Consider the following 111803-nt stretch of genomic DNA (forward strand, 5'->3'; position numbering starts at 1 on the left):
GATGAGCGGGGCGATCACCACGCCCCCGACGATGAGTTGCCACGCGGTCGAGGTCAGGGGGTGTGTGCCCTCCGGGGTGCCCCACCGACGAGTGAGCAGGAGCCCCAGCGCCATGGACACCGTGCCGAGTGCCGCCGCCCCGAGCCCGAGCACGTCGAACACCGCGCCTCCGCTGAGGGAGACGAGCGCGACGCCCACCAGGGCCACGACTCCCCACACCACGTGGGTGATCGCGGGCCGTCCCCACCGCAGGGCCAGGGTCAGGGCCACGACGACGAGCGGCTGGAGCGCACCGACGATGGCCGCCAGGCCACCCGGCAACCGGTCGGCCGCGACGAACAGCAGCGGGAAGAAGCACCCGATGTTGAGCATGCCGAGCACGAACGTCCGGAGGCGCCAGCCCCGCGGTGGGACTCCCGGCCGGAGCGCGAGCAGCAGCAGGCCGGCGGGGAGCGCACGGAGGACACTCGCCGTCATCGGGTGATCGGCGGGCAGGAGCTCGGTGGTGACCACGTAGGTCGACCCCCACACGATCGGCGCCACTGCCGCGCTGAGCGTGAGGCCGGCCGTCGCCGATGTGGATCTGGAGCGGTTGGTCATCTGCACACCGGTTTCCTTCAGGCTGAACTTCTCAACGTTGAGACATTATGGCCCCGATAGGCTCGCGTCAAACAGTTCAGCGTGAAGGAGTGCTCATATGGAGGATGCCGTCGATCGAGTCCTGGCCCAGTGGGGCCGGGAACGACCGGACCTCGACGTCCATGCGATGGCGGTGATCGGGCGCATCGGGCGCGCCGAAGCGATCCTCGACCGGAGGGTCGGTGCAGTCCTCGCTGAGCACGACCTGCTGCCGGGCGAGTTCGACCTCCTCGCGACCCTCCGACGTTCGGGACCACCACATCGGCTGGCCGTCGGACAGATGCTCGCCGCCACGATGGTGACCTCCGGCGCCGTCACGAACCGCTTGAACCGGCTCGTCGCGAAGGGCTACGTCACGCGGGAGACCGACCCCGCGAACCGACGGAGCGTGCTGGTCACGTTGACCGATCACGGCTTGACGGTGGTGGACGCGGCGCTGGCCCGGCACGTCGAGAACGAACGGGAGCTCCTCAGCACCCTGAGCAGCGACGAGGAGCAGCAGCTGGCCGGGCTTCTCCGGAAGCTGCTGCTCGGACTCGGTGACGGGGCGGCCTGAGCACAGCCCGTCGTGCTGGCCGCACTCGGAGCCGACCTGACGCGCTCCGCTTCAGGCGGCGCCGTGGCCCCGGCCGTGGCCGTGCTTCGTCGCGTTGGCGTTGATGAGGTGCAGTTCGTTGCCGTGGCGCTCCACCACGGGCTTGTACCCGGCGGGCAGGCCGGAGACGCGGACCCTGCTGAAGCTCGAACCCTTCGCGATCCGGTCCGCCGTGATCAGGACCACGTCGTTCGCCACGGCCGTGCCCTTGGCGACGTGCACCCGCAGCGTCCCGCCGAACGACGCCGTGCCCTCGATGCGCAGGGCAGGACGGGGTCCGGAGACACTCAGCGACAATGCGGCGTGCGAGCGCTGCGTCAGGTTGCCGCCGATGCGGATCACCCTCGTGCTGGCCTCGGCGAGCGTGCCCGAGACCGTGGTCACCGACCCCTTGCCCAGGGCAGCAGCGGAGTCCGCGATCAGCGTCCCACCGCGGACGACGGTGCCGCCGGTGTAGCGGTTCGAGCCGGCGAGGGCGAGGGTGCCGGTCCCCCGCTTGGTCAGTGACCCGTTCCCGCCGATGTTGTTGCGCCAGGTGTCGGCGGCGTCGAGTCCCTTCTCGGCGGCGGCCATCGAGACCGTCACCGCGCTGTCGAAGGCTCCGTAGCCGGACGCTGCCGAGAAGAGGTCGAGTCGCCCCCACCCTTCCGCGTCGTCCAGCAGGGGGTAGCCCGACGGCAGCGCGGTCGTCCGGAGCACCTCTCGGATCTGGGCGTCGCTGAGGTACGGCAGGCGGGTCCGCAGGAGCGCTTCAGCACCCTTCGGCACCGTGGCGGGGATCGTCTTCGTGCCGGTCCGCGTGAACCCGTAGGTCAGACGCCCGCGGTAGTCCTTCTTGTCCGACGCGTAGTCCGCGTACCGATCGACGGCACTGGGGCTGGCAGCGGCGAGCACCTTCTCCGCCTGCTGGTGCGCTTCCTCGTCCTCAGCGGTGAGCTGACCATTCAGCTACGGGACCGCGACATCGTTCTTGGCCCCAACGATGTCTTCGTCATCCCCCGCGGGGTCGAGTACTGCCCCAAAGCAGACGAGGAAGTAGAGGCCCTGCTCTTCGAACCCCAAGGCACGGTCAACACCGGCGACGCCGGCGGAGCCATGACCAGCCAGCTCCGCGAGATCAACAACACCTAATCGCCGTCTCGATAGCCGATCCGCAAACGGACAAGTCCGCGCGGACGCGTGCTCAGTACCGGAGCGTGGGCCACGCCTGCAGTCGTGAGAAGCGTGGACGCGGAGGGATCGGCTCGTCGTCTTCCATGACGCGGAGCTCGGTGAGCACTGTGATCTCCCCCACGTCATACGAGCGGTGTGCGATTCCGTCGCGCTCGTCGATGACCAGCGTCGTGCGTTGCGCAGGGTCGAGCTCGTGCTCAAACGTGAACAGCAGCCAGTGCTCCTTGATCCGCTGGACGAGCATCGGTGAATAGCTCGCGGGTGCCCCCCACAGGAGAAGCAGCTCCGGAGAGAGCAGTCGAACAGGAGGGGCAACCGCGCCGCTACGCGCGAAACTCACTTCGGACGGGCCATCAACAGAATGAAGCACGCCCTCCGCATAGCGGTCCCGATGCGAGTCTCCCTGCCGGTCGAACATCCAACTCTGGTCCCGCTCGTCAACGACCGCTTGGAACTGCCACGGGCGTTCGCGACCATCCCGAACACTCACACCGCGCGCGAACCGACGTCTCGGGAGCCGAAGGGCGGCGACCTCAGTTCGGAGCGCAGAGACGTCGGCCTCGGTCAGGACAGTATCGAAACGCACCTTTTCAGTGTGGCCGATCCGCACGGCCCAATGTGGAGAGAGTTTCCCGTCACCCGATCGGCTACCGAGACGGGGTGATGCGAGCGTCGGTTAACGAGGTCCGGCATACGGTCGCCATGAGGCAGGACGACAACGACGACGACCTCTTCCCGCTCGGGCACCCTGACAACCACACGCACTCGATTCAGGCACCTGCCGGCTGGAAGGACCTAACAGCCACCCTGACGTTGTTCTGTCTGAGCCTGCCGTTGCTCGTTGTCGGCTGGTTCGGCGTCGTGCTCTCGATGTTCGCCTTCGACGCGTGCAGTGCCGGGGGGTGCAACTACGCCGCCGGATCGGTCGCCTACATTGGCTTCCCGATCGCGGCCGTCGTCAGCACCATGCTCTGGGCGTCGGTTGCTGAACGCCGCCGACGTGCCCGTCGTCGCGCGTGGATCACTGGAGTAGCAGCGATCCTCACCATCGTCGCCCTGTTCGCCCTCGCTGCGACCGTCGTCCACTTTGCAGCACAGCCAAACTGAGGTGCCCAGTCATGCTGCCGGACGCAGGCATCGAGTTGCTTGCTCACGTCTCGCTGGCCGATCGGCTATCGGGACGGCGTACGCGCTTCTGGAAGGGCTATCCACTTGGCACCGCTGAGGCGTCCGTCAGTTTGGAGCAAGTCAAGGATATTCCGGTCGGTCTGGTCAAGCGGTTCCATGGTGTATAGCCGCTTGTTGCTGAGCCGGCGGTACAACGAAGCGCCTCTGAACTATGTTGGTATGTATGGACAAGGTGCGAATTGGGCTCGTTGGAGACGGCATCGGAGGACGGGCGTTCCACCGTCCGTTTCTGCTGGATGCGGCGGGCGTCGACCTTGTCGGGGTCGTCGCCCGCTCGGCGTCGAAACGTGAGCAGGTCGCGACCGATCTGCCCGAGGTGGCCGTGTATGACTCACTCAGGGACCTGATCGCTGCCGGCGTTGACGCAGTCGTAATCACCACTCCCCCGTCCACCCGCCGCGAGCTCGTTCTGCAGGCGATCGCCGGCGGAGTGGCCGTCGTCGCGGACAAGCCATTCGCTCCAGACCCAGAGACAGCGCGAGAGCTCCGTCAGGCCGCGGCCGACGCTGGCATAGCGATCACCCCCTTCCACAATCGCCGATGGGACACCGACCTCGCCACCCTCCGCAACGTGATGGACGCTGGACGCCTCGGCGCTCCACTGCGCTTCTGGTCCCGCTTCGACCTGGTGGAGCGTCACGGCATCGCTACTGGGATCGGTGGCGGCGTGCTCTCCGATATCGGGTCACACCTGGTCGACCAAGCCGTGTCGCTCTTTGGACCGATTGCCCGCGTATTTTGCACCCGGTTCGCGGCCGCCTGGCCGGCGTACCAGTCTCGGAGCTCGTGGTCGTCGAGCCGGTCGAGGAGGACGGTGATGTGGCCCCAGGGCAGTTGTCCAACAGCCTGTTGGACAATTGCATCTGCCGGCCACTCCCCCGCGAACCGGCGCATGTCGAACAGGTTCGCCCGCGAGAACCCCTTCATCTCCGGGAACTCCGCGCGCAAATCCGTCGCGAGCCGGCCGATGACGTTGCTCCCCCACCCCTCATCGCCCTGGCGCTGCAGAATGGTCGCACCGATCCCCCAGTACAGACGGACGAGTTCCATGTTCACGCGGCGCTGCGCTGTGAATCGGGCAGCGCGCACTTGTTGCTTCAGCTCGGCAAGAGCAGCGGCATATCCGGATACGGCTGGCGACGAATCAGACATCACCGCTCAGTCTGCCCGACCCGCCGATCGGGAGAAGAACGATCGAAGCGTTCTACGGGATCAGCCATGCCAGGGTGGATGTGATCCCCGAGCGAAAGGCGACCTCCCCTTGGCGCAGAAAGTCACCACGCACCTCGTCGACGACCTCACCGGCGACACCATCGAAGATGGCAAGGGCCGCACCATCACGTTCGGCTTCGACGGCGCTTACTACGAAATCGACCTCACCGACGACAACGCCGACGCGCTCCGCGAAGCGTTCTCCGACTACATCGCCGCCGCACGCAAGGTCACTAGCCGCGCTGGCCGCACCAGTGCCGGCAGCACGCAGAAGCGTGGGAACTCGGAAGAGCTCGCGAAGATCCGCGAGTGGGCGAACGCGAACGGCCACGAGGTCTCCTCCCGCGGCCGTATCAGCCAGGCCGTCCGCGACGCCTACAACGCCGCGCACTGACGCCACTCTGCCAGCGGTACAGCCGGCCACCTCGAGGGGTGGCCGGTTGTCCTGGTCCGCGCCAACATGACGTTCACAAGTCGGCACGCCGCATGAATATGTCACTTTCGTAAAGTGTTCTGTTCATACGCGTCCTTCCCGTCGCGCCTAACCCCCGCGCCCAGTCTGAGAGATGGTCTCTCGAAGGAAGGTGATCCGGTGACCCGGCAGGCTCAACGGCTACTCCTGAACGTGATCTAAGGTTCAGGTTCGCCAACTGCCAAATCCCTCCCACTGCCGAGGCGTTGCGGTTCCGCGCCTTGGCTTGTCGAAACCTCCCACCCATGCTTGTGCGAGGAGCGCTGCGGACGTCAGGCTCCCGGGGAGAAGACTATGAACATCACCAAGAGGTCGCGCCGGTTGACTTCGCTCGGGGTAGCACTCGGACTCGCCGTCGCAATCGCGGTTCCCACAATGGCTTCTGCGTCGACTGGACTCGAAGCCACACCAACGGTGAGCAACGCACCAAACACCGCCCAGTATGACGCCCAGCTCCAGGCGTTGGCCGGCACGCAGACGGAAGCGGAAATCCACCAGGTCGAGTGGTCCGGCGGCCAGGTATACCTGCTTGTCGACGGCGCAACGGGCAAGATCACAGCGGCGTACAAGCCCAACTCGCGAGTACACACCGATGCTTTGTCGTTCTCGTCACCCGGCTGCACTTCAACCAGCCTCTGCATGACAACAACCTCATCGGTGCCTTATGGCTACACCGGCACCGGATCGTTGTCCGGCCACTGGGGCCCGTTGAAGCGCTTCGCGGCGGGCGACCGCGAGGCATACATCAACTACGGAGGACATCAGTACAGCTTTCCGCCGGACGGCTTCATCGTCTTCGGAAGCCACCCGGTGACCATCACACGAATTCAACGCCTCTAAATTCTCTTAGGATGGGCGCGAGACCGGCTGCCCGGTCACGCGCCCATCTGTTCTGCTTGGTGACACCATGACACGCAATGCACCGCCTCAACCGGGCGAATCACGTTGGAGTAGCGGCCGATGATTCGACGCCTACGCAACCTGTCGCTGCGCGCGCGCCTGACGCTTGGGAGCGTAGGGGTCGCCGCGTTGGTCATCGCCGCACTGGTCATGGTAATGCGCGTTCAGGTGGACAACGTTGTCGCGAATGCAACCCGCACATTACTTCGCGCGGACGCGAGCCCGTACGTGACGGAAGTGGAACGCTCAGCGGACCCGAGTTTCCGTGCGCCAGGAAACGGACAGCTTGTGGCCGTCCTCGACCCGAGCGGCAAGCGTGTTCTTTCATCAATCGAACAGCGTTCGCTGCTGCGTAAGCTGCCCGAAATCGCGCGGTTTGACGACGGCTCCTCAACGGCGATCCAGGCCGGCTCGTCGTACCGGGTCGTCGTCGACCATCCGCAAGGCGCCTCGGGGCGTTGGACCGTAATCGCCGCAAGTGACGCTCAGGGAGAGGCGCTCATCATCGACTCGCTAACCGGCGGCGTCGTCGTCGCCGGCGTGCTGGTTCTGGCCTGTTTCGGCGGCGCGACATGGCTGTTGTCCTGCGCCGCGCTCAGGCCCGTCTCGAGGATGCGGCGCGAAGCAGAACGACTCAGCGCCGGAGAAGCCGACGCCGACCTTCCCGTCGGAGACGCCCGGGACGAACTCCAAGCTCTTGCACGCACCTTGAACGAGTTCTTGAACAGGACGCGCGACGCTGCCGCACGCGAGCGCCAGATGGTATCCGACGCGAGCCACGAACTCCGCACCCCCCTCGCCATCCTCACAACGCAACTGGAACTCGCCTCACTCGACAGGGGCGACGCCGCCGCACTCCAAGTTCACGTCAAGCAAGCGCAGCACAACGTCGCGCGACTCGCGCGACTCGCGAACGACCTCCTCACCCTCTCCCGAGCGGACGAAGCCGAACGCGTGGACTCGATGTCGCGAACGCTCACCAGTTGGGAAGAGCTCAGCGATGAAGTACTGGCAACAGTCGACCGCCTACGAATGATCGCAGCCGCAAAAAATATCACGATCGAATTCGACATCGACCCGCAAGACGGATCCGACTCGGCCGAAAATGCAACGCAGGAACCCCACGTGTTCCGACTGGATCGCCGCGGCATGAGTCAACTCATCACCAACACGGCAAGCAACGCGATCGACGCACTGCCGGAATCTGGGACGATCACAGTCGCCTGGTCGCTGGAAGACAGCTCCGCCCGGCTGACGGTCACTGATGACGGCCCCGGCGTGCCTCCGGACTTCATCGCCGTGGCGTTCGACCGATTTACCAGGCCGGACAAGGCGCGTACAGCGCGACCGACTGACGGCCAGCCGAAACTCGGAGGATCCGGACTCGGCCTCGCGATCGTCCAAGCCACAGCCCAGTTAGCCGGAGGCACTGCTTCAATGCGTAATCTCGACCCGCGCGGGCTGGAAGTCACCGTCGTGATTCCATGGATAAGCCCCGAAAAGCCCAAGATAACTAAACGAGAGCGGCGTTTTGGGCACGCAAACACCGGGAAAGCCGGCTGAAACCGTCGGCCGCACGCCACGCACCGACGTCCTCCCCCCCCCCCCCCCCCCCGGGGGGGGGGCATGCCGGCTGTCCTCGCCCGCGCTGTGGTTGGAGCGCGAGGGCAGATGGCGCCTATTACGAGATCGACCTCACCGACGACAAGGTCGACGCGCTCGGCGAAACGTTCTCCGACTTCATCGCCGCCGCACGCAAGGCCAACGGCCGCTCCGTCCGCACTACTGCTGGCAGTGCGCCGAAGCGTGGGAACTCGGAAGAGCTCGCCAAGATCCGCGACTGGGCCAACGCGAACGGCCACGAGGTCTCGTCTCGCGGTCGCATCAGCCAGGCCGTCCGCGACGCGCACGACGCCGCACACTGAGGCCTGTCCCCCAGGCGACAGCCGGCTACCCCTCGGGGCGGCCGGCTGTTCTCGTTAACTCCGAGCACACACGCTCGACCGCTCTCAACCCTTCCAACAATCCGCCAGGCTGGACCTTCCCTCAGCGGTTAGTCACCCGTGGTTCACGCAACCGACTCAGCACGGCGCGACGATCGACGTACCGGATCAACGAGTAAGGGGTTGGAAATGAGTCGTCGTTCTACTCGAGGCTTCTTCGTCTGCATCACCGTCGCGGCCGTAGCAGCGAGTATCGTCACCGCGCCGCTCACTGCGCAGGCCGACGACGCGCCAAATAGCGCGTACACCGTATACGTACCAGGGGTCACCACCGCCCAACAGAGCAACCTCAACTCGATGCTGCTGGTCTCTCCAGGATGCGGAACCGGCGCCAAGGAAGACGACATCATCCACAACTGGGAACGTCGACCAGGCAGCAGCACCACAGCGCACCTCCGCTGCGGCACGCAGGCCGAATTCGGGCTCCGCCACATCAACCACGGCCACGGTCAAGACTGGGAGAACGTGCGCAGCAAGTATGCACAGCCCGGGACTTGGGACTCGTTCATGGAAGACATCACCGTTGAGAACCTGATCTCCGCGTCAACCCGGATCGATGACGTGAACAACAAGGACGTCTACCGCGGGTACCTCTGTGTTCGGGAGAATAGCGACGGCGAAGTCATCCGCGCGTACGACACCATCATCCCCGTCGGCCGCGGCAGCAACAACATCATCACCTCCTACTTCGAGAACGGTCGAGCGAGCGACCCACACTGCTGAACCAAGGAGCGATCACGACCATGAGGGAAACCAACTTCGCTGCAATCCACCGCGAACTGTTCATCTGGTTCGCGGCCAGACGCGACATCCGAGAGGTGCGCTACAGCGATAGCATCCTGGTCTTCGCACCAACCCCTCGGATGAACGAGAACGGGTCCCCATGGCCGCGCACGGTTGATGTCTGCATACCGTCGACAGAGCTGGAGACGGCCTGGCCGAGCTTGCTGCGCGCGGCCACCAACCTCGAGCTGGGATCAATGCGTGACCTACCAGAACTCGCGGTCTTCAGCTTGCTCGACGTCCACCTAGACGAAGCCATCAACTCGATGCGAGAACCGGGCCCGAGCGGCTACCGCTACACCGCGAGCACGTTCACCCCGGCCTGAACGCGACGTCCGCCGGCCCTTCAAGATTCGCCAGGACCCTGCGACGGGCAACGCTTGAATCGATCAGCATCCGCTCTTGGCCGGTACCTCTCGGGCGCCAGCGAGTCCCTCGGTGCCGATAGCTTCCTCTTACGTCAGCTCAGGTTCACCGGCCAAATCGGAAGCTTTGAGAGCGGCGCGGGCCCCATCGATGTGGTCGTCGAACGTAATGACCTGTACGCGCGACAGATGACTATTGTAGGTCCGGAGTGTAGTAGACACATCTTTGCGCGAGGCCTCGCCAGCAACAAAGTCGCCGTGCCCGATCACGACCGTCGCTGACGATCGCCTCACATCAACTCCGAAATCCTGCGAAATCATCGGGGCGCTCTCATCAAAGGAGCGAAGATAGTTCATTGCCTGCCCAACGGCGTCATGAACTTCGGACCCGACGATATAATGATTTCTGTATTTTTTGATGAGGGCGGGTATCTGCGCCCTCTTGAGCTCTACGACGTGAAGCTATCCGTCGGCGCGGAGCAGAGGAATATCGAGTTGGTCTAGCACGTGAAAGGAGCGCCGGCCAGCCTCACCAATGTACTGCCCGCCGAACAACCACCATTGACCCTCTAAAGCCTTTTGCAAGTCGTTCTCGATACTTGTTGGATCGAGGGCGACTGCCTCCAAGCGGTCCAGCGCCGCTGACCTACTCTGATGGGTCAAAAGCGCCGTGGCGGAAGACACCGCATCGCTCCCGACCAGTGCAGCGCGAACTGCGGGCTTTTGCAGCAACTCACTCACCACCGCAACCGCGGTATCACCTTCACCGGCCAAGGCTCGCGCAAGCAACGCGGAAGCTCGATTGGGAGTGAAGTAGAACGTTCCGTCGTGGGGCAACTCAGCCGTGATTAGAGCTAGAGCTGCCTCAATCTCAGCGCCTTCGCAATTCCAAGTCTATTTGGGCTGCTCCTCGAAGTGATAACTGTCGTTGTCCGCCTTGCGGGTCCAGGTTTTAACAGTGAGCTTTTCATTAGTGATCTCGCCCGTGTCACCATCGCCATAGTGGAACAACGATGCCGTCTTCCAGGCTCTAGGGCCGCGTTTGACCTGAACATGTGTAACGCTCAGCACGCCTTGCTGGTCGATATCACTATTGAGTTGGAGCGCCAGCACTGGGTCTTCGTAAGGCGAATCGGTCATGACTCATACCGGGCCGCGGTAGCTCGAATATATTCCGCGTTTAGGTAAATATCATCCACATTCTCAATGGGGTGCTTCGTCTCGACCTTGTTCTCGTCGAACAGCCCGAGGTACTTCTGCTTCTTGCCGTTGAACCACAGGCGCGCGATGGGCTTGCGGTTGTTGTCGTCGAGCAGGACGGCGAAGTACGACTTCTGGTCGCGGTGGGCAATGCGGTCCGGCTTGACCTCGCTGCAGGCGATCGCCTTGACGATCTGGTAGCCCTCGAGTTCCTCGAGCGTGGTCTCGATTTCGGTGTCGCGATCGAGGTCGTCCTCAGCCACCGCCGCGCTCGTCATGGCCTCAGCCGGGGCTTCGGCGCCGACCGGAGCACTGTACGAAGCGCCGAGGGCGGTCTTCAACCGATCGTTGACCTGCTCGTTCAAGAACTGCTTCGATGCCTTCGCGACCAGCGTTGTGAACTGGGTACGGGCCTCCTGGGTGAAGCGACCGTCGTAGACGCGAGTTGTGAAGAGGCGCACGAAGTCCTCTTCCGGCTCACGGAACTGCGCAGCGATGGCGCGCTTGATGGACCCGACGTACTTCAGCTCCTCGGCGGCGCTGATGACCGAGTCCAGGTCGAAGACGTCCTTCGTCAGCTTGCTGAGTTCCGGCAGCAACGTCTCGTCGATGTCGGCGAGATCGAGGACGAGGAAAGGACGGTCGTCCATCTTGTTCGGAGCATCGAGGTCCGTGTAGAAGTTGTAGACCTCGCCGTTCGTGAGTACCGCGATGCGGGCGTTCGTGACGGAGAAGTACCGGAACAGCTGCGACGCGTGCTCGATCTTCAGCGGCTCCGTCGACTTCTTGCACTCGATGAGGATCTGCACCTCACCGTCGCGCATGATCGCGTAGTCGACCTTCTCACCGCGCTTCACGCCCACGTCCGCCGTGAACTCGGGTACGACCTCCAGCGGGTTGAACACGTCGTATCCGAGGATCGTCGAGATGAACGGCATGACGAACGCGTTCTTCGTCGCTTCTTCGGTCTGGATGGCCTCACGCTGGTTCTGCACCTTCGTCGCCAGCGCAGCGAGACGCTCTTCGAACTCCACTGTTCCTCCTCTGTCTAGACAGACGCTCTTGCAGATGAAGGCTCTCAGGTTCATTTGACGTCTCCACTTTGCAGGACGAGGAGTTACTCGCGACTGTCGCACCGCCCATGTAGCTCTGGGGTATACCCCAGCGCCACAGTCGCGGCTGGCTGTGCGCCTGTGGCTCTAGGGTCCCCCTCAAGCCTTCGCCACACATCTGTGCGCTGATCTAGAGCTTCAGCGGCGCAACACGGTGGCGAAGCCCGTCAGTGGAGAGCGACGTGAAGGCTTGTGCTTCGCTGCTCGCGCTCGAGGAACGGGCGAGTGCGCCTGGAATACCGGGTCGGACGCACGCTGGCCGACCACGCTGCCAAGGAGGAGGCGACCACGGTGAGGAGTCGCGCGCGCAGGAGAGTGCACCAGGGATGCACCGATGACGCTTCTCAAATGAAGAAAACCCCCGTGTGAACGGGGGTTTTCTGTGGCGGGTCGATTGCGTATCTCGTCGGAGCCTGAGTTTCCGCCGTTCGGAAGCGCCTACGAACCTGGTGTTCCCCTGCGGGGTTCCAGATTTTCCCCTGGCGTAGGTTTGCCCTGGTCAGACGTGGGTTGAGCTCCGCTCGGAGCAGCTTTGGAACACCCGAGCTCGACACGATCCGTCCTCGGCCGCGAAGCGCGAGCGCTTCCGGGCTCAATATGAAGGCGTTTCGAGCTGCTGGGAGGGGATCGGAAGCCTCAGCGAGGCCCCCGGTCGTGGCGGCAACGAGGCGCTGTCGACTCCACTACGGTGTCCACCGCTCGCTGTCTTCCCATTTCCGGCGGCGCTTGCGAGCTGGCCGAGAGGTGGAGGGCACCCATGCTCCGTCACGCCGTCGTTCGTAGCCGAGCGCGAGAAGAAGCTGTCGAGCACTCTCGTTCCGAATCCGAAGGAGTTTAGCTAGGTCAGCGACTTGCCACGCTTCTTCGCTGTCGATGAACTGCCGAATGCTCCAAGGTTGACTGAGACCGCCGTATTCGAGCACGCGGACCGCGGCGCGAACCTTCCGCAGCGTCGCTTGCTTTCGCCAGTGCCTGCGCCCGATCGCCCATGCACCGATCGCGACTGTGCCTATGTCGACGCCGTGGTCGAGCAGGAAAGTACCGACGTCCAGGAAGTATGAGCCGTCCCCTAGCCCCATCGGGGCAATCACGATGAGGCGTGTGTTCGCGCCGTTCCCGAATCGACCAGCGGATCGGTGCAAGTCACCGATCGTGAGGTCGGACATAAGCCCGCCGTCGGCGACCAATCCGCCATCGGCGCGAACGCCGTACATCAATCCGTACGCGTCCCAGTTGCGTGTCCACGGCCGCGGTTGGTCATCGGCTTCGTCCGCTTCCGGGAGGACCACGTGAAGAACCTCAGTCCCCAATCGCCCGTAGTACTGCACCGTTTCGATCGAGGTGTCAGCCTCACTAAGCGCCTTCACGACCGCGTCATGCACTCGTACGTCGCCACCCTGAACACGCCACTTCGGCATGGTGGCGATGGACTGTTCCATAGCCCAATCCATCTCGGAGGCTCGGGGCTCAGAGAAGATATAGACGTCAAGAAATGGTTCTTCACCAACGGTCATTTTAACGCTTCCCTCTCCTCGTCGGCGGCTCGAGGAGCGCCAGCATGTCCAGCTCATCTTCCAAGCATTGAGCGAGCCAAATCATGCGTTGAAATAGTCGGCAAAAAACGTCTTCCAGACGAATCCCCAAGCAACCGCAGTCAAAGTGAGGGTGATGATTGCAAGCATTCCACCTCGTGCCATCAGGTCCGCCATTCGGCAGATACGGTAGAACAGGGGATGTGCGGCAATGAGTCGAGCCACACGCTCTTGAGACGTCCGGTCGAGGTAACGAAGGTTGGCGTGGTACGCGAAATAGTCGGTGAACAGTGTCGCCTTCATCAGGCTCTGCAGCACCTTGAGCCCCGGAACATCCGACGCCTGCACCGGAGGCTGATCGGGGCGGCCAGAGTCTTTTTCTGACTCTTCCATCTCCGTCGCATCCGCACTGATGCTGCGGAGCTCTCGGAGATCCTCCTCGGTGGGTTCGCGAGCAACACCGTCCCCGCTCATGGCGCCCGCTCCGTCGCCGCGCCTTACGCTCATGCAGCCAGGTGGAGGTTCTTCAACCGGAAGTTCATCGCGTCAAGAGACACATTGAAGCGGCGAGCAAGTTCGATCGATCCGAGACCAAGTCCGTGGAGCCGCTGCACGTCAGCCTCCGGCATGAGCAGTTCAGCCGCAAACTGGTTCGCGAAGATCTCCTCACTGTTCGTTCCGCACGCGGACAACGAGTCGCGGCGGTGAACGAACACCTTGGCGTCGCCGCCTGGCTGATCCTCGACTGCGAAGTAGTGGCCGAGTTCGTGCGCAGTGGTGAAGCGCTGTCGGACTGGCGCGTGCTCGCTGTTCAGGTAGATGTCAGTGCCACCCTGGGGATCGAGGCGCGACACCATGCCGGACAGCGTGGGGACGAGGCGGGCCGAGTAGACGTTGATACCGAGGGACCGAGCAATACGCACCGGATCGACGGGCAGGTCGGGCGCGTTAGGGTCTGAAACTCTGAACGACTCAAGGACTCGCCGTGCTGCTTGGGCTGCCGACTGTCGCCTGGTCATCGAGTACTCCTCCCTCAAGTCCTTGTCCGTCGCTGAGCGAAGTGTAGCGAGGGGCGCCGACGGTGCCCTCATGGGTCAAGAATGCCGCACCCAGTAGGAACATTCCGTCAGTGACGCGCCTCCGGTCGATCCGGGCCGCTTGATGTCGGTGCTTATGCGGCGAGTGGCCGGGCTCCTGCACGCGCACTGGGCCGCGATACACATCGTTCTACTTCAGCGGGAACGCCGAACGCGAGTCCGGTCGGACAACCCGTCGGTCTGCTAACCAGAATCGCCGGTGCGGTCTGCAACCGCCCGGGCTGTCCGTGACGGGCGTCCGCTCGGTTGAACCGCCCGAGAGGCCGTCTGCCCTGCGCTGACCGGCGACGCCGCGCTCAGCGCGCCTGTTGCCCTGCAACACACGCGTTGACGCTGCCGGCGGTGACCGTCAAGCCTCCGCGCAAGCATCCTCTGTGTTCGACGCGACTCAGCTCGATACCCCTTCTCTGGGGTGACGGGCAGCGCCAACGACCGGCTCCTTGCTCGTAGCGTTGCGTGAGCGCCGTCTCTCACCGGCGGCGCATCTCGTCTTACAAGGAGTGATGTCGTGGGTCTCTGGAACTGGCTACGCGGACGACGGAGCCGCACCCTCGTTCAGGGTCCGGCCGCTCCGCATGGCCCGGCTTCAAGCCCGAGTCAGAAGATGCCCGCCTTCGCCGTCATCGACGTGGAAACGACGGGCCTGTCACCGCAGCGCGATCGGATCCTCGAGCTCGCCATCGTTCGGCTTGATGAGTCGGGCGCCGTGGTCGACGAGTGGGTTTCCCGGTTTGACCCTGAGGGTCTTGTCGGTGCGACCCATATTCATGGCATCACGCAGGCGGATGTTGTCGGGCAACCGCGGTTCGCTGACGTTGCGCCGACGGTCATGACAGCACTGTCGGGGCTCGCGGTAGTGGCGCACAACGCGAAGTTCGACTTGGCGTTCCTTCGCAACGAGTTGAAGGCAGCGGGGTGGAGTGTTCCGTGGATCGCGGCGTACTGCACGTTGGACGCCAGCTACGCATACCTGCCGGACATGGACCGACGCCGACTCGTCGACTGCTGCTGGGCGGTTGGGGTGCGGCTCGAGGATGCGCATTCGGCACTAGGGGATGCCCGAGCGGCAGCCGGTCTGCTCGGTGCGTATGTGACGGTGAACGGCGGTCCGGACCCGATTCTGCTGGAAGCGCTAGCCGCAGCTCGAAGCACTGACTGGCCGGGATCGCCGGTACGCCAGCCGCTGACGGCGGAGCAACGCGCTGCCGGCGGCAGTGTCCGTGCTCGTCCGATGCGAATCACCCCGCCGAGGCCGTCCACGCCGCCGCTGCTGCAGCAATTGACGGCACTATCGCTTCTCGAAGTCATCGAAGAGGGCGCACCCGTCGGCACCACCGCGTATGTGGAGATGCTGTTCGACGCGCTCGAGGACGGCGACATCAGCGAGACGGAAGCAGAGGCGCTGCAGGAACTGGTCGCCGAGTTCGAACTGTCCGCGTCGGACGTGCACGCAGCTCACGAAGCGTTCCTTCTTGCACTGGCGCATCGGGCCGTCGACGACGGGCGTGTTTCGCACGAGGAGCGTCGTGAGTTGAAGAGCGTCGCGTCACTGCTCGGTGTTGCGGACACGAAGGTGAAGCAGGTCCTCGACCGGGCAGACGCCGCCCGTCACGCCCGACTTGGTGCCGGGCTCGGGCCGCTTCCAGACCCGTGGCCGCACGGTGAGCCGTTGCGGGTCGGTGACCGGGTCGCATTCACCGGCTGCGACGAAACGCAGCGCCTCCGCCTCGAACGACGAGCCGAGGAACTCGGTGTCCGGGTGATCAGCTCCGTATCCCGACTCACGGTGATGCTCGTCACCGACGGGTCGTTCTCCGGCGGGAAGCTCGCGAAATCTCAGGAGCTCGGCACCCGGCACGTGCATCCGGATATCTTCGACGTGTTGCTGCAGCATCTGCAGCCGGCAGCAGGACACCCCGTGCTCGCGGCGCCTGTGCCCGTGCGGGCGGTGACGGCCGCTACGCCGACGTCTCCAGGGGCAGCCTCACCGTCGTCCATCCGTGCCTGGGCGGCTGTTTCTGGGTATGAAGTGGGCGTTCGGGGGCGCCTTCCGAAGCATGTCACCGACGCGTACGCGGCCGCGCACGGGTAGGCGTGTGGCCTGCCAGCAGAGGAGTCCGTTACAGCCGCTCCGCGACCGACAACGACGATATCGGTCGACTCCACAACATCGATCCGGTGGCCACGCGGTACTGCTGGACGGCAGGAGCGGAAGGTAACCACGATGGTCCTACCGGCAGCCAGGGAAGCTTCCGGAGCCACTGACGGGTGGGTCGCGTTCGGCGTTCACCGTGCGGCCTTCCGGCGATTTAGTCGTCGCATTGGCGGCAAACCGCGATTGGGGCAGGTCGTGACGTTGTGGGGTTACGGCGCCGGCCGCCACATCGGCGGCTTCCCGGCCCCAACCCACCAGTCCTTTGATCCGATGCCAGCGTCTGGTCGATACCGAGCCAGGGAAGCCGGCTTCGGGAGGGCACGACGCCCCGCCGTGATCACGCCGCGACGCAGCGTGCGCAGCGCCGCCTCCTCCCAGCGGAGCTCCCTGTCTCGTTTCGCGTGGCGGCGCTTCTTCAGGGCGTAGTAGTCGCGAATCAGCACCAAGCGGTGCCTGCGGTATCGGCGCAGCTCGACCGCGAGAAGCAGCGTCTGCATCGAGTTTCTTTGACGCTTCTTCCCGAGGAGCAGCAGGAACGGGATCAGCACGGTGAGGACTACGGCCACCTTGAACGGCACCGCTTGCGGATCCGCTGGGGCGGCCGTGAGGGCGACCGCAGGTGCCACCGTTGTGAGGGAGACGGTGATCCAGGCGACAGCGATGAGGAATCGGGGCGTTGCCGGCCCGTTGACTGTGGCGATGAGCAAGCTGACCCAGAACGTGCCCCACGCGGCTACGGCGAGTGCCCACCCGAATATTGGGGCGAGGGAGACGCCGATACCGCCGGGGAAGGCCACGGCGAGCATGCCGGTGCCGACCGATGCGGACACGATGATGGCCGCTGACGTGAGAGCCGTCAGGCGGCCATACGGGGCCCGGCGGAAGTGGGGGTGCGATTGGAGGACCGCTGCTCGTCGATGCAGCGCCCAGGACGTGATGATGAGGTCGTTCTTGGTTCGGCGGCGCTGCCGTTTCCTTCCAAAGGTGATGTCAGCGTTGATCGCTTGCGCGAGTCCGAATGCCATAGCGGCGAGGACGATGACGAACCACACTCGTCCGGCGCTCTTGCCGTCGTGGATTGTGCCGATGAAGGTGAAGACGGCGGTGCTGATGACCACCCCGGCAAGGAAGTGCCCTGCGGCGGCAGAACCCACGGTGACACTGGTTTGGTTGCGGACGTCCGGCACCGGCGCGATCACTCTGGCGATGAACAGTGCGCTGAGGAGCCCGAGGGCGGTCCCCTGGAACGCGACCGCCCCCGGCTCCAACTGAGCCCCGAATTCGACCACGGCTGAGCCGATGGAGTCGTTTTCCGGTCCGAATGCGATCACAATCGGGACCCACGTGATGTACAGCAGGGTCACCGTCATGATGACGGTCATCATCGGACCGGTCATGCCCGTGCTTACTCGCCGTCGAAGTGGTCGTGGTCGCGTATCTCGGTGGTCTTGCACGAGCAGCACCGTAGCGGTCTGATCAGACGTAGAGAGCAAAATGGTGTCCGGTACGACGTTCTGCCATGCTGGTTGACCACCCTTCGACCGCAAGGAGCATCTCATGGCGCAGAAAGTCACCACTCACCTAGTCGACGACCTTTCGGGAGACACCATCGGAGACGGCGAGGGGCGAACGGTCACGTTCGCGTTCGACGGGAGCTCCTACGAGATTGACCTCTCCGACGACAACTTTGACAAGTTCCGTGAGACCATCTCTGACTACATTGCAGCTGGCCGCAAGGTTTCGGGTCGCTCCAGCCGCAGCGCTTCCGCCGGGTCGAAGAACCGCAGCGACCCGAACGAGCTTGCGAAGATCCGCGTATGGGCGATGGCGAACGGCCACGAAGTTGCAGCCCGTGGCCGAATCAGCCAGCAGGTCCGCGACGCATACGCCGCAGCGAGCTGAGGGACGATCCCGTCGGAACCTTCCGAAGTGACCCACGTGCGGGATTTGCGGAATGCGTTGCCGTAAACTTCGCAACCCCTTTGGTTGACGGTGCATGCCGTTCGTCGCCGCCGCTCAGCGCGGACCTGTGGGCTGAGCGGCTGACGACTCTCGCGGTGGCTGACGACTCCGGGGCCCTTCTGATTCCGACCCCGCTGCTCGCACTGCCCGCAGCGTCTGTCGCGGATGATACGGAAGCGATGGGACGGCTGCAGCGGTGGGTTCGGAGCGGGTCCCCGCAACCGCCGTCGCGGGAGACGCCGCTGACTGCAGTCGACGCGAGTCTGCAAGGGGTTGTCCGGCTGGACGCGCTCCTGCACTACCTCGCGAACCCGACTCTGCTCTTCGGAGCGGCAGAGTCATCGTGGGGGGCGAAGGGGCCACTCGGAGTGCAACTCGATGATGGACGCGTCGTTCTCGTCGACGGGAACCACCGATGGGTGGCTGCACTGCTCGCTGGCCGGCCGACTTTGCTCATGCAGGTGCTGCGCTGACGTGTCGACCGAGGGCTGTGAAGCAGCTGAAGCCCACGATCACGGCCATTGAGCAGCAAGCTGACGCTGTCGTGCAGACCGACCCCGAGTCGGAGCGGCACACGTATTCGATGTCACTGCGCTGCGTCTAGGCAACGTTCGACCAGGTGGTCGGCGCAGCCGGAGGATGCGGCGTGGACCGGCGTCGGGGCCGGGCGACGAAGCTTGATGCCGAACCCGGCGTCCGTCGCGCCTTCTCCGCATGAACCTGAGCGGGTGCTTGCCCCAGCGCCTCTCAGGCCGCCTTCTTGAACTTCCCGGTGCGCTTCTTCCGCGGCTGCGGTTCACGGTCCTTCCACATGCGCAGGGTCGCCGCATTCCGAACGTCTTGCGCGCACCGAAGGCAGTTGCTTGGGGTGTTGTTCGAGAGGTGGTTTGTGGGCCGCTGCGAGAACGGACCGTGGTCACGGCAGATGATGACGACCGGCGTGTGCTGGTCGACGTAGATGACGTCGCGGTAGTCGTAGCGGTCACCGTGAATGCTGCGCGCGCGTTCGATGAACTGCTCGCGGCGTGCCATGGGACGAGACCCTCGGCGTCCGGAGCAATCGGGGCATCGTTGGCCACGTCGATGCTCGTTGGGTGTCTGCGTAAAGTCCCCGTGGTCGGGGCAGCCGATGGTGACCTTCGTGTGTGCGTTGACGAACTCGGCTGTCACCTGGTCGTAGTCGTACTTGCCGTCGTGTCGGAGCGTAGCCGTCGCGATGAAGGCGGCGGCGCGGTCGGCGAGAGCAGCGTGGGGCATGGGAAGACCTTTCCGGTAGTGGTCTTCCCTCTATGCGCGGACTGAGCTCGCTGCTGTGCGCTCGGGCTCCAACTCTCGCGCCGGCCAGGCTGGCAACAGTTGCTGGCCCGACCGACCCGCCCGCTATGCCGCCCGGTCCGTCCCACGTTGCATGGTCCGCCGCATCTACCTATGCAGCCCGGAACGGCGCTCCTGGCGAGTCTCGGCGGCACGGTGCGCCAGAGACCCTCGAGCGCGGGCTCGCTTCCCTTCTCACCCTTGTTCACACGAGGTACGGCTACAGAGCTGACCAGGTATTTATATGTGCCCTGGATCTATCTACTACTACTACCTACACATGTAGTAGTAGTAAAAGTAAGTAAGTAAGTAAGACAGACCCCTAGAACGGGCCCGGATCGCACTGTGGCTGCGGATCGTGCTGACTCCTTGGACGACTTAACTGCTGTGATCGACGCAAGCGTTTGGGAGGCAAACAGCTGCCGGGGCGGGCAGCTGGGGCGGTGAACGTCTTGTCACCATTTGTCACTGTTGCTGTGCAGGGCGGATTACCTCGCTGTGCCCACGTGCGCGGAGGATCATCACTGCCTCGGTGAGGGCCGCGGCGACGTCGACCGTGTCGTCGAAGTCCAGTGGCAGCGCTGCGCCATTCCAGGCACGCACCGTGACGATGCCGAGTGCGCTGATCTCCACGTGGAGGTCATCTGTGATGACTGCGACGGTGACGCCGTCGGCGTCGTCGTGATCGAACCAGGAGCGATCGGTCTGGTCTGCCATGAGCGGTTCCTTCCGAGCCGCGCGGTGCGGCATCAGCTGCTGTATGCGCGGACCGTCAGCGTTTCTGGTGAAGCGAAGTCGGCTCTCGACAACCACGGAGGTGCGCATTACTATGAGCAGACTTGGGATGGAGGTCGCAGTGAGCAGTGATTCCGCATCGCCGCCAGAGCGGTCCGCACCTGAACAGGAGGCGTTCCGCGAGCGTCACCACGCTGGAGCAATCAGGTGGGCGAAGATCCCGTTCGAGCGCCTCCGTGAAGGCCTCCCTCCCGGGTTGCAGGACCTGTATGCCGACGTCCCCGATGGTCATACGGTCGTCCCTGCCCTGAGGATGGGTATTGGCACACTCGTCGTTCAACGGTGGGATGCGTCCTACGAAGCCGCAGGGTGGACGCTCTACGGTGCGGACCTGACGCTGGACATGGGGCATCCGTTCGGTGCGCTCTTCTACCGCAATGACAACGACGGCCGGGTCCTCCGCATCGGCGTGAAGTGGCACCCACCGGTACAGCAGCTCGAATTCCCGGCGCTGCATCCGTCGAAACCAGAGCTCAGCAGGGACTGCTCCGACGAGGAGATAGAGGCCGTCGTGTTGGATGCGCGGAGTCGGATCGGGACGCTTGTCGCGGTCAACGCGCAGATTGGCTCGTTTGTCGCTACCGAAGAGAGCGAGACCGCGATCCTCGACGCGTCTGGTCTTGGCCTGGAGCGGCTTGCGGAAGATGACCCACGGTTGGCTGGCCGTGCCTAACGTCGTCTCGACCCGCACACCGGCCGTGCCACGGGACTGCTCGTGAGCGACCGGCAGTGGGTGCAGGACATCCGCCACGAGCAGTCGATCCTGTCGTTGCCGTTCGGGTTGGGGTGGACGATCGACATCACTCACACACTGACCGCATTGGCCGCGGCCGGCATGCCGGCGAAGGTGGAGGCGTTTGATCGGCTTCGGTTCGAGGACGGGCGGACTGGGTTCCTGTCGACACCGGACCCGACGACCACCATCGCTGATGGTGCACCGGACAGTCGCGACGCGGATCTGATCGTCTTGCCGGGCGGGTCGGAAGGCGGTGTGCTGTCCCTGGCGCGGCGGTATCCGGACCTGGTGGTGGTGAATGGGAAACGCCAACGTGTGTGGGCGGACGGCCGGCAGGTGTCCGGGTCGTCGATGCAGCGGGACGCGACGCCGGGCTGGCGGAACGTGTTCGCCATCGCCCGCACCATCACCGTCGACGGCGGTGGTACCAACGAGATCGCAGCGCGTACCGGGCTGCCGGTGGAGCAGGTTCGCGCAGCGCTGCTGACGCTCGGCGAGCACGTGGTCCACACGCCCCTCGGGTGGGAAGCCCGCGACCGGTCCGCTCTCGCGGACTGGGTCCTGGCGGCGTATCCGGGTGCGGGCGGGATCCGCACCTGCTGGAAGCGCGCCGCGCCCCTCGACGAGCAGGCGGATGAGCTCATCGGACTGGGCGGGGTGATGTCGGACCGGTGGGCGGCACACCAGTCGTGGGCTGAGGTTCCGCCGAACAGGCTGACGGCGTTCTTCGAAACCCATCCAGACATGGTCGCGCTCGGCTACGAACCCGCCGGCGTGGACGAAGCAACGGTGAAGGTCCTCGTCCCGCAGGACACGACGATCCTCGCGCCGTCGAGCGCTGGGTGCTGCACTGATGAGTTCATCACCGCGTCGCTGATCTGGCAGGACGGGTACACGGACGCGCACACGGATGCGGTGAACGGGTTGCGGCAGCTGCTGCACTTCCGCGCCGACACCGCTCATGACCTCCGCTGGATGCACGTCCAATGACGAACCCTCCGAACGAGAGCCGTCCCGTGGTGTTGCGGCTGGTGTCCCTGACGTTGGCCTTCGACGACGCCCGGTTCTTCGGCGCCACCATCTTCGCGCAGGCGAACGATCCCGACCGGCCGTGGGCGACGGTCCTGGTCGACCACGCGGACGAGGAGCCCTGGTTCCGCCTCACCACCACCGACCCGACTGGGAGCGACGTATCGGATGCGGCGATGGCGGAAACGGACCGGCTGATGCGGTTCGTCCTCACTGAGCAGCCGGAACGCATCGGCCGAACCCGACCCACCCCACCGGCGAACTGACCCGCACCCAGGTCTCGCTCGCTTACGACTTCTTGGAGGTACCGCTGATGATGCGTTTGGTTTCCCTGCACCTCTCGAACGACCGGATCCTTTGGGGGCATGTGCTTCTCGAGGACACCGAGAACCCGGAGGCGTCGATGGCGCGGATCATGGTCGAACACAGCGAGAAGGAACCCGGTTACGAGCTCGTTGACCGGAACCGGCGGCGTCTCACCGACCTGACCGTCCCCGCAACATGGGAGGCGAACCGCATCGTCCAGACCCTGCTCATCCCAGCGTCCGAGATCGCGAAGCGGGAGAAAGCGGTCCGCGCCGTCATCCACTCCGGCTACTTGGAAGGATTCCCGGACGACATGCCCTGGCAGTCGCAGCTGTGGATGTACGCCCGGGGTGAGATCAGCATTGACCAGCTCCAGGCCTACACCGACCAAGGCCGACAAATCCCCTACGCCCCCGGTGCCGCTCCTGCCGATGGTGCGGACGTTCCAGAGGAGTGGTGGCAGGCCACGCAGGCGCGCATCCGCCGGCACCTGCTGGAGTCGACCCTCACCGAGGCGGAAGCCGCGGCAGCGTTGCAGATCAGCGTCGATGAGGTCGGGGAACTGTTCGGGTCGAACCGGCTGACAAGCTTCGACCTCGACGGCGAAGAACGCATCCCCACCTGGCAGATCGTGAAGCCCGCCCTGCCCGAGTTCGGCGACCCATCCAGCCTGCTGGCTGGCCTTGACGTGCTCTTCGCAGCGGCCCCGCAGCGGCTCCTCGACGCGGCGGCGATGACGGAGTTCATGACCACACCCCGGCAGTTCCTCGCCGTCGACGACGTGCCCCTGACACCGTTGGCCTGGATGCAGCAAGGCCGGCCAATCGCGACGGTCATCGCCTTGTTCCGGGGACGGCGGTGGCGGTGGTGACCACCCGACCAGAGCTGTTCTTGCTCACCGTCGCGTTCGACATGGCCGGCACTCACGGACACATGTACTTCCGTGACCCACCGGACTCCGAGCTCCGGCAGGTCCTCGTCAGTAGCACCGACAGCGACGGCGGCTACCGCTGCGAACCCGCACACGGTGACACCCGGGACGGGTGGGAGCCCTTCCTCACCGAAGCCCGCTGGCTCATCGCCCTCGTCCGACCCGACACCCCGGAAGAGCGCCGCTGATGGGACCCGCACTGCAATGGGTCGCCGACGCCTACGCCGGACGCCCGCAAATCACGCTCCCGTATGGGCTCGGCGAGACCGCAGACCTCACCGACGCCCTCGCCGTCCTCAAACTCGCCGGCCTGCACGCAGCCGTCCAGTCCCACGACACGATCCGCCTCGCCGACGGACGCCGAGCCCGCCTCCCAACACCGACCCGGAACCCGCGTGGAGAACCAGACACACCAGCAGAGCTGCTCCTACTCGCCCCTCGCACGGTGATGCAGATGCAGATTGCGCTCGCGGAACAGACTGAGACGGTCCTGCTGGTCGACGTCGACCGCCGCCGGGTGTGGGTCGACGGGAAACAGGTCCTCGGCGTCCGCGATCGGTGGAAGGACGCCGCCCCGATCTACATCACCTTCGCCGTCGCACGAATGCTCGCCGTCAACGGCGCCACCTTCGACGGGCTCGTCCACCGCGGCAAACTCACGCCCGGGCAGGTGGACGACGCCCTCGCTCGGCTCGGGAAACGCGTGCACCGCACCAGCATCGGATGGGAGTCCCGCAAAGTTGGTGGGCTCGTGGACTGGAGCATCGCCTGCTACCCGGGCCCCGGCGGCATCCGCACGCGGTGGCGGTCCGACCTACAGCTTCCGGAGCAGGCGGAGCGGCTCATCGGCGCGGGCTGCCGCATCTCCGGCCGCGCCATCTCCAATCGGCCCGGCTATCCCGCCATCAGCAAGCGCGAGATGCCCTATCGTGTCGTCGCGTTCACGGAGCAAGAGGTCGACATGGTCGCGCTCGGCTTCGAACCCGACACGGTCGGATTCGCTGGCACCGAGCTCGTCCGGCCCGCCGACCCCACGATCTTCCTCACCGCAGCCGCCGCCGGATACACGGAACGCACCGACGACATCATCACCGCGAACACTCTCCTCCGCGCCGACTATCGAAACGCCGACGACACAGCATCCCTTGAGGAGGTGCGGAACCGGCTTCTGTTCGCCGCCGACACCGGCTACGACCTCCGCCACAACCTACTCAGCTGATTAGCGCCTCCTCGTGGAGCCGAACGCCCACGTCAGTCAGCCGGGAGCGACGACGCCAAGTTGCAGTCGCTCCTCGTTTCCTGCGACATACCCGCCAGCGCTTGGCAAGCGACGCGGCCATCTTGATGATGCCCACCAAGCGTCTCATCGGACGAGCAGACTCCACCGCGGGCTAAGAAAGACCAGGGATAGGATCTGAAGGAGCCGACGCCTCGCCTCGCTACCGGCCCCAGGCCGAAGCCCAATTGGATCATCACTTGCCTTCACAAGACAGGGCCATCCGCACCCGAGCCCAGCTCCTCCATGCCGCGGCAGCCGCGTTCGACGAGAACGGATTCCTCGGCACCAGACTGGTGGACGTTGTCGAGCGAGCCTCGCTCACACGGGGTTCGCTGTACTTCCATTTCGCATCAAAAGCCGACATCGCTGCTGCTCTCGCTGAACAGCAATACAAGCACTGGGCTGAATACGTCCCGCATCGCCGCGCAGAAGGATTCGAGGGCGTCAGGCTGCTAATGCTCTTCGCGCACGACCTCGCAACTGGGTTCCGGGACGATGTTGCAAGCCGGGCGGCCATGCGACTCATCAAAGAAGCGTCGCACATCGATGCGCCTCTGCCGACTCCGTTTCGAGGTTGGATTGACGAAGTTCGGAGCATTCTTGCTGAGGCACAAGGCGCCGGCGAAATCACCCAAGATTGCGCTGTTGACGAGGTCGCGTGGGTTGTCGTCGCGAGCGTCTTCGGAGTACAGGAGATCGGGGACCAACTGGAACAACGCCAGGGCATCTGCGAGCGGCTCGACTCGCTCTGGCTCTACTTGCTTCCTGGCATCGGTATCCGGGAGGCCGCTCAGTACGTCCAGGAGGTAGCGGACGCAGCATAGGGCCGAATCATCTGACCAGCGCAGCTCCCCTCGCGCTCGACACGAGGGCGGAGAGTAGCGCCCCGTTCGCGCTCACCGTCTCGAGGCCGAGTACAGCAGCGATGACCTTCTGAGCTGCGTAGCTGCGCATGCCGCTACCTGGAACTACGACGAGTTCCGACCCGCGAAGTCCGAGCGCCGAGATCTGCTCCAGGAGCCCCTGGCCGGTTATCGCATGTCTGGCGCCTGCGTCGAATAGCTCCGGACGGGCAATTCCCTCCCATTCGGGGCCAAGAACGTACCGATGAGTCCGCACCCGGATCGACGGGATCTCGACGTAGTCAATGAGCGCAGCAACTGTCTCATCCGAGAACCAGGGCGGAGCGACCAGAACGACATCTCGATGTCCCACTCGACGTCGGACCTCGTCGCGCAGTGCTCTCCCGCCAGTGATGACTGGTGTCCCTCCCGCCTCGTCCGTGGCCAGTTGCTCGAACTGATCGTCGAAGTCCCCGCCCCCGAAGACGCTGCTGCTGACAAAGCAGTACCCGATTGCATGCACTCCAAGGTCTGCCAATTGCCGGAGCCCCCGGGCGACTCCTGGTGAGAGCATCCGTTCGGCCGGACGACCAGTGAAGTGCTCACCCGACGCGCGCGGTGTGGGGAATCGGGCGGTGTGGATGCTGACGTCTGCGCTCCGCCCGAGCCACAACTCCTCCTCCGGGACCGGATCGTTGTGGATGACGAGCGCTCCGAGCCTTGTGGACGCTTCGATGATCACGACACCACACCGACGTTCGCCCTCGACGCTGCCCACGCAACACCGAGCCCGGCAACGGCGCATGCCGCGGTAACGAGGAACGCGACTGTGAAGGCCGCATCGCCTTCGACCACGGTGAGCACGATTGTCAGTACCGCCACGGTCACAGACGAGGAGAGGTACTGCGATGTTGTCAGCAGAGCGCCCGCTCCGCCTTCGAGCCCCGCCGGCACCTCTGCGGTCCCGAGCGCGAACATCGAGGTGTAGATGATTCCGTGACCAAAACCGCTGATGAGCAGCCCCGGTAGCACTCCGTAGGCGTAGTCGGCTCGCCCAGTGATCGCCAGCAGGAGCAACCCTCCCGCGCCGATGATGAATCCAACGAGTAGCACGCGCTCTACAGGGAGCCGAGAGATGAGTCGGCCGGCGACGATGTTGCCGATGGTGACCATCACTGCCAATGGCAGGAAGCCGAAGCCGGCCTGGAGTGGGTTGTACCCGTGCGCCTGCTGGAGGAGCAGGGTGACGAGGTAGAACTCCGAACCAACGGAAGCCATGTAGAGGGCGGTCGCCGCCGCGCCGAGCCTGATGCTGCGCACCTGACGCAGGGCCCGCTCGATGAGGGGCGTCGGACCCCTCTCGTGTCGGAGGAACAGCACGCCCGCGACGACGAATGCCACGAAAGCTGCACCCCCGAGAACCAGGTTGGGGGTCGGCTCAGCGACGATCGTCAACGCGAAGACTGCGGTGAGGAGCGAAGCGGTACCGAGGACCGCCCCAGTAACCGGGATCCGCTCCTGGCTCCTGTGCGCATCAACCGACCGGAAGGCCACGAGTGCCCCTGCGATCCCGGCGGCAACAAACGGCAGGTTGATGAGGAACGTCCAGCGCCAGTCCAGCGCGGTCAAGACACCGCCGAGGATGACACCAAGCGCGAGCCCGGATGCTCCGACCGCACCCCACACCGAGACGGCCCGCTTGCGGTTCTCGCCGTCGAAGGTCGCGCTCAGTAGTCCAAGGACGCTCGGTTGCAGGAGAGCTGCTGCTGCTCCCTGAGCAGCCCGCGCACCGAGGAGCACTTCGCCGTTCGGGGCGAAACCCCCGACGAGGCTCGCGAGGCCGAAGAGCAGGAACGATGCGACGAACACGTTCCGCGCCCCGAGGCGGTCCGTCAGGCGCCCTCCGACGAGCAGGAGGCCGGCGAAGAAGACCGCGTACGCGCTAACGACCCACTGTGCTGCGGCGTCCGAGAGGTTGAGGTCGCTGCCGATTGTGGGCAACGCGACGTACATCACCGAGAAGTCGAGCGCGACGAGGAACTGTGCGGCACAGAGTGTTGCGAGGGCGAGTCCGTGTGGCTTCTGTCGAGTCTCTGTGGTCGTCATGCCGCACCTCGCGTCGTGGATCGCCTGAGCACGCCGCTCAGCTCGTTTGGGTTCGTTACGGTGACCATGGCGCCCGCCTGTTCGAGGTCCCGACGCGCAGCCACGCCCCAGAGGACGCCGACGGTTGTCATACCGGCGTCTGCGCCCATGGCCATGTCATCCACGGAGTCTCCGATGACGACGCAGTGCTCTGGAAGTTCGCGGAGCTGTGCCGCAGCAATGAGTGCGAGCTCGGGTGACGGCTTCCCTCGTGAGGCTCGATCATGACCGATCACAGCATCGAACGACTGTCGGATACCGCCCGCCCTCAGGAGCTCTTCCGCGGATGCCGTGATCTTGCTGGTCACAATGGCAGTCCTCGACCCATTCGCTCGCACCTCAGCCACCGCTTCCATGACCTCGGCGATCACGAGTCGTTGCGCGTCGTGGCGGGTCGCTTCCGCGAAGTGCTGACGGAAACGTTGACGTGCTCGCTCGGCTCCTTCGTGGTCGACGTCTGGGAGCAGGGTCCCGACGATTGCGTCCAACGGCCGTCCGATCTGGCTCCGCAGCAGCGTTTCCGAGATGTCGTCTCGTCCTTCGAGCATCGACTTGAGACTTCCGACGATCACGGACGGGGTGTCCATAACCGTGCCGTCGAGGTCGAAGAGGAATGCTGTCATCGCGAGGACCAGCCCTGCCGGAGGTCTGTTGTGACCAAAGACGGCTCTGCTTGTCGGACGGCAGCTTCTTCGACAGCCAGGTTGGCAGCCAATGAGACGGTCGACAACAGCGCAGCGCGATTCGCGGTGCTTGAACGCCCGTTTGTGGCAGCCGCGACGGCGCGTTGCACGAACGGTGTCAGTGCAGCACCGCTGGCGCCTGAGGTCGCCGCCTCCGCGAGCGCGTCGTTGATGAGCTGGAGCAGCACGTCCGGGTCGACGCCATCTTCGGCTGGGAGCGGGGAGGTCACGAGCACTGCGGTTCGAGCTACGTCGGCCCAGTGGTGGTGAGCGATTCGCGCGATCTCCTGGAGGTCGTCGCTTCGGAGGGGGTTTCGCTCGCCGCTGGACACCGCGAGGTACCCGGGGAAGTCGTCGCTGGCGTACCCGATGACAGGCACACCAGCTGTCTCGAGGTACTCGAGGGTGAGTCTCGGATCGAGGAGTGACTTCGCTCCGGCGCAGACGACGAGGCTGGGAGACGTTTGAAATTGCGTCAGGTCCGTCGAGATATCGAACGACGTCTCGGCACCCCGATGGACTCCACCGATTCCTGCGACGGCGAACACTCGGATACCCGCAGCGACGGAAGCAATGAGACTCGCTGACACCGTGGTGCCGGCGGTCGCGTTCCGGGCCATGCCGACTGCGAGGTCGCGCGTGCTGACCTTCTCCTCGTCGTGCTCGGTGGCGATACGGATCAGCTCGTCCTCGGTGAGGCCGACGTGGAGGTTCCCATCGAGCATGGCGACACGAGCAGGGAGCGCTCCGTGTGCGGCGACTGCGGCGTCCATGTCGCGCGCGAGTTCGAGGTTCGCGGGGAGGACACCCGCCGTGATGTTGGACGATTCGAGGGCGACCACGGGGGCACCCTGGTCGAGCGCTTCCTGAACGGCTCTCTCGACGATGATCGTCATCGGGTCGTCTCCGCCTCGTCGAGGAGTGAGCCGGTGGTGGTGCGCTCCCCCGCTCCGACCAGCCTGGGGTGGTTCTTCGCGATTCCGTCCGTGACGGTCTGCCAGGGGAAGTCGTCGAACTCGCCGCGCCACTGCACGAACTCCATGTGTCGGCGGCCTGCGAGATCGTGCGGGTGGTAGTAGCTGTCGTTGTGACCGTCGAACTCAAGCGGCTGGATCCCGTAGAGCTTGCAGAGCAGCTTGTTGAAGACGGGCGTCGCACGAATCCACTGCCCGTCGAGTTGGACGGATACGAGTGCGTGGAAGGTGAACAAGTCGCCGCCCATGAGTTCGAGCAAGCGGTCCGATGCGAGGTGATTTCGGACATCGCCGTAGACGAGACGACTGGGGATGCCGACTGCGCGGAGCGCTGCGGCGTAGACGATGGACTTGTGCACGCAGAACCCCTGACCTCTGTCAAGGATCGCTGAGGCGCGCGTGCCGTCTCTGCTGAGGTCGGCGTCGTACACCTCGTAGCGGATTCGGTCCCGCACGGCGTCGTGGAGACGGACGGCGAGCTCCCGGTGGGGTGCATCCCGATTGGGCACGTGCTGGTCAACGAAGCGTTGCACGCGTTCGTGGTCAAAGTTCAAGTGGAACGTCGGAGCGATGGTCGCATCTGTCGTGGTGGGCATCGATTCCTTCTTTCGGTCGTCAGAGCCCGAGACTCTTGGCGATCTTCAGTCGTTGAATTGCGTTGGTACCGGAGTAGATCGGTCCACCCATCGCGTCGCGAAGACCGCGTTCGACGCCGGAGGCACTGAGGACGCCGGCTCCACCGTGCAGTTCGATTGCTTTCTGAGCGGTGGAGAGGTTCGCCTTACTGGTGAGGATCTTCGCGGCGGCGATACGCGCGGACGCACGTGCTCCGGTTGCGACTTCTGTAGCTGCTGCGGCGAGTGCCAGGCGAGCCGTGTCGATGTCCATGTGCATCTCGACGAGTGCGTCTTGCACGCCTTGGAACGAAGCGAGGGGTTGCCCGAACTGGTGGCGGCTGCGCACCCGCCGGATCGTGGCGTCCAGCCGACGCTGCATCTCCCCGATGTTCATGGTGAAGGAGACGAGGATTTCATGCGCCATGACGGCGTCGAGGACGAGGAACCCCGCACCGGTACCGCCTAGGATGTTCGCCCGTGGCACGCGGCAGTTCCGGAGCCGCAATGTGCCAATTGGTGACGTGCGGAGTGCTGACTTCTCGAGCGGAGCACCTCGCTCGAGTCCGGCGGTCTCGGCAGGCACGACGACGGCTGTGAGACCGAGCGGACCAGCGTTCGGGCGCGAGCGAACGTACACGACGGTGAGGTCTGCGACCGGACCGTTGGTGACGAAGGTCTTATCGCCGTTGAGGACGATGTGATCTCCATCGATGGAGCCCGTCGCACTCATCGAGAGCGCGTCGGAACCGACGTCCGCTTCGGTGATCGCGTGGCTGCCGATGCGGTCGCCGCTTGCAATCTCCGGCAGGTAGGCAGCCTTCGCAGCTGCGGTCCCGAACCGGGACAGCGCGAACGCTGTGCTTGCGAGGTGGGTTGCCGCGCTGAAGTTGAGGCCAGCGTCTTCACTCTCGACCCCGAGGAGCTCTGCGACCTGCAGCTGCTCGGTGAGCGGCAGGTCGGCACCGCCGAACTCCTTTTCGATGCCGATCCGGAAGAGTCCTGTGGAAGCCAGTGTGTGCCATGCGTCTGTTGGGAAGGTTGCCGACCGGTCGCGCTCGGCGACGCCCTCGTTGAGGGCGGGCTTCGCGGCACGGATCCTGTCGCTGACCGTTTGCACGATCGAGGTGGCGGGCCGTTCCAGTGTGTCGACGGCCATCAGTAGCTTGAGAATCCGTCTGCGGTCACCGTGTGGCGTTCGTTCCCGGTGAGCGGCGGGTTGAAGACACTGATGAGTTCGAGGTCCTCGTGGTCACTGGCGACGAGGAAGTGCGCGTCGTGCTGGTCGAGCGCGTAGAGAGTGCCTGCGACGACCTCGTGTCGGACGCCGTCCTCGGACTCGACCGCACCGCTACCGCCGATGCAGTAGCACGCCTCCAGGTGGTTGCGGTACTGCAGCGGGGACCGGGTTCCTGCCTTGACGACGGTGTGAGCGACGGTGAAGCCAAAAACGTCGTTCGCGGTCAAAAGGCGTTCACTGGTGCCGTTTCCCCAGTTGACGGATTCGACCTCGGCGCGGGTGCGAGTGAACAATCTGGTTTCCTTTCGTTGAGGGTGCTGCGTTAGTTCGCGACGACGGTCGCGCCGGCACTGAGGTTCTGAATGAACTGTTCGATGGCGTCGATGCTCTGGAAGTCGGCAGGGGTGAGTTCGACGTCGGCGACGTTGATGTCCCACTTCTCCTGCACCCATTCGACGAGTTCGAGCAGGGCGAGGCTGTCGATGACACCGTTCGCGAGGAGGTCGTAGTCGCCGGGAATTTCTTCGCCGGCGAGGTCGGGGGCGTGGTTGGTGATGATGTACTCGCGGATCTGTTCCTTGACGGTCATGCGTTTTGTTCCTCTCGGAGGGCGTGACGGTGCGTTGCGTTGCGGTCGACTTTCCCTGTTGAAGTCAGCGGGAAAGGGGCTCGCATGATCCACAGCCGTGCCGGTAGGGCGGCTCGTGGAAGTCGTTGTGCCATCCAGGTGCGGAGCGCCAGCTTGGAGAGGCTCGCCTCAGGGGCGAGTTGAACGACCACCTCGAGTCGTTTGCTCTCGGCGTGATGGAGGACTGCGATCGCGGAGGAGACGGCGGGGTGGGTTCGCGCGACAGCTTCGACGTCATCGAGGCTGACGCGGTTGCCGTTGATCTTGGCCACACGGTCTGATCGGCCGAGGAGGCGGAGTCCGCGGGGTGTTTCCTCGACGATGTCCCCGGTGTCGAACCACCGCTGCTCGGCGCTGGTCGTCCACGCTTCGTTCGACGCGTTGAGGTAGCCGATCGCTTGGAACGGTGACAGTACGTGGAGTGTCCCCGTCCCAGGTTCGCTGGCGGGTTCGACTCGCGCTCGTACGCCTGCGATGGTTTCGCCGATGAAGCCCTCTGCTGCTGAGCCGATGTCGTTGATGAACGTGTCGTTCGTTTCGGTGGACCCGTAGATGCTGACTAGTTCGGCGTTGGGGAACGTTTCTCGGAGCGCGTCGATCTTCTCGGTGGGGAAGAAGTCACCGGTGGAGACCACGGTCTCGACGGCGGGCAGAGTCAGCCCCGTTGCGACGAGCCGAGTGAGAACAGCAGGGACCGCCTGGATGAGCGTCACCTTCTGTTGCGACGCTTGCTTTACAAGAGCGGACGCGTTGGCAACGGTCTCGGCGTCCGCGAAGGCTGCTGTCCCGCCAGCGCGGAGGACGGCCCATACGTCAAACAGGGACACGTCGAAGTTCATCGGGCTGCAAACCAGCGAGATGGTCGATGCGTCGAGCTTGAACCGGTCGATGACCCATGCCGTGAACCGATCGATTCCCTGCGGGTCGTGGAGCACCAGCTTCGGAACACCTGTGGACCCGGACGTGGCGGTGATGATGCCCTCGTCGGCGGGAGCGATCGGGCCGCCCATGATCGCCGCTGTCACGAGCGAGTCTCGTATGGACTGCCGATACCCGGCTCCCGCTGCTTCCGGGATAAGGGCCGCGGGCCGACGGTTCCGTTGAGCGGCAAGTACCGCTGCCACGGCTGCACCTGCCCTATCCGCAAGCACAAGATCGACAGACCGGTCGACTGTTGGCGTGTCAAGCACGGAGTCTCGAAGACTTGCGTATGTCAGTGACCATGCCTCGCCGCGCAGAGCGGTGCTGTCGGGACGAGCAACGGCGTGCGCCGACACTACTTCCCAGATTCCCCTTGTCGCCATCGTTTCCCCTTCGACAGAACCAAACATACATGCATGTTTTCTTCTGTCTAGGGCTTGTTGCCTCCTGTTTCGGAGCTCGTCACCTAGTGCGGTGCCTAACTGTCGGCGACCTGAACTGGGCGGGTACTGTTGGCGCCTGGTGAACCTCTCGACGCAACGTGTCCGGACTCCGCAGGTGACCACCAGCACGCGCAGGGGCCACAGCGCCTGCCGCCGCAGAAGTAGCGAGCCCAACGGTGCGCGGCGGTTCAAGACACACTGGCGCCAGTCGCAGTAACAGCGAGGCGGTCAGTAATCACGTAGTGGTCGACGTCGACCGACGTGGGGCTTCGATTGACAGGGAACCGACACTCGGCGTATCGGGAGGATCAAGAATGCCGCACCGGCCTACGTCGCCGCCGTCGTCGTGCTGATACCCACCCTCGTCGGCGCCACGTCCGGAAGGTTGGCACTCGCCGGGGTGGGTCCCGATCAGGTTGAGGATGGCCTTGCTCGCTTCGGTGAACGTATCCACCGCTGAGACGTTGCGTGAGAATTACGGGGGCCTTTGCTGTTCTGAGTTCAGGTAGCCCTGCGCTCAGAGATCACCAGTTTTGAGGACCGCTGTCGCCAACGACGGGCGGAGTTTGGTTCCGCCGCACCACCACCGACCCGCCCGGGAGCGACGGGTCGCATGCGGCGATCACGGAAACGGACCGCGAGCTGCGGCGTGGCGCGAGCTGCGGCGTGCCGCGAGCTGCGGCGTGCCGCGCTCCGCGTCCGCACGTCGTACCTGTAAACAGGTTCGGTGACTATTCCTCAGACCAAAACCGCGCGAGTGCCGTTCAGGCAAAAAATCAAGACGTGGAAAGCTGAACCCGTTCTCTCGACGACAGCGCCAAGCACCGCAGAGGACAAGGCTTCGGTGCTCAATGACACGCAGATCGGAGCGATTCCCGGCGTCGTCGGCCTCTTTGCCGTGTTCATCGCGCTGGCCCTCCCGTTTCCCATCGCGATGCTGACTTCGGTGGGCTTCGTCGACGCGTGGCTCGCCGTGGCAGGTGTCGGAACAGCTGTGCTGGCCCTCGCAGGCGCTGCTCTGCGGTTGGTGGGAAGCGTGCACAAGGACCGTGGGTTCGACGAGTGGGGCAAGTGGCTCGGTTTCCTCAGCACCGTCACTGCGCTCGCTGCAGCGATCGCCGTCATTGGCAGCCTCAGCAGCTGGTAGCGCCAGCCCCACGGATGCCATCCGCGCCTTCGTCGCGGCGATGACGACCACCGAGCACACGGCCGTGTTCTACGCCGCTTCTGCGAACAATGATCGAGTCAGACGCAGCCGATGCATTCAGATCGTCTCGATAGCCCATCCGCTACCGGGACTGCCCGCAGGGTGAGGGCTGCGACGATGATCCGGTGATGGACCCCCTTGAACCCTCGCTCGTTCCAGAGCTACTCGTGGCCGACTTGGATCGGAGCGTCAAGTTCTGGTGCGACTTCTGCGGCTTCGACGTCGCCTACTCGCGCCCGGAGGAACGCTTCGCGTACATCACGCTCGGTTCCGCGCACCTGATGCTCGAACAAGCAGGTGTGGGTCGCAACTGGATCACGGGGCCTCTTGAGCGCCCGCTGGGCCGCGGGGTGATTTTCCAGATCACGGTGTTGGACTCTGAGGCGCTGGCGCAGGTGCTTGGACAGGCTGGCGTTGAGCTCTTCATGCGACCTGAGGCGAAGTGGTTGGCATCGGAGAGGAAGAGGTCGGGGTGCATCAATTCCTCGTCCAGGACCCTGACGGATACCTCGTGCGGTTCCAGTCGTCACTGGGGCGACGACCAACCGCCCGGTAGACGATTGGCTATTGAGACGCGTCGGCTGGGCCGGTGCGGTCGTCACATCAGCGTGTAGTGCATGCCCATGGCGCTACGGACTTCGTCGAGGGTAGTCTCAGCAATGGTGTTCGCGCGTTCGACCCCGGCTTGCAGCACGTCGATCACGGCCGATCTATCCCGTGCGAGTTCTGCTCGGCGTCGGCGATGCGCCGCGAAGTAGTCGTTGATGGTGTCGGTGGCCACTCGCTTCAGCTCTGCAGCGCCCTTTGACCCGATCTGCTCAGCGATCAGCTCGGGGGTTGTGCTGGCGCAGAGCGCTGCGGTCGTGAGGAGCGCTGCGATTCCGGGTCGTCCGACGGGGTCGAAGGTGATGTGTCGGTCACCGTCGGTTGGGGTTCGGCGGATGACGGCGGCGGTTTCATCGTTGGTCATGCTGAGTGCGATGGCGTTGCCGTAGCTCTTGGACATCTTCCGGCCGTCGACGCCGGGCACTTCGGGGGATGCGGTGACGAGCGGTTCCGGTTCTGGGAACACGTCGCCGTAGCGGTCGTTGAAGCGGCGCGCGATCGTCCTGGTCAGTTCGACGTGGGGGAGGTTGTCTTTCCCGACGGGGACGAGGTTGCCCTTGCAGAAGAGGATGTCGGCCGCTTGGTGGACCGGGTAGGTCAGCATCAGGCCGCTGAGGGCCCGTCCAGACGCCGCGAGTTCGGCTTTGACCGTCGGGTTCCGGTGGAGCTCTGCTTCGCTCACGAGGCTGAGGAACGGCAGGAGGAGTTGGTTCAGCGCTGGGACGGACGAGTGCGTGAAGATCGTCGTCGATGCCGGGGCTAATCCCGCGGCGAGGTAGTCCAACACCGCCTCGTGGACGTTGATGGCCACGTTGTCGGTGGTGTCGCGGTCGGTGATGACCTGGTAGTCGGCCAGCACGAGGAACGTCTCGACACCCCGAGCCTGCAGCGTGACGCGTTCAGCAACGGTGCCGAAGTAGTGACCGAGGTGCAGTCGTCCGGTTGGTCGTTCGCCGGTGAGGACGCGGAACCGATCAGGGTGGGCTGTGATGCGGGCGTCGAGTGCCCGCATGCGTTCTTGGGTTGCGGTGAAGGTGTTCACGTGTGTTGCCCTTTCGAGAGAGAGAAGGGCTGCACGGCGGTCTTGCGGTCTGCGAGCTGCCATGCAGCCCGCGACCATGCGTCATGAGGCTGCTACTGCAGCCACCACCACGAAGAACGAAGTGAACGCATGTTGAAAGGGTAGCGGGAGCGGCCTTGGTCCGGTCGCCGATCGGCTTCCGTGACGCGATCACGACACCGAGCTAAGCTGCTCCCGCTTCGCGGGCGCCGGATCCGGCGCCGATACGTGCGGTCGCCGATCGGCTATCGAGACGCCACCGCGGGTGAGCTTTTGCACTCTGGGAAGGTGGCAGCGTGCTTGGCCCGGGAACAATACCGAATTGGACGTCGACGAGATCGTGGCGGTCGTCAACTGCGCGTACTCCCCAGCTGGGGGCATCGACCTGGGCCGGTGAGCGTTCTTCTACGCCTGGCGACCGGACCGGCGTCGGGGGAAGTCCGGGCTCGACAAGCCGCCGGCTATTACGACCTGTCGCGATGGTGGGGCGTCGCCCGATTCGAGACTCGTAGCCGCAGACGCCGCGTCGGCGCTGTCTCGTAACCGACGAGCACGACGCAAGAGCTGCTGACCCACTGCGAGACATGGCTGCTAGACGGCTGACGCCGGGACTGCGGTGTGCGAGCGGGTCGCACTAGGAGATGCCCTGCATCCTCAAGGATGCGAGACGCGCGCGCGATCTCGGCTTATGCGGGAGTTGAGCACAAGATGGAGTTCATCGGGTCCGCTCGTTCACTTGAACTGAACGACGCGCGGGGCGGGACAGCGATGAGCTGTTCCGCCCCGCGCACGGAGGTAGAACTGCGGGACGGTGTGGTGCCGCCGCGCGGGGGGAATCTGAGACATCTACTCATGCTGCCAGGAGGCGTCGACAGCGCATGCGCTAGCAGATCGCCTATCGAGACGCCGCCAGCACGAAGGTGCGGGTCGAGCCGGGAAGCGTTCTCGCTACTCCCGATTCGATCCGCCGGGGGCAGAAGAGCACTGTCCCCGTCCGGGGGACCGTTCCAACCCGATCGGTCCGGCCCCTGCGGTCACAGCCCTCGCCCAACATGTGCCCGCCTGACGCCGGGGAGCCGGCTATCCAAGCGCCGTGGCTACGTGAACAGCTACAGGGGCGGCGGACTGGGCGAGCACCGCCCCCGCCCCATGACTCCGATCAGTCGGCGCCGGCAGCGCCCAGCGGGACGGCCGAACACCGTTCATCTACGGCACCGGGTTGCAACCAGCCATATCGTGGGGCCGTGACGGATCCGCGAATCAAGCCCGACGCTCGTAGTCGCATCCTCGACGCCGCGGCACGGCTCTTGCGCGAGCAGGGTTGGGATGCCGTGACGACGCGAGGAGTCGCAACTGCCGCGAAGCTTCAGCCACCTGCGATCTACCGTCTCTTCGGTGATAAGGACAGCCTCCTCGACGCCGTTGCCGAGCGTGAACTGTCGAGGTTTTTCGCAGCAAAGGTGGCTGCTGCCGACGTGGCCGGGTCCGGCGCGAGCGACCCGGTCGCAGATCTGCGTTCGGGTTGGGCTGCTCAGATCGAGTTCGGGTTGACGAACCCGCAGCTGTTTCAGCTTCTCAGTGATCCGACGCGGAGGCGCGGTGCATCGGCTCGTCGCGCCGGGCACGAGGCGCTCGAAGCACGCGTCCGCCGGGTCGCTTCGACCGGGCGTCTTCGAGTCCCGGAGCATCGGGCTGTCGGCCTCATTTTGACGGCGGGGACGGGCGTGGTTTCCACCCTGCTGGCGTCTCTGCCCGAGGAGCGAGATCCCGGGCTTGCCGACGCCGCTCTCGAAGGCTTGCTTTCCCAGATCCTGAGTGACGAGGAACCCACAGGGCTAGCAGGTGCGATGGCCACCGTCGTCGCCTTCCGTGCCACCGCTGAGAGCCTCATCGACCTGAGCGCCGCCGAACGCACCCTACTCAGCGAATGGCTCACCCGGGTGATCTCCCGCGGCGCGAGGACGTCCGAACGCCTCTAGCCCGAGCCCACAAGCACTCCCGCCACTCTTGTCATGACAAGGGTTTCACCGATACCATCAAGATGGTTCCGGCGATACTCCTTCGGTGGCGCCGCTGGAGGTTCGTCATGATCGTCGTAACTGGTGCGTCGGGGTCGCTCAACGGCGCCACCCTCGACCACTTACTCACTGCCCATCCCGCATCGGACCTCGTCGCCGTGGGGCGGGACACGGATAAATTGGCTCGGTTCGCACGTCGCGGGGTCGAGGTTCGCAGGGGTGACTACGCCGATCCGGCTTCGCTGATGAGCGCGTTCGCGGGAGCGGATCAGCTCTTGCTGGTCTCATCGAGCGACCCCGGCGCCAACGTGGTCGCCTTGCACGCGGACGCGATCGACGCTGCGGCTGAAGTCGGGGTGGGGCGTGTGCTCTACACGAGCCACCAGGGTGCGGCGCTGGACAACCCCTTTGCGCCGGCTCGGGAGCATGCGGCGACCGAGCAGCTGCTCGCCAGCTCGGGATTGGCATGGACGGCCCTTCGAAACGGCGCGTACGCGCACATGCGCAGCTACTTCCTCGGCAATTGGCGAGAGACGGGACTGGTCGAAGTGCCGGCGGACGGCCCGGTGTCGTGGACATCGCGAAGCGACTTGGCTGAAGCTGCTGCACGGATCTTGCTCTCCGAAGGCCAATACGACGGCCCGACAACGCTCACTGCACCGGAGACATGGTCCTTCGCCGAGATGGCGGAGCTTGCCAGCGTCACGTCCGGGCGCACCATCACCTTGCGCGTCATCGGCGAAGACGCCTGGATCCGCCGCCAGGTGGAGGCAGGGCAGCCGGAGTTCCTTGCGCGTTTCATGGTGGGCTTCTACCTCGGTGCCGAGGAAGGGTTCTACGCCGGCACCGGCCCACTCCTCGGCACGCTGCTGCAGCGAGCGCCGCACTCGATCCGCGACCTGTTCATCGCAGAACACTGAAGCGTTCCCGCGGGCTTCCCCGACCGAACAGACGAAACGAGCAGCATGTATCAATCTCCGCGCCACCCGGACCTGGTCCCAGTCCAGTGAACGATCATCTGGACGCAGCCGACAACGACGAGGTGCTTGCGACCGGTGCAGTGTCGAGGTCCCGTTCGTTGACAGGCCCCGCGCACGTCGAGGTCTTCTACAGCCAGGCGACCGGGGAACCGATCCAGGTGTGGTGCGACTGCGCCATCGGCAGACCGCACACTCATCAGCAATGGACCGAGCGTTTCCAATCACGACGGAAGCTGCCAGCAGCTCCAGGCGCGAGCTAGCAGACGGCAGCGTGGCTGCCGCGATCGGCGAGCCGTTCTTCCCTAGCGGTGACGAGGACAAACGGTCCGCGTACACGATCAGGGAAGAGCATCACCGTGCTGTTCGGGTGCGCGGTGATGCTGCTCCGTCGAGCGAACTCTAGGGAGATCGACGCGACGACGGACAAATCACAAGCGGCGGGGCCGGCACCGGGGTATCGCCGGTGGCGGCCCCCGCCGTGCCCGTCTGGATCAGATGTGGGTGCTGACGAATTGAACTGGGAACGGGGACGGATCACGTGCAAAACGTCAATGGATGCCTGCTTGTGTCAGGTGGGCTGCTCACGGTGACGGCGTTGGCCCTGATGGCGTTCACGGGATGGTTCGTGTTCGCGATGCTGTCGCTACTTGTCGGGGTGCCGGCGCTGGTCGGGGGAATCGTGCTGATCATCGAATCCAAGCGTCGGAAGCCCGACAGGGGCTGACTGCGCCTGCTGCGACCTCGCGAACGGCTGGTGCTCCGCTCCGGCCCCCGCGACATGAACCCGAGTCCATCGAGAGTCCCGTCGAAGTCCTTGGCATCGTCCTCACGATCAACGACGCGCATCCCCCTCCCGATGCGGCCCGCGCAGGCAACGGACGCACGCCCGTTGAGGTGCTGTTCGGCAGCGCACTCGGGGTCGTCAAACGGCGACGAATCCGCTGTCTCGGTAGGAATACCCGCCCGGTCCGGGTTCTTGCGTCGAATTCACCGCGTGGTCGAGGTGAATGGCCAGCAAGCTGAAGGCAGCCAGCTCCGGAAGGTCGTCTGTCGTGTTGGAGGTAAGGGCGACTGCCGCGCGCTGCAGATACGGCCACGCTGCTGCGAGTTCGGACTCGAGGACTTGTACTCGTACCAGCTTCTGCCACGGAGAGCCGTCGGCCTTCGTTCTCGGTGTGGGCGTCCGAACGATCGTGCTCTCCTGGTAGTGCACCTCGATGGCGTCCGGACGGGCGGCGAGCCAGACGAACAGTTCGCGATGGATGCTCTTCAGGGACGGTTCGCTCACGGTGCTCCTGATCTGTGTCGACCTGTTGGTTGTCCCGCACGCCCGCTCTGGGCGGAGGTGCCGGTGAGTGGGGTCCGCGTTGGTGTCGGCAGCGCCTGACTTCTCCGCTCCTGCAGGGAGCGGAGGCCGGACCACCGGCGGTGTTTCAAGTCGGTTTCTTTGCTCTGCGGCCGAGCTGGGCTGCTTCTGCGTTTCGTTGGTACCCCAGGTAGGCGATGACCGCCAACACTCGGTGCCTCGTGGTGGGAGCGACGCTCGTGGGGTCGTTGAGGACGCGTGAGACAGTCTGGTGTGAGACGCCTGCCACCGTCGCCACGTCGTAGATGGTGGGTGCACCAGCTTCAGCCATCTGCCCTCACCTGATCTGTCCGTGCCGCTCCGCCCGCGAGGCAAGGCGGGCGGTCTCTGATTGCCCAGCTGGTGCACCCATCGGCGAATGCGATCGGTCGCCTACGAAGGCTGGCGTTCGCGTCATAGCGCTTCCTCTCCCGCTTCCAGCGGCGTCATTCAGTGGGGAGGAACACCCGCATCGTCGATGGGCCTCGATTCCCCCAGGTCGAATAGGGGACGAGCCGCACTGTGTCGATGAACGTCGTCTCTGTGACTGCGGCTCCGTAGGGAAGCGGTGATCCGGTCTGCGCTTCTCGTACCGCGATCGCGACCCGGACGTCGTCTGGGCCGTCGTCCTGCAAGGCGACTTCGTCGAGGAGGACGACATCGTTGATCGCTCTTCCGAGGTCCGTGGACTCCAAGGCGTAGACGAGGGGGCCCCGCTCGATGGCGACGGTGCCGCGAAGAGCATCGATGCGCGGATCGGGGTGCGTGATCCGGGCCCGATTGGGTACCGTCAGCGTCACCCTGTCTCCCCGGTTGAAGATCCGACCGACGGCGATCGACGTGCCACCCGCCACGCGGTGGTGGCCGTCCGGCGTGTCGAGCTCGGCGCTCTTGGCCCAGGCCGGCACTCGGAGTCGAAGCTCGAGCGGTGTCTCACTCGACTTGGTCGCCGTGACGATCACTTCGCCGTTGAACGGCCAGCCGGAGCGGACCTCGAAACCTGCCGTGCCGCCGCCCGGGAGGTCGACGTCGATGTCGTAGTCGCCGTACTGGTGCAGCTGGAGCCCGTGCTCGGTCATCGTTGCGAAGACTGATTCCACGCTCGCGAGGGTCCGGGCGAGGTTCGTCGGGCAGCACGAGACCTCGAACCAGGGTGCGCGCAGACTCGCGAGCGCTCTGGCACTCACTTCGTCCTCAGGTGGGACTGTTCCCTCGACACGTTGGTGCATCGTGTTCGCGTAGAAGAACGCGCGGCCGTCCTCTCGGGGCGCCACCATCACCGCGTTGTACAGGGTGCGTTCGATGAGGTCTGCGTACTTTGCTTCCCCGGTCTGGAGCAGCAGGCGCCACGAGAGCATGTTGGAGGCGATCGCCGCGCAGGTTTCGCCGTACTCGCGGTCCGACGGCAGTTCGAAGTCCGCACCGAAGGATTCGTCCTGGTGATGCGAGCCCATTGCACCGGTGAGGTAGGTCCGCCGTGCGACCGTGTGCTCCCATTGCAGTTCGGCAGCGCGCAGCAACTCGGCATCGCCGGTTTCCACGGCGACGTCGACGGCCCCCGCCGCGAGGTAGAGCGCTCGAACGGCGTGCCCGCGCATCACGTCCGCTTCGCGGAAGGGAAGCTCGTCTTGGAAGTACTCCTGCCCGAACTCGATCGGTTTCAGGAGACCGTGCCCACGTCGTTCGACGAACAATCGCGCGAGCTCGGTGTACCGGTGGTCGCCGGTGGCCCGTCCGAGTTCGACGAGGGCCGGTTCGATCTCAGGGTGCCCACACACCGCCTGTCGCCCGTCGGCACCGAACACCACAACAAGATGGTCGGCGACGCGGACGGCGACGTCGACGAGGGGTCCGCTGCCGGCGGTCCGCATCCGCGCCACGGCAGCCTGGATGAGGTGCCCCATGCTGTAGAGCTCGTGACCCCACTCGAGGTTCGACCACCGAGCAGGTTGCCCGGGACGTCCGAAACTCGTGTGCAGGTACCCGTCCGGGGACTGGGCAGCAGCCACTCGTCCCACGAGGCGCTCATACCGGCTCGCGAGATCCGGGTCAGCGCTCCGTCCGAGTTCCCATGCCATCGCCTCGAGCAGCTTGTAGACCTCGGAGTCGACGAATTCGATGCCCGAATGTGTGAACGGCTCGCCCGCCGCGGCGGCGTCAAAGTTCCCGATCCACCCGATTCGCTCCATCCAGTCTTCGCAATGCTGCAGGATCGTGTGCGCGTTCCGGTCCTGCCATTCTCCCCAGTACCCACCGGCGAGCCGGAGAGCCCCGAGAGGGAGCGGGCGCAAGACAGAGGAAGAGGGCAGCACCGGGCCGGTCCTTGGTGCGGTCGTGTTGGTGATTGGCATGGGAACCTTCGCGGTGAGGAAGACGGAACGTCGGTGTGCGGGCGGTTGTCTGGGTGCTGCTGAGGTGCGGGCCGGATCCCGAAAACCCGGCCCGCACCGGCTCAGCGGACGTCCCCGTGGATCTCGAAGGTGTCGATCGTCCCCTTCAGGTACGGGTCCGGGAACTGGGACTTGCCCAGGTAGTCACCTGTGGTGCGACCGAGGTCCTTCGGCGCCACCTTCATGGCCGTGTTCTGACCGATCTGTGTCCCGTCCGCGTAGAGCGTGCCGGTCGTGGTGCCGTCAGAATTCGGTTTGAACGTCAGCTTCAGCGTCGTCCAGGTGTTCGCCTTCATGGTGTAGTCGCTGGTGATCTGGGTCTCCGCGCCGTTACCCGCGTTGCTGATGGCGAAGCCGACGTGACCGTCACCGAGCGCTGGCGTGAGGAACATGTACTTCGTGGTGTTGCTGCCGAAGTCGAAGATCCTGCCGAACGTCTGCACCGAGTCCACCTTCAGTCTCGTCGAGATCGTCATGGACGATCCGCGCGAGACGATGTCGTTCGGCAGCTGCAAGTAGGAGCCATCTGCGCCGTCGAGTCGGAGTGCGCTCGTACCAGCGTCGCTGATCACTGCCGCAGTGCCGTTCAGCGTTGCGTTGTTGCCGCTCCCACTCGTGTCCGGGACCGTCTTCCCACTAGCCGTGGCGAAGGTGTAGTTGACCCAGTTCGTGGGCATCGGAGCCGGGGCCGTGACAGTCACCTTCACGCTGTCGGTGGACTGCAGCGATCCGTCCGACCCGGTGAGGGTGAAGAGGTAGTCGCCCGCCCCGCTGACCTTCACCGTCGGGTGGAGGCTCTTCGGGTCACTGATGGTCGCGGTGGCTCCCGATGGTTTCGTGTTCACCGTCCAAGTCGTGTTGAGTGTGCCGTTCGGGTTGCCGAGTCCGTCGTCGGTGGCCGAGCCGCTGAGGGTCACGTCATCCAGCCCGTTGACGATGCCGGTCTGATCCGCGCCGGCGTTGACCTTCGGTGCCGTGTTGGCATCCGGAGCGGCCGTCACGAGGCGGACGGTGTAGCTGGACCCTGCCGGAACCTGGTACGTCACGCTCGTGGGGGCACGGAGCGTTCCGGCGGCGGCCGCCGGCGTGTACACGTTGATCTTCCGTTGCGCTTGCCCGTTGACGAGCACCGAGTACGTGCCCTGGGCCAGCCCCGTGACGTCGAACGAACCGGTGTGTGCTGCCCCGGAGACGTTCGCCAGATCGAGGCGGAGGTCGGCGCTGTTCTTGCCGACGACGGCCTGCGTGTAGCGGTCGGAGTTCAGGTCGACGGAGAGCTGCTGGCTGACCAGGTTGAGCTTGCGCTGCACACCGTCGGTGGGCTGCACCGTCGTCGATGACTGATCGGAGGAAACCGTGGCGCCGTAGCCGATGGTCCCGAAGATCGGGTCATCAGTCACGACGTCCGCGCTCATGTTCTGCAGTGCGCCCCAGAGGTTGAGGTCGCTCTCGCCGGTCATGCCCCGCCAGCCGTTCAGGAGCTGCACGTTAGTGCCCCCGCCGACACCGAGGGTGCCGAGGTTGCCCTTCTCCGACTGGTAGGACCACGCGGAAGCGCCGATGTTCGCCGGCACGTTGCTGATCTGTCCGGAGTTCACGTTCGCGATCGCGCCGAGCTTCGATGCGTAGTTCAGTCGCTGCAGTTCAGCCCGCTCCGTCGGAGTGACCGCATCCGAGCCGGTCTCAAGCGCGGAGGTGTGGTTGATGTAGTCGTCCATCGTGTACCCCGCGAGGGCGATGCTGTACTGGAACTGCCACCAGTTCTCACCGGTGATGGTGGTGGGGTCGGCGTACCAGTACCAGACGGGCATCTGTCCCCGCGCTGCGCGCGTCTTCGCCACGATGTCGCGCATCATCCGCAGCGCGTTCGCCTTGTCGGCGTTGACGTTGAGCTTGGCGAGCGTGTACACCGCCTCTTCGCCAGTGTTGTCGTAGCTGTACTCGGAGCCGTACGGGTACTTCTCCGACGAGAAGTTCTTGTACTTGACGGCCATCTTCGCTTCGATGTCGTTGGCCTGCTGGGTCATGCCCTCGGTGCGCAGGGCATCGATCAGCGCGGGCGTGGTGAGCTCACCCATGAGACCGGTGTTCCAGTTGTATGCGACTGGGCCGTCGTAGAGCTCCTTGAACACCCCGTACGCCTGCGTCAGGTACCACTTCGACGAGTGGCTGTAGCTGATCAGCCCGGGGTTCTGCTTCGCGATCTGGTACATGCTGAAGAACGTGTTGTAGATGTGCGGGTAGGCGTACCCGCGGTAGCTGGGTGTCGTGTTCGCAGCACCAGGCTTGCCCTGCTCCCAGAAGTCGTAGACGAGGTAGCTCGGCTTCGTCGTGTCGGCGGTGTTGCCCATCAGGTGCTCCCAGACGGCCTTCTCGAGGTAAAGGTCGAGGGACTGCACCTGCGTCTTGACGGGGTCGAGCGCGTTCTTCGCCGCGAGGAACTCTCCGTGTGGCAGCCCCCAGTCATCTCCGAGGCCGTAGTAGCCGGCGTACTCGTTGCGTTTGCCTTCCGGCGCCTTCGTCGACGACGGCAGCGAGCCGTCTGCCGCGTTCATCATCCAGTCGTCGTAGGTTCCGTACCGGATGTCGTCGGTGGTGATGCCGTCGGCGGTCGTCCACTGCTGGTTCTTCACCATGAAGTCCGCGTGCGCGTTGAGGGCGTTCGCGACCTTGTCCGTGACGGAGAACTGCAGCACGCTGGAGCGGGCTCTTCCCGCAGCGTCCGTGTAGTTCACGGTCACCAGGTTGGTTCCCAGTTGGGTTTTGTCGAATGCGATGGAGTAGATGCGGTAGTCACCGTTGGCGCGTGAGAACGTCACCTTCGGGTTCGTCGGGTTGGCGCCGCCGAGGTCGTTGTTGTTCTTCGCTGTCACCGAGGTGATCGTCCCCTTGATCCGGAACGCGGCCTGCGCGGTCTGGTCGTACGGCACGACGAGGCCCGGGACGACGGTGGTGTCGAGCAGCCCCTGGTTGTAGAGCACGTCTTGACGGTCGTTGTCGCTGGTGAACTTGCTGATGTGGAACGTAAGCGTCTTGCTGGCTCCGGCGGCGAGCGTTGTTGCCGTGGATCCGAGGTACCCGCGGTTGGTCGACTGGATTGCCGTGGAGTTCGGGTAGTAGACGTTCAGGCCTTTGATGTTCGAGCTCTCGTTGTCCGAGTTCCACGCCCACGAGGTGTCGCCGACTTCCTGGGTGCGCCAGCGGTCCTGGTACTCGAAACCGGAACCGGTGCCCGTGTCAGCGGTGATCATGATCCCGGGGCCCTGACCGCTGGGGCGCTGCAAGGTCAGGTACGAGCCGTTCTTCCCCACGTAGGAGTGGGTGAGGACGCGGGTCTCGTAGATCGAGTCGCCACCCTTCCAGAGTTCGTTCGCGGGGATCGGGAGTCCCCAGTCCCCGAGGACGAGTCGCTGGCCGGAAGTGTTGGCAACGTTCTGCTTCCAGGTGATCGATCCGTCGGCAGCGACCGTGTACGTCTGGGTGAACGTGAACCCCTTGACCCCTTCGGCGTTGGTCGAGTTCTTGTAGGTGACGGTGACCGTGTTGCCGTTGACGCTGACGGTGCGACCATCAGCGGACTCCGTCGTCCAGGCCTTCTTCCACGGCGTTGTGCCGACACCGGTCTTGCTGATGGTTCCGTTCCCGGTCGCGTAGCTGAACATGACGTTGCCGAGCCACTGCTTGTACTTTGCGTTCGTCTCGGCTGCCTGCTCGGGAGCAGTGTCGGGGTTCATTACGTACTGGGTGTCGTACGTGTCCCCTGGGATCTTCAGCGACTGGATGCTGCCGTCGCTGGCGAACCCGGCCGCGAGTTTGGTGGAGCTGATCGTGTTCGCGATCTGCGTCGCGGCGGTTGCCGACCCTGGGTGGGCCAGGACCGCCACCGCGGCTGCGGTCGCGATCGCGACCACCCCGGCGGTGAACCGTGAGCGTGTTCTCGAGAGCAGCATCATTGCCGCCTTTCGGTGAGGGAGGAACTTACTTGGTGGACCCGACCGCGAGACCTTCGCGGAGGAGACGGAACGAGGCGATGTAGACGACCAGGAGCGGGATCGACGAGAGCACGGCCAGAGCCATCAGGCCTGGCCAGTTGATGCCGTACCCCGATGTCTGCTGTGCGATGAGTGCACTCATCGGGTAGTTGACCGGAGAGATGAGGAGGTTGATCGCGTAGAGGAACTCGCCCCACGAGACGAGGAAGATCAGCGCAGCCACGGTCGCGATGCCGTTGCGAACGATCGGGATCACGATGCTGATGAACGTCCGCAGGCGTCCTGCACCGTCGATCGACGCGGCCTCTTCGATCGCGTCCGGGACACCGGCGAAGAACGGACGGAGCAGCAAGGTGGCCCACGGAAGCAACATCGCGCCGTTAGCGAGCACGAGGCTCATCGTGGTGTCGAGCAACCCGACCCTGCTGAAGAATGTGTAGAGCGGGATGATGTTCGCCGTCTGCGGGACCATCTGCAGGAAGATGAGCAGCGCCAGCACCACGCTCGCTGCGACGCCGTTGACCCGCGCGAGCGCGTAGGCAAGGGGCACCCCGAGCAGCGCGACGAGGACGGTGGTCCCGACGGCGATCTGGGCGGACTGCAGCAGGGCCGTCGACAATCCGGCGTTCGCGATCGCGTCGCGGTAGGCGCCGAGTGTGGGAGTGAACAGGGCGAAGGGACTCCCGCCGAGGACGGCTCCCTGCTGCTTCAAGGACGTCAGCAAGATCCACACGAGGGGCAGGCCGTAGACGACGTACAGCAGGGTCCGAACTGTCGCTGCGACTGGTTCACGGGCAGGGCGCCGTCGTCGGTTCGGATGCGGAGGAGCGCTGACCACGGCTGCCATCGAGAGCGGGGCCTGGCCGTGGCGTGGAGCGGTGGTGGTCATTGGTTCTCCCGCCGGACGGACCGGACGTAGACGAGTGCGAGGACGGCGACGATGACCAGCGCGATGACACCCGTGGCGGAGCCAAGGCCGTAGTCGTGTTCGATGAAGGCCTGCGAGTAGCTGAGGAACGGCAACGTCGTGGTCGACGTCCCTGGTCCACCCGCCGTCATGACGTAGATGAAGTCGAAACTCCGGAACGCGTAGACCACCGTCAGGATCGCGAGGATGACTGCGGTCGGTCGTGCAGCCGGGATCAGGACGTACCAGATCTCCTGCGGCTTGCTGGTGCCGTCGAGGGATGCAGCTTCGAGGACTTCGGGATCGATGTTGAGCAGCGCAGCACGGAACACGAGCGCGTTGAACGGGATGACTGCCCATGCGTTGACTGCGGCGACGGACAGCAGCGCCAGGTGGGGGTCGTAGAGGAACGGCAATCCTTGCGGAGCGATGCCGAGCCCTCGGAGGACGCCGTTGACGAGTCCGTCGTCGGCAAGGAGGAACTTCCAGATGCTGCCGTTCACGACCGGTGGGAGCGCCCAGATGAACACCATCATCCCGAGCAGGATCGAGCTCGCAGGCCGGGATGAGCGGACGACCATAGCGACGCCCAGTCCACCGATGATCCCGATGAGGGTGACGATCGCGACGAACAGCGCCGTGTCGAGCGCTGCGGGTGCGACGCTCGGCCCTTGGAACAGCGATGCGTAGTTCTGCAAGCCGACGAAGGGCCATGCCTGGTTCAGGGTCCCGGTGCTGACCTCGCTGACGCTCATCTTGAGCAGGAGGTAGATCGGGTAGATCGAGAAGACGGCAAGAACCGCGATCCCAGGGGCTGCGAAGGCGAGCCGGCTTCGCCCTCGCAGCCCCCGCCGCCGTGGGGGCACCCGCTCGCTGGCGGACCGTTCAGGGCGGTCAGTGCGGAGAGATGATGCTCCCACGGTGGTTTCTCCAGTCCTGCTACTGCTTGAGCAGCGGCTCGAGCTTGCTCAGCAGGTCGCTGCTGATCTGATCGGGCGTGCCGGTACCCGCGATCGCGGCGCTCCAGGACTCGCCCACCGTCTGCAACACGGTCGCGACGTTCTTCGACGGGATGGCCCGGTCCGGAGAGGCGTGGCCGTTCTTCGCAACGATCGACGAGAACACCGAGAGGATCGGGTCGTCCTTGACCTGGGGGTCCTCGGCAACGTCAGCGCGTGCGGGGATCGAGCCGAAGGCCTTCAGCAGTGTGAGTTCACCCTCCTTGGAGAAGAACTCCTGCTCGAGGTACTGCTGAGCGAGCTCCTTGTTCTTCGAGAACGCGCCGATGTTCTGCGCCTCACCGCCGAGGTAGATCGAGCCCTTGTCCCCGACGGGGATCGGCACGACTCCGTAGTTGAACTTCGCCGACTGCTTGGCCGACGCGATCTGCCAGTTGCCGTTGACTGCGAACGCGGTGTTGCCAGCCGAGAACTGCTGGAACGGAACGGTCTGGTCCCAGGTCGAAGCTTCCTTGGTGAGGTAGCCCTTCGATGTCCAGTCCTGCATCAGCGAGAACGCGTCTTCGAGGGGCTTCTGCTCGGGCTTCGCGTAGTCCCATCCAGCACGCGACAGCCAGGGGAACGCCTGCCATTCACCCTCTGAGTTCGGCTTCCCCGTGAGGGTGATGCCTTCCTTCCCGGCCGCCTTCGCGAGCGCCAGGTCCTTCTCGAGCTCGGCGAAGGTCGTCGGCGGCTTGACGCCGAGCTGGTCGAGGATGTCCTTGTTGTACCAAAGCCCGATGAGGTTCACGAAGCCCTGCACGCCGAGGGTCTTGCCGTCGACCTTCTGGATCACGGAGTCCGGGAACTGGTCCTTATCCGCGAAGTCGTTCCACCAGGAGTCCATCGGTGCGATCGCGCCGGCCTTGTCGAGCGTGTACGTGTCCGCTGCGTTGTACACGACGACGTCCGGGCCGCTCTTGGTCCCCGCGGCCTGCACCAGCTTGTTGGTGAGCTGGTCGAACGGCACGTACACGTTCTTCACCGTGACACCGTCGTGCTTGGCCTCGAAGTCCTGACCGAGGGAGTCGAGCCCCTTGGTCTGTCCGGGGACCGAGTAGTAGTGCCACACCGTGAGGGTCTTCGTCCCACTGCTCTCGCCACCGGCGGCTGGAGCCGATGACGGCGTACAGCCAGCGAGACTCGCGACGGCGGCAATCGTGGCGATCGTCGCCGCCAAGATCTTGTGTGTGCGACGCATCATGCGCCCTCTCTTTCGGGTGTGTCTTCGTTGACCGCCGCTGGCCCGAGGGAGGGGATCGTGGGTTTCATCGATGAAATCCTGGGGTGCACGACCGCGGCAGGGCTGAGCATAAGCAGGTTGGCGGGAGAACGTCAACCATGCTTCACTGGGCGTCACCAGCACCTTGGAGCACTCGCGGCCGCTCCTGTTCATCGATGAAACGGATACTCATGTCCTCACAGGGATCAGCGAAGATCACCGTCCACCCGGCGTTCGTGGTGGGAACCGTCGACCACCGACTCTTCGGTTCATTCGTCGAGCACCTCGGGCGGGGCGTGTACGGCGGGGTCTTCGATCCGGACGATGCACGGAGTGACGCCGAGGGTTTCCGGGAGGATGTGCTTGCGCTCGTCCGTGAGCTGGGAGTCTCCACGGTGCGGTACCCGGGCGGGAACTTCGTCTCCGCCTACGACTGGCGCGACGGCGTCGGCCCGGTGAGCGAGCGACCGGTCCGCCTCGATCCCGCGTGGCACTCCGTCGAGACCAACCGCTTCGGCACGGATGAGTTCCTGTCGTGGTGTCGGAGGGCCGAGGTCGAGCCGATGCTCGCGGTGAACCTTGGGACGAACGGCATCCGGTCTGCTCTGCAGCTGCAGGAGTACGTCAACCACCCGTCCGGGACGACCCTCGCTGACCTCCGGAAGGCGAACGGCCATCCGGAGCCGTGGGCGGTCCGGATGTGGTGTCTCGGCAACGAGATGGACGGCCCCTGGCAGATCGGGCACATGCCGGCTCGGGAGTACGGGCGCCTGGCAGCGGCGACCGGGTCGGCGATGCGAGCGGTTGACCCGGATCTCCGGCTCGTCGCCTGCGGCTCGAGCAACGACCGCATGGAGACGTTCGGGACGTGGGAGCGCGAGGTGCTCGAGGAGTGCTGGGAGGTGATCGATCACATCTCGTGTCATCAGTACGCGCGGTACGACGGCGACCTTGCCCGATTCCTGGCATCCGGCGTCACGATGGACCACTTCATCGCCACCGTCGCCGCAACGATCGCTCATGTGGGCGCCGTTCGCCGCAGCAAGCGGGACGTGACGATCTCGTTCGACGAGTGGAACGTGTGGGACTACACGGCGCACGATGCACGCGTCGCGCAGGGCCTTGGCTGGGACGTTGCGCCGCGGTTGTTGGAGGACGTCTACAGCGTCGCCGACGCAGTCGTCGTTGGCGACATGCTGATCAGCATGATCAACCGAGCCGATGTTGTTCGTGCGGCGAGCATGGCGCAGTTGGTCAACGTCATCGGGCCCATCATGGCCGAGCCCGGGAAACCGGCCTGGCGCCAGACGACGTTTTTCCCGTTCCGGGACGCAGCGGCGAGTGCCGGAGGGCAAGCCCTCCAGGTCGCCATTCAGGCGCCGACAACGGAAGCAGAAGCGCCGGCAATCAGCGCTGCAGTGGTTCAGCGCGAGGACGGAACGCTGCAGATCATGCTCGTCGGGCGCCACACCGCAACAGCAATCGACGTCGAACTCGACCTGAGCTCCTTCGGCCCGGTGGCGGGGGCGGCCGGGACGGTACTGTCCGATCCGGACCCGTTCGCTACGAACGACGCGTCCACGCCAGAGCGGGTGCGACCACAGTCGCTACCGGTCGATATCCTCGGCACGGGAGTCCGGGTGCAGATCCCTCCGGTTTCCTGGAGCGTGATCACGGTCACCTTCTCATGACCCTCGAGAGGACGATCGTGCCGACATCGCAACCGCGGCGCTCCGCCACGATGGCCGACGTCGGAGCGGCGGCGGGGGTCACCGCGCGCACCGTGTCGAACGTCCTGAGCGGAAAAGTCGGCGTCCGCGATGCGACGCGAGACGCTGTCCTGAAGGCAGTCCGCGACCTCGGCTACCAGATGAACGTGTCGGCACGGGGGCTGCGTACCGGGCTGACGGGCATGATCACCCTGGCGATCCCGGACCTGAGCATCGACTACTTCGCGCAGCTCGCGAATGGAGTCATGCGCGAGGCTGAAGCGCACGGATGGACAGTGATCATCCAGCAGACGGGTGCGCGGCGAGAGACCGAACTCGCGATCCTTTCCGGAACGGCGCGGCAGCTCTCCGACGGCTTGATCTTCCAACCGCATGCCCTCGGACCTGGAGACGAACGGCTCATCACAGGAGACCAGCCCTTGGTTCTGCTCGGCGACCGGATCTTCAACGGGCCGGTCGACCACGTCGCCATGGCCAATGCTGAGGCTGCTGACGCGGCCACCACCTACCTGATCGACCGCGGTTGCCGCAGCATTGCGGTGATCGGTGCCAACCCAGCGGGTGGATCAGTGAGTGCAGCAGCACTCCGACTGCAGGGGCATACCCGCGCCCTCGAGCGAGCCGGCCGAGGACTCGACGACAGGCTCGTTGCAACGGCCAGCGAGTGGCATCAGAACGACGGCGCTGTTGCCGCACACCGATTGCTCAACAGCGGGGCCACGTTCGATGGTCTGTTCTGCTTCAACGACAACCTTGCAATCGGAGCGATGAGTGTGCTGCTGGAAGCGGGCCTGGAGATCCCCAAGGACGTGCGCGTCGTCGGCTTCGACAACGTTCCTGCCGCTGCGTTCTCATATCCCTCATTGACGACCATCGATCCGGGACTCGCGCAGATCGCAAAGACGTCGACCGATCTCCTTGCCCGGAGAATCTCGGACGGGCCTCCAGCGCAGCCCTCAGAGATCGTCGCGAGTTTCTCGCTCGTAGCCCGCCGAAGCGCCTGACGGGTCGACGGCCGATCGCCTTTAGGAACGACTTGAGGACGACGATTGTCGTCAGGGCTGCAGTGCGCGACTCATCTCGAGTAGCCGCATCGTCGGGTTGCCGGGACGGCGGTCGCCGAGGAGCTGCAGAGGACGGTATCTGACGGTGGGATGGAAGGCCGATTCGAGGCAGGGTTCGGCGAGGGCGAACAAGCGCCGAGGTGGCGCGGCTTGAGCTCCCCGTTGCTGAAAGAAGTCGTCGGAGTCTCGAACCCCGGGTCGGAGGTCACGTTCACCTGCTGTCGGTGCCGCACCGAGCTCCTCCAAACCCACGCAGCGAGCTTCGTCTCGCCACAGCCCGCTACCACCCAGACCGCGTCACGGGTCACGCTTCGAGCGACCGCGTCGTCCCTGCGGATGAGCCTGTCCTGCAGCTGGAACCAGACGTACACCGGTAGCGGCTGCACCGGCTCCCGGACGTCCGCGCCGCGCGCTGCTTCCTCCAGCGAGAACGGCTGCGGTGGAACCCATCGATTCGAACGACGACGACCCACAGGACGGATCGTGCGAAGAAGCACCGACGCTCTCGGCGCGGCCGTATGCCGTACCCGCAATGAGATTCATCCCGGACCACCTATGTGCGACGCAGCTCCTCCGTGCTTCCCAGGACGGAACGGCTGACCTCCCCTAGACAGCGAAGTTCCCGGCCAACGACCGGCTATCGAGACGTTGCCGCGCGCCCCTCTTCACCACCGGATCAACCCTCGAGTGCGAAGAGATCGGATTCGTTGATGCCCAGTGCCGCGCACATCGCGGACAGATGCCGCGGATCGTTCGCGCGGATGAGCAAGAAGAGCGACCTGAGGACGGCTGTGGCCTCGCTCGGGTCGATCATTGCCGAAACATTCCCCTCCTCGTTGTGGGAGTAGGCATGCAGGTAGCGCTCGACGTGCACGCGGATGGTGGCGTCGTCGACCACCTTGATTGCTTCGCGCATGCCGTTGTGGAACTTGCCGATGTGTTGCGGGAAGCGGAAGCTGAGGAATGCCTCCAGCATCTTCCGTGCGGCGTTGGGCGCGAGGGCGAGGAGGTCCATGCGCTCGGCCAAACCGAGATCGGGCTTCGAGTCGATGACCGCAGTCGCTACTCGCGCAAAAAGGAAGTGGTAGAGCGATCGAAGTCGGCTGGACTGCTGGCGATCAGTGGTCCAGGGGTCAAGTTCGGGGGAGCGACGGGGTGCGCTGGATCCGATGCGGCGATGGCGCATGCGAATCTCGTGAATCGTGTAGCCGCCCCGAATGTGGCTAGCTGCGCCTTCGAGCTGGACGACCCACTGACGGAACAACTCAAAGTTGTGCGTGAGCAGGAAGACTTGGCTGGCGTACGTGTTTCCTACGAGGGAGGACCAGAGGAACGACGAGATCCCGAATAGGATGCCCTCGTCCATGCTCGATGCCGGATCGTCGATCACGACGATGGGCGCGTCGCCGGTGACGACGCCTTCGCGAATGCTCGCGAGGAAGTGGAGGAGCGCTATCGCAGTCCGCTCGCCCTCGCTCAGATGGGTAGCGGGCAGACCCGATCGTTCGATCCTGTAATGGTTGCCATCGTCGCTCGGGGTGAAAGCGAGCTCCGAACGCCCGAGCAGACGAGCGACGCTTTCGGTCAGCTCGGCAGCTTGGGGCACTGGGTCGGCATCGAGGCTGCTGAGCGTGATGATGCGCTGGTTGAGCGTTCGCAGTTCGTCCTCGAGGGAGGTCGCCTTCTCGCTGAGATCGCGAGAAGAGGTTGCAAGCCCGTCGTACTCCTCGGCGAACGCCTTCACCCTGGCCAGCTCGACTCTGCGAGCAGCTGACGCGGCTTCCGCCTCGTGCGCCGACCGACGTGTTTCGTGACGAGCGATGACCTCCGCGACGGCCTCTCCTGTGGGCGTGTCCGGAGCGGCGAGATCGAGTCCTGGCTTGGCGAAGGGGTTCGAGCGCTTGGCTTCGAGGAGCACCCCAAGCGCGGAGAGCAGTCGCTGGTAGTGGTCAACCTGGGTCTGGATCTCGTTGCGTGCGGTTCGCAGCGCTCCGGCCAGGTCGGGATACAGATCACCATCGCCAGGAACGCTGTCAGCAAGCCTTGCCGCGCGCTGCCCACATTCCTTCAGGATGTCGAGCTGCGCGTCGATGCGGGCCTGTAGATCGATTACTGACCGGTCGAAGTGCGCTGCCAGTGCCTCTCGGCGCTCGTCGGAGATCTCGTTGCCGCAGAACAAGCATTGGGTCTCGTGCTCGTGGAGAGGTAGACCTTCCTGCACCCATTCGGCTTCGGCGGGATGATCAGCAAGACGCGCGAGTGGTTGCGAGATGACGTCGGTCTCCAGGAGCGCGACTGAGCTGCGAAGGATCTCGTCGGCGCTCGTCAGTTCTCCTCGAAACATCCCCGTGAAGGCGCGGGGTGCACTCGATGTGGCCAATGCGCGGTCGGCTGCAATGTCAACAGACGCCGAGTCGAAGAGCGTTCGATCGCCAACTAGCAAGCCGCGTACGTTCTTTCGCGTATAGGTGTTCGTGGCACGATAGGTGGCGACGGAAGACATGCGGAGGTCTTCAACGACGTGGCTAGCGACCTCGGTCATACGTCGCTCGATGTTGGTCTCTGCTGTTTTGGCTGCAGCGCGGGCTTCAGCGGCCTGGGGCTCCACGTCTGCCCGGCGACGCTCTGCTGCTGCCAGCTCAAGCTCTGCATCGACATTCGCCTTGCCGAGCGTCAGGAGGCTTCCGGAGCGTGGACCCTGACTGTCATCGAAGCGGAGGTTCTCATGGACGTACTCGGCGTTGAAGACCTGAACGCGGCTCCAGAAGGCTTCGGTGGCGTGCGTCACGATGTGTTCGGTGCCGTCGATGGATGCCGCGACCTCGAGCTTGGCGCGTGCCGCCTCGGCATCTGATGCGGCGCAGGAGCGCATCAGACTCGCGAGCGTGCTCTTCCCGCTGCCGTTGGTGCCGTAGAGCAGGTTGACGCGTTCGAAGTTGCTTGTCCGCGGATCGTCGCTCCATCGTTGGAAGACGCGATAGTCGTGAATCTTGCGGATGCGGGTGATTTTGGCCGTCGTCACAGTTCTCCAGAGCAACAGGGGTGAGCGCTGGGATGAGGCTAGTGGCTAAGCTGGCGAATCCTCGGCTATCGGCTCTATCGCACCGTCTCAGTAGTCGATGGGCTTCCGAGGGCGATGACGGTCCACAGCAGTGCGAAGCCGAGCATCGCAAATCCGTACACCAGCGCCACGACGAGCAGTGCGTGGGCGGTGGAGGCGTCGACGACGGCGGGGCGTTCGAGGCGAAAAGGTTCACCGCGGTGATGGACTGTCCGACCGGGCCGAGGACGATCCACAGGGTCGGGACCATGTCGGCGGCGCCGACCTTGTGCTGCGCGAGTCGGTTCCAGATCAGCGACGTGATCAGGCTGAGGCCGAAGAAGCCGTAGCAGGACCACAGCAAGGTTGCGCGCCCCTGTCCGGCGGGTGCGTAGGGCAGGAGGAGTGCGCCGGTAGAGGCGGACACCATCGGAGGGACGATCGGCATCAGCCAATCGCCGAACGCGTAATCGGGCTTGATCTCGTGGCGGGTGAACGTCCGGTACGACACCAGGATGGCCGTGAACAGTCCGCCAATGGTGCCGATGGTCCAGAGACCCGGCCCGAGCCGTCGAGCGGCGGATGCGGCTGGCTCGCGCCCCCTAGGCTCGGGCTGTGGGGATGAACGACCGGCAAAGCTCGGCGAAGAAGATTCTGACGGCGGTGGCCACGGCAGCCGCACTCGGGGGCGGGTTCGCCGTCGGCTGGCTACTGCGAGGTGAGGCTTCCGCGGCAGCACACATCTGTGGGCAGACCCCGGTCGATGAGGCGAACGCTCCGGCGGCTGCGAGCCAGCCCCGTGGTACTGGAGACATCGAAGCCACGGGGCCGGAAGCGACTCTCGCGACTGCATCGCCGGCGGCAAACGCCGTTGATCGCGCAGACGAGGATGCAGACTCGGAGCGCGATGGGGAGGGAGCCAACAACGACACCCTGCCGCCGCAGGCTGCGTCATCTCAGCCGCCGGCGCACCAGCCGCAAGAGCCGCAGGAGGATGCCACCCGATGGGACTGGTTCATCGTCGCGACCAGGGTCTTCTTGGCTCTGGCCTTCGTGATCGGCATGCTGAGCCTCGGCGTCTCCATGCTCGAGAGGAAAGACGCGGCTGTGTTCGGCAGCGTGCAGCTGACGTTGGTGGCCGTGTCTGGGGTTGTGTTCCAGATCATCTGGGCCGTACTACGTGCCCACAGCTACGAGCGTTGGTACGTCTTTGAGGTCTACGTGGGGGCGACCAGCGCGATCGCCCTTTTGATCGGGCTCAGCGGCGGCGCAGCTGCTACGACCGCCGCGATCGCGCTTACGGTCCTTGCCTTGGCTGGATGGGCGGCCCTCCAGATCCTGAATGACCGGGGTGTCACACAAAGCTGCTGGATCTGGGATTTCGACCCTGACTGGCGGCAGGACCGGATGCGTGTTGAGCACAAGCGCCTCCAGGAAGTCGACGCTAGTCAGAAGGCTTGGTTGCTCGCCCGGTGGCAGGCAGTGCGCGGCGGGGTCACCCGCGTCCGCGATTGGCTGCGGCGCTGGCCGAAGCGAGGCGGCTCAAGCACGCCATGAGCCCCACGCCGCTACTCCTGGACTCGCTCGGGTTCCACTCAAGTCCACCGCGGCTCGTCCCTGAGCGTCGTTGCAGATCCGTAGACTCGGCCGGGTGATGAGTGATCCCCAAGATGCGCGCGACGGCTCCGCGTCGATCTGCACGCACGACGAGTTCGCTCCAATCCAGTACCACTGGTATTCGCATTCCGGCGAGACGTTCGCGGTCGCAGTTCGCCAGCTCCTTGCTGCGTCAGGCCTGACCGAGGACGCTCAAAGCCACGTGTTCTCAGAAGTCGGCGCGCGCATGAAGATGCTCCGGAAGGGGCAGCTACGCGAAGTGCACCATGTGAAGGGGCCGGTCGACACGGTCACCGACATCGACCTCTTCGAGGTGCGCGTCCGGGGCGAAGTCGGCGAAGACGACCACAGCGATGTCCTCGTCCGGATCTACCACACCGAACCGACAAAGCTGCGCTCGCTCGGCGGCTCCACCGTGATTGGGCTCCACATGCACATCAAGGACGTCTCCGACCCGGCGAAGGTGCGGGAGCGTCAGGACGAGGAGATGCAGAAGGCGCGCGACCGGTTCTTCGCGGGCCGTCCCACTTCTTGGACGTGACGCCCTGAGCGGACGGTGTGTGCGATCCCGCACCACTAGATATAGGGTTTGGCCTATGACCACGAACGAGTTCGATGACGGACTGGGCTTCGAGGACGAGGAGACCCCCGCTGAGCGTCTCGGTCGCGAGCTTGCCGTAGCCGACCTAGAGCTGATCAATACCATCCGTGCGAAGCGTCTCGAGCGCGGCCTCTCGCAGGCTGAGCTTGGGCGCCTCATCGGCGTCTCACAGGCGACGGTGTCCGAGTTCGAGAGCGGCGTCACCGAGCCGCGCCTGCAGACCGTGCGCCGTTACGCGCGCGCACTCGGCATCATGATCGAGCACCACGTCCGCGACGCGGACCTCAGCTACGCGCGCGGCACGATCACCTTGCACACGCAGTTGACGGCGACCGTGCACCTTCAGCGCGCCGGCCAGGTGGGCTCCTACAGCGCAGACGCGAACAAGCAGCTCACGGATTTCGCTCTTGCTGCCTGACACGGCCCACGAGGCGGCAGACTCGCCGCGCCAGGTCGGCGACATCCACGAGATGGTCGAACTCGTCGAGCTGAGCGATGTCTTCGTCTGGGAGGAACGCGGCCGCCGCATCGATGAGACCGCCACCGAGGACGACGGTGAGCCGCGGATCCGACAGGTGCTGAATGTGGGCGACCGGGATGACTTCCTTGGCGTCGCGTTCCGCTTCCGAATGAGCGTCGACGACCGGCAAGGCAACGAGTTCATAGCCGACTACCAGGCCCGATACGAACTCGCTGCGCCGACCCAGTTCACTCCGGAGGTCCGCGCGGAGTTCGCCGAGCGGGTCGCCTTCTTCACGGTCTACCCGTACCTGCGTGCCTCGATTCAGATGACGGCGTCCCGCATGGGCGCGCCGGCGCCCGTCCTCGCGATCGTGCGTGCCGGCGAGTTCAAGCTCGGGACGACAATGACGGACGAAGCCGTCGCAGCGGAGTTCCGGGACACCGTGCCTGAGTCCTGATCGGCAAGCTTCGACGGCTCACTATGGTGAACCGCTCGCCGGGCTAGAGGTCGTGCGGCGACGCGACGTCTTATCAGGTGCGTACTGTCGTCGACGCTGACGCTAATGCCGTCTCGGCGGAACTCAGCACAGCCGGGCTCGCGGAGGGTGCTCGGCGTTGACGACCTCGAGATGCTCGCACGATCGGTCGAGATTGTGAATCTTGACCTCGCAGGCACCATCTAGTTCGTCGAGATCCGTCGCGCCGAATCAAGATGCGCTTCGCCGTTGAAGCCACCGACGCTTTCGCGATCGTCCGATGGTGGATCCGCTATCGCGACGGTTCTCTCACTCCTCGGACGGATCCCTCGTTGGTGTCGGCCACGGCAGGCTTGATGCGTGGGTCAGATTCGACGTGCGCAGGTGTTCACGTGGGGCATGCCTTCCATCGCCCTTGTCCTCCTCGCCAGCCACGCGCTGGCGTGCATCCTGACGTACATGCACACGGCTCCGATCGATGCTGCGTACCGAGCTACCGACGAGAGCGGCCGCGGGATCCTTCGCGCGCCTCCCTCCGACGTCATGGCTGCTGATTGGACCCAGGGCATCACGTGGATCGTCTCGTTCCCGGTGACCGTCGTGGCGACGTTCCTAGCAGCGTGGGCACTCGAGCGAGCCCGAGTGGCGGATGCCGCGTTGGTGTTCGCGTACCTCGTGACGGTCGTCGGCATCTTCGGATGCGTCGCGGGTACCGTCATCGCCGCGTTCGGAGTCCTCGAGATTCTGTGACGCGGACTTCCACAGACTGCAGCGAACGCGTTCACGACGCACGCTTGAGAGGTAACCGTAGCTGCGTCCCGCGGGCCGATCCGCCCATGCGACGGCGGGATGAAAGCTGGCGCCGTCGGGAAGACCTCTCGGGCGGCGGCCGCTTCAGCGTCCTCCGTACGTCGGGAAATGCGCGAAAATCGGGAATGGGGCCTGAGCGCCGTCCCTGCCACGATGAAGGCGACGAAGGAGATACCGTGACCGACAGCGACATCCTCACTCAAGCACTCAAGGTGTATGAGGAACGATCCCAGCAAGAGCAGGCTAAGGGGGCTGCGCGGCAGGCTCGTCAGCAGGACCTTCGAGAGGGGCTCGTCAAGCTCAACTCATCGGTCTGGAGTGCTCACGCGGCATTCATTCTGTTCGACCAGAACCAGCCAAGTCGTGCGCCTGTGCAGTGGGAGATCCCGCGAAATACGGCGGCGCTTTTTGAGCTCACTGCCGACGGCACTGAGCTGCGAGCGGAGCCCAAGGCGGCCGGGGACGCGACTCCGTTCATTGTCACCGCTCCGCTAGGTGATGACGTGGAACTTGTCCTCGAGCTGCAGACCCCCAACCTCGAGCCGGTCGAGGACTTCCTCGCTGTCCGCAGTCCGAGCAGCCGCGACTATACGCAGATCCACAGCCTCGGCGACCTCGGCGGCGTCGTCACTGCGATGCGCGGGGACGGCAAGAATCAGCGCTGACGTCGCGTGAGCGCGCCGGTCACCGCTGCGGTGCAGCGTCTGCTCTGCCCCCGTTGACCGAATCTGTCGGCAGATAGCGCGGCCCCACTGGAGACCCAGTGGGGGCCGTTCACTTGGCAAATCGTTCGTATTGCCGACAGCCCCTCCCATTCCGTCACGTGGTCCGCCGGTGCGGCTCTGCGCTGCCCCAACCCAGCCCAGCCCAGCCCAGCCCAGCCCTAGCCTGTGCACTCGTCTCCGAGTCGCGGGCGCTGAGTACGCGTTTCGCGTGGGGTGGAAGCGTTCGATAGGCGATCGGCTATCGAGACGGGTTCAGTGGGTGTGCCGGTGGTGACTGTCGGGGTAGTGCTCGTGGGTGTGCGTGATCGGCTCGTGCGTGTGGACGTGCCGGTGCCAGGTGCCGGCGGCGACGGGTTCCGGGTGGTCGTGCTGGTGGTGCTCGTCGTGGTGGTGCCAGTGGTCGTGGGTCACAGCCTGGTGGGTGTGTTCGTGTTCGTGTCGCTCGGTGAGGTGGAGCCAAATCCCGACGGCCATGAGGATCCCGGCGATGACCAGGGGCATGGTGACGGGTTCGCCGAGCATGATCGCGAGGACCGCGCCGAAGAAGGGGGCCACCGAGTAGTAGGCGCCGGCGCGGGCGGTGCCGACGTGGCGGAGCGCGACGATGAAGAGCACCAAGCTCACGCCGTAGGCGAAGAAGCCGACCACCATGGCTGCGGCGACGTTCCCGAGGGCGGGCAGCTGTGCGCCGAGGAGGAACGCCAGGACCAGGTTCACGGGACCGGCGACGCCACCCTTGATGGCGGCGAGCCAGGACGCGTCGTGGATGGCGACCTTCCGGGTGAGGTTGTTGTCGATGCCCCACGACAGGCACGCACCGAGGATCGCGAGCGACGGCCAGGCACTGCCGAACTCGATCCCAGCCGGGACGGTGAGCACGACGGCGCCGGCAACGATCGCGAGCATGCCGAGCGCGATGCGCCGGTCGAAGTTCTCCCGGAACACGAACCAGGCCAGCAGCGCCGTCGCCACAACCTCAGCGTTCAGCAGCAGCGATGCCCCCGACGCCGGCATGTTCACCAGGCCGACCAGCAAGAGAACCGGGCCGAGGATCCCGCCAAACAGGATCGCCCCGGCGAGCGGCAGCCGCTCGCCCCTCGCGAGGTGCACGCGGGGTGAGCGGCGGACGAGTCGGATGAGGCCGAGCCCGAGACCTGAACCGGTGTAGAGCAGCCCGGCGAGCATGAACGGGCTGACCGCGTCGAGGAGCAGCTTCGCGGCCGGTGTTCCCGCGCCGAAGAGCACCGCTGAGAGCAGTGCTGCCTGGACGCCGCGGCTACGCAGAGCGGTCAGCACGCGCGGCTCCCTCGTGGTGGTGAGCGGGGGTGCCGTCGAGCTGGTGCTCGGCCTGGAAGATCGCATCGGACACGAGCTGTCGGGCGTGCTCGTTCGTGAGCCGGTAGAAGACACGGGTGCCTTCCTGCCGGGTGGCGACCACGCGAGCCAGACGCAGCTTCGCGAGGTGTTGCGACACCGCGGCTGGCGACTTGCCGACCTGCTCGGCGAGGTCGTTCACGGGCAGCTCGCCGTCGGAGAGCGCCAACACGATCCGCACCCGGGTGGCATCGGCAAGCATGCTGAACACCTCGACCGCCAGCTCCACGTAGTCACTGTCGACATGGCGACCACACCTGCTATCTGCATCCATACGCAGATTCTTGCACACAGGTGTCTGGCGTGATTGCTGGCTGGACGCCGTCGAGGGCAAGCCGACCACCGTGAGGTAGTGTGCATTTCTATGCGCACTCTTGATTGGTGTAAGGCTGCGGCTCCGCCGGTCCTGACCGTCACAGGAACGGTCCTACCGCACCTCACATGGCCGAGCTGTGTGCGCATGCCCCCGGGTTGGCGCGCGGATGTCCTCGAGCGCGGCGACGCACTGACAGTTATCGTCCAGACCGACACCGCAACGGCCACTGGTCGGATGGACCTCGGAACGCACGAGGTCGTAGTCAGCACGACCGGAACCGATTTTGAGCTGCGTCAGCTGACCCGGCAGCGAGTACTTCGGCTACTCGCGGATCGGAAACGATACGACGACCGACGTTCCATCACCGCGCGGATCCCGATCTCGTACTCAGCTGCAGATTCGAGAACATGGACGCCAATGCAGCGCCTTGCCGACTTCACTGGTGCTCTCTGGTACCCGCCAACCCCGTTGGACGACACGGTCGCGGCCTGGAGCGCATTCCGTGCGGAGACCGCGGCGCTGAACAAGGCGCTCAAGCGGAGGCGGTTCGCTCGACAGCAGGCGCAGCACCGAATCGAGTACTCGTCTGCGAGCCGCACCGCACCGGACCAGTCCCAATCGCCAGCAGAGCCACATTGTCCTGAGCAGCGCCCGCCGTGACAACGTGGTGCCGGACGCTTAGCGCACGGGGCGACCGGGCCAGAGGTCAACGTCGAGCCCCTGCTCCAATCGAGCGATGGTGGCCAGATCCGGCCACGCCTTCCCCGCGAGCACGTTCGACAACGTCACGTTGCCGACGCCGACGTCCACGGCGACAGCGCGGATACTGCGGCCGTCCATCGCGGCGCGCACGTTCAGCACGAGCCGCCGTGCCACCTCGGCCAACGCATCCTCCGAGGGGACGTCCGGCCACGGTGATGCGGTCAGCTGCCCTGGAGACATCCTTGCCGGTCTGCCCATGCCGCAAGCGTACGGGGAAGCGCCACACCCGGCAGAACGGCACCGCCGAGCACCGACGCCGTCCTGCGCCGATCACCTCACCTCACCTCAACAACCACGAGCGGCATTCCGCTCGCGGGCATGTGACTCGGAGCTCACCAATGAGACCTGCGCCGACTCGGCCGTACCGCCCGCAGCTGCCCAAAAATGACTGGGCTGCAATCGAACCGTATGTGCTGAAGGTGGTGCGGCGCACCGAACCGACGGTTCGGTACACGGAACGAGAGCTCCTCGCTGCAGTGTCGCGGTTGGTGCACTTCGCCTACGTAAAACACATCCCTCTTGAAGACACGGCCGTGTTCGCACCGCGCACCGTCGAACGATTCGTTCAGCATCACCTCGCCTCGTACAACCGGGCGAGCCGGAATACCATCCGCGCGCGCCTGCGACGGGTGTCAGAGGCGCTCCTAGGCGAGGGCACAGCGACCCGCTACCGCGCGCTCGGCAAGGCTGATGCCTCTCGTCCATATAGCGACAAGGACATCAGCCTCCTTCGAGCTTGGGGGCGCTCGATGCGCACCGATGAACTCACCAGCTCCGCGGGTGCGCTCCTCGCCCTCGGCTTCGGCGCAGGGCTCACCGGGTCGGAAATCATCCGGCAACGCATCGAAGACATCCATGTCACCACTTTCGCGGTGCGAGTAAGCGGCGCCAGCCCGCGATCCGTTCCCCTCACAGGGGACGTCTGGAAGGACCTCCTTCTGGTGCGGCGTGAAGTGCTTGGGGGAAGCGGGTGGGCGTTCCGGTCCGAACAGCGCGGAGGCAATATCAACCTGATCACCGACTTCGTCTCCCGGACCGGACCGCAGATCCCGCTTGTCACGCGGCGCATGCGGGCAACGTGGCTCGTCGGCCATCTCAACGCCGCTACCCCACTGAAGCAGCTGCTTCACATTGCCGGCTTGCAGTCCGCAGAGGCACTCGACCGAGTACTGCCGTTCGCAGACGACTGAGCCTCGTGCTCAGCGCTCTGCGGGCTCTGAAGTCGGGTTGAACGCCGTCTTGCCGTCGCACGCCCCGTGGAACCCGACCTTTTGCGAGCACTGCGGCCGAGCGTGCTGACGGCGTGGACAGGGCGATGAGCCGAATGACCTTGTCGGCTGGAAGGTGCCGGTCGGGCGGGTTGACCAGCGTTCCGCTGCCGCCTCTGAGGCGCACGGCCGTCCTCGAAGGCTGTCGCAACCCGGGGAGAACAACTGCAGTCAGGAACCGTCATCTGGCACCGCTACTCCTCGTGCGGAGCTGGACGGCCGATGTCGTTGTCCCAGCCAGATGACCCGACCCCTCACATCTATCTGCTCGTTCCGCCAGCACTCGCTGTCGCACGGCGCTTCGGCGAAGGTGAGGTGAGGTGTCGACATGCTTCCGGGCGCTGGGGACGGCAGACTCGGTCGGCGACACGCCCGGCATGCTGCCCTCGCGCAGGCGATTTGGTTCGAGATTCCGCACACGCGGCCGACGAGGTAAAGGATCTCTGATCTGGGGTTTCTTCCGACCGTGCGCGCAGCCGAACGCCAGAACGTCGCCTGATCTCACACTCCAGATCCCAGCTCGGCTGACCCTCCGCGCATAGCCCAGGACGTGAGCAACCGAAAGAACTACCAAGCCCCCGCGGAGCACCTCTCCGCAGCCGCCCCTTCCCAGAACGACGCCGCTGTAGCACAATCTGCGCATAACAATGCGCACAACACGCGGGTAGTTCAGGAGGCGCTGATGCGACTGCACCCCCACAACGTGTCCACCGACACATGGGCTGCCGTCCGCGCGCTCGTGCTCGCCGTCGTCGTCGCCTACGAACCCAGCAACGACAAGCTCGCGACCCGGCTGACCGCATCAGCCGCGCGCTTCGTCCTGTGGGCCGTCACGACCTTGAAGGCACCGCTCAACGCCCGTGACCTCTTCAACCGCAACACCATCCGGAAGTTCGTCCAGAAGCACTACGCAGAGGGACACTCGCAGACAACCATCGAGTCGCAGCTCAACAACCTCGCACTCGCCGCCTCTGGGAAGCACTACGGCCGTCCCCGACGAGCAGGCAACCCCGGTGTCGGCCAGTACACCGCTCGCGAGCTCGCGAACATCGGTGCGTGGTCTAGGTCGCGACCGGAGGGCCGACGACACGACACGATGGGTCTCGTCAGCCTCGTCGCCGGCGCTGGCCTTCGCACCAGTGAAGCCGTGATGGTCCGCCCACGCGACATCACAACGCAGAACGACATCACCATGGTCGACATAGCGCACGGAAGCCGGCCACGACGTCTCGCCATCAAGACCGGATGGGCCGCCTTCGCCGTCGAGGTCCTAAGAGACCGGAAGGACCACGATTACCTAATCCTTCCCATGGCACGCTCCGTCCGGTCCCGAGAAGGCCTCGCGCGGACCCTCTGCACCGGCACGGGCGAAAGCCCGAGCCTCGCAAAGCTCCGCGACACCTGGGTCATCAGCATGCTCGACCAGCTCCCGCTGAACGTCCTGGTGCAAGCAGCCGGATACACCTCGATGTTCTCGCTCACGACCCGGTACCAGCAGTTCGTCGACGTCGCAGAGGACCACCTCTCGGCCACGTACCTCAACGTCATGGCGGAGGTGCAGCGATGAACGGCGCCTCGTTCTTCCGCACCCACGAGGTCGACGCCGACGATGTCTTCGACGAGGCGCTCTACGGCATGATGCCCGCCGACGAGGTCGTCATCGGCTCGACGAACACCACACGCATCGACAAGACCATCGTCGTCCGCTGGCTCAAGCGCGCCCGACGGTCCGGCGTGCTTCCCCAGGTCGCGAAATGGCGAGCGGAGGATGCAGCGCTCCGCTATCGCGGTGGCCGGGAGCCCCTCCTGAGCGACGAAGTCATCTTCACCATCTGCCTCATCCTGATGGCTGAGCACTCGAAACTGCAGACGAAGGTGATGGGGCAGGCGTTCCTTCGCCTCACCCCCGCCGCCCGCGAGGCGCTCGGCATCGAACACCTCTTCAACGGCGAGCGACGAGACTGGAAGGTCCTCGCGAACCGGGCCGTCCGCCGTTTCATCGACACGTTCGACGGCTGGAAATCGCAGCGGAAGTGCTCCATCTTCCGGGAGGAGCGCGAGGAACGAGCCGCGCAGCAACGGGACAACGCCGCTCGCATCGACATGATGCGCTCACGTGGTGAGTGGTTCACCAACAAGCTCATCGCGATGACACTCGAAGAGCTCCCCGCCGACCTGCGTCAGGACCGAGTCGCGCTCACCGTCGACCAGACGGCATTCGACGCCGGCACAGAACAGTTCCCGTGGAAGCGGAACCGCAAGTCCAAGAAAGAGGAGTACGAGCGATACCAGGACAACGACGAGGAAGTGCAACGGCCCGTTTTCGAACCGGAAGCCGGTCCCTACCCGAAGAAGAAGGGCGCTTCAGTCAAGGACCCAGTCAAGCTCAAGGGCGCGTGGATTCAAGGCCAGTGGGTCATGGCGTTCATGGGAAACGTCGTCATCGGTGTCTTCGAGAACCCGTACCTGGACAACAGCCCGCACGGCCCGCAGCTCATCATGGCGGCAAGCCTGGGCAGCCCGAACAAGCGCATCGGCGAGCACACGCTGGCACTCATCGACATCATCCGAGCCCGCGGAACCCACATCACCCGTCTGTCCTTCGACAAGGGGTACTCGCTCCTCAGTGACAAGAAGTTCCACAAGCCCCTTCGGGAACGCAACATCCCAGTCGTGAAGGACTACTCGAAGAAGCAGTCCGGCATCACCAACGGCTACGGCGGAGCGCACTTCGTCGATGGAGACTGGTACTGCGCCTCCACGCCGAAGGACCTCCTCGAAGCGACCGTTCGCTTCAACAAGAAGCAGATAACCGAGGAGGAATGGCACCGCGACGTCGACCAGCGACAGGCGTACAAGCTGCACGTCAAGGAAGTGATGCCGAACGGCAAGGCCGTGAAGTACCAGTGCCCCGCCATCGGCGCTTCCGCAACAGTGACCTGCCCGCTCCGCGAGATGCACGAGAAGGCCGAAGCCAAGGAAGACCTCGAGCAGGTGTTCGACAGCCACATCGTCGACCCGAACGTCACGGTCTGCTGCCAGAAGTCCATCAACATCCCCGTTGAGGAAAACGGCAAACTCGGTGGCCAGAAGTACTCGTACGGCACCCAGATGCACAACAAGGTGTACAAGGCAGACCGAGCGAGCAGCGAGTCCGCCAACAAGACGCTGCACAACCACGTCGCACCGTACTCGAAGCCCGCGAACCGACCGATGCGGGGCCTCGCGGCCGCACAGTTCGCGTGGGCTCTCCTCGTGGTCTCGTTCAACTACGCACGAATTGCGGAGTACATGCACGAGCGGTACAAGAAGCAGCAGTCAAAGACAGCCGAACGCCTGCCCCGCCAGAGCGCTCCGAAGCCGCCATCGAAGCCGGTGGAGCGACGGAAGACCATCCGCCGCCGAGACCGAGAAGGCTGGTCCCACTACAAGCGGAACTACGTCGCCCGAGCAACGTACGTGGTGACGCGACCCTAGGGGCGCGGCCCACATCTGCTCAGCAACACCCGGGGAAGCGGAGAACCCGTCGCCCCGAGCTCAGGCACGCCACCGCGCCATTACAGGAGGCCTCGACAGCACGATTCAGTGCCGTCGGGGCCTTCTCCCGTCCCCCAGCGCTCGACAAGGCCGCCGCGCCGAGCAGGATCACGGCAGAAGCAGAGAAGCCCCCGGCTCACGCCGGGGGCTTCTTCCTTGGATTGAGATACGCAACCGTTCTCGCCGAGATGCGCAGTCAACCCTGTGGCGGTACCGGTGGGATTTGAACCCACGGTGGAGTTGCCCCCACACATGTTTTCGAGACATGATCCTTCGGCCGCTCGGACACGGTACCGGGAAAGAGTTTACACGATCCGGGAGGCCCGTGATGACACCCCGGGTCGGCTCCCCCTCCACAGGCGGTCCCCTGCAGGGCTCTCCCCACACCCACAGGTCCTCCTCGTCTCCGGCAAGACCGGCGGGCGTACCGTCCAAGGCATGAGATCCCGCACGCTCATCGCACTCCTCACCTCCGTCGTCGGCAGCCTCGGCGTCGTCGGTGCCGCAGCCGTCGGTGCCCGCGCCGGCGTGAAGGGCCAACGGGCAGCGGCGCAACGGGTCGTCGACATGCTCCCGATCCACGCCGACTGGTGGCGCGAACGACAGCAGCACGAGGGGCAGCTGCTCTACGTGGCGATCGGTGACTCGGCAGCGCAGGGCGTCGGTGCGACCGCACCCGGCCGTGGCTACGTGGGACTGCTCGCACGGCGCATCCGGCACCGTTCCCACATGTCGGTGCGGGTGGTGAACCTCAGCGTCTCCGGCTCGACCACGTGGGGTGCGAAGCGTGATCAGCTGCCGAAGCTCCGGCACTACGCGCCCGACGTCTGCACGGTGTCGATCGGGGCGAACGACATCGCCGACTTCGACCCGGACAAGTTCGAGCGGAACATCCGGGCGATCTACGGCGCGGTGCCGTCGCACGCCGTGGTGGCCGAGCTGCCGTGCATGTTCGTGCCGGACCGGGAGCGCAAGGTGGCGGTGGCGAACGAGATCGTGCACCGGGTGGCCGACGAGTTCGGGCTGACGGTGGCGCCGCTGCACACGATCACGAAGCGCGTCGGGGTCCGCCGCACCTTCTTCAACAGCTACGGCGACCTGTTCCACCCGAACGACCGCGGCTACGAGGTCTGGGCGAGCGCGTTCGAACCGGCGGTCGACGCGCGGGTCGACACGGTGGCGGCGATCCGGCACTACCTGTCCGTGCGCGAGGCCGAGAACCTCGGTCGTGAAGCCGGGGCGGTGGCGAACGCCCGCGCCGAGCAGGACACCGACGGCGCCGAGGCGCTCGACCACGCCTCGCGCCAGGGTCCGGGGCCGGTCGAGCGCCTGCGCCACCGGATGACCGGGTCGATCGCGGTGCCCGACGAACGAGACCGGTCGGACGGACGAAGCGGACCAGACGAGCCGGGCGATCACGCCGGTGATGTCGGCCGTACGGCCTAGCCTCGACGACATGGCGCGCCCGCAGTCCCTCTACCGTTGCACCGAGTGCGGCTGGACCAGCATCAAGTGGGTCGGCCGGTGCGGTGAGTGCCAGACCTGGGGAACCGTCGAGGACAGCTCCGCGGCGTCAGCGAGCACCCGGGGTACGTCAGCGGTCGCCGTCACCGGTGCCCGCGCCGCGCGACCGATCACCGAAGCCCGCGGCACCTCCGTGCAGCGCTGGCAGACCGGCATCGGCGAGTTCGACCGCGTCCTCGGCGGCGGCGTGGTGCCGGGCGCCGCGGTCCTGCTGAGCGGCGAGCCCGGCGTCGGCAAGTCGACCCTGCTGCTCGAGGTCGCCTCCCGAGCCGCAGCCTCGGGCAAGCGCGTCCTCTACGTCAGCGCCGAAGAGTCCGTCGACCAGGTCCGACTCCGCGCCGAACGCACCGGGGCGATGCACGACGACCTGTACCTGGCGAGCGAGGTCGACCTCGGCGTCATCATCGGCCAGATCGACCAGGTGCAGCCCGACTTGCTCATCGCCGACTCCGTGCAGACCATCTCGTCGAGCTCGATCGACGGCATCGCGGGTGGCACGTCCCAGGTGCGCGAGGTCGCCTCGACCCTGATCCGCATCGCGAAGGACCGCGCCCTGCCCGTCCTCATCGTCGGCCACGTCACGAAGGACGGCACGATCGCCGGCCCGCGGCTCCTGGAGCACCTGGTCGACGTCGTCTGCCACTTCGAGGGCGACCGGCAGACCGCGCTGCGCTTCGTCCGGGCGCTCAAGAACCGCTTCGGCCCCACCGACGAGGTCGGGTGCTTCGACATGGGTGGCGACGGCATCCACGAGGTCCCCGACCCGAGCGGCCTCTTCATGTCGAAGAACGCCACCCCGGTGTCCGGCACCTGCGTCACCGTCGCACTCGAGGGGCGTCGCGCGCTGCCGGTCGAGGTGCAGGCCCTCATCGTCCCGAGCTCGGCGCCGCAGCCACGCCGGGTCGTGAACGGTGTCGATGCCTCACGCGTGGCGATGCTGCTCGCGGTGCTCGAACGCCGCGCCGGCCTCAAGCTGTCCGACGCCGACGTCTACGTGTCCACGGTGGGCGGCATGAAGCTCACGGAGCCCGGCGCCGACCTGGCGATCGCACTGGCCCTCGCGAGCGCCGCACGAGACCGTCCGTACCCGCACACGCTCGCAGCCGTCGGCGAGATCAGCCTCGCCGGCGAGATCCGTCCGGCCACGGGCACGAAGCAGCGCGTGAACGAGGCCACCCGCCTCGGGTTCACGACCGTGCTCGGCTCGGACTCCGGGCACCTGCGCGAAGCCCTGCGTGTGGCGTTCTCGATGACGCAGTCCCCACGCGAACGCGAGCTCGACCGCGCGTTCTGAGGCGCTACGCGCGCAAAGCGGCCAGCAGGTCCGCCGGCGCGGCCTGCATGGTGTGCGGGCCGGCGATGTCGAAGAACACGCCCTCGAGCATGTCGAGGTGGGCGGCCAGGAACTCCTCGAGCCGCGGCCCGTCGTAGACCATGACCTGCCGGATCTTCTCGTCCGGCACCATCGCCGTGTAGGCGTCCGCCGACGAGAACAGCAGCAGGATGCGCTTGTCCGACCCCTCACGGCCGAACACCCGCACCTGCATGTCCTTCTTGCCGGTGACGAGTCGGGGGACGATCACGATGTCATGGCGGAGCGCGAACGCCACCGCAGCGACGTCCTGCTTCGCGAGGGCTTCCTCGAGCTGTTCGCTCCGGAAGCGCTGTTCCTTGTCTGCCATCAGCTCAATTCCACCAGATTTTCGTCGTTCCGTGACGCACGGGTAGCCAGTCGGCCCAGAGCACGCTAGCCTGATGGAACCGCTTCGGCGGCGCTCAACGTCCGGGCGAGGTGGTTTGCCCCTCAACCCGGGCCCCAGGGTCACTGGCCGACAGGCCTGGCCCCGAACCCGTCCCGCCGGCACCTGCCCGCGTGGCGCATCACCCCCGTCGACGTACGTCGGGGTCTCCGTCGGTGCATCTGCACCTTGGCGGAAGCAAGAAAGCTAAGGAAACGCCATCATGGCATCTACCGGTACCGTCAAGTGGTTCAACAACGAAAAGGGCTTCGGCTTCATCGCCCCGGACGACGGCAGCGCTGACGTCTTCGCGCACTTCTCTGCGATTGCTGGCAACGGCTACAAGTCGCTCGAGGAGAACCAGAAGGTGGAGTTCGACATCACCGAGGGCCGCAAGGGCCCGCAGGCGGAGAACATCACCGTCCTCGGCTGATCACATCAGCTTGAACAGGCCCCGTCGTCTTCGGACGACGGGGCCTGTTGCTGTTCCCGGCGCCCTGCTCGGCATCTCGCACAACCAAAGCGACGCCGAACCACGCGAGCGCCTGGCGCGAATGCACTTCGGTTGTGCGGAACGGATCGGAACCGCGTACCGCGAACCGCGAACCGCGAACCCGCCGCCGCCTACTGCAGGATGAACTGCACCGAGCTCTTCGACTCGAGGTTCCCGACGGCGACCTGCAGGTGGTAGCTCGCGCCTCCCGCGGTGACCGCCGGCCGTGACGAGTCGCACGTCGACGTGGACGAGCGGGTCCGGTCCCAGGCGATCGCCGGGGTCGTGAGCGTCTGACCGGACTTGATCGTGACGTCCTGGTTCGTGCCGCCGGTCTGGCAGTCCTTCGACGACCAGTACTGCTCCTGGCCGGAGCTGATCGTCAGCACCTGCTGCGCCGATCCGAGGTCCAGGTGGCAGGAGTTCGTGCCGGAGTTCTTGATCGACATCGCGATCTTCGGGTCCTCGGTGGGGCCGTAGACCGACTTGTCGAGCACCGGGGTCAGGACGATCTGGTCCTTCGTGCAGGTCGAGCCGTCGGCGGCAGCGGGCTTCGACGCAGAAGCCGAGGCGGAAGCCGACGGCTTCGGCGCAGCGGACCGCGAGGGCCCAGAGCCGGACCCAGAACCGTCGGACGACGCACCGGCACCAGACCCGGCAGCAGCAGAGGCACCAGCAGAGGCCGACGCACTCGGCGCCGCCGACGTGGCCCCGCTCCCCCGCCCGACGACGATGAGCACCACCACCAGGACGACGACCAGCAGCGCCCCGAGCACGAGCGCCCGGCGGCGCCAGTAGACGACCGGCTTCTCGGGCCCGACGGGGTGACGCAACGACGACATGCGCACAGGGTAGACAACGGCGCGTGCCGCACCCGGCCACCCCGCCGGGCGGCACGGGAAAGCGTCAGAGGTTCTTCAGCATGCGGGTGTTGCCGAGGGTGTTCGGCTTGACCCGGGCGAGGTCGAGGAACTCTGCGACCCCTTCGTCCGACGAGCGGACGAGTTCGGCGTAGACGTCCGGTGAGACGACGCTCTCGCCGATCTCCAGGTACCCGTGCTTCGCGAAGAAGTCGACCTCGAAGGTCAGGCAGAAGATCCGGGCGACGCCGAGTTCGCGGGCGTCGTGCTCGAGCGCCTCGAGCATCCTGTGCCCGACGCGCTTGTGGATCCACTGCTCGTCGAGGGCGAGGGTGCGCACCTCGGCGATGTCGTCCCAGAAGACAGCGAGCGCGCCGCACCCGATGGGGGTGCCGTCCGGCCCTTCGGCGATCCGGAACTGCTGGATCGAGCCGTACAGGGCGACGTTCTCCTTGCCGAGCAGGATGCGCCGGTCGACGTAGGGGGCGATGAGCCGCTGGATGTGCGGGACGTCCGAGGCGAGCGCCGGACGCACGAGGATCCCGTGGTCGTCGCGCTCGTGGAACGCGTGCTTGCCGTGCTCTGTCATCCGCCTCACACTACCGGGGTCGCAGGGGGACAGCGCTGCTGAGTGCCGCCCAGGTCGATCGGCCTACCGTCCGGTGCATGCCTCAGATCATCGAAACCGTCGACGTCAACGTCCCCGTCCGCCAGGCCTACGACCAGTGGACCCGTTTCGAGGAGTTCCCGCACTTCCTCGACGAGGTCGAGAAGATCGTCCAGGTCGACGACAAGACCACCGACTGGACCGTGAAGATCGCCGGTCAGGAGCGCGAGTTCCGGGCCCTCATCACGGAGCAGCACCCCGACGAGCGTGTCGCCTGGACCGTGAAGGACGGCGAGACCGACCACGCGGGGGTCGTCACCTTCCACAAGCTCTCCGACGCCGAGACCCGCGTCACCGTGCAGATCGACTGGGAGCCCTCCGGCATCCTCGAGAAGCTCGGCTCCGCCGTGGGCGTCGGCGGCCACGCCGTCAAGAAGGACCTGCAGAACTACAAGGAGCGCGTCGAGAACGCACCGACCCCGCGGGGCTGGCGCGGCGACGTGCAGGCGTAGTCCGCACCACACGACGGAGGGGTGGCGCGGTGCCAGCTGGCACCGCGCCTCCCGTTCGTTCGTCCCCCGTTCGGCATCCCCCCATCGAAATGCCGACCTGACGAGCGAGCGCGAGCCTGGCAGAGTGGTGACACCGGCCGACGCGCTGGATCAGTTTTATCATGTCTGAGACAGATGTGAGAGTGGGGACACGTGATCGAGTACAACGACGACGACGCACACCGTCGGGAACTGTCGCGCAAACTGCAGCTCCTGATGGACGTCGTCGAGGCCAACTTGGGCCAGCGGCCCCCGTACAAGGAGATCGCCGCCGAGATCGAGGCGCAGGGTGCGTCGATGAGTCGACCGCGCTGGGGCTACATGCTCGGCGGCAACGGTCCGGCCGTCCGCGACCAGCGACTCCTGGCGGCCCTGGCGACCTACTTCGGCGTCCCGGCGGAGTACCTGACCGACGCGGCCGGCAACACCGACGTGCCGGAGCGGGTGCAGGCGCAGCTGGAGCTCGTGCTCGAACTCCGCAAGCGCGAGGTCGTAGCGTTCGCCACCCGGCGTCTGGGCGAGTTCGCCTCGGCGGACGAGATCCGCGACTTCACCGACCACCTGCGTCGCCTGGACGAGTCGGGCGGCACCCCGTGAGCGGGTACCGCGACCGCTTCGACGCGCTGCGTCGGCAGACCGAGGCCCGTCGCCGCGTGCAGCGCCTCGGGCTCCCCCGTCGGCTGTCCCTGCCGGAGCTGACCTCCCGCGCCGAGGCGGCGCTCGGCAAGCCGATCCACGTGCGCACCACGGAGCTGCCGGGCGACCTGTCCGCGCGGCTCATCCAGCGCACCGACCACGCCCTGCTCGAGACCCGCCCCGGGCTGTCCGAGCGCTCCCGGGTGGCGTGCGTGCTGCACGAGCTCGCCCACGTGTTCATGGACGACACCGGCTGCGACCACCAGGCGTACACGGGACTGCTCAGCGGCCGGACGGCGTTCACCCGGTCGTTGGACACCCCGCACGAGCAGGCCGTCGAGCTCGTCGCCGACCAGCTCGCGCTGCGGATCGGGCTGCTCGACCCCGAGGGCCAGCCCGGGATCTTCCGGTGACGCGGTGACGTTGCACGTCTGGGGGTCGATCCCGGTCTGGCTGATCCTGGCGGTGCTGGTCGCCCGGCTGCTCCTGGTGCGCACCCAGTCGGCCAGCGTCACCTGGCTGATGGTCTGCTGCAGCTGCGTCGCCGTCGGGCTCACGATCAACCAGCCCGACGTCACGACGTTCCTCGCCGGTGTGACGCACGTGCCCAACATCGCCGACCTGCTCGGCCGCTGCCTGATGGTGTGCGGCATGTTCGCCCTCGCGCAGTCGGTCGAGGCCGCCGCACGCTCCGCCAAGCTCCTGCGCGCCAGCCGCATCATCGGCTGCGTGCTCGTGCTCGTCGCCCTGGTCGTGCTGTTCAGCTTCATCGACGCACCGACGCCCACGGCGCAGTTCATGGTGGCCTACGGCGACCAGCTACCGACCGCGCTCTACTCGGCGGTCGAGATGACCTACATCGCCATCGTGATCGCCCGGTCGGCCGTCGCCGTGCTGCGCGGATTCCGGAGCGGCGACGGGCTCGGCCGCCTGTACTGGCTCTTCGTCGTCGGTGCCGCCGGCCTCGTGCTGCTCGCCGGCATCGCGATCGCCCTCGACGCCGTGCACGTCGCCGGCGCGGACAGTGCGGTCGGGGTCCTGTCGAAGCTCTACACCCCGGTGTTCCTCGGCTCGATGGTCCTGCTCGCGATCGGCGCGGCCGGTGGCGTCCTGCCCGACGCCGCACGGGAGTTCCGCGACTGGCGGGCCGCCCGACGCCGGTTCCACGTGCTCGAACCGGAACTCCGGCGGCTCGAGACGGCATCGGGCAACACCGGGCTCTACTTCACGATCGTGTGGCAGCGTCGCCAGTGGCGGAGTCGGCAGCACCGACTGTCCGTCGAGATCGAAGACCGCGCGCGCGAGGCCGGGCAGGACGTTCCGGCCGCTGCGACGCTCACCACGGCACGACTCAGGGAGATCACATGACCGGCGCACGCATCACGGCACTCGGCACCGCGGCAGGAGCGGTCGGCACGCTCGGACTCGGCGCCTTCGTCGCACGGCGGCTGCTGTTCCCGACGCCGTACACGGCGACCGCCACGGTCCGCAGCGCCACGGACACCGAGGTCGAGCTGACCGCCACCCGCGACACCCGCCTGCCGGGCACCTACGACCTGCAGCGCGACGACACCCGGGTGCAGGTCGGCGCGATCACCACCGCGAGCACGGAGACCGGGACCGGCAGCGACGGCGACACCGTGCGCCGCAGCGTCACCGCCCCCGTGGCGACCGGTGCGTGGGGCTGGGACGCCCTGCGGTACGACGGACCGGACGACGTCCCCGGCACCGAGCCCGAGGCCGCCACGACCCACGTGGTCCACGTGCACGGGCAGTCCCTCGGCCCGCGCCAGGTCCTGCGCGGTGTCGGGGTCTGGCGTGCGCTCGGCGCCTCGTCCGAGGTCGTCGACACCACCGACCTGCCGCTCCGCTCCCTCGACGCCGGCGCAGCGGACCGCATCGTCGCCGCCGTCCGCGCCGCCCGGGCCCGTGGTGCTCAGCGCGTCGTGCTGCAGGGCTGGTCCGCCGGCGCACTCGCCTGCTCCGTCGCAGCCGCACGTGTCGACGTCGACGGCATCGTGGCGGTCTCACCCCTGCTCGACGTCGCCTCAGCACTCCGCGGGGCCGTCCGCGGCGCGCACCTGCCCGCGTTCGTCGGCACCGTCGCCGCACGCATCGCGACCACGAACGTGCTGTCACGCCTCGCCGGGGCCCCGACTCCCGTGACGACCACCACGTGGCAGGACTCGTCGACGCCGACGCTGCTGATCCACTCCGAGGCCGACGCCCTGGTCGCGGCCGACGACGTCGCCGCCGTCGCCGCGCGGCAGGGCGCCACCACGGTCGCGTTCCGCACGGCGCCGCACACGCTCGAGTGGAACGAGGACCCGGAGCGCTGGGAGCGCGCCGTCCGCGACTTCGCCGCACAGCTGCCCGACGCCGCCTGACGCCGCGGACACCCGTCCGCACGAATAGGCACCACCCCCCGGACGTGCAACGGCCCCGGTCTGCGGACAGACCGGGGCCGGCTGCGTCTCGATCCGTTGGGGGGAACCGATCGAGCGCGACGCGCGAGGAGTTGGGGGGAACGTCTCGCGCGTTGTCATCACAGTACCCCCGGACGGGGGTCCGTGGCCGGAAGGACGCGCAGATCGGCGATGCGGGATCTGAACGCGACCCGAGAACGGACAGGAGGCCCGGTGCCAGCTGGCACCGAGCCTCCTGTCCGTGGGGTGTCAGGTCCTAGGACTCGATCTCGCCCTGGGGCGTGTCGGTCGCGGCCTCGACCGCGGCTGCACCGGCGAGGACCTCTTCGCGGCCCGGCTGACGCCCGGTCTCGAAGTGGAACGCACCGTCGACGAAGTCGACCTTCACGTGGTCGCCGGCGTTGAGCTCACCCTGCAGGATGTGCTCGGACAGCTGGTCCTCGACCTCGTGCTGCATCGCGCGACGCAGGGGACGAGCACCGAGGGACGGGTCGAACCCGACCTTGATGAGCTGCTCCTTGGCCGGCAGCGTGAGCTCGACGGTCATGTCGCGGTCGAGCAGGCGGTCGGCCAGGCGCTTCACGAACAGGTCCACGATCTGCAGCAGCTCGGGCTGCGACAGCTGCGGGAACACGATCGTGTCGTCGACACGGTTCAGGAACTCGGGCTTGAAGTGCTTCTTGAGCTCCTCGTTGACCTTGCCGCGCATGCGGTCGTAGCCGACGGCCGAGTCACCCTCGACCTGGAAGCCCACCGGGCCACCGGCGATGCCCTGCGAACCGAGGTTCGTGGTCATGATGATGACGGTGTTCTTGAAGTCGACCACGCGGCCCTGACCGTCGGTGAGACGGCCTTCCTCGAGCACCTGCAGCAGCGAGTTGAAGATGTCCGGGTGGGCCTTCTCGATCTCGTCGAACAGGACCACCGAGAACGGCTTGCGGCGCACCTTCTCGGTGAGCTGGCCGCCCTCCTCGAACCCGACGAACCCGGGAGGGGCACCGAACAGGCGGGACACGGTGTGCTTCTCACCGAACTCCGACATGTCGAGGGAGATCAGCGCACCCTCGTCGTCGAACAGGAACTCGGCGAGGGCCTTGGCGAGCTCGGTCTTCCCGACGCCCGTGGGGCCGGCGAAGATGAACGAGCCGGAGGGACGGTTCGGGTCCTTCAGGCCGGCACGGGTACGGCGGATGGTCTTGGACAGGGCCGAGATGGCCTCTTCCTGACCGATGACGCGCTCGTGCAGTGCCTTCTCCATGAAGACGAGACGCGAGGTCTCCTCTTCGGTGAGCTTGAACACCGGGATGCCCGTGGCCTGGGCCAGGACCTCGGCGATGATGCCCTCGTCGACGGTGCCGGACGCGGCGACGTCACCCGCACGCCACTGCTTCTCGAGGCGGAGACGCTCGCCGAGGAGCTTCTTCTCCTCGTCACGCAGGCTCGCGGCCTTCTCGAAGTCCTGCTCCTCGATGGCGGCTTCCTTCGACCCGCGGACCGTCGAGATCTTCTCGTCGAACTCGCGGAGCTCCGGCGGCGCCGACAGGATCGACAGACGCAGGCGAGCGCCGGCCTCGTCGATCAGGTCGATGGCCTTGTCCGGCAGGAAGCGGTCCTGCACGTAGCGGTCCGCCAGGTTCGCCGCGGCGACGATCGCACCGTCGGTGATGGACACCTTGTGGAACGCCTCGTACTTGTCGCGAAGACCCTTGAGGATGTTGATCGCGTGGGGCAGCGACGGCTCGTTGACCTGCACCGGCTGGAAGCGACGCTCGAGTGCGGCGTCCTTCTCGAAGTGCTTGCGGTACTCGTCGAGCGTGGTGGCACCGATGGTCTGGAGCTCACCGCGGGCGAGGAGCGGCTTGAGGATCGAGGCCGCGTCGATCGCACCCTCGGCTGCACCGGCACCGACGAGCGTGTGGATCTCGTCGATGAAGACGATGATGTCGCCGCGGGTGCGGATCTCCTTCGTGACCTTCTTCAGGCGCTCCTCGAAGTCACCGCGGTAACGGGACCCGGCGATGAGCGACCCGAGGTCGAGCGAGTAGAGCTGCTTGTCCTTCAGCGTCTCGGGCACGTCGCCCTTGACGATCGCCTGGGCGAGGCCCTCGACCACGGCGGTCTTGCCGACGCCGGGCTCACCGATCAGGACGGGGTTGTTCTTGGAGCGGCGGGAGAGGATCTGCATGACCCGCTCCATCTCCTTCTCGCGCCCGATGACGGGGTCGAGCTTGCCGTCACGCGCGGCCTGGGTGAGGTTCCGACCGAACTGGTCGAGGACCTGCGAACCCTGCTGCGCGTTCTGCTGCTGCTCGCCGCCGACGGCGACCGCTTCCTTGCCCTGGTAGCCGGACAGGAGCTGGATGACCTGCTGGCGCACCCGGTTCAGGTCGGCGCCGAGCTTCACGAGGACCTGGGCTGCGACACCCTCGCCCTCGCGGATCAGGCCGAGCAGGATGTGCTCCGTGCCGATGTAGTTGTGGCCGAGCTGCAGCGCCTCGCGCAGGGACAGCTCGAGCACCTTCTTGGCGCGCGGCGTGAACGGGATGTGCCCGGTCGGCTGCTGCTGGCCCTGCCCGATGATGTCCTGGACCTGCTCGCGCACGGCGTCGAGCGAGATGCCCAGCGACTCCAGCGCCTTGGCGGCGACGCCCTCGCCCTCGTGGATGAGGCCGAGGAGGATGTGCTCGGTGCCGATGTAGTTGTGGTTGAGCATCTTCGCTTCTTCTTGAGCGAGGACGACAACACGACGGGCCCGGTCGGTGAATCTCTCGAACATGTGCTCTCCCTTGGCCCCTGATGAGCGGAGCCGACGCTGTGCCGGTCTCGTGTGAGTCCGGCCAAGTACTTCGAGAGTAACCAGCGCTCCCCCCGGGGGCTGCCCCTGTTCGCCGTGGGCGTGACCAGGGTGCGTCTTGTGCGCAGTGAGCGAACGACGAGACGGACTGGAGGGCCGTGGCGGGATCGCCACGGGCCTCCGGTCCGCTTGTCGGTCGCGCTGGGTCAGGAGCGCCGCACCGCGCGACGCAGGTCACGTCGGAAGCGGCGGGCGTCGACGCCGAGGGCGTCGAGGACGTCGTGCCCGGATCCGGCGAGCGGATCGTCGACCGAGTCGAGCACGGCGAGGACGACGTGCGGCGGTCGGATGCGCTCCGAACGGCCGGCGATCGTCGCGGCCCGGGCGAGCACGCGCATCGCAGCCGGCGTGCACGCGACGCGGTCGTGTTCGCCGGGGCAGGTGCTGTGTGCGCCGACGAAGGCGCGGATGCCGGAGTGGACGGTGTCCGGGGTGATCCGGTGGGCGTCGAGGACGGGCCGGAAGCGGGGCATGCCGGCGCAGAGCGTGACGGCTGCCAGCAGCAGGTGTTCGGCGTCGACGAAGCCGAAACCGGACTCGTGGGATTCGAGGTCGGCGAGCAGCACGATCTCGCGGCCGTGCCGGACGGAAGGGAGGGCGACGGAGAGTTGAGCGGTCTGCATGTATTCAGAATATCGCATACCTCTGCGAACGACCAGCCCGCATCGGAGGTCCGCTCGGTACGATCCGCTCATGGAGCAGCCCGTCGTCGGCCTCGTCGTCCACCCGACCAAGAACGTGCAGGAGTCCGTGACGACCCTGCAGCGCTGGAACGCGTCCGGCCAGGGCGAGCTGCTCGCCCGGCGCGCGGACGCCCAGCGCATCGGCGGCGGGGTCGACGTGGTCGACGACGACGACTTCACCGACCGCGTCGACCTGGTCGTGGCCCTCGGCGGCGACGGCACCATGCTCGGCGCGATGCGGCTCGTGGCGAAGCGCCCGGTGCCCGTCCTCGGCGTGAACTACGGCAACGTCGGGTTCCTGGTCGAGATCGAGCCGCCCGAGCTCGAGAGCGCGCTGGAACGGCTGTCCGCCGGCGAGTACCAGCTCGAGCCGCACCACGCGCTCGAGGCCCGGTTGTCCTGGGGCGGCGCCCGCACCGACTACCTGGCCTTCAACGACCTGACCATCGTGCGACGGCCCGGTGCCGGGCAGGTGTCGGCCGACCTCAGCGTCGGGGGCCTCGGGTACGGGTACTACCGGGCCGACGCCATCGTGGCCGCGACCCCGGCCGGCTCCACCGCGTACAACTACGCCGCCGGTGGGCCGGTGCTCTCCCCCGCGCTGTCCGGCTCCGTGGTGACGCCGGTCGCGCCGATGGCCGGGATCGACCGCTCCGTGGTGCTCGCCGCGCGGGAGCGCTACCGGTTCGACATCGCCGAGGGCACCAGGAGCGCAGCGCTCGAGGTCGACGGGCTCGTGGTCGGCGAGGTCGCCACCGGGGCGCAGATCGACATGCGGCTCCGCAAGGACGCCGGCAGCGTGGTGCGCCTGGACGCCGAGCGGCACGGGCGGACCGGGCGCGTGAAGCTCAGCCTGCTCGACCTGCCGGTGCGGCCCGACCAGCTGGTCGAGCTCATCCCGAGCGACCTGCGGCAGAAGCTCCGGCGCGAGATCGACGACTGACGCCGCGTCGGCGCCGGCCCTGGCCCCGGTCCGGACCCCGGTCCTGGCCCCGGGGACGTGAATGGCCCGCTCGAGCAGTGCTCGAGCGGGCCGTCCCATCACCCCACCGGATCGTCTTCCCACAGAACGACCCGGTTTCCCCGCGCCGGCACGGGTGAACGCGCCGGCCGAAGTCCACTGACCTAGTCGGTCAGGTACAGCTGCATGTCCTGCGAGACCGCCTTGGCGAACAGACGCAGCTTCGCGCGCGACTCCACCCGGCTGACGGCCTGACGGGTCGTGTGGACGATCTTCGAGATCTCGTCGAGGGTCATCGGCTTGTCGTCGTCCAGGCCGTAGCGCATGCGGATGACGTTCGCCTCGTCGCTGGGCAGCTCGGCGACGATGGAGCGGATGTCGCGGTGCAGCAGCGTCGTCTCGGTGAGCTCGTTCGGGCTCGCGGCGTCCTCGTCCTCGATGAAGTCACCGAGCTCGCTGTCGTCGGAGTCGCCGACCACGGTGTGGATCGAGACCGGCTCGTGCGAGCGGCCCTTGAGGTCGACGAGTTCCTCGACGCTCATGCTCAGCTCGGCGGCGACCTCCTCCGGCATCGGCGCACGGCCGAGGTCGACGGTCAGGTCACGCTCGGTGCGCGAGATCTTGTTGATGAGCTCGACGGTGTGCACCGGGATGCGGATCGTGCGTGCCTTGTCGGCGAGACCACGCGAGATGGCCTGGCGGATCCACCAGGTGGCGTAGGTCGAGAACTTGTAGCCCTGCGTGAAGTCGAACTTCTCGACCGCACGGACCAGGCCGAGGTTGCCTTCCTGGATGACGTCCATGAAGGGCAGGCCACGCTGCGAGTACCGCTTGGCGATGCTCACGACGAGGCGGAGGTTCGAGGTGATCATGCGCTCCTTGGCGCGCTCACCGTCACGGACGAGCCAGCGGAGTTCACGCTGCAGGGTCTTCGCGAGACCCTTCTCGGTGGCGAGCTTCTCTTCGGCGAAGAGCCCGACCTCGATGCGGCGTGCGATCTGCGCTTCTTCCTCGGCGGTGAGGAGCGAGAGACGGCCGATGTGACGGAGGTAGTCGCCGACCTGGTCGACCGAGGCACCGCGGACACCGGCGAGCTGCTCGTCGGCCTCGACCTCGGTGTCGAGGGAGGTGGTGGCGGACTCGGCGGTCGCGGTCTTCGATGCCGATGCCTTCTTGGTGGCGGTGCGGCGGGTGGTGCTGGGTGCAGCCGTTGCGATCGTCATGGTGTTTCTCCCTGCGTTCGACGGTGATGGCTTCGTGGGGCGTTGCCGGGGGGTGCTGATGAGTAAAGCGGCCCGGAGGTGTACCCCACAAATCGTTCGGAGCGATTCTCAGGGTTCTCCGTGCTTCGTCATCGAAAGCGTCCCCCGCGGGGTACAGCCCACCGCCAGTCTGGTCCCCCAATCGGCCCTGGATCAAGCGGATAACGCCGTGTTTCCGGCGTTGCAGGCGTGTTTCGCCAGCGTTTCCGATCGTGTACCCCAGGCGACTGCGTACTCCGGACATGCAAAAGGGGTACGTCCGACCGGATCAGTGCGATCTGGTCGTCGTACCCCGAATACCGAATGGGTGGGGGTCACCAGGAGGGTTCGAGCCACCCGTCCCGGCGCTTGGAGACCTCGAGGTCTGCGTCTCGGTCGAACTCGTCGTACTCGCTCTCGATGTCACCGACGAGGCTGCGGCCCGTGAATGGATGTGCGGTGGTTGCCATGCGGACGATGCTCACCCCGGCACGCGTCGGCGAGGTGAACGGTGCGTGACGGTCCGTCGGCGCTCAGACGTCGAGGTCGTCGACGTCGCCCTCGTCGTCGAGGGGTCCGCCGTCGGCTCCGCGGTCGGTTCGATCGGCACCGTCGGGCAGGCCGGACGTGCCGGACACCGGGTGCCCGAAGGCGTCCTCCACGTCGAGGTCGTCGAGGTCCTCGACGGGTTCCGGGAAGGTCGGCATGCGCGACAGCGTCACACCGCGCGGTGAACGCCGGGTGAAGTCAGCGCAAGGACGTTCGCGCCGGACAGCGCGCGGTGCAGGGTGCTGCGGCTGCGACTACTCGGCTGACGTCGGAGCCGGTGCGGGGCGACCGTGCTCACGCTCGAAGCGGGCGCGCTCTTCGGCCTCGACCTTGGCGTACGCGGCACGCTCGGTCCGGTCGGCACGCATGATCGCGCGCATCACGAACCAGAAGATCAGGCCGACGACGATGGTCGGCGTCAGGGCGAAGACGATCCCGCTTACGACTCCTTCAGGCACCCGAGCATCGTACCCCGGTGGACCGGGAGCTATTTGACCAGCGGGAACAGGATCGTCTCGCGGATGCCCAGGCCCGTGATGGCCATGAGCAGGCGGTCGATCCCCATGCCCATGCCGCCCGACGGGGGCATCGCGTGCTCCAGGGCCCGCAGGAAGTCCTCGTCGACACGCATCGCCTCGAGGTCACCGCCGGCCGCGAGCTTCGCCTGCTCGACGAACCGCTCCCGCTGCACGACCGGGTCGACGAGCTCGGAGTACGCCGTGCCGAGCTCGAAGCCGCGGACGTACAGGTCCCACTTCTCGACGACGCCCGGACGGGTTCGGTGCTGCCGGGTGAGCGGCGAGGTGTCGACCGGGAAGTTCATCACGAAGGTCGGGCGGTCGAGCGAGTCGATGACGAAGTGCTCCCAGAGCTCCTCGACGTACTTGCCGTGCGTGGCGTGGGCGACTTCGACGCCCTCGGCCTCGGCGAGCGCCTGCAGCTCGGACAGGGGGGTCTCCGGGGTGATCTCGCGCCCCGCGGCCTCGGACAGCGAGCCGTACATGTCGATGCGGGGCCACTCGCCACCCAGGTCGTAGGTGCTGCCGTCGGGCAGGGTCACCTCGAGCGCGCCACCGGTGACCGCGCGGGTCGCGTTCTGCACGAGCTCCTGCGTCAGGTCGGCCATCTGCTCGTAGTTGCCGTACGCCTGGTACGCCTCGACCATCGCGAACTCGGGAGAGTGCGACGAGTCGGCGCCCTCGTTCCGGAAGTTCCGGTTGATCTCGAACACCCGGTCGATGCCACCGACGACGGCGCGCTTCAGGAACAGCTCGGGTGCGATGCGCAGGAACAGCTCGGTGTCGAAGGCGTTCGAGTGCGTCACGAACGGTCGGGCCGAGGCGCCGCCGTGCTGGGTCTGGAGCATCGGGGTCTCGACCTCGAGGTACTCGTGCGCGGTGAAGGTCTGGCGGAGCGAGGCCATCACGGCAGCGCGAGCACGCACGGTGGCGCGGGCCTCGTCGCGGACGATGAGGTCGAGGTAGCGCTGGCGGACGCGCGTCTCCTCGTTGAGCTCGTTGTGCAGGTTCGGCAGCGGCAGGATCGCCTTCGCCGCGATCGCCCAGTCGTCGACCATGATCGACAGCTCGCCGCGGCGCGAGGAGATCACGCGGCCGTGCACGAACACGTGATCGCCCAGGTCGACGAACTCCTTCCAGCGGGCGAGGGACTCGTCGCCCACCTCGGCCAGGGAGACCATCGCCTGGATGCGCGAGCCGTCGCCCGACTGCAGGGACGCGAAGCAGAGCTTGCCGGTGTTGCGCGAGAACACCACACGACCCGCGATGCCCACGACGTCCTGGGTCTCCTCGCCGATCTCCAGGTGCGCGTACTGCTCGCGCACGGCCGGGATCGTCGTGGTGATGGGGAGCTCGGCGGGGTACGCCTCGATGCCCGACTCCAGCAGCTTCGCCCGCTTGTCGAGCCGGACCTGTCGCTGCTCGCTGGTCTCCTGCTCGGCCAGTGCGGCGGCGTCGGCGATCGCGGTGTCGGGGGTGACGGTCTCGTCGGTCATGCGGGTGCGGCTCCGATGGTCGTGGGGGTCGGGGGAAATGCTACCCGCGCCGCGGTCCCGCCCCCGATCCGTGCCCGCCCGGCCGACAGTTCTCGCCCCCTCGGCAGAACTGAGCGGTGGGTCCCGACCACCACGGGCTGCCGGGCGGCGGGGCTGCCAGGCTGCCGGAGCCGAGACCGCGGTCACAACTCCCCGCCCGCACCACGCCGACCGGTCACGATCTGTCAGCTCGAGCACGCGCAACCGACAGGTCGTGACCACTCGGGCGAACTGAGCGGGGAGTCGTGACCACCCGGAGTCGCCGAGCTCGCCGAAACAGGAGCCGAGACCGCGGTCACAACACCCCGCCCGCACCACGCCGACCGGTCACGATCTGTCAGCTCGAGCACGCGCAACCGACAGGTCGTGATCACTCGGCGGAACTGAGCGGGGAGTCGTGACCACCCGAGCGCCCGGCCCCGACTTCCGCCCGGCCCCGATCTCCGCCCCGCGCCGCGGTCCCGCCCCCGAACCGCTAGAGCGTCGACTGCCCGTCGGCGGCGGTCAGCGCGTTGTCGACGGCGGAGCGGACGAGCGCACCGAGGACACGACCCGGGTGTTCGACGCCGATGCCGGACAGGGTGCCCGCCGACTGGTCGACGATCGCGGTCGAGAAGCTCACGGCGGCCCGCACCGCATCGGCGTACGCGGGCCGGTCGCCCTCGGCCACGACGAACGGTTCGGCCCCCATCTCGACCACCAGCGCCTGCGCGATCGGCAGGACGGGCGCCGGGGCGGTCACCGCGCAGTACGCGTCGCGCAGCCGGGACAGGTCGACGCTCGTGCCCGTGAAGGCCATCGCGGGGTGGATCGCCAACGGGATCGCACCGGCTGCCATCGCCGGGGCGAGGATGCCGACGCCGTGGTCCGGACTGGTGTGCACGACGAGCTGCCCCGGCTGCCAGATCCCGGCGTCCGCCAGCCCCTGCACGAGCGAGGCGAGCTGGTCGTCCGGCACCGCGAGCAGCACGAGTTCGCTCCGCTCGACCAGGTCCGGCGTCGCGAGCACCGGGGCGCCCGGCAGCATGGCCTCGGCGCGGTCACGGCTCTCGTCGGACACGGCGGTCACCCCGACGACGGCGTGCTCCGCGTTCGCCAGGGCCGCTCCGAGGACGGGTCCGACCCGTCCGGCGCCGACGATGCCGACCCCGAGGCGCCCGGCCCTCATCGTGCGGCTCCGGTCGGGGGGACGTCGCCCCAGCCGGCGGGGACGGCACCGGGCCGGTGGTCCGCCGTCGGTCCGGCCGGGGCTCCGGACCCGGGCACGGTGTCGGCCGCAGCGTGCCTGGCGGCCGCGGGACGGGCCTCCCGTTCGCGCCAGCGGTGCGTCGTGTCGACCGCGGCCGCCTCGACGGCACGCTGCGTCGTCTCCGACCACAGGCGCTGCGCGTCACGCGCGTCGAGCGCACCGACGCGGGCCGAGACCGGACCGGCCACGGTGTGGACGTGGACGGCTGCGAGCCGCAGGGCACGCTCGAGGGGACCCTGCTCGACCTTGACGCTCTGCACCCGGGGCAGCGGCACGATGACGAGCGACCGCCACACGGCGCCGAGCCGTAGCAGCACCGCGCCCTGCACGAACCGGTAGCCGTTGCGCCGGAACGCGAACGGACGGAGCCAGGCGCCGCGTCGTGGGGAGTGCACGAAGCCGCCGCGATCGCCCGAGGTGGTGAGGCTGTCGTCGACGACGTCCACGGCTTCGGCAGCCCCTTCTCGCAGGGCTTCCTGCGACGCCTCGGGGCCGGCGACGACGGTGCCGACGAGCCCGGGCAGGATGATGTCGAGGACCTCGCGGACGTCCGCCGTGGTGCCCACGGGCAGCACGATCGAGGACACCTGCTGGTTGCTCGACGCTCCGTTGCCGGCGCTCGTCGCACGGTTGATGCGGATGTCCCACCAGCCGAACGGACGCCACAGCAGCGGCTGTGCGACGCTGACGGCGTGGATGCGGCCGGGCGGCAGCGTCTCGTTCGACGTCGAGACCAGCCCGAAGCCGATCCGGATGCCGTCGCGGGTCTCGGCGATCGTGTACTGCAGCGAACGGGAGAACTTGCGGACGTAGTAGCCACCGGCACCGAGCACGGCGGGGAACAGCCCGAACAGCACCGCGAACTCGCCGGTGAGGGCGACGCTGACGATCATGCCGGCGATGACGAGCAGCAGGAACAGCGTCGTGCCGGACAGCAGCATCGACGCGATGAGCCGACCGGGGCGCACCTTGACGATGCGGGTCGCGTGCACGGCTGCCGGGTCGAGCTCGGGCGAGAACATCTCGTCGACGCGGTCCTGCAGTGCTCCGTGCGACTGCCGCGACGGGCCACCGTGGCCGTCGTCGTCCTTCGCGCCGGACGCGAGCACCAGGATCCGCTGCCGCAGGTCGTCGGCGGCGCGGGCCCCGAGGTAGGCGAGCTGCACGTTGGCGTCGTTGCCGGCCTGCGCGATCTCGAGCTTGGCGGTGCCGAACACCCGGGGCACGAGCGGCCGCTGGATGTTGATGCCCTGGATCCGGTCGAGCCGGGCCTTGCGGTGGTTCCGGAACAGCACGCCCGAGCGCACCTCGACGATCTCGCCGGTGACGCGGAACTCGTGCATGCGCCAGGACAGGTAGAACAAGCCGATCAGCACCACGAGCAGCACCACGATGCCGAGCAGGACCCAGCCGACGACGCCGTGCTCGTACACGTACCGGACCGGGTCACCGTCCTCCTGCTGCTCGCCCGGGATGAAGAACTCGACGAGCTGGTCGCGCAGGCTGTTGAGCACGTAGCCGAGGATGACGATGAGGAAGATCCCGCCCTTGAGCAGCGGGGTGAGCGGGTGCAGGCGGTGCCACTCGCCGTCGGTCAGGGGTGCCGCGGCGGCCGCGTTGCCCCGGGTGGGCGGCGCGGGCGGAGCGGGTGGCGGGGTGCCCGGTCGGAAGGTCACGGACGACCCCTACAGACCGGCGCGACGGGACTCGGCGAGCTCGACGAGGCGGTCGCGCAGCTCGTCGGCGTCCGCTGCCGGGACACCCGGGATGCGGACGTTCGTCGCGGCCGCGGCGGTGACGAACTTCAGCTCGCTCATGCCGAGCACCCGGTCGAGCGGGCCCCGGGCGACGTCGACGAGCTGCATCCGGCCGTACGGGACCGCCGTGAACCGCTGCCACATGAGGCCACGGCGCACGACCAGGTCGTCGTCGCGGAGCGCGTAGCCGATGGCACGGACCCGTCGGGGCGTGAGCGCAGCGGTGATCGCCGTGGTGACCGCGACGACGATGCCGATGGTGAGCCACACGGTGCCGGCCCTGGAACCGAAGCCGTCGGTGACGATCCCGATGAGCACGCATCCGGCGGTGAGCACGACACCGATCACGAGCGTGGTGATGAGTTCGGTCCACACGAGCTTCGCGGACACCCGCTGCCAGGCGATCCCCCCGAGGCCGAGGCCGGGCTCGTCGAGTCGTTCACGCGGCATCGCGGGCCTCCTGGGGTTGCTCGGTCAGTTCACCGTCGTCGAACCGTTGCGGGGATCGTCACGGTCGTCGTCGTCACCCGGAGGTGCGATGCACATGCGCTCCGCCACGAGTGCGCAGACCGTCAGGACGATCCCGCCCCCGACGGCGATCACGTTCGGCAGGGTCGAGCCTAGCGAAGGCGTCGCGGAACGGGTCAGCAGGTACAGCACGAGGCCGAGGGCGAACCCGCCGAGCAGCGTGCCGCAGATGCTGGACGCCTTCGCGAGCACGACGACCCGCGTCGCGTAGAGCGGGTCGACCGGCCGCTGGCGTCCGGCGCCGTCGCGCGCGTGCCGGCGCACCGGGCGCGCCATGAGCACGACGGCGACGCCGATGAAGGCGAGCGTGATGCCGAGCGGGATCGAGAACAGGAACGTCGGTAGCTGGCGCGACGCCAGGACGGCGTCGACCGCGAAACCAGCGACCACCGTCACGACGGCGATGCTGATCAGCGTGGAGGCACGGGTGGGCTTCATGCGCTGGTCGCGCTCCCCGCCGGCCGGGAGGCCCGTGCCGGCTCCGCGAACAGGCGCGGCTCGTCGACGCGCTCGGTGTCGTCCCCCACGGCGGTGAGCAGGTCGGCCACCGGTCCGGCACCGGGCAGGACGGCCTCGGGGTCGGCGTCGAGCCACGGGGCGAGCACGAACGCGCGCTCCGCTGCCCGGGGGTGCGGCACGACCAGGGTGTCCGTGGCGATCCGCAGGTCGTCCACCGCGACGATGTCGAGGTCCAGGGTGCGGTCGCCCCACCGGACCTCGCGCGTGCGGCCGTGGGCGTCCTCGATGCCGTGCAGGGCGTCGAGGAAGGCCTGCGGCTCGAGGTCGGTGTCGACGACCACGACGGCGTTCCGGTAGCGGGGCTTCGACGTGTCGAGGCCGTCGAGGGTCACGGCGACCGACTCGACCTCGCGGCTCGAGGCCACGGGCTCGACCCCGGGCAGGGCGGCGATCGCGGTGGCGGCGGCGCGGAGCGTGCTCCCCCGGTCGCCGAGGTTCGCTCCGAGGGCGACGACGACCCGGTGGGTCATTCTTCTTCCTCGTCCGGCACCGTGGCGCCGCGGGTGCGCCGGATGGTGATCGAGACGTCGGTGAACGGCACGGTGATCGGGGCCTGCGGCTTGTGCACCGTGACCTCCGTCGCCAAGGCGGCACGGTGGGTGAGCACGGCCGCGGCGATGCGTTCGGCCAGCGTCTCGATCAGGTCGACCGGGTCGCGTTCGATCTCGGCCACGACCTGCTCGGCGAGGACGCCGTAGTGCACGGTGGCGTCGAGGTCGTCGCTGCCCGAGGCGGCACGGGCGTCGAGCTCCACGGCGACGTCGACGACGAAGTCCTGGCCGTCCTCGCGCTCGTGGTCGAAGACGCCGTGGTGTCCGCGGGCGCGGACCCCGGTGAGTCGGATGGTGTCGTTCACGATCGAGCTGCCCTCCAGGCGTCCCAGACGTCGAGCACGGCACGGGTCGGTGCCGGGTCGTGCACGCGCACACCCCACGCGCCGCGTTCGGCGGCGAGCAGGCTGATGGCGGCGGTGGCGAGGTCGCGCTCCCTGGGTGGAGCGCCCTCGGGGCTCCCGACACCGTCGAGGAACCGCTTGCGTGAGGCGGCGACGAGCACCGGCAGACCGATCGAGGCGAAGCGCTCGTAGCCGGCCAGGATCTCCCAGTTCTGCACGCCGTGCTTGGCGAAGCCGAGGCCCGGGTCGATCACGACCTGCTCCTGCCGGACACCGAGCACGATGAGTTCGGCGACCCGGAGTTCGACCTCGCGCCGGACCTCTTCGACCGCGTGGGTGTACTCGGCGTTGCGGTACATCCGGTCGCTGTGGCCGCGCCAGTGCATGACGACGAAGCCGACCCCCGTCGACGCCACGACCCGGGCCATGTCCGGGTCGGCGAGCCCGCCCGAGACGTCGTTGACGATGGCGGCACCGAGGTCGACGGCACGTTCGGCCGTCGCGGCGTTCATGGTGTCGACGCTGACCGGGATCCCTTCGGCCACGAGCTGCTGCACGACCGGCAGCACACGTTCCTGCTCGACCGGCACGGGCACGCGTTCGGAACCGGGGCGGGTGGACTCCCCGCCGACGTCGATGACGTCCGCACCGGCCGCGACGAGGTCACGTGCGTGCTGCACGGCGGCGTCGTAGGCCTGGTGCAGCCCGCCGTCGCTGAACGAGTCGGGGGTGACGTTGAGGATGCCGAGCACCCGGGTGCGTTCCTCGGCCGGGCCACCGCGGTCACGGCGACGGCCGGTCACGACCTCCGGCACCGGCTGGGGTGCACGGAGGTCGATCGCGACCGTCGCCGGTTCGGCGGCGGCGGCGCGGGCACGACTCACCTCGGCGAGTCGACGCTCTCGTCGCGTCGGCAGCTCGGTCATGCCGGCCTACGCGGGGGCGATACCCGGGTTGCCGAACGGGCGACGACGGGTCTTCGAGGTCGACTCGGAGTCCGACGGGTCCGCTGCGGTCGAGGCGGCCTTGCCGGGCACGTCGATCGCGGGCAGGTTGCTGACCGGGCGCTTGTCGCTGGAGAGCCACTGGGGGCGCTCCGGCAGCTTGCGGACGTCCTTGAAGATCTCCACGAGCTCCGGGGCGTCGAGCGTCTCCTTCTCGAGGAGCTCGCCGGCCAGGCGGTCGAGGATGTCGCGGTTGTCGTTGAGCACCTGGTAGGCCTCGTCGTGCGCTGCTTCGAGCAGGGCGCGGGTCTCGGCGTCGACCGTCTGGGCGATGGTCTCCGAGTAGTCGCGACCGGTGCCACCGCTCATGTCACGGCCGACGAACGGCTCGCTCGAGCCGGACCCGAGCTTGACGGACCCGACGGCCTGGCTCATGCCGTACTCGGTGACCATCTTGCGGGCGGTGCCGGTGGCCTTCTCGATGTCGTTCGAGGCGCCGGTGGTCGGGTCGTGGAACACGATCTCCTCGGCGACGCGACCACCCATGGCGTAGGTGAGCTGGTCGAGGAGCTCGTTGCGGGTGACCGAGTACTTGTCCTCGAGCGGGAGCACCATCGTGTAGCCGAGGGCACGGCCGCGGGGCAGGATCGTGATCTTCGTGACCGGGTCGGTGTGCCGCATCGCCGCTGCCGCCAGGGCGTGGCCACCCTCGTGGTACGCGGTGATCAGGCGTTCCTGGTCGGACATGATCCGGGTCCGGCGCTGCGGGCCGGCCATCACGCGGTCGACGGCCTCGTCGAGGGCGCGGTTGTCGATGAGCTGCGCGTTCGAACGGGCGGTCAGCAGGGCCGCCTCGTTCAGGACGTTCGCCAGGTCGGCACCGGTGAAGCCCGGCGTCTTGCGGGCGAGCAGCTCGAGGTCGACGCTCGCGGCGAGCGGCTTGCCCTTCGCGTGCACCTCGAGGATCTGCTTGCGGCCGGCGAGACCCGGAGCGTCGACGCCGATCTGGCGGTCGAAGCGGCCGGGGCGCAGGAGCGCGGGGTCGAGCACGTCGGGACGGTTCGTCGCGGCGATGAGGATGACGTTCGTCTTGCCGTCGAAGCCGTCCATCTCGACGAGGAGCTGGTTCAGCGTCTGCTCGCGCTCGTCGTTGCCACCGCCGATGCCGGCACCACGGTGACGACCGACGGCGTCGATCTCGTCGATGAAGACGATGGCCGGCGAGTTCGCCTTGGCCTGCTCGAAGAGGTCACGGACACGGCTCGCACCGACACCGACGAACATCTCGACGAAGTCCGAACCGGAGATCGAGTAGAACGGCACGCCGGCTTCACCCGCGACGGCGCGGGCGAGCAGGGTCTTGCCGGTTCCGGGAGGGCCGTAGAGCAGCACGCCCTTCGGGATCTTCGCACCGACGGCCTGGAACTTCGCGGGCTCCTTGAGGAACTCCTTGATCTCGTGCAGTTCCTCGATCGCCTCGTCGGCACCCGCGACGTCGGCGAACGACACCTGCGGGTTCTCCTTGTTGTTGATCTTGGCCTTCGACTTGCCGAACTGCATGACCTTCGAGCCGCCGCCCTGGGCGCTCGAGAGCAGGAACCAGAACAGGGCACCGATGATCAGGAACGGCAGCAGGATGCCGAGCAGCGACAGGAACCAGTTGCCCTGTTGCACGGTGTCGTTGTAGCCGTCCGGCAGGTTGGAGTCGTTGACCGCCTGCACCACTTCTTCGCCGCGGGGCGTGGAGTAGTAGAACTGCTCCTGCTTGTCGCCGTCCTTCAGGACGAGGTCGACCCGCTGCTCGGTGGAGTTGATGGTCGCGGACGAGACCTTGTCATCGGAGAGCTGCTCGAGACCCTTCTGGGTGTCGATCTGTTGCGTGCTGCCCTGGCTGATGACGCTCCAGCCGATGAAGATGCCCGCCAGCGCGATCAGCACGTAGAGGTACGGGCCGCGGAAGATGCGCTTGAAGTTCATGTGATCCGGGCGCGAGTGCCCGACACCTTTCTCTGCCGAAGTTGCGTGCAGGTCAGCATACGGCCGCGATTCTGTGGCGAGAATGGGTGTCCTCTGCGGGCGAACTCACCCCCGGGCCAGAGTCGGCCGAGTGCGACCCGAGCGCGGCGGGCCGCCCGTCAGGAGTAGACGTGCGGAGCGAGGACGCCGACACCGCGCAGGTTGCGGTAGCGCTCGTCGTAGTCCAGGCCGTACCCGACCACGAAGGCGTCGGGGATGTCGAAGCCCACGTACTTCACGTCGACCTCGACCTTGGCGGCCTCGGGCTTGCGCAGGAGGGCGACGATCTCGACGCTCGCGGCACCGCGGGACTGCAGGTTCTGCTTGAGCCACGACAGGGTCAGACCGGAGTCGATGATGTCCTCGACGATCAGGACGTCGCGGCCGTGCAGGTCGGTGTCCAGGTCCTTGAGGATCCGCACCACACCGGACGACTTCGTGCCGGAGCCGTACGACGACACCGCCATCCAGTCCATCCGCGCCTGCATCTTGAGGTGGCGCGAGAAGTCCGCCATCACCATGACGGCACCCTTCAGCACCCCGACGAGCAGCGGGTCGCGGCCCGCGTAGTCGGCGTCGACGACCGCCGCGAGCTCGGCGAGCTTCTCGTCGATCTGCTCGGGGGTGAAGAGCACTTCGGACAGGTCTGCCTGGACGTCGGAGAGTTCCACCACGCCAGCCTAACCGGCGCTGAACTCGATGCGGTCGCCGGTCCGCGTGGCACGGACGCCCGGCAGGTCGATCGGGCCCTGTCCGCTCCAGTCCGTGACCAGCCGGCAGACCTCGAGCGTCTGCACGCGCGACAGCGTCACCCCGAACTCGCTCTCCACCGCCAGGCGCACGAGTCGCTGCCGGAGCGCCGGCGGGTTCGCCCCGAGCGCCCGCACCGACAGCGAGATGCCCGCCTCGGAGTGCTCGGCGATGTCCTCGGCGATCTCCTCGGCGAAGTGGTCGAGGGCGGCGGAGTCCTCGCGCAGCTGGTCGGCCGTGCGGGCCAGGGCCTCGGGCACCCCGGCACCGAGCGCCCGTTCGAGCACCGGCAGCAGGGTGTTCCGCACCCGCACCCGCGCGTACGCGGGGTCGTCGTTCTGCGGGTCGTGCCACGGCGCGAGCCCCGCTGCGGCGCACGCCTGCCGGGTCGCGTGGCGCCGGACCGACAGGAGGGGCCGGCCGTACGCCGGGCCGCCGTCGCGTCGGGCGAGCGGCTGCATGCCGGACAGGCTGTCCGGCCCGCTGCCGCGCAGCAGGCCGAGCAGCACCGTCTCGGCCTGGTCGTCCAGGGTGTGGCCCAGCAGCACGAGGGGTGACCCGGTGGCGGCCGCGACCTCGGCGATCGACGCGTGGCGGGCCTCCCGGGCGGCGCCTTCCGGGCCACCGTCGGAGCCGACCGTGACCCTGCGGACCGTCACCGGGTCGAGTCCCAGCTCGGATGCCTGCCGGGAGGCGCGGCTCGCGACCGCCTCGGAGCCCGCCTGGAGCGCGTGGTCGACGACCACTGCCCCGGCCCGCAGACCCTGCTTGCCCGCTTCGAACGCGGTGGCCGCCGCCAGGGCGAGGGAGTCCGGTCCGCCGCTCAGTGCGACGAGGACCAGGTCGCCTGCGGCGACCACACCGTCGTCGACGGCTGCGGCGAGCAGGTCGCGGACCGCCAGGCGGGTCTCGGCGACGGCGGGGTCGAGCCGGGGACGCGGAGAGTTCACCCGGTAACGTTAGCCGCGCTTTCGCAACACACGACAGTCCCCGAAGCAGACACAGGAGCGCAACATGGCCGCGTACGACGTCGTCGTCGAGATCCCCAAGGGCAGCCGCAACAAGTACGAGGTGGACCACGAGACCGGTCGCGTCTACCTCGACCGCGTGCTGTTCACCTCGTTCGTCTACCCCACCGACTACGGGTTCTTCGAGAAGACCCTGGCCGACGACGGTGACCCCGTGGACGCGCTGCTGCTGCTCGAGTTCCCGACGTTCCCCGGCGTCGGCGTCAAGGTCCGCCCCGTCGGCGTCTTCAAGATGAGCGACGAGGCCGGCAACGACGAGAAGGTCCTCGTCGTCCCCGCCAAGGACCCGCGCTGGGCACACATCCAGGACATCTCGGACGTGCCGGAGCAGACGAAGGCCGAGATCGCGCACTTCTTCGAGCGCTACAAGGACCTCGAGCCGAACAAGTGGGTCAAGGCCGAGGGCTGGGGCGACGCCGCCGAGGCCGAGCGCATCGTGCAGGCCGGTCAGGCCGCGTACGTGCCCGGCTCGCACTGACGATCCCCTGACGACGAACGGCGCCCGCTCTCCTTCCGGAGGGCGGGCGCCGTTCTGTGTGCGGCGTGGGCTGCTGTTGCGCGGGGCGGGCCGCGCGGGGCATGCCGGGGGCGTACCTGGTGGAAACGGGCGTACCTGGTGCGTTGATCCGTGCAGGTACGCCCGATCTCGCTTGGTACTGCAGCCGCTCTTGGAAAGAACGGGCAGACCGGGAGCGGGCTACAGGGAACCGCTCGGGCGGGCGACGTAGGGCATGAGCTGGTTCGGCAGCCAGATGGCACGCTCGACGACGCCGACGCCGGGGCGCGCGGCCTCGACCATGGTGCCGTAGCTCGTCACGATCGAGTCGTGGTACGCCCCCGAGGCGGTGCCGTTCGACGAGTAGAACAGGATGTCGCCGGGCTGGCGCTGGGACAGCGGGACGAGGCGACCGATCGACTTGAAGTAGTTGTACTGCCAGACGACGTTGTGCCCACCGGTCGCGATGCCCTGCGAGTTGTAGGCCATCATCACGAGGCCGGAGCAGTCCCAGGTGTTCGGGCCGGCGCCGCCGAGGACGTACGCCTCGCCGAGTTGCCCTCGGGCGTAGGAGATCGCGCCGGCGGCCTTCGAGGGGCTGCTCGGGGCCGGTGCGGGGGCGGGTGCCGGGGCAGGAGCCGGCGCGGGAGCAGGGGCGGGTGCCGGCTTGCTCGGCGTGCTGGGAGTGCTCGGCTTGCTCGGGGTGCTCGGTTTCGCGGGGGTGCCGGGGTTCGACGGGGTGCTCGGCTTGGACGGCGTGCTCGGGACGGCCGGAGTGGAGGTCCCGCCACCGGTGCTGCCGGTGCCGCCCGTGCTGCCGGTGTTGCCGGTGTCGCTGCCGCTCGTGCCCCCGCCGGTGGCGTTCCCGGTGCCGGCGTCGCCCGTCTGCTTGGCGATGGCGGCCGCGGCGGCCTTCGCCTGCTGCGCGCTCCAGTACGCGGTCTCCGTCGCGACGCTCGTGCCCTTCAGGTACGCGAGCTGCCGCAGGACCTCGGCCTGCTGGTCCTGTTCCTTCTGCACCCGCGCCTGGGCGCCTGCGGCCACGTCGTTGGCCGTCGCGAAGGTGGTCTTCGTCGCCGCGGTCGCCTTGCTCAGGGCCTTCTCGGCGGCGGACTGCTGGGCCGCCAGGGACTCGACGGTCTTCTGGTCGGCGCGTGCCTCGGCCAGGACGGTCGCGGAGCGCTCGGACAGGTGCGACATCGTGCCGACGCGGTAGAGCAGGTCCTTCGAGTCCGACGAGTCCATGAGCATCGTCGTCGACAGGTCACCGCCGCCCGTGCGGGACAGCTCGACCACGAGCCCGGCGACCTGGCCGGCCGAGTCGTCCGCCCGGTCCTTCGCACGCTTCGACTGCGCGGACAGGTCGGCGAGGGTGTCCTCGGCCTCCTGCTGCTGCGAGGCCGCCAGGGCGTACGCCTGCCCGGCCTGCTGCTCGGCGACACCGGCCTGGTCGGCGGCGTCCTGCAGCGTGCCGAGCCGGTCGCTCAGCTCGTCGACCGTCTGCTGGGCGTCGGCCGCGTCGGACTTGGCGGCCTTGACGTCGTCCCAGGACGGACCCGAGGGCGCGGCCTGGGCCGGTCCGGCGATGACGACCGACAGGCCGATGCCGAGCACGGCGATGGTCGCGATCCCGCAGGAGAACGAGCGAGCGGAGGTGGTCATGACGTGGAAGGACTCGTTCCGGTGGCGCTGATGCTCATACCGAGATCCCCCGCGCTGCCATGAAGGGGACCGGGTCGACGGCAGCGCCGTTGACCCGGGTCTCGAAGTGGAGGTGGCACCCGGTCGACCAGCCGGTCGAGCCGATCTTGGCGATCTGCTGCCCCGCGGTGACGTGCTGGCCGGCGGTGACCATGATCCCGCCGTCGACGACGTGGCCGTACGCGGTGGAGATGCCGCCGCCGTTGTCGAGGATGACCTCGTTGCCGTACCCGCCACCGTTGCCGGCGAAGGTGACGGTGCCGTCGTGTGCCGCGTAGATCGGGGCGTAGCAGGCCGGGGCCAGGTCGACACCGGCGTGCAGGGCGCTGACGTGCGTGTAGGGGTCGACGCGGTAGCCGTAGGGACTGGTCTGGTACCCGCCGGCGGGGCGGACCCAGCCGGACGCGTTCGCGGTGCCGCCGCCCGTGCCGCCCTGGCTCGTGGCTGCGGCCTTCGCGGCTGCCCTGGCGGCAGCAGCCGCGATCTGTGCCTGCCGCTTCTTCTCGGCGGCGACGCCCTTGCGGTAGTCCGCCTCGACGCCCTGCTGCTTGGTGGTGAGGGCCGTCAGCTGCGCCTCGAGCCGGGACTGGTTGTCGTTCTGGGCGTCCACCGCGGTCTGTGCGGCGTCGGCGGCACCCTGGGCCTGCTGCATCTTCGACTGTGCGGCCTCGGCGAGGTCACCCAGGGCTGCTTTTGCGGTGTCCGCCTTGTCGGCCTGGGCCTGGGCGGTGCCGCGGTCCTGCGAGGCCTGCGAGTAGATGCCGTCGGCCTGCTCGCTGAGCTTCGACATGGCACCGAGCTCGTAGAGCAGGTCACCGGAGTCCGAGGGGTGCGTGAGGATGTCGGTCGTCACGTCGTTGGCGCTGGCCCGACCGAGCTGCGCGGCGAGCTGACCGGCCTGCGCTTCGGACCGCGCGGCGGTCTGCTCGGCCTCGTCGGCCTGGGACTGCAGCGACTTCTGCTTGAGCGTCGCCTCGTCGTACTTGCTCTGCGCGGCCTGGTACGCCTCGCCCGCGGCCTGGGCTGTCTTCTGCTTGGCAGCCGCCTCGCTCTTCAGCGACGAGATGAGCGACTTGATCTCGCTGACCTTGGCCTGCTGGGCGCTGGTCGACGACTTCGCCTGCTGCACCTCGTCCCAGCTGGGGTAGCTCGCAGCGCTGGCGGACGACGTCGGGGCAAGGGCCGCGAGCGTGCCGGCCGTGAGCGCGACGGCGACCGCGGCGGCGATCAGGCGGCTGCGGGTGCGGAGGGAGAAGGGAGTGGAGGTCGACATGTATCTCGATTTCGTAACAGCGCGGCAAGGCTCACGCACGTAACACTGTTAACAGGTGCAACAGTAACAACACGCGTCGCAGGCTCGACAGCCCCTCGGACGAGGGGTGCGGCCGCCGACGATGCTCGCACCGACAGCATCGGAGACCCGTGCGCTGACGCCGCGACACGCCGGGGATGCACGGTTGACGGGGTCGGATTTGTGAAACCCGGGGGGCATCCGTATGCTTGTCCATCGGTAGCGCGATGCACTGCTTGCGGCCCTATCGTTTAGTGGCCTAGGACACCGCCCTTTCACGGCGGCAGCACGGGTTCGAATCCCGTTGGGGTCACTCCTTGAGTGAGCGAGCAAGTAGTACTGAACAACACCACAGCAATTCAATATGGCCCTGTAGCGCAGCTGGTTAGCGTGCCGCCCTGTCACGGCGGAGGTCGCGGGTTCAAGTCCCGTCAGGGTCGCCACGGCTGGATAGCTCAGTTGGTAGAGCGTTCGACTGAAAATCGAAAGGTCCACGGATCGATGCCGTGTCCAGCCACCGGTGAAGGCCCCCTGCTTCGGCAGGGGGCCTTTTCCGTTGTCTGAGCGGTGTGACGTCGGTCGCAGCGCACAACCAAAGTCACCCCGAACCACGCAGCGGCGCAGTTCGGGGTGACTCCGGTTGTGCGGCTCGCGTTCGAGCCGGTTCGCCGACGGCCTGGAGGCGCGGGTCGCCTCCGCACGTCGGCTTCTGCGGTCAGGCCTCGCGGGTCTTCGGGCTGCTGTCGTTCGTCTTCGCGGGGTCGCGCTCGACCACGGCGCCCAGGGCATCGTCGATCCGCGACATGAGCTCCGCGGGGATCGTGACGCCGGCAGCGCCCGCGTTGTCGTGCACCTGCTCCGGACGCGAGGCCCCGATGATCGCGCTCGCGACGTTGTCGTTCTGCAGGACCCAGGCGACGGCGAGCTGCGCCATCGACAGGTTGAGCTCGTCGGCAATCGGCTGCAGCTCCTGCACCGAGGACAGCACCTCGTCGCGCATGAACCGCTTGATCATGTCCGCGCCGCCCTTGTCATCGGTCGCGCGGGAGCCCTCGGGCAGCGGCTGACCCGGCTTGTACTTGCCGGTGAGCACCCCCTGGGCGATCGGGGACCAGACGATCTGCGAGATGCCGAGTTCCTTCGAGGTGGGGACGACCTCGTCCTCGATGACCCGCCACAGCGCCGAGTACTGCGGCTGGTTCGAGATGAGCTGGAAGCCGAGGTCCTTCGCGAGCGCAGCACCCGCACGCAGCTGGTCCGCGGTCCACTCGCTGACGCCGACGTACAGGACCTTGCCCTGGCGCACGATGTCCGCGAAGGCCTGCATCGTCTCTTCGAGCGGGGTCTCGTGGTCGTAGCGGTGCGCCTGGTACAGGTCGACGTAGTCCGTCTGCAGCCGCTGCAGCGAGCCGTCGATCGACTCGAGGATGTGCTTGCGGGACAGCCCGGTGTCGTTGTGGCCCTTCGGACCGGTCGGCCCGAACACCTTCGTGGCGATCTCGAGGGACTGGCGCCGCTCCCCCTTGAGCGCTTCGCCGAGGACCGTCTCCGCGCCGGTGTTGGCGTAGACGTCGGCGGTGTCGAACGTCGAGATGCCGACCTCGAGGGCGGCCTTGACGCAGGCGATCGCCGCGTCGTTCTCGACCTGGGATGCGTGGGTGAGCCAGTTGCCGTAGGTGATCTCGGAGACCTTGAGGCCCGAGTTGCCGAGGTAGCGGTACTCCATGTGCGTGTCACTCCTGTCGTGGGGCGCGTCGGTGCGACCCGAACCGTGACGGTAGTCGCGTCGCCCCCAGGAGCACTCGGCCTGCGAGTGCACACCTGTACGCTGATGTTTCAGAGACGATCGGAAAAGACGAAACCCCGGCGATGTGGCCTGAGCCAGGGATCGTTCCGGGGTCTTCGTGAACAACGGTAGCAGGCGAGGCGGGATGCAGGAAGACGAGCTCGAGCGGCTCATCACAGCCGAACGGCTCCGTTCGTACGCAGGGCGGACCGGGTCGTCGACTGAAGCACTGCGGCTCTACGAGTGGAACATGCGAGCCGCGGCGGCGGTCATGGAGCTCACCGGCGTCGTCGAGGTGTTCGCTCGCAATGCGCTCGACCGTGAACTCTGCGCGTGGGCATCGAGCCGCGCCGGGCCACCCTGGTTCGACATGGCACCACTCGACAGCCGCGGGCGTGCCGACCTCGCCAAGGCACGGGCACGGGCGAGTCGAGAAGGTCGTCGTCCCGAAGTGCACGGACGGGTCATCGCGGAACTCAGCTTCGGGTTCTGGCGGTACCTCGTGGAATCGCGTTACCACACGTCGCTCTGGGTTCCTGGCCTGCATCGAGCCTTTCCGCACGGGCCGGACGACCTGCGGATCCGACGGAGCGAGGTGGCGCGACGGCTCCAGCAGCTGCACTTCGTGCGGAACCGCGCCGCGCACCACGAACCCATCCACGCGCGGAACCTGCAGCGGGACCACGACTTCGCACTCGAACTGCTCAGCTGGATCAGTCCACACGCGGCATCCTGGGCTGAGGGCACCACGTCGATCGAAGCCGTGCTCCGTGCCCGCCCCGACGGGTAGGTGCAGGATCGAAAGGGTTGCGGCACGGAGCGGTGCCGCCGGAAGCGAGGGAGCATCCATGACCGGAGCGAGCGTGTTGTTCATCGGCGGGAGCGGCGTGATCAGCGCCGCCTGCGTCCGGGAGGCCGTCGAGCAGGGGTTCGACGTGACCGTGCTCAACCGGGGGACCACCGGGGGCAGGCCGATCCCGGAGGGTGTGACGCGCCTCCAGGCCGACGTGTCGGACCGCAGCGCACTGGCGGACGCACTCGGCGACCAGCGCTTCGACGTGGTCGTGAACTGGATCGCCTTCACACCGGACCAGGTGCAGGCCGACGTCGACTTCTTCGCCGGGCGGACGCGGCAGTACGTGTTCATCAGCTCGGCCTCGGCGTACCAGACGCCGGCGACGCACCTGCCGATCACGGAGTCGACGCCGCTGAAGAACCCGTACTGGCAGTACTCGCGCGACAAGATCGCGTGCGAGGAGCTGCTGATGCAGGCGTACCGGGAGCAGGACTTCCCGGTGACGATCGTGCGGCCGTCGCACACCTACGACGAGACGAAGCTGCCGCTGACCGGCGGCTGGACCGCTGTGGCTCGGATGCGAGCTGGCAAGCCGGTCATCATCACCGGCGACGGCACCTCGCTGTGGACCCTGACGCACAGCCGTGACTTCGCGGTCGGGTTCACGGGGCTGCTCGACCGGGCCGAGGCGATCGGTGAGCCCTTCACGATCACGAGCGACGAAGCGCCGACGTGGAACGCCATCGCGCACGAGATCGCGGCGGCGGCCGGAGTCGAGGACCTGCGGATCGTGCACGTGCCGGCGGATGCCATCGCCGCCGCGGACGCGGAGTGGGGCGCGGCGCTGCTCGGCGACAAGGCGAACAGCTCGGTGTTCGACAACAGCAAGATCCGGTCGCTCGTGCCGTGGTACCGGCCGCGCACCACCTACCGGCAGGGTGTGCGGGAGGTCATCGCCTGGTACGAGGCGCACCCCGAGGAGCAGGTCGTCGACGAGCGGCTCGATGCCCTGATGGACGAGCTGGCGGCGCGCTGGGCCGTGTGAGCCGCACTGGGTGACGCGCGCCGGGTGACGCGCGTCGGCGCACGCAAGACACCGGTGTTCGCGCTCCACACCGCGGGATGCGGGGGTTCAACGCGCGAACACCGGTGTTTTGCGGATCAGGTCAGGCGCGCGCGGCCAGGACGTCGGCCAGGGTTCCGATCGCGAAGCGCACCTCGTCGTCGGTGACGACCAGGGGCGGCGCGAAGCGGATCGTCGACCCTTGGGTGTCCTTCACCAGGAGCCCGCGGTCGGCGAGGTCCTTCGAGATCGCCTTGCCGGTGCCGAGCGCGGGGTCGATGTCGATCCCCGCCCACAGTCCGGCCACGCGGTGCGAGACGACACCCTTGCCGAGCAGGTCGTCGAGCAGGCCGCGCAACAGCGGTTCGCCGTCGAGGGCCCGCTGCTGGAAGGTGCCCTCTCCGAGCATCGCCACGACCTCGGCGCCGACGGCCGCGGCGAGCGGGTTGCCGCCGAAGGTCGACCCGTGTTCGCCGGGGCGCAGGACGCCGAGGACGGTAGCCGAACCGACGACCGCCGACACCGGCACGATGCCGCCGCCGAGGGCCTTGCCGAGCGTGATGAGGTCGGGGCGGACCCCGACGCGCTGCACCGCGAGCGTGTGTCCGGTGCGACCGAGGCCGGACTGGATCTCGTCGGCGATGAACAGCGCACCGAACTCGTCGCAGACCGCGCGGACGTCAGGAAGGTAGGACTCCGGCGGGATGACCACGCCGCCCTCGCCCTGGATCGGCTCGAGCAGCACGGCGACGACGGTCTCGTCCATCGCCTCGCGCAGGGCCGCAGCGTCGCCGTACGGCACCGTGCGGAAGCCCGGCGTGAACGGCCCGAAGTCATCGTGGGCCGAGGGGTCGTCCGAGAACGAGATGATCGTCGTGGTGCGGCCGTGGAAGTTCCCGGACGCGACGATGATCGTCGCCCGCTCGGCCGGCACGCCCTTGACGCGGTAGCCCCAGGCGCGGGACACCTTGATCGCGGACTCGACGGCCTCGGCACCGGTGTTCATCGGCAGGACCATCTCGGTCTCCGTCAACGCCGCCAGTGCTGCGGCGAACGGCCCGAGCTGGTCGTTCACGAACGCGCGGCTCGTGAGCGTCACGCGGTCGAGCTGCGCCCGTGCGGCGTCGAGCAGCCGCGGGTTGCCGTGGCCGAAGTTCACCGCCGAGTACGCGGCGAGCCCGTCCAGGTACTGCTTGCCGTCGACGTCGGTGACGGTCGCTCCGGCACCCGACGCGATGACGACGGGCAGTGGGCTGTAGTTGTGCGCGAGGGCGCGGTCCTCGACGGCGAGCGCCGCCGCGGTGTTGACCCCGAGCGACGCTGCCGCCGACATCAGCTGACCCCGAGCGAACGCGCGACCGAGGTGCCGGTGCCGACCGGGTGCAGGTCGAGGGTGCAGCACTTCACGCCGCCGCCGCCGAGCAGCAGCTCGGACAGGTCGACGCCGATCGGGTTGTAGCCCTTCTCCCGCAGCTGCTCGGCGAACCGAACAGCCCGGGCGGCGATCACGACGTTGTACCCGTCGGAGTACGAGTTCAGGCCGAGGATCGCGGCGTCTTCTTCGGTGGCGATGATCGCGTCGGGGAAGCGCTCGCGCAGGATCGCCAGCGACGGCTCGTCGAAGGCGCTCTCCAGGTACGCGATGTTGCTCGTCCCGTCGACGGCGGGCTCGGGGTCGAGCACGGCGATGGCGGTGTCGAGGTGGTAGAAGCTCGGGTTGATGAGCTTGAGGGTGACGACCTCGCGGCCGTAGATCTTCGCGAGCTCGTCGTGCGAGGTGCTGTCCGACCGGAAGCCGGTGCCGGCGAAGATGGTGTCCCCGATGAGCAGGAAGTCACCCTCGCCCTCGTTGGTCTGCTCCGGCTCGGCGACGGTCAGACCGGCCTGGCGGAACCAGTCCATGTACGCGGGGCCCTCGGGCTGGCGCTCCGGGTACTGGAACTTGGCGCCGTAGGCGATGCCGTCGAGGACGAATCCGCCGTTGGCCGCGTAGACCATGTCCGGCAGGCCGTCGATCGGGTCGATGTACGAGATGTCGAAGCCGAGCTGCTCGTAGACGGCGACGAGCGACTCCCACTGCTGGACGGCCTTCGACGTGTCGGTCGGCTCCTCCGGGTGCATCCACGGGTTGATCCGGTAGCTCACGGTGTAGAAGTCCGGCTTGCACATCAGGATCGTGCGCTTGGTGGCGACACGGGCCGGGGTGGCGACGGACTCGGGGGCGGGTGCGGTGTTCGACATCAGTCCTCCTGGAAGGGACCGGGGCCCGAGCCTGCCAGGAACCGAAACGGAACGAGGAGAAGAGCTCCGGTGAGATGCAGGCTCACTCACCGCAGCGGACCAGGTCGACGCCACTCAGAAGTCTGGCATGAACCGTCCGACGAGTGCAGTCCCCCGCCTGCGGGACCGTGACACCCGTTCGGGTGACGCACGTTTCGTGCGCCAGACCCACCAGCCTCGCAACAAGTCCGCGTACGATGGGGACAAATGGATACGCTCGACCACCGCATCCTGGATCAGCTCCGGGACAACGCCCGCGCCGGCTACGGCGACATCGGGTCGGTGGTCGGACTCTCGGCCTCGGCCGTCAAGCGCCGCGTCGACCGGCTGGTCGGTGACGGCGTCATCCAGGGCTTCACGATCAAGGTCGACCCCGCCGTCGAGGACCGCGGCACCGAGGCCTGGGTCGAGCTCTACTGCCGCGGCACCGTCTCGCCCGACGAGCTGCGTGCCCTGCTCGACACCGTCCCCGAGGTCATCGACGCCGGCACGGTCACCGGCAGCGCCGACGCCGTCGTGCACATGCGCTCGAAGGACCTGTCCGCGCTCGAGGAGGCGCTCGACAAGGTCCGCCTCGCACCCCAGGTCGACCACACCCGCTCCGCGATCGTGCTCTCCAAGCTCGTCAGTCGAGAGACCGCGTAACGTCCCACGCATGGGACGGAAGACGGTCTGGAGGCGAGACTCGGCACCCACGGGATCGCGCCCGGCCCGGCAGCTGGTCACCGCTGCGAGCGTCGCCTACGTCGCGAACTGCCTGTGGGGCACCGCGGTCGCCGTGCGGCTGATCCGCACGAGGAAGCTCCGCGTCGTGCACCACGGCCTGTTCGTCGTGACCGCGACCCTGACCGGCGTCGCGGCGACGACCCCCGCGTGGACGCGCGACCGAACCGCACTGTTCCTGCTGCCGGCACTCGTGCCGCTGGCGGTCGCTCCACGCACGAATCCGCGCTCCGGAGCACACTGGAGGGTCGCGGTCGCCGCCGCACCGTCCTACCTGGGGGCCGTGCTCGCACGCAGGCGATCAGAGAGGTGAGCAGTGGAGCTGTTCGAGGCCATCCGACGACGACGCACGACGAACGGGCCGTTCCTGCCCGATCCGGTGTCGGACGAGCACCAGCGGCTGCTCATGGAGCTCGCCGGCCGGGCGCCGTCGCAGCTCAACAGCCAGCCGTGGCGCTTCGTGCTGATCGAGGAACGCCAGACGATCGACCGCGTCGCCGAGATCAGCGGCAGCTCGATGACCCGCACCATGGCCGAGGGCACGTTCTTCGAGCGGTACAAGCCGTACTTCCGGTTCTCCAAGGCCGAGATGGACGAGCGGCGCGACGGCATGCTGTTCGACAAGCTCCCCGGGCCGCTGCGGCCGTTCACGAAGCAGGTGTTCACGAAGCGCGGGCAGCTGCTCATGAACACGCTCCGGGTGCCGCAGACCCTGGGTGAGGAGAACCGGAAGCTCGTCGCCGGGTCACCGCTGCTGCTCGGCGTGATGCTCGACCGCCACGAGTACCGGAAGGAGGAGCTGTCCGGCTTCTACTCGGTGTTCAGCATGGGCGCGGCGATGGAGAACATCTGGCTCGCGACGACCGAGCTCGGCCTGGGGATCCAGTTCGTGTCCTTCCCGATGGAGACCCCCGGCGCGTGGGAGGAGATCGAGGGACTGCTCCGCGTGCCCGAGTCGCTCGAGCTGATGGCCGTCTACCGGATCGGGTACCTGCCCCCGGAACGACGACGGCCGGCCATCGACTGGACGTCGAGCGAGCGGAAGCGTCCCTCGCAGTACGTGTTCCGCGGCACCTGCGACACCCCGCAGCGCGGGTGGGACGACGCACCCGTCGCAGCCCACATCGAACCGGAGGCGACCACATCGTGACCGACACCCGACCCACCCAGACCGCTCCGAGCCTCCAGGCCGTCGCCCCCGGCCTGCCGGGCCGCCCCTGGATCTCGCAGGACTGGCTCGACGTCGTCTTCGTGCACTGGCGCGTCGACGTGTCGGCGGTGGCCCCGCTGCTGCCGGCCGGAACGCGGCCCGACACGATGGCGCTCGACGGCACCGACGACGGGGTGACCACCTGGGTGGGCCTCATCGCGTTCCGGTTCGAGGACACCCGGTTCCCGCCGTTCTCGACCGGGAGCATCGGCGACTTCGTCGAGCTGAACGTCCGCGTCTATACGGTCGACGAGCAGGGGCAGCGCGGGGTCGTGTTCCTGTCGCTCGACGCCGGCAAGCTCCTGCCGACCATCGGCGCACGCGTCGCGACCGGACTGCCGTACCGGTGGGCGATCGCGGAGTCGCGCAGCGGTGACGGCCGCGTGGGGTACGCGATGCGGCGGCACGGCACCCACCTGCGGTCGATGCTCGACGTCCGTGTGGGCGAGGTGCTCGACGAGCCGGGGCCCCTCGAGACGTTCCTGACGGCGCGGTGGGGCATGCACGTGCACCGGGCCGGACGGACGCGGTTCTGGCCGAACGAGCACGAGTCGTGGCCGTTGCACCGGGCCTCGGTCGTGTCGCTGCGGGACGACCTGGTCGGGGCTGCCGGGCTGCCCTTCGGGCTGACCGAGCTCGAGCCGGACTCGGTGCTCTACTCGCCGGGGGTCACGACGCGGTTCGGTCGGGGGCGCTGAGGGCGAACGACGTCAGTCGTGGGGTGACCGACGCGCGACGACGAACTGATGGACGGCCATCACGGCGCTGATTGCCGCGAAGGCAGCGCCGAACGTCCAGGTAGTGCTCCGGAAGTCGGGGAGATCGGCGAGCGTGCGGCCGAGGACTGCGAGGACACCGCAACACGCGGCGACGGCGAGTGCTGTCCACGCGACGACGAGCCGATCGATCCGCGGCACGGAGCGAGCGAAGCGGAACGCCGTCGGGACGCCGACGACCGCACCGAACAGGGCGCCGAAGGGGAACCCGACGGTCAGGGTGGTGACCGAGACGATGCCGACGCTCCCGACCGCCACGAGCACACGCGTGACGTGGGACCGCCACGAGGCGTCGCGGCTCTGCTCGTCGTACGCGTGCCGACCCGTCACGAACAGAGCAACGGCACCGACGGTCGTCACCACCGCGGCGGACACCCCGACGACGAGCGCCAACGCACCACCGAAGGCGATGCCGAGGACGACGTGTGCGGCGGCGAGGAGCACGGCGAGGACCGGGTACAGCCAGACCTCGAGCGGCCGGGTCGGTGTGTTGAGCACCCAACCGGGCGGCGCCTCCTCTGCGGGGTCGTCGGTATCGGGGTCTCGGGTCTCCACCTGGCCATGATGTCCGATCGGTGCGTGCGTCGTTCGGTACGGCAACGTCGGGGGACAGCGGCTGAGTGGTGCACGGCCGGCCGCAGGTACAAGGGAGCCATGACTCGAGTGGCAGTGGTGACCGGTGGATCCGCAGGACTGGGACGGGCGACCGTCCGGGAGCTCGCCGCACGGGGGTGGGACGTGGCCGTCCTGGCCCGCGGGCAGGAGGGCGTCGACGCCGCCGTCGCCGAGGTCGAGGCAGCCGGGCGACGCGGGTTGGCCCTGGTCGCCGACGTCTCCGACCGCGACGCCGTCGAGGCCGCGGCCGACCGGGTCGAGCGGGAGCTCGGCCCGATCGACCTGTGGGTGAACGGCGTGATGGTCGGGGTGTTCGGGAAGTTCCTCGACACCGCCCCAGAGGACTTCGAGCGCGCGCTGCACGTGACCTACCTCGGCTTCGTGAACGGCACCCGGTCGGCGCTGTCGCGGATGGTCCCCCGCGGTCGTGGACACGTGATCCAGGTCGGTTCGGCCCTCGGGTTCCGCGGGATCCCGCTGCAGGCCGCGTACTGCGGCGCGAAGCACGCGATCGTCGGGTTCACCGAGTCCGTCGTCTCCGAGCTGCGCGAACAGGGCAGCAAGGTCAAGGTGTCCCGCGTGGACATGCCGGCCCTCAACACGATCCAGTTCCAGTGGGTGAAGTCGAAGCTGCCGCACCACCCGCAGCCGGTCGCCCCGATCTACCAGCCCGAGGTCGGCGCCCGCGCCATCGCCGCCGTGGCCGAACGACCGCGCAGCCGCACCTGGGTGGGCGAGTCGACGGTCTACACGATCCTCGGCAACCGGATCAGCGGACGCTTCGCCGACTGGTACGCCGCCAAGACGCTGGTCGACGGGCAGCAGGCCCCCGACAAGGACGGCCTCGAGATGCGGGACAACCTGTACGAGCCGGTTCCGGGCGACCACGGCGCGCACGGGGTCTTCGACGAGTCAGCGCACGCCTGGTCGCCGCAGACCTGGTGGGTGGAGCACCGCCGGGTCGGCAACGGCATCATCGGGGCGGTGCTCGGTGCGGCCGGTGCCGCTGCACTCGTCGCGGGACGCCGACGATGAGCCGCCGGTCGTCCGCCGGTACCGGGGCAGCCGTCGTCGAGCTGGCGCGTGCCGGGCTCGGCCTGTGGCACCTGAGCCGTGCGGCCCGAGGGTCGGACCAGGCCGTGCTGCACGGCGTGCTCGGGGTCCGTCAGCTCGCACAGGCTGCGCTCGTCGCGCGGGCTGGTTCCGGCAACGCGCACACCCTGAGCGCCGTCGTGGACGCCCTGCACGGCGCGACGATGGTGCCGTTGGCCGTCACCGATCCCCGTCGACGCCGGTTCGCGCTCGACCAGTTCTGGGTCGCCGCGGTGCTCGCGGTCGCCGAGGCAACGGTCGTCGGTCGCGGCGGTCGTCGCTGACTCCTGTCGGGGGTGCTCGGTAGCGTCCCCGGCATGAGCACGATCTACTCCGTCGCGTCCTCGCTGGACGGCTTCGTCGCTGCACCCGACGACGACCTCGACTGGCTGCTGCAGTTCGGGTTCGAGCCGTTCCAGGAGCACCACGACCGGTTCTTCGCCGGCGTCGGGGCGATCGCGATGGGGTCGACGACGTACGAGTGGCTGCTCGAGCACGACGACACGTGGGCGTACCCGGACCTGGCGACGTGGGTGTTCACGACCCGAGACCTGCCGGTGCCCGACGGCGTCGACGTGCGTTTCGTCTCGGGCGAGGTCGGCGACCACCAGGCCGACCTCGAGCGCGAGGCCGCCGGGCGTGACGTCTGGGTCGTCGGCGGCGGACTGCTCGCGGCGCAGTACCAGCAGGCGGGCATCCTCGACGAGCTGCGGGTCACCGTGATGCCGGTCGCGCTCGGCGGCGGAGCGCCCCTGCTGCCGGTCGCCGCACCGACCCCGGTGTTCGAGCTCGTCGGCACCACGCAGTTCGACGGCGGGGCGGTCGAGCTCCACTACCGTTCCGCAGCAACCGCGGCGTAGCGTCCGGAGCATGAGCGACAACGAGCAGACCGAGCCCGTCATGGACGGTGCCACCGATGCCACGAACCACGAGAAGCTTCAGGGCCTGATCGAGCAGGTCGACCACGACCACGCCGGTGAGGGCGCCGGCGCGATGGCCGACCACCTGCGGGACCGCATGGACGAGACCGGCGTGGAGGACGAAGACGCGGGTGACGCCGAGGACTGATCCTCGGGTCACTTCGTGAGCAGAAGAGGTCGGGTCCCGTCTCGGAACCCGACCTTTTCTGCTCACGAAGCGGAACGCCCGAAGCGGAACGCGCCCGACGCGCGACGCGGAACGCGCGACGCTCCTAGACGCGCAGCTCGGAGAAGTCGCTGTCGACGTCGCCGAACCGGTGCGCGGTGATCGACACCGACTGCTCGCGCAGGTACGGCAGCATCTCGATCACGCCGGCCTCGACCACGGGGGCGTCGTGGATCGCGACGTCGATGCTCGCACCCAGGGCTTCTTCGAGGGCGAGCGGGTCACCGCCGAGCAACCGGATCCGGGCACCGGGACCACCGAACGCGGTGTGGGCCGGCCGGTCCTGGCCCTGCGACAAGACGGCCTCGAGCGCGTCGACCGGCTGGTCGTCCTGGTCGGTGGACCAGTCCGCCTGGAACACGGCTCCCGACGATGCGCGGGCGTGGAACTCCTGGTCGGACTCGACCAGGTGGTCGACGACGTCGAGCGGGGACCGGTTCGACGCGAGCAACTGCGTGAGCGGGCCGGGCAGCGGCCGAGCCGTGCTGAGCAGAATGTGCGCGCGTGCCGAGGTCGCGGCGACGAGCGTCCGGACGAGGTCCACGGTCGAGGCGTCCTCGGCCTGGCGCACGATGACGGACTGGGGTCGGTGGCGCAGCACGTTCCGCTGCACCACGAGCCCGGACAGGTCCCGCGACCGGAAGAGCGTCTCTCGTGCATGCACGTCGCTCAGGGCTCCGGCGCGGACACGGTCGAACTCCTCGAACGACAGCCCGCTGCGTGCGGCCTCGATCACCGCGGTGACGCGCGGGGGCAGGCCGTGCAGCTGGATGCTCTTGTGCACGGTCCGGGGTGTGGGCTGCCAGCGGCCGAGGGTCGCGACGTACATCGGGCCGCCGGCCTTGGTACCGGTGCCGACCGAGGAACCCTTCCAGCCACCGAACGGCTGGCGCCCCACGACGGCACCGGTGATGCCACGGTTGACGGACAGGTTGCCGGCGTGGACCCGGGCCAGCCACTCGGACACCTCGTCGACGTCGAGCGAGTGGATGCCCGCCGTCAGCCCGAAGTCGGTGCCGTTCTGGATGGCGATCGCCTGCTCGAGGGTCTCGGCGCGCATGATGCCGAGCACCGGGCCGGAGTACACGGTCTGGTGGAAGTCGCTGCCGGGTCGGACGCCGTCCCGGATGCCCGGCGACCAGAGCCGGCCGGAGTCGTCGACCGCCTCGGGCTGCACGAGCCACGACTCCCCCGGCCCGAGCTCGGTCAGACCCTGGCGGAACGTGCCCTGCGGTTCGGCGACGAGCGGGCCGACCTGCGCCGTGGGGTCGTCCGGCCACGCGACCCGGAGCGTGCGGGTGGCGTCGACGAGCTGCCGCTGGAAGCGCTCGCTCTCACCCACGGACCCGACCAGGATCACGAGGGACGCCGCCGAGCACTGCTGTCCGGCGTGCCCGAAGGCGGACTGCACGATGTCCTGCACGGCCAGGTCGAGGTCGGCGCTCGGCGTGACGACGATGGCGTTCTTGCCGCTGGTCTCGGCGGTGAGCGGCAGTCCGGCACGCCACCAGCGGAACGAGCGGGCGGTGTCCGACGAGCCGGTCAGGATGATGCGGTCGACCGTGGGGTGGCCGATGAGGTCGCGGCCGAGTTCGTCCTCGGCCAGGTCGACGAGCTGCAGCAGCGAGTGCGGCACCCCGGCGTCCCAGAGCACGTCGGCGAGCACGGCACCGGAGCGCTTCGCCTCGGGCGCGGGCTTGAGCACGACACCGCTGCCCGCGGCGAGCGCCGCCAGCACGCCACCGGCGGGGATCGCGACCGGGGAGCTCCACGGCGGCACGACGACGGTCAGCCGCGGCGGCAGGTACTGCGCGCCCTCGATGTCCCCGAGGCGGCGGGCGCTCTCGGCGTAGTAGTGGGCGGCGTCGACGGCCTGGGTCACCTCGGCGTCGGCCTCGGCGAAGGTCGTGCCCGTCTCGGCGGCCATCACCTCGATCAGGTCGGCGCGGCGGGTCTCGAGTTCGTGCCCGATGAGGTCGAGGAGCTCGGCACGGTCGGACGGGTCCTGCCGCCCCCAGTTCACGCCGGCCTGGGCGGTCCGCGCCATGATCCGCTCGAGCTTGGAGCGGTCGGCGACCTTCGCGCCGCGGATCGTCTGTGCGCCGAGCTGCGAGCGCGGCACCCGGCGCAGGACGTCGAGCGCCCAGGCCCGGTTCGCGGCGACGGAGGGGTCGGTGTCGGGGGCGTTGT

114 protein-coding genes, 4 tRNA genes and 4 pseudogenes (2 of these 122 running past the window's edge) are annotated in these 111803 nt (G+C 67.1%); 59 read left to right on the top strand and 63 right to left on the bottom strand.

Annotation, left to right across the window (positions count from 1 at the left end; all coding sequences use genetic code 11):
• Nucleotides 1–600: the 5' portion of an EamA family transporter gene (locus tag HQQ79_RS02590; RefSeq protein ID WP_216852228.1), read on the bottom strand. 342 nt of this gene lie to the left of the window's left edge; 600 of the gene's 942 nt are visible here — the first part of the coding sequence; the start codon lies at nt 598–600; its stop codon lies off the left edge, out of view.
• A 97-nt stretch (nt 601–697) separates the two neighbouring features.
• Between HQQ79_RS02590 and HQQ79_RS02595 the strand changes: the two genes are divergently transcribed.
• Nucleotides 698–1195, top strand: a complete 498-nt coding sequence (locus HQQ79_RS02595; RefSeq protein WP_173032392.1) for a MarR family winged helix-turn-helix transcriptional regulator — start codon at nt 698–700, stop codon at nt 1193–1195.
• Between the two features lie 51 nt (nt 1196–1246).
• Here HQQ79_RS02595 and HQQ79_RS19075 read toward each other — a convergent pair whose 3' ends face one another.
• Complete coding sequence (locus tag HQQ79_RS19075) at nt 1247–2128, bottom strand: autotransporter-associated beta strand repeat-containing protein (RefSeq protein ID WP_254066053.1); 882 nt, start codon at nt 2126–2128, stop codon at nt 1247–1249.
• Between the two features lie 15 nt (nt 2129–2143).
• On the opposite strand from HQQ79_RS19075, the gene HQQ79_RS02605 reads away from it, so the two are divergent.
• Nucleotides 2144–2365, top strand: coding sequence for a cupin domain-containing protein (locus tag HQQ79_RS02605; RefSeq protein WP_254066054.1), 222 nt, complete (start codon nt 2144–2146; stop codon nt 2363–2365).
• A gap of 52 nt (nt 2366–2417) precedes the next feature.
• On the opposite strand, the gene HQQ79_RS02610 is transcribed toward HQQ79_RS02605, so the two are convergent.
• Nucleotides 2418–2993, bottom strand: coding sequence for a hypothetical protein (locus tag HQQ79_RS02610; protein ID WP_173032393.1), 576 nt, complete (start codon nt 2991–2993; stop codon nt 2418–2420).
• A 74-nt stretch (nt 2994–3067) separates the two neighbouring features.
• On the opposite strand from HQQ79_RS02610, the gene HQQ79_RS02615 reads away from it, so the two are divergent.
• The 3 genes and pseudogenes from HQQ79_RS02615 to HQQ79_RS19080 all read left to right on the top strand — a co-directional run.
• Nucleotides 3068–3514, top strand: a complete 447-nt coding sequence (locus HQQ79_RS02615; RefSeq protein ID WP_173032394.1) for a hypothetical protein — start codon at nt 3068–3070, stop codon at nt 3512–3514.
• 11 nt (nt 3515–3525) lie between these two features.
• Complete coding sequence (locus HQQ79_RS02620) at nt 3526–3702, top strand: hypothetical protein (protein WP_173032395.1); 177 nt, start codon at nt 3526–3528, stop codon at nt 3700–3702.
• Nucleotides 3703–3758: 56 nt separating this feature from the next.
• Nucleotides 3759–4052, top strand: a pseudogene (locus tag HQQ79_RS19080) (Gfo/Idh/MocA family protein); the annotation flags it as partial.
• Between the two features lie 296 nt (nt 4053–4348).
• Here the strand turns inward: HQQ79_RS19080 and HQQ79_RS02630 are convergent.
• A pseudogene (locus HQQ79_RS02630) lies at nt 4349–4651 on the bottom strand (DUF1016 N-terminal domain-containing protein); the annotation flags it as partial.
• Between the two features lie 205 nt (nt 4652–4856).
• Here HQQ79_RS02630 and HQQ79_RS02635 point away from each other — a divergent pair.
• The 6 genes from HQQ79_RS02635 to HQQ79_RS02660 all read left to right on the top strand — a co-directional run bounded on the left by HQQ79_RS02635 (nt 4857) and on the right by HQQ79_RS02660 (nt 9291).
• Nucleotides 4857–5201 (top strand): Lsr2 family protein, encoded by a 345-nt coding sequence (locus tag HQQ79_RS02635; RefSeq protein ID WP_173033078.1) that lies wholly within the window; start codon nt 4857–4859, stop codon nt 5199–5201.
• 372 nt (nt 5202–5573) lie between these two features.
• Nucleotides 5574–6119, top strand: coding sequence for a hypothetical protein (locus HQQ79_RS02640; RefSeq protein WP_173032396.1), 546 nt, complete (start codon nt 5574–5576; stop codon nt 6117–6119).
• Between the two features lie 189 nt (nt 6120–6308).
• Nucleotides 6309–7742, top strand: a complete 1434-nt coding sequence (locus tag HQQ79_RS02645) for a cell wall metabolism sensor histidine kinase WalK (RefSeq protein WP_254066056.1) — start codon at nt 6309–6311, stop codon at nt 7740–7742.
• Nucleotides 7739–8104, top strand: coding sequence for an Lsr2 family protein (locus tag HQQ79_RS02650; RefSeq protein ID WP_254066126.1), 366 nt, complete (start codon nt 7739–7741; stop codon nt 8102–8104). The genes HQQ79_RS02645 and HQQ79_RS02650 overlap by 4 nt, the downstream gene beginning before the upstream one ends.
• A 207-nt stretch (nt 8105–8311) precedes the next feature.
• Nucleotides 8312–8905, top strand: a complete 594-nt coding sequence (locus tag HQQ79_RS02655; RefSeq protein WP_173032398.1) for a hypothetical protein — start codon at nt 8312–8314, stop codon at nt 8903–8905.
• Nucleotides 8906–8925: 20 nt separating this feature from the next.
• The gene (locus HQQ79_RS02660) at nt 8926–9291 is read left to right on the top strand and encodes a hypothetical protein (RefSeq protein ID WP_173032399.1); all 366 of its coding nucleotides are present in this window, start codon (nt 8926–8928) and stop codon (nt 9289–9291) included.
• A gap of 129 nt (nt 9292–9420) precedes the next feature.
• Here the strand turns inward: HQQ79_RS02660 and HQQ79_RS19085 are convergent.
• From HQQ79_RS19085 to HQQ79_RS02690, 6 genes and pseudogenes are all read right to left on the bottom strand, one after another.
• A pseudogene (locus HQQ79_RS19085) lies at nt 9421–9777 on the bottom strand (Shedu anti-phage system protein SduA domain-containing protein); the annotation flags it as partial.
• Nucleotides 9778–10224: 447 nt separating this feature from the next.
• Entirely contained in the window at nt 10225–10470 is a 246-nt protein-coding gene (locus HQQ79_RS02670; RefSeq protein WP_173032400.1) for a hypothetical protein, read from the bottom strand.
• Nucleotides 10467–11564: a type I restriction endonuclease gene (locus HQQ79_RS02675; protein ID WP_173032401.1), complete on the bottom strand. Its 1098-nt coding sequence runs from the start codon at nt 11562–11564 to the stop codon at nt 10467–10469. The genes HQQ79_RS02670 and HQQ79_RS02675 overlap by 4 nt, the downstream gene beginning before the upstream one ends.
• A 761-nt stretch (nt 11565–12325) precedes the next feature.
• Nucleotides 12326–13081 (bottom strand): hypothetical protein, encoded by a 756-nt coding sequence (locus HQQ79_RS02680; RefSeq protein ID WP_173032402.1) that lies wholly within the window; start codon nt 13079–13081, stop codon nt 12326–12328.
• Nucleotides 13082–13237: 156 nt separating this feature from the next.
• Nucleotides 13238–13648 (bottom strand): hypothetical protein, encoded by a 411-nt coding sequence (locus tag HQQ79_RS02685; protein ID WP_173032403.1) that lies wholly within the window; start codon nt 13646–13648, stop codon nt 13238–13240.
• A gap of 29 nt (nt 13649–13677) precedes the next feature.
• Complete coding sequence (locus tag HQQ79_RS02690; RefSeq protein WP_173032404.1) at nt 13678–14193, bottom strand: ImmA/IrrE family metallo-endopeptidase; 516 nt, start codon at nt 14191–14193, stop codon at nt 13678–13680.
• 682 nt (nt 14194–14875) lie between these two features.
• Here HQQ79_RS02690 and HQQ79_RS02695 point away from each other — a divergent pair.
• Nucleotides 14876–16363 (top strand): histone-like nucleoid-structuring protein Lsr2, encoded by a 1488-nt coding sequence (locus HQQ79_RS02695; protein ID WP_173032405.1) that lies wholly within the window; start codon nt 14876–14878, stop codon nt 16361–16363.
• Between the two features lie 272 nt (nt 16364–16635).
• Here the strand turns inward: HQQ79_RS02695 and HQQ79_RS02700 are convergent, their stop codons facing one another.
• Complete coding sequence (locus HQQ79_RS02700) at nt 16636–17823, bottom strand: hypothetical protein (RefSeq protein ID WP_173032406.1); 1188 nt, start codon at nt 17821–17823, stop codon at nt 16636–16638.
• A gap of 160 nt (nt 17824–17983) precedes the next feature.
• Between HQQ79_RS02700 and HQQ79_RS02705 the strand changes: the two genes are divergently transcribed.
• Nucleotides 17984–18328, top strand: a complete 345-nt coding sequence (locus HQQ79_RS02705; protein WP_173032407.1) for an Lsr2 family protein — start codon at nt 17984–17986, stop codon at nt 18326–18328.
• 807 nt (nt 18329–19135) lie between these two features.
• Here HQQ79_RS02705 and HQQ79_RS02710 read toward each other — a convergent pair.
• Nucleotides 19136–19645 (bottom strand): hypothetical protein, encoded by a 510-nt coding sequence (locus tag HQQ79_RS02710; RefSeq protein ID WP_173032408.1) that lies wholly within the window; start codon nt 19643–19645, stop codon nt 19136–19138.
• A 522-nt stretch (nt 19646–20167) separates the two neighbouring features.
• Nucleotides 20168–20419 (bottom strand): hypothetical protein, encoded by a 252-nt coding sequence (locus tag HQQ79_RS02715; protein WP_173032409.1) that lies wholly within the window; start codon nt 20417–20419, stop codon nt 20168–20170.
• Between the two features lie 139 nt (nt 20420–20558).
• Between HQQ79_RS02715 and HQQ79_RS02720 the strand changes: the two genes are divergently transcribed.
• The 7 genes from HQQ79_RS02720 (at nt 20559) to HQQ79_RS02750 (ending at nt 25602) form a co-directional block, all read left to right on the top strand.
• Nucleotides 20559–21170 carry a hypothetical protein gene (locus tag HQQ79_RS02720; protein ID WP_173032410.1) on the top strand — a complete coding sequence of 204 codons (612 nt, stop codon included), beginning with the start codon at nt 20559–20561 and terminating at the stop codon, nt 21168–21170.
• A 42-nt stretch (nt 21171–21212) separates the two neighbouring features.
• On the top strand, nt 21213–22223 hold the full coding sequence (locus HQQ79_RS02725; RefSeq protein ID WP_173032411.1) for a hypothetical protein: 1011 nt from the start codon (nt 21213–21215) through the stop codon (nt 22221–22223).
• Nucleotides 22220–22528 (top strand): hypothetical protein, encoded by a 309-nt coding sequence (locus HQQ79_RS02730; protein WP_173032412.1) that lies wholly within the window; start codon nt 22220–22222, stop codon nt 22526–22528. The genes HQQ79_RS02725 and HQQ79_RS02730 overlap by 4 nt, the downstream gene beginning before the upstream one ends.
• 47 nt (nt 22529–22575) lie before the next feature.
• Entirely contained in the window at nt 22576–23439 is an 864-nt protein-coding gene (locus HQQ79_RS02735; protein WP_173032413.1) for an antitoxin VbhA family protein, read from the top strand.
• A complete protein-coding gene (locus HQQ79_RS02740; protein ID WP_173032414.1) occupies nt 23436–23687 on the top strand; it encodes a hypothetical protein in 252 nt (83 codons plus the stop codon). Before HQQ79_RS02735 ends, HQQ79_RS02740 begins: the two co-directional genes overlap by 4 nt.
• A 257-nt stretch (nt 23688–23944) precedes the next feature.
• On the top strand, nt 23945–24718 hold the full coding sequence (locus HQQ79_RS02745) for a hypothetical protein (RefSeq protein ID WP_216852152.1): 774 nt from the start codon (nt 23945–23947) through the stop codon (nt 24716–24718).
• Between the two features lie 257 nt (nt 24719–24975).
• Entirely contained in the window at nt 24976–25602 is a 627-nt protein-coding gene (locus HQQ79_RS02750; protein ID WP_173032416.1) for a ScbR family autoregulator-binding transcription factor, read from the top strand.
• 7 nt (nt 25603–25609) lie between these two features.
• Here the strand turns inward: HQQ79_RS02750 and HQQ79_RS02755 are convergent, their stop codons facing one another.
• From HQQ79_RS02755 to HQQ79_RS02795, 9 genes are read right to left on the bottom strand one after another with little or no spacing between them, the layout of a single operon-like run.
• The gene (locus HQQ79_RS02755) at nt 25610–26362 is read right to left on the bottom strand and encodes a hypothetical protein (protein ID WP_173032417.1); all 753 of its coding nucleotides are present in this window, start codon (nt 26360–26362) and stop codon (nt 25610–25612) included.
• A complete protein-coding gene (locus tag HQQ79_RS02760) occupies nt 26359–27726 on the bottom strand; it encodes an MFS transporter (RefSeq protein WP_173032418.1) in 1368 nt (455 codons plus the stop codon). Before HQQ79_RS02760 ends, HQQ79_RS02755 begins: the two co-directional genes overlap by 4 nt.
• Nucleotides 27723–28388 (bottom strand): HAD family hydrolase, encoded by a 666-nt coding sequence (locus tag HQQ79_RS02765; RefSeq protein ID WP_173032419.1) that lies wholly within the window; start codon nt 28386–28388, stop codon nt 27723–27725. Before HQQ79_RS02765 ends, HQQ79_RS02760 begins: the two co-directional genes overlap by 4 nt.
• Complete coding sequence (locus HQQ79_RS02770; RefSeq protein WP_173032420.1) at nt 28385–29344, bottom strand: pseudouridine-5'-phosphate glycosidase; 960 nt, start codon at nt 29342–29344, stop codon at nt 28385–28387. Before HQQ79_RS02770 ends, HQQ79_RS02765 begins: the two co-directional genes overlap by 4 nt.
• A complete protein-coding gene (locus HQQ79_RS02775) occupies nt 29341–30018 on the bottom strand; it encodes a transglutaminase family protein (protein WP_173032421.1) in 678 nt (225 codons plus the stop codon). The genes HQQ79_RS02770 and HQQ79_RS02775 overlap by 4 nt, the downstream gene beginning before the upstream one ends.
• Nucleotides 30019–30037: 19 nt before the next feature.
• A complete protein-coding gene (locus HQQ79_RS02780; protein ID WP_173032422.1) occupies nt 30038–31195 on the bottom strand; it encodes an acyl-CoA dehydrogenase family protein in 1158 nt (385 codons plus the stop codon).
• Nucleotides 31195–31569: an ectoine synthase gene (locus HQQ79_RS02785; RefSeq protein WP_173032423.1), complete on the bottom strand. Its 375-nt coding sequence runs from the start codon at nt 31567–31569 to the stop codon at nt 31195–31197. The genes HQQ79_RS02780 and HQQ79_RS02785 overlap by 1 nt, the downstream gene beginning before the upstream one ends.
• Before the next feature lie 29 nt (nt 31570–31598).
• Nucleotides 31599–31865: an acyl carrier protein gene (locus tag HQQ79_RS02790; protein ID WP_173032424.1), complete on the bottom strand. Its 267-nt coding sequence runs from the start codon at nt 31863–31865 to the stop codon at nt 31599–31601.
• On the bottom strand, nt 31862–32929 hold the full coding sequence (locus HQQ79_RS02795; protein ID WP_173032425.1) for an AMP-binding protein: 1068 nt from the start codon (nt 32927–32929) through the stop codon (nt 31862–31864). Before HQQ79_RS02795 ends, HQQ79_RS02790 begins: the two co-directional genes overlap by 4 nt.
• Before the next feature lie 1066 nt (nt 32930–33995).
• On the opposite strand from HQQ79_RS02795, the gene HQQ79_RS02800 reads away from it, so the two are divergent.
• The gene (locus tag HQQ79_RS02800) at nt 33996–34415 is read left to right on the top strand and encodes a hypothetical protein (protein WP_173032426.1); all 420 of its coding nucleotides are present in this window, start codon (nt 33996–33998) and stop codon (nt 34413–34415) included.
• A gap of 188 nt (nt 34416–34603) precedes the next feature.
• Nucleotides 34604–35089, top strand: a complete 486-nt coding sequence (locus HQQ79_RS02805) for a VOC family protein (RefSeq protein WP_216852153.1) — start codon at nt 34604–34606, stop codon at nt 35087–35089.
• On the opposite strand, the gene trpS is transcribed toward HQQ79_RS02805, so the two are convergent.
• Entirely contained in the window at nt 35074–36093 is a 1020-nt protein-coding gene (gene trpS, locus HQQ79_RS02810; RefSeq protein WP_173033081.1) for a tryptophan--tRNA ligase, read from the bottom strand. The genes HQQ79_RS02805 and trpS overlap by 16 nt on opposite strands.
• Before the next feature lie 1292 nt (nt 36094–37385).
• On the opposite strand from trpS, the gene HQQ79_RS02815 reads away from it, so the two are divergent.
• The 3 genes from HQQ79_RS02815 to HQQ79_RS02825 all read left to right on the top strand — a co-directional run bounded on the left by HQQ79_RS02815 (nt 37386) and on the right by HQQ79_RS02825 (nt 39863).
• Nucleotides 37386–38120, top strand: coding sequence for a TetR/AcrR family transcriptional regulator (locus HQQ79_RS02815; protein WP_301602467.1), 735 nt, complete (start codon nt 37386–37388; stop codon nt 38118–38120).
• Between the two features lie 107 nt (nt 38121–38227).
• Nucleotides 38228–39079 (top strand): NAD(P)H-binding protein, encoded by an 852-nt coding sequence (locus HQQ79_RS02820; RefSeq protein ID WP_173032428.1) that lies wholly within the window; start codon nt 38228–38230, stop codon nt 39077–39079.
• Nucleotides 39080–39677: 598 nt separating this feature from the next.
• Nucleotides 39678–39863 carry a hypothetical protein gene (locus HQQ79_RS02825; protein ID WP_173032429.1) on the top strand — a complete coding sequence of 62 codons (186 nt, stop codon included), beginning with the start codon at nt 39678–39680 and terminating at the stop codon, nt 39861–39863.
• A gap of 198 nt (nt 39864–40061) precedes the next feature.
• On the opposite strand, the gene HQQ79_RS02830 is transcribed toward HQQ79_RS02825, so the two are convergent.
• From HQQ79_RS02830 to HQQ79_RS02860, 7 genes are all read right to left on the bottom strand, one after another.
• On the bottom strand, nt 40062–40427 hold the full coding sequence (locus tag HQQ79_RS02830) for a hypothetical protein (RefSeq protein ID WP_173032430.1): 366 nt from the start codon (nt 40425–40427) through the stop codon (nt 40062–40064).
• Nucleotides 40428–40572: 145 nt separating this feature from the next.
• A complete protein-coding gene (locus HQQ79_RS02835; RefSeq protein WP_082517921.1) occupies nt 40573–40776 on the bottom strand; it encodes a LacI family DNA-binding transcriptional regulator in 204 nt (67 codons plus the stop codon).
• A gap of 154 nt (nt 40777–40930) precedes the next feature.
• A complete protein-coding gene (locus HQQ79_RS02840; RefSeq protein WP_173032431.1) occupies nt 40931–42835 on the bottom strand; it encodes a glycoside hydrolase family 127 protein in 1905 nt (634 codons plus the stop codon).
• Nucleotides 42836–42936: 101 nt separating this feature from the next.
• Nucleotides 42937–46824 (bottom strand): DUF5695 domain-containing protein, encoded by a 3888-nt coding sequence (locus HQQ79_RS02845; protein WP_173032432.1) that lies wholly within the window; start codon nt 46822–46824, stop codon nt 42937–42939.
• A 28-nt stretch (nt 46825–46852) separates the two neighbouring features.
• Nucleotides 46853–47578, bottom strand: coding sequence for a carbohydrate ABC transporter permease (locus HQQ79_RS02850; protein ID WP_173032433.1), 726 nt, complete (start codon nt 47576–47578; stop codon nt 46853–46855).
• 173 nt (nt 47579–47751) lie between these two features.
• A complete protein-coding gene (locus HQQ79_RS02855; protein ID WP_173032434.1) occupies nt 47752–48528 on the bottom strand; it encodes a carbohydrate ABC transporter permease in 777 nt (258 codons plus the stop codon).
• Between the two features lie 184 nt (nt 48529–48712).
• Nucleotides 48713–49975, bottom strand: a complete 1263-nt coding sequence (locus HQQ79_RS02860) for an extracellular solute-binding protein (protein ID WP_173032435.1) — start codon at nt 49973–49975, stop codon at nt 48713–48715.
• A 209-nt stretch (nt 49976–50184) separates the two neighbouring features.
• Here HQQ79_RS02860 and HQQ79_RS02865 point away from each other — a divergent pair, with 209 nt between their 5' ends.
• Entirely contained in the window at nt 50185–51684 is a 1500-nt protein-coding gene (locus HQQ79_RS02865) for an alpha-N-arabinofuranosidase (protein WP_173032436.1), read from the top strand.
• Nucleotides 51681–52727 carry a LacI family DNA-binding transcriptional regulator gene (locus HQQ79_RS02870; RefSeq protein WP_254066057.1) on the top strand — a complete coding sequence of 349 codons (1047 nt, stop codon included), beginning with the start codon at nt 51681–51683 and terminating at the stop codon, nt 52725–52727. The genes HQQ79_RS02865 and HQQ79_RS02870 overlap by 4 nt, the downstream gene beginning before the upstream one ends.
• A gap of 736 nt (nt 52728–53463) precedes the next feature.
• On the opposite strand, the gene HQQ79_RS02875 is transcribed toward HQQ79_RS02870, so the two are convergent.
• Nucleotides 53464–55809, bottom strand: coding sequence for an AAA family ATPase (locus HQQ79_RS02875; protein ID WP_173032437.1), 2346 nt, complete (start codon nt 55807–55809; stop codon nt 53464–53466).
• Nucleotides 55810–56065: 256 nt separating this feature from the next.
• Nucleotides 56066–56566 (bottom strand): annotated as a pseudogene (locus tag HQQ79_RS18535) (hypothetical protein); the annotation flags it as partial.
• Between the two features lie 299 nt (nt 56567–56865).
• On the opposite strand from HQQ79_RS18535, the gene HQQ79_RS18540 reads away from it, so the two are divergent.
• From HQQ79_RS18540 to HQQ79_RS02910, 6 genes are all read left to right on the top strand, one after another.
• Nucleotides 56866–57384 (top strand): hypothetical protein, encoded by a 519-nt coding sequence (locus HQQ79_RS18540; RefSeq protein WP_254066059.1) that lies wholly within the window; start codon nt 56866–56868, stop codon nt 57382–57384.
• A 97-nt stretch (nt 57385–57481) separates the two neighbouring features.
• Complete coding sequence (locus HQQ79_RS02890) at nt 57482–57985, top strand: hypothetical protein (protein ID WP_173032439.1); 504 nt, start codon at nt 57482–57484, stop codon at nt 57983–57985.
• A gap of 55 nt (nt 57986–58040) precedes the next feature.
• Entirely contained in the window at nt 58041–58463 is a 423-nt protein-coding gene (locus tag HQQ79_RS02895) for a helix-turn-helix transcriptional regulator (protein ID WP_173032440.1), read from the top strand.
• A complete protein-coding gene (locus HQQ79_RS02900; protein WP_173032441.1) occupies nt 58453–58965 on the top strand; it encodes a hypothetical protein in 513 nt (170 codons plus the stop codon). Before HQQ79_RS02895 ends, HQQ79_RS02900 begins: the two co-directional genes overlap by 11 nt.
• Before the next feature lie 417 nt (nt 58966–59382).
• Nucleotides 59383–59733, top strand: a complete 351-nt coding sequence (locus HQQ79_RS02905; protein ID WP_173032442.1) for a hypothetical protein — start codon at nt 59383–59385, stop codon at nt 59731–59733.
• A 236-nt stretch (nt 59734–59969) separates the two neighbouring features.
• A complete protein-coding gene (locus HQQ79_RS02910) occupies nt 59970–60458 on the top strand; it encodes a hypothetical protein (RefSeq protein WP_173032443.1) in 489 nt (162 codons plus the stop codon).
• Nucleotides 60459–60770: 312 nt separating this feature from the next.
• Here HQQ79_RS02910 and HQQ79_RS02915 read toward each other — a convergent pair whose 3' ends face one another.
• The 3 genes from HQQ79_RS02915 to HQQ79_RS02925 form a co-directional block, all read right to left on the bottom strand.
• A complete protein-coding gene (locus HQQ79_RS02915) occupies nt 60771–61814 on the bottom strand; it encodes a DMT family transporter (RefSeq protein WP_367948044.1) in 1044 nt (347 codons plus the stop codon).
• Nucleotides 61795–62166, bottom strand: a complete 372-nt coding sequence (locus HQQ79_RS02920; RefSeq protein WP_173033083.1) for a metalloregulator ArsR/SmtB family transcription factor — start codon at nt 62164–62166, stop codon at nt 61795–61797. The genes HQQ79_RS02915 and HQQ79_RS02920 overlap by 20 nt, the downstream gene beginning before the upstream one ends.
• A 720-nt stretch (nt 62167–62886) precedes the next feature.
• Nucleotides 62887–63084 carry a helix-turn-helix domain-containing protein gene (locus tag HQQ79_RS02925; protein ID WP_367948064.1) on the bottom strand — a complete coding sequence of 66 codons (198 nt, stop codon included), beginning with the start codon at nt 63082–63084 and terminating at the stop codon, nt 62887–62889.
• 296 nt (nt 63085–63380) lie between these two features.
• Here HQQ79_RS02925 and HQQ79_RS02930 point away from each other — a divergent pair, with 296 nt between their 5' ends.
• The 3 genes from HQQ79_RS02930 (at nt 63381) to HQQ79_RS02940 (ending at nt 67715) form a co-directional block, all read left to right on the top strand.
• Nucleotides 63381–64160, top strand: coding sequence for a hypothetical protein (locus tag HQQ79_RS02930; protein ID WP_173032445.1), 780 nt, complete (start codon nt 63381–63383; stop codon nt 64158–64160).
• A gap of 628 nt (nt 64161–64788) precedes the next feature.
• On the top strand, nt 64789–65805 hold the full coding sequence (locus HQQ79_RS02935; RefSeq protein ID WP_216852155.1) for a hypothetical protein: 1017 nt from the start codon (nt 64789–64791) through the stop codon (nt 65803–65805).
• Between the two features lie 71 nt (nt 65806–65876).
• The gene (locus HQQ79_RS02940) at nt 65877–67715 is read left to right on the top strand and encodes a hypothetical protein (protein WP_173032447.1); all 1839 of its coding nucleotides are present in this window, start codon (nt 65877–65879) and stop codon (nt 67713–67715) included.
• 265 nt (nt 67716–67980) lie between these two features.
• Here the strand turns inward: HQQ79_RS02940 and HQQ79_RS02945 are convergent.
• Nucleotides 67981–68070, bottom strand: a tRNA-Ser gene (locus HQQ79_RS02945).
• A 143-nt stretch (nt 68071–68213) separates the two neighbouring features.
• On the opposite strand from HQQ79_RS02945, the gene HQQ79_RS02950 reads away from it, so the two are divergent.
• Together HQQ79_RS02950 and radA are read left to right on the top strand one after the other, a co-directional pair.
• Nucleotides 68214–69221: an SGNH/GDSL hydrolase family protein gene (locus tag HQQ79_RS02950; protein WP_173032448.1), complete on the top strand. Its 1008-nt coding sequence runs from the start codon at nt 68214–68216 to the stop codon at nt 69219–69221.
• Nucleotides 69222–69231: 10 nt separating this feature from the next.
• On the top strand, nt 69232–70593 hold the full coding sequence (gene radA / locus HQQ79_RS02955; protein WP_027467076.1) for a DNA repair protein RadA: 1362 nt from the start codon (nt 69232–69234) through the stop codon (nt 70591–70593).
• A 4-nt stretch (nt 70594–70597) separates the two neighbouring features.
• On the opposite strand, the gene HQQ79_RS02960 is transcribed toward radA, so the two are convergent.
• Nucleotides 70598–70981, bottom strand: a complete 384-nt coding sequence (locus HQQ79_RS02960; protein WP_017887661.1) for an SseB family protein — start codon at nt 70979–70981, stop codon at nt 70598–70600.
• A 280-nt stretch (nt 70982–71261) separates the two neighbouring features.
• On the opposite strand from HQQ79_RS02960, the gene HQQ79_RS02965 reads away from it, so the two are divergent.
• Nucleotides 71262–71471, top strand: a complete 210-nt coding sequence (locus HQQ79_RS02965) for a cold-shock protein (RefSeq protein ID WP_017887662.1) — start codon at nt 71262–71264, stop codon at nt 71469–71471.
• A 191-nt stretch (nt 71472–71662) separates the two neighbouring features.
• Here HQQ79_RS02965 and HQQ79_RS02970 read toward each other — a convergent pair whose 3' ends face one another.
• Nucleotides 71663–72373, bottom strand: coding sequence for a hypothetical protein (locus tag HQQ79_RS02970; protein ID WP_173032449.1), 711 nt, complete (start codon nt 72371–72373; stop codon nt 71663–71665).
• A 64-nt stretch (nt 72374–72437) separates the two neighbouring features.
• Nucleotides 72438–72980: an amino-acid N-acetyltransferase gene (locus tag HQQ79_RS02975; protein ID WP_071245253.1), complete on the bottom strand. Its 543-nt coding sequence runs from the start codon at nt 72978–72980 to the stop codon at nt 72438–72440.
• Between the two features lie 77 nt (nt 72981–73057).
• Between HQQ79_RS02975 and HQQ79_RS02980 the strand changes: the two genes are divergently transcribed.
• The 5 genes from HQQ79_RS02980 (at nt 73058) to HQQ79_RS03000 (ending at nt 76572) form a co-directional block, all read left to right on the top strand.
• Nucleotides 73058–73510 carry an SRPBCC family protein gene (locus HQQ79_RS02980; protein ID WP_173032450.1) on the top strand — a complete coding sequence of 151 codons (453 nt, stop codon included), beginning with the start codon at nt 73058–73060 and terminating at the stop codon, nt 73508–73510.
• A gap of 192 nt (nt 73511–73702) precedes the next feature.
• Entirely contained in the window at nt 73703–74146 is a 444-nt protein-coding gene (locus HQQ79_RS02985; RefSeq protein ID WP_173032451.1) for a hypothetical protein, read from the top strand.
• Nucleotides 74143–74598, top strand: a complete 456-nt coding sequence (locus HQQ79_RS02990; RefSeq protein WP_027467071.1) for a hypothetical protein — start codon at nt 74143–74145, stop codon at nt 74596–74598. Before HQQ79_RS02985 ends, HQQ79_RS02990 begins: the two co-directional genes overlap by 4 nt.
• Nucleotides 74599–74602: 4 nt before the next feature.
• Nucleotides 74603–75553, top strand: a complete 951-nt coding sequence (locus HQQ79_RS02995) for a hypothetical protein (protein WP_173032452.1) — start codon at nt 74603–74605, stop codon at nt 75551–75553.
• On the top strand, nt 75550–76572 hold the full coding sequence (locus tag HQQ79_RS03000) for a hypothetical protein (protein ID WP_173032453.1): 1023 nt from the start codon (nt 75550–75552) through the stop codon (nt 76570–76572). Before HQQ79_RS02995 ends, HQQ79_RS03000 begins: the two co-directional genes overlap by 4 nt.
• A 295-nt stretch (nt 76573–76867) precedes the next feature.
• Here the strand turns inward: HQQ79_RS03000 and HQQ79_RS03005 are convergent, their stop codons facing one another.
• Together HQQ79_RS03005 and HQQ79_RS03010 are read right to left on the bottom strand one after the other, a co-directional pair.
• Nucleotides 76868–79387: an ATP-dependent Clp protease ATP-binding subunit gene (locus HQQ79_RS03005; protein ID WP_027467068.1), complete on the bottom strand. Its 2520-nt coding sequence runs from the start codon at nt 79385–79387 to the stop codon at nt 76868–76870.
• A 224-nt stretch (nt 79388–79611) separates the two neighbouring features.
• Complete coding sequence (locus HQQ79_RS03010) at nt 79612–80088, bottom strand: Clp protease N-terminal domain-containing protein (protein ID WP_173032454.1); 477 nt, start codon at nt 80086–80088, stop codon at nt 79612–79614.
• A gap of 70 nt (nt 80089–80158) precedes the next feature.
• Here HQQ79_RS03010 and HQQ79_RS03015 point away from each other — a divergent pair, with 70 nt between their 5' ends.
• Nucleotides 80159–81091, top strand: coding sequence for an NAD(+)/NADH kinase (locus tag HQQ79_RS03015; protein WP_027467066.1), 933 nt, complete (start codon nt 80159–80161; stop codon nt 81089–81091).
• 182 nt (nt 81092–81273) lie between these two features.
• Here HQQ79_RS03015 and HQQ79_RS03020 read toward each other — a convergent pair whose 3' ends face one another.
• From HQQ79_RS03020 to tilS, 15 genes are all read right to left on the bottom strand, one after another.
• Entirely contained in the window at nt 81274–82332 is a 1059-nt protein-coding gene (locus HQQ79_RS03020; RefSeq protein WP_035809350.1) for a sigma-70 family RNA polymerase sigma factor, read from the bottom strand.
• Nucleotides 82333–82685: 353 nt separating this feature from the next.
• Entirely contained in the window at nt 82686–82820 is a 135-nt protein-coding gene (locus tag HQQ79_RS18875) for a hypothetical protein (RefSeq protein WP_258320880.1), read from the bottom strand.
• A gap of 63 nt (nt 82821–82883) precedes the next feature.
• Nucleotides 82884–83057 carry a hypothetical protein gene (locus tag HQQ79_RS03025; RefSeq protein WP_173032455.1) on the bottom strand — a complete coding sequence of 58 codons (174 nt, stop codon included), beginning with the start codon at nt 83055–83057 and terminating at the stop codon, nt 82884–82886.
• 96 nt (nt 83058–83153) lie between these two features.
• Nucleotides 83154–83357, bottom strand: coding sequence for a hypothetical protein (locus HQQ79_RS03030; RefSeq protein ID WP_071245264.1), 204 nt, complete (start codon nt 83355–83357; stop codon nt 83154–83156).
• Between the two features lie 29 nt (nt 83358–83386).
• On the bottom strand, nt 83387–84913 hold the full coding sequence (gene lysS, locus HQQ79_RS03035) for a lysine--tRNA ligase (RefSeq protein WP_173032456.1): 1527 nt from the start codon (nt 84911–84913) through the stop codon (nt 83387–83389).
• Nucleotides 84914–85427: 514 nt separating this feature from the next.
• Complete coding sequence (locus HQQ79_RS03040; RefSeq protein WP_035809347.1) at nt 85428–86120, bottom strand: Rossmann-like and DUF2520 domain-containing protein; 693 nt, start codon at nt 86118–86120, stop codon at nt 85428–85430.
• Entirely contained in the window at nt 86117–87877 is a 1761-nt protein-coding gene (locus HQQ79_RS03045; RefSeq protein WP_173032457.1) for a PH domain-containing protein, read from the bottom strand. Before HQQ79_RS03045 ends, HQQ79_RS03040 begins: the two co-directional genes overlap by 4 nt.
• Nucleotides 87878–87886: 9 nt before the next feature.
• Complete coding sequence (locus HQQ79_RS03050) at nt 87887–88408, bottom strand: PH domain-containing protein (protein WP_173032458.1); 522 nt, start codon at nt 88406–88408, stop codon at nt 87887–87889.
• Between the two features lie 24 nt (nt 88409–88432).
• Nucleotides 88433–88924 (bottom strand): DUF3180 domain-containing protein, encoded by a 492-nt coding sequence (locus HQQ79_RS03055; protein WP_027467060.1) that lies wholly within the window; start codon nt 88922–88924, stop codon nt 88433–88435.
• Nucleotides 88921–89475 carry a 2-amino-4-hydroxy-6-hydroxymethyldihydropteridine diphosphokinase gene (gene folK, locus HQQ79_RS03060; protein WP_111057561.1) on the bottom strand — a complete coding sequence of 185 codons (555 nt, stop codon included), beginning with the start codon at nt 89473–89475 and terminating at the stop codon, nt 88921–88923. Before folK ends, HQQ79_RS03055 begins: the two co-directional genes overlap by 4 nt.
• On the bottom strand, nt 89472–89861 hold the full coding sequence (folB, locus tag HQQ79_RS03065; RefSeq protein ID WP_027467059.1) for a dihydroneopterin aldolase: 390 nt from the start codon (nt 89859–89861) through the stop codon (nt 89472–89474). Before folB ends, folK begins: the two co-directional genes overlap by 4 nt.
• Complete coding sequence (gene folP, locus HQQ79_RS03070) at nt 89858–90826, bottom strand: dihydropteroate synthase (protein WP_173032459.1); 969 nt, start codon at nt 90824–90826, stop codon at nt 89858–89860. The genes folB and folP overlap by 4 nt, the downstream gene beginning before the upstream one ends.
• A gap of 6 nt (nt 90827–90832) precedes the next feature.
• Nucleotides 90833–92821 carry an ATP-dependent zinc metalloprotease FtsH gene (gene ftsH / locus HQQ79_RS03075; RefSeq protein WP_111192549.1) on the bottom strand — a complete coding sequence of 663 codons (1989 nt, stop codon included), beginning with the start codon at nt 92819–92821 and terminating at the stop codon, nt 90833–90835.
• A 158-nt stretch (nt 92822–92979) separates the two neighbouring features.
• The gene (hpt, locus tag HQQ79_RS03080) at nt 92980–93531 is read right to left on the bottom strand and encodes a hypoxanthine phosphoribosyltransferase (RefSeq protein ID WP_017887686.1); all 552 of its coding nucleotides are present in this window, start codon (nt 93529–93531) and stop codon (nt 92980–92982) included.
• Nucleotides 93532–93540: 9 nt separating this feature from the next.
• A complete protein-coding gene (gene tilS, locus HQQ79_RS03085) occupies nt 93541–94560 on the bottom strand; it encodes a tRNA lysidine(34) synthetase TilS (protein WP_173032460.1) in 1020 nt (339 codons plus the stop codon).
• A gap of 64 nt (nt 94561–94624) precedes the next feature.
• Between tilS and HQQ79_RS03090 the strand changes: the two genes are divergently transcribed.
• Nucleotides 94625–95116 carry an inorganic diphosphatase gene (locus HQQ79_RS03090; RefSeq protein ID WP_027467055.1) on the top strand — a complete coding sequence of 164 codons (492 nt, stop codon included), beginning with the start codon at nt 94625–94627 and terminating at the stop codon, nt 95114–95116.
• Between the two features lie 219 nt (nt 95117–95335).
• On the opposite strand, the gene HQQ79_RS03095 is transcribed toward HQQ79_RS03090, so the two are convergent.
• A complete protein-coding gene (locus HQQ79_RS03095) occupies nt 95336–96796 on the bottom strand; it encodes an NlpC/P60 family protein (protein WP_173032461.1) in 1461 nt (486 codons plus the stop codon).
• 34 nt (nt 96797–96830) lie between these two features.
• Complete coding sequence (locus tag HQQ79_RS03100) at nt 96831–98108, bottom strand: M23 family metallopeptidase (RefSeq protein WP_173032462.1); 1278 nt, start codon at nt 98106–98108, stop codon at nt 96831–96833.
• Between the two features lie 258 nt (nt 98109–98366).
• Here HQQ79_RS03100 and HQQ79_RS03105 point away from each other — a divergent pair.
• From HQQ79_RS03105 to HQQ79_RS03115, 3 genes are all read left to right on the top strand, one after another.
• Nucleotides 98367–98439, top strand: a tRNA-Glu gene (locus HQQ79_RS03105).
• 53 nt (nt 98440–98492) lie between these two features.
• Nucleotides 98493–98569 (top strand) — tRNA-Asp (locus HQQ79_RS03110).
• Between the two features lies 1 nt (nt 98570).
• A tRNA-Phe gene (locus HQQ79_RS03115) sits at nt 98571–98643 on the top strand.
• A gap of 198 nt (nt 98644–98841) precedes the next feature.
• Here HQQ79_RS03115 and HQQ79_RS03120 read toward each other — a convergent pair.
• The gene (locus HQQ79_RS03120; protein ID WP_173032463.1) at nt 98842–99852 is read right to left on the bottom strand and encodes an aldo/keto reductase family protein; all 1011 of its coding nucleotides are present in this window, start codon (nt 99850–99852) and stop codon (nt 98842–98844) included.
• A 205-nt stretch (nt 99853–100057) separates the two neighbouring features.
• On the opposite strand from HQQ79_RS03120, the gene HQQ79_RS03125 reads away from it, so the two are divergent.
• Together HQQ79_RS03125 and HQQ79_RS03130 are read left to right on the top strand one after the other, a co-directional pair.
• Nucleotides 100058–100702, top strand: coding sequence for a hypothetical protein (locus HQQ79_RS03125; RefSeq protein WP_173032464.1), 645 nt, complete (start codon nt 100058–100060; stop codon nt 100700–100702).
• Nucleotides 100703–100760: 58 nt separating this feature from the next.
• On the top strand, nt 100761–101753 hold the full coding sequence (locus HQQ79_RS03130; protein WP_173032465.1) for an NAD-dependent epimerase/dehydratase family protein: 993 nt from the start codon (nt 100761–100763) through the stop codon (nt 101751–101753).
• A gap of 121 nt (nt 101754–101874) precedes the next feature.
• On the opposite strand, the gene rocD is transcribed toward HQQ79_RS03130, so the two are convergent.
• A complete protein-coding gene (gene rocD, locus HQQ79_RS03135) occupies nt 101875–103104 on the bottom strand; it encodes an ornithine--oxo-acid transaminase (RefSeq protein WP_173032466.1) in 1230 nt (409 codons plus the stop codon).
• The gene (gene ddaH, locus HQQ79_RS03140) at nt 103104–104012 is read right to left on the bottom strand and encodes a dimethylargininase (RefSeq protein WP_173032467.1); all 909 of its coding nucleotides are present in this window, start codon (nt 104010–104012) and stop codon (nt 103104–103106) included. The genes rocD and ddaH overlap by 1 nt, the downstream gene beginning before the upstream one ends.
• A gap of 246 nt (nt 104013–104258) precedes the next feature.
• Between ddaH and HQQ79_RS03145 the strand changes: the two genes are divergently transcribed.
• The 4 genes from HQQ79_RS03145 to HQQ79_RS03160 are packed head-to-tail and all read left to right on the top strand — an operon-like array spanning nt 104259 to nt 106682.
• Nucleotides 104259–104696, top strand: coding sequence for an Lrp/AsnC family transcriptional regulator (locus HQQ79_RS03145; RefSeq protein WP_017887694.1), 438 nt, complete (start codon nt 104259–104261; stop codon nt 104694–104696).
• Nucleotides 104697–104706: 10 nt separating this feature from the next.
• Nucleotides 104707–105087: a hypothetical protein gene (locus tag HQQ79_RS03150; protein ID WP_173032468.1), complete on the top strand. Its 381-nt coding sequence runs from the start codon at nt 104707–104709 to the stop codon at nt 105085–105087.
• 3 nt (nt 105088–105090) lie between these two features.
• A complete protein-coding gene (locus HQQ79_RS03155) occupies nt 105091–105924 on the top strand; it encodes a nitroreductase family protein (protein WP_027467047.1) in 834 nt (277 codons plus the stop codon).
• Nucleotides 105921–106682, top strand: coding sequence for a YqjF family protein (locus HQQ79_RS03160; protein ID WP_367948045.1), 762 nt, complete (start codon nt 105921–105923; stop codon nt 106680–106682). The genes HQQ79_RS03155 and HQQ79_RS03160 overlap by 4 nt, the downstream gene beginning before the upstream one ends.
• A gap of 12 nt (nt 106683–106694) precedes the next feature.
• On the opposite strand, the gene HQQ79_RS03165 is transcribed toward HQQ79_RS03160, so the two are convergent.
• Entirely contained in the window at nt 106695–107315 is a 621-nt protein-coding gene (locus HQQ79_RS03165) for a hypothetical protein (RefSeq protein WP_173032469.1), read from the bottom strand.
• Nucleotides 107316–107414: 99 nt separating this feature from the next.
• Between HQQ79_RS03165 and HQQ79_RS03170 the strand changes: the two genes are divergently transcribed.
• The 4 genes from HQQ79_RS03170 to HQQ79_RS03185 are packed head-to-tail and all read left to right on the top strand — an operon-like array spanning nt 107415 to nt 109535.
• Nucleotides 107415–108410 (top strand): SDR family oxidoreductase, encoded by a 996-nt coding sequence (locus HQQ79_RS03170; protein WP_027467045.1) that lies wholly within the window; start codon nt 107415–107417, stop codon nt 108408–108410.
• On the top strand, nt 108407–108751 hold the full coding sequence (locus HQQ79_RS03175; protein ID WP_173032470.1) for a hypothetical protein: 345 nt from the start codon (nt 108407–108409) through the stop codon (nt 108749–108751). The genes HQQ79_RS03170 and HQQ79_RS03175 overlap by 4 nt, the downstream gene beginning before the upstream one ends.
• Before the next feature lie 33 nt (nt 108752–108784).
• Entirely contained in the window at nt 108785–109327 is a 543-nt protein-coding gene (locus HQQ79_RS03180) for a dihydrofolate reductase family protein (RefSeq protein WP_138802292.1), read from the top strand.
• Nucleotides 109328–109337: 10 nt separating this feature from the next.
• The gene (locus HQQ79_RS03185; protein WP_035809337.1) at nt 109338–109535 is read left to right on the top strand and encodes a hypothetical protein; all 198 of its coding nucleotides are present in this window, start codon (nt 109338–109340) and stop codon (nt 109533–109535) included.
• 124 nt (nt 109536–109659) lie between these two features.
• On the opposite strand, the gene HQQ79_RS03190 is transcribed toward HQQ79_RS03185, so the two are convergent.
• Nucleotides 109660–111803: the 3' portion of a bifunctional proline dehydrogenase/L-glutamate gamma-semialdehyde dehydrogenase gene (locus HQQ79_RS03190; RefSeq protein WP_173032471.1), read on the bottom strand. The gene runs 1426 nt beyond the window's last position; 2144 of the gene's 3570 nt are visible here — the last part of the coding sequence; its start codon lies beyond the right edge, outside the window — the gene reads right to left on this strand; the stop codon is at nt 109660–109662.

This window comes from Curtobacterium sp. VKM Ac-2852 (assembly GCF_013205045.1).
Lineage (GTDB): Bacteria > Actinomycetota > Actinomycetes > Actinomycetales > Microbacteriaceae > Curtobacterium > Curtobacterium flaccumfaciens.

Excerpts from the sequence above, each read along its gene's own strand:
- HQQ79_RS02890 (WP_173032439.1), top strand. The coding sequence starts at position 57,482 with ATGAGTGATCCCCAAGATGCGCGCGACGGCTCCGCGTCGATCTGCACG.
- HQQ79_RS18875 (WP_258320880.1), bottom strand. The coding sequence starts at position 82,820 with ATGGCAACCACCGCACATCCATTCACGGGCCGCAGCCTCGTCGGTGAC.
- HQQ79_RS03120 (WP_173032463.1), bottom strand. The coding sequence starts at position 99,852 with ATGGAGTACCGCTACCTCGGCAACTCGGGCCTCAAGGTCTCCGAGATC.
- HQQ79_RS03050 (WP_173032458.1), bottom strand. The coding sequence starts at position 88,408 with ATGCCGCGTGAACGACTCGACGAGCCCGGCCTCGGCCTCGGGGGGATC.
- HQQ79_RS03005 (WP_027467068.1), bottom strand. The coding sequence starts at position 79,387 with ATGTTCGAGAGATTCACCGACCGGGCCCGTCGTGTTGTCGTCCTCGCT.
- HQQ79_RS03040 (WP_035809347.1), bottom strand. The coding sequence starts at position 86,120 with ATGAGGGCCGGGCGCCTCGGGGTCGGCATCGTCGGCGCCGGACGGGTC.
- HQQ79_RS02805 (WP_216852153.1), top strand. The coding sequence starts at position 34,604 with ATGGACCCCCTTGAACCCTCGCTCGTTCCAGAGCTACTCGTGGCCGAC.
- HQQ79_RS02710 (WP_173032408.1), bottom strand. The coding sequence starts at position 19,645 with ATGCCCCACGCTGCTCTCGCCGACCGCGCCGCCGCCTTCATCGCGACG.
- HQQ79_RS03180 (WP_138802292.1), top strand. The coding sequence starts at position 108,785 with ATGAGCACGATCTACTCCGTCGCGTCCTCGCTGGACGGCTTCGTCGCT.
- HQQ79_RS02670 (WP_173032400.1), bottom strand. The coding sequence starts at position 10,470 with ATGACCGATTCGCCTTACGAAGACCCAGTGCTGGCGCTCCAACTCAAT.
- HQQ79_RS02950 (WP_173032448.1), top strand. The coding sequence starts at position 68,214 with ATGAGATCCCGCACGCTCATCGCACTCCTCACCTCCGTCGTCGGCAGC.
- HQQ79_RS03130 (WP_173032465.1), top strand. The coding sequence starts at position 100,761 with ATGACCGGAGCGAGCGTGTTGTTCATCGGCGGGAGCGGCGTGATCAGC.
- HQQ79_RS03145 (WP_017887694.1), top strand. The coding sequence starts at position 104,259 with ATGGATACGCTCGACCACCGCATCCTGGATCAGCTCCGGGACAACGCC.
- HQQ79_RS02705 (WP_173032407.1), top strand. The coding sequence starts at position 17,984 with ATGGCGCAGAAAGTCACCACTCACCTAGTCGACGACCTTTCGGGAGAC.
- HQQ79_RS03055 (WP_027467060.1), bottom strand. The coding sequence starts at position 88,924 with ATGAAGCCCACCCGTGCCTCCACGCTGATCAGCATCGCCGTCGTGACG.
- HQQ79_RS02905 (WP_173032442.1), top strand. The coding sequence starts at position 59,383 with ATGCCTTCCATCGCCCTTGTCCTCCTCGCCAGCCACGCGCTGGCGTGC.
- HQQ79_RS02690 (WP_173032404.1), bottom strand. The coding sequence starts at position 14,193 with ATGACCAGGCGACAGTCGGCAGCCCAAGCAGCACGGCGAGTCCTTGAG.
- HQQ79_RS02835 (WP_082517921.1), bottom strand. The coding sequence starts at position 40,776 with ATGGCTGAAGCTGGTGCACCCACCATCTACGACGTGGCGACGGTGGCA.
- HQQ79_RS02845 (WP_173032432.1), bottom strand. The coding sequence starts at position 46,824 with ATGCTGCTCTCGAGAACACGCTCACGGTTCACCGCCGGGGTGGTCGCG.
- HQQ79_RS02695 (WP_173032405.1), top strand. The coding sequence starts at position 14,876 with ATGCCCGCCTTCGCCGTCATCGACGTGGAAACGACGGGCCTGTCACCG.
- rocD (WP_173032466.1), bottom strand. The coding sequence starts at position 103,104 with ATGTCGGCGGCAGCGTCGCTCGGGGTCAACACCGCGGCGGCGCTCGCC.
- HQQ79_RS02685 (WP_173032403.1), bottom strand. The coding sequence starts at position 13,648 with ATGAGCGGGGACGGTGTTGCTCGCGAACCCACCGAGGAGGATCTCCGA.
- HQQ79_RS02975 (WP_071245253.1), bottom strand. The coding sequence starts at position 72,980 with ATGACAGAGCACGGCAAGCACGCGTTCCACGAGCGCGACGACCACGGG.
- HQQ79_RS03150 (WP_173032468.1), top strand. The coding sequence starts at position 104,707 with ATGGGACGGAAGACGGTCTGGAGGCGAGACTCGGCACCCACGGGATCG.
- HQQ79_RS02735 (WP_173032413.1), top strand. The coding sequence starts at position 22,576 with ATGATGCGTTTGGTTTCCCTGCACCTCTCGAACGACCGGATCCTTTGG.
- HQQ79_RS02895 (WP_173032440.1), top strand. The coding sequence starts at position 58,041 with ATGACCACGAACGAGTTCGATGACGGACTGGGCTTCGAGGACGAGGAG.
- HQQ79_RS02760 (WP_173032418.1), bottom strand. The coding sequence starts at position 27,726 with ATGACGACCACAGAGACTCGACAGAAGCCACACGGACTCGCCCTCGCA.
- HQQ79_RS02980 (WP_173032450.1), top strand. The coding sequence starts at position 73,058 with ATGCCTCAGATCATCGAAACCGTCGACGTCAACGTCCCCGTCCGCCAG.
- HQQ79_RS03170 (WP_027467045.1), top strand. The coding sequence starts at position 107,415 with ATGACTCGAGTGGCAGTGGTGACCGGTGGATCCGCAGGACTGGGACGG.
- HQQ79_RS02920 (WP_173033083.1), bottom strand. The coding sequence starts at position 62,166 with ATGGATGCAGATAGCAGGTGTGGTCGCCATGTCGACAGTGACTACGTG.
- HQQ79_RS02765 (WP_173032419.1), bottom strand. The coding sequence starts at position 28,388 with ATGACAGCATTCCTCTTCGACCTCGACGGCACGGTTATGGACACCCCG.
- HQQ79_RS03095 (WP_173032461.1), bottom strand. The coding sequence starts at position 96,796 with ATGACCACCTCCGCTCGCTCGTTCTCCTGCGGGATCGCGACCATCGCC.
- HQQ79_RS02960 (WP_017887661.1), bottom strand. The coding sequence starts at position 70,981 with ATGGCAGACAAGGAACAGCGCTTCCGGAGCGAACAGCTCGAGGAAGCC.
- ddaH (WP_173032467.1), bottom strand. The coding sequence starts at position 104,012 with ATGTCGAACACCGCACCCGCCCCCGAGTCCGTCGCCACCCCGGCCCGT.
- HQQ79_RS03125 (WP_173032464.1), top strand. The coding sequence starts at position 100,058 with ATGCAGGAAGACGAGCTCGAGCGGCTCATCACAGCCGAACGGCTCCGT.
- HQQ79_RS02660 (WP_173032399.1), top strand. The coding sequence starts at position 8,926 with ATGAGGGAAACCAACTTCGCTGCAATCCACCGCGAACTGTTCATCTGG.
- folK (WP_111057561.1), bottom strand. The coding sequence starts at position 89,475 with ATGACCCACCGGGTCGTCGTCGCCCTCGGAGCGAACCTCGGCGACCGG.
- HQQ79_RS02940 (WP_173032447.1), top strand. The coding sequence starts at position 65,877 with ATGCCCGCCGACGAGGTCGTCATCGGCTCGACGAACACCACACGCATC.
- HQQ79_RS03175 (WP_173032470.1), top strand. The coding sequence starts at position 108,407 with ATGAGCCGCCGGTCGTCCGCCGGTACCGGGGCAGCCGTCGTCGAGCTG.
- HQQ79_RS02855 (WP_173032434.1), bottom strand. The coding sequence starts at position 48,528 with ATGAGCGTCAGCGAGGTCAGCACCGGGACCCTGAACCAGGCATGGCCC.
- HQQ79_RS02965 (WP_017887662.1), top strand. The coding sequence starts at position 71,262 with ATGGCATCTACCGGTACCGTCAAGTGGTTCAACAACGAAAAGGGCTTC.
- HQQ79_RS02640 (WP_173032396.1), top strand. The coding sequence starts at position 5,574 with ATGAACATCACCAAGAGGTCGCGCCGGTTGACTTCGCTCGGGGTAGCA.
- HQQ79_RS03185 (WP_035809337.1), top strand. The coding sequence starts at position 109,338 with ATGAGCGACAACGAGCAGACCGAGCCCGTCATGGACGGTGCCACCGAT.
- HQQ79_RS02595 (WP_173032392.1), top strand. The coding sequence starts at position 698 with ATGGAGGATGCCGTCGATCGAGTCCTGGCCCAGTGGGGCCGGGAACGA.
- HQQ79_RS02780 (WP_173032422.1), bottom strand. The coding sequence starts at position 31,195 with ATGGCCGTCGACACACTGGAACGGCCCGCCACCTCGATCGTGCAAACG.
- HQQ79_RS02840 (WP_173032431.1), bottom strand. The coding sequence starts at position 42,835 with ATGCCAATCACCAACACGACCGCACCAAGGACCGGCCCGGTGCTGCCC.
- HQQ79_RS02790 (WP_173032424.1), bottom strand. The coding sequence starts at position 31,865 with ATGACCGTCAAGGAACAGATCCGCGAGTACATCATCACCAACCACGCC.
- HQQ79_RS02680 (WP_173032402.1), bottom strand. The coding sequence starts at position 13,081 with ATGGAACAGTCCATCGCCACCATGCCGAAGTGGCGTGTTCAGGGTGGC.
- HQQ79_RS03090 (WP_027467055.1), top strand. The coding sequence starts at position 94,625 with ATGGCCGCGTACGACGTCGTCGTCGAGATCCCCAAGGGCAGCCGCAAC.
- folP (WP_173032459.1), bottom strand. The coding sequence starts at position 90,826 with ATGACCGAGCTGCCGACGCGACGAGAGCGTCGACTCGCCGAGGTGAGT.
- HQQ79_RS02870 (WP_254066057.1), top strand. The coding sequence starts at position 51,681 with ATGACCCTCGAGAGGACGATCGTGCCGACATCGCAACCGCGGCGCTCC.
- HQQ79_RS02730 (WP_173032412.1), top strand. The coding sequence starts at position 22,220 with ATGACGAACCCTCCGAACGAGAGCCGTCCCGTGGTGTTGCGGCTGGTG.
- HQQ79_RS02620 (WP_173032395.1), top strand. The coding sequence starts at position 3,526 with ATGCTGCCGGACGCAGGCATCGAGTTGCTTGCTCACGTCTCGCTGGCC.
- HQQ79_RS03020 (WP_035809350.1), bottom strand. The coding sequence starts at position 82,332 with ATGACGATCGCAACGGCTGCACCCAGCACCACCCGCCGCACCGCCACC.
- HQQ79_RS02865 (WP_173032436.1), top strand. The coding sequence starts at position 50,185 with ATGTCCTCACAGGGATCAGCGAAGATCACCGTCCACCCGGCGTTCGTG.
- HQQ79_RS02655 (WP_173032398.1), top strand. The coding sequence starts at position 8,312 with ATGAGTCGTCGTTCTACTCGAGGCTTCTTCGTCTGCATCACCGTCGCG.
- HQQ79_RS02770 (WP_173032420.1), bottom strand. The coding sequence starts at position 29,344 with ATGACGATCATCGTCGAGAGAGCCGTTCAGGAAGCGCTCGACCAGGGT.
- lysS (WP_173032456.1), bottom strand. The coding sequence starts at position 84,913 with ATGACCGACGAGACCGTCACCCCCGACACCGCGATCGCCGACGCCGCC.
- HQQ79_RS03100 (WP_173032462.1), bottom strand. The coding sequence starts at position 98,108 with ATGTCGACCTCCACTCCCTTCTCCCTCCGCACCCGCAGCCGCCTGATC.
- HQQ79_RS02820 (WP_173032428.1), top strand. The coding sequence starts at position 38,228 with ATGATCGTCGTAACTGGTGCGTCGGGGTCGCTCAACGGCGCCACCCTC.
- HQQ79_RS03015 (WP_027467066.1), top strand. The coding sequence starts at position 80,159 with ATGGAGCAGCCCGTCGTCGGCCTCGTCGTCCACCCGACCAAGAACGTG.
- HQQ79_RS02700 (WP_173032406.1), bottom strand. The coding sequence starts at position 17,823 with ATGACCGGTCCGATGATGACCGTCATCATGACGGTGACCCTGCTGTAC.
- HQQ79_RS03010 (WP_173032454.1), bottom strand. The coding sequence starts at position 80,088 with ATGCAGACCGCTCAACTCTCCGTCGCCCTCCCTTCCGTCCGGCACGGC.
- HQQ79_RS02970 (WP_173032449.1), bottom strand. The coding sequence starts at position 72,373 with ATGTCGTCGTTGCGTCACCCCGTCGGGCCCGAGAAGCCGGTCGTCTAC.
- ftsH (WP_111192549.1), bottom strand. The coding sequence starts at position 92,821 with ATGAACTTCAAGCGCATCTTCCGCGGCCCGTACCTCTACGTGCTGATC.
- trpS (WP_173033081.1), bottom strand. The coding sequence starts at position 36,093 with ATGCGGGCACTCGACGCCCGCATCACAGCCCACCCTGATCGGTTCCGC.
- HQQ79_RS03000 (WP_173032453.1), top strand. The coding sequence starts at position 75,550 with ATGACCGGCGCACGCATCACGGCACTCGGCACCGCGGCAGGAGCGGTC.
- HQQ79_RS02860 (WP_173032435.1), bottom strand. The coding sequence starts at position 49,975 with ATGATGCGTCGCACACACAAGATCTTGGCGGCGACGATCGCCACGATT.
- HQQ79_RS02715 (WP_173032409.1), bottom strand. The coding sequence starts at position 20,419 with ATGGCAGACCAGACCGATCGCTCCTGGTTCGATCACGACGACGCCGAC.
- HQQ79_RS02775 (WP_173032421.1), bottom strand. The coding sequence starts at position 30,018 with ATGCCCACCACGACAGATGCGACCATCGCTCCGACGTTCCACTTGAAC.
- radA (WP_027467076.1), top strand. The coding sequence starts at position 69,232 with ATGGCGCGCCCGCAGTCCCTCTACCGTTGCACCGAGTGCGGCTGGACC.
- HQQ79_RS03025 (WP_173032455.1), bottom strand. The coding sequence starts at position 83,057 with ATGCCGACCTTCCCGGAACCCGTCGAGGACCTCGACGACCTCGACGTG.